Raw genomic sequence first — 81094 nt, 5'->3', positions numbered from 1 at the left:
TCTTGCAGACAGCCAAGATGAACAACGTCGATCCACTCGACTGGCTCTCCCAGACCCTGACCCGCATCGCTCAAGGCTGGCCTGTATCTGAGCTCGAGGCGCTCATGCCGTGGAACTTCAAGTCCCACGCCATCGGCTGACCGCTTACGGATCCGAAAGGCGCATGACTGCGGTAACGGTGGCCCTTTGGCGACCATCCGGAGCGTTTTGTCAGCTTCGTGTTCGTTGACGTTTCATCGATAAAAGTAAGGCGAGCCAGAGCCTTATCGAAGAATGGCTTGCGCCTTTCGAGCCATAGACTTCTCGCCCGAGCGATTTCCGGGCGATGCTGCTCGCTTGCCATGAGGCTTTTTTTTATGGCTCAAACCGAGCCGGTGCAACATGCGTCCAACGCTCGAGCGATGCACAATGACGCCGCGCTCTGCAAGCTCGAGGCACAATTCGTCAAGCGTCAAATCACCCTTCTCAGCCATACGTTCACGGAACCATGTTCCATGGTCGCTCAACTTGCCGCCACCGACATGGCCCTGTCGTCTTGGCAACAGAGAGCCCGTTTCACGCTTCAGGATAACAAGGTTATTCACAAACCGAGGCGACACACGGAAATGCCGAGACGCCTCGCGATGGGTGTTACCCTCTTCAACGAACGCAACAACACGGGAACGCAACTCGATCGGATGTGATTTGCCCATGACCGGTCTCCTTCCAGCTACGAAGGAATCACAAATCGGCCGATTCGAGAACCTGAATCAAAAAACGGGCGACGCGCTTTAGTCAATAATGCTGCTTCCATGTGCACAGGACTGATATCAGACCCAGAGATGACGATGGTGACCACTTGGGCCCAAGCGGTCACCTCGGCAAGACACGCTACCTTACCTACGGCAAACTAGCCAAGCAACAGGACCACGACCATCCCCCAGATCGTCAGCAGCGTGTTGCCGATGGCGTAGGTCACGGTGTAGCCCAGCGCGGGAACCTGGCTCTTTGCCGCGTCCGTGATCATGCCGAGCGCCGCCGTGGTGGTACGCGCTCCGGCGCAGGCACCGAACAGGATGGCTGGGTCGAACTTGAACAGGTATTTGCCGGTGTACATCGCCAGGAACAGCGGAACGGACGTCGCAACCACACCCCAGAGGAACAGGCTTACTCCAAGCTCCTTCAGCCCAGCGACGAAGCCGGGGCCGGCGCTGATGCCGACCACGGCGATGAAGACGTTGAGGCCGACCGAATTCATGAACCAGACGGTCGAGGACGGGATCCGTCCGAAGGTCGGATGCACCGAGCGAAGCCAACCGAAGACAAGGCCGGAAATCAGTGCGCCGCCGGCGGTTGACAGCGTCAGGGGCACACCGCCGACGTTGAGGACGAACGCCCCGACCAACGCGCCGAGGACGATCGCGGCGCCGATGAAGGCGACGTCGGCGACGTCGGTGGCGCGATCGGGGTAACCGATGTCTTTCGTCGCCGCGGTGATGTCCTGCGGGCGCCCGACGAGGGTGAGAATGTCGCCGCGATGGATCTTGGTATCCGGCAGGATCGGGATCACGGTCGCGGTCGCACCGCGAACGATCTTGCGCAGGAAGACGCCGCGCACCGTAGGCGACTTGGCGAGTTCGGACAGCGTTTTGCCGTCGACCGCCTTGGACGTGACGTAGATGTCGACGCCCTCGGCGCGGACATTCTGAAGCTCGGGATCGTTTACTTCCTCGGCGGCCTGGCCGAGCACCTCGACCAGCACGTCACGCGGACCGGCCACGGCGACGACGTCTCCGGCCCTGAGTACCGTATCGGCGGTCGCCTCCTCGATCCGGCCGTCACGGCGGATGCGCTCGACGAAAACGCGCGCGTCCGGCACCATCGCCTCGGCTTGCTTCGCGGTCATGCCCACGGCGCGGCCTTCCGGCTTGATAAGGTAGGCCCTGAGTTCGAAGCGGTGCCAGGCCGATCCCGCTCCGCCGAACTCCGCCGCGGCGCTGTGGCGCGCCTCGTAATCCTTGCAGGCGGCGACGAGGTCGATCCCGAGGAGCCGCGGGCCAACCAACGCCAGAATGACCGCCGATCCGGCGGTACCGAAGATGTAGGTCACCGCGTATGCGATAGGCATCGCGTTGAGCGTCGCCTGGGTCTGTTCTGCCGCCAGTCCGAGCCGGTTTATCGCGTCGGTGGCAAGGCCCATGGAGGCAGAGATTGTCTGCGAGCCGGCATAGAGGCCGGCGGCCGAGCCGACATCGTAGCCGGCGATCATTGCAACGATCACCGGAACTATCAGGCAGTAGATGCAGACGACCACGGAAAAGATCGCCTGCGGCAGACCGTCGGAAGCGATACCGCGCACGAACTGCGGTCCAACGCCGTAGCCGACCGCAAACAGGAACATCAGGAAGAAGACCGATTTGACGTTTGGCGATATGACGATGCCGAGCTGCCCGATGACCACGGCGGCGAGCAGGGTCGAGGTGACGGCACCGAGACCGAGACCCTTATAGGTGAACTTGCCAACGAAATAGCCGATCGCAAGCGACAGGAAGATGGCGATTTCGGGATATTTCTGAAGCGTTGCGGCAAACCATTGAAGCATGGTGGCGATCTCCGGCGTAGGATCTCTTCGGCTGCGTCTTCTACAAATCGAATAGCGACCCGCCCTACGGCTGAGCCGTCTCGCCCTTGGCGGCGCGGTAGGCCTGCAGATAACCTCGCGCCACCGCACGGATGGCCCTGCCGATCGAATCGTAGGCCTCGTCCGGCAGGTTGGCAAAGGACACGCGCACCGACCAGTTCGGCGCCTCGAAGCCCGATCCGTTCAGCACCACGATGCCATGGTCCTCGGCTAGCTTGAAGGCGATATCGAGCGGATGAACGTTCTCCTTCACCCAGTCCGTCACCTCGTCGCCTACATATTTGCGCGCCCAGTATTCATAGTCGATGATGCCGTAGTAGCGGTCGAAATAGGGGCGAGCCTTGAACTCGATCCCCATTCCGTTCATCAGCTTGTCGAACCGGCGTTGGCAGATGGCCATGCACGCCTTCTGATAGATCTTTTCCTCGTCCATCATTTCCACGAGGCTGAACAGCGACATCATCACCTGTTGCGGGAGCGACAGGCCGGCCGTGTGGTTCAGCGCCACATCGCGGCTATCGGCGACGATGCGATCGATGAACTTGAGATCGCGGGGATGCGGCGTCAGAGCCTTGTAGCGCGCGTCGAGAAGTTTTTGCGTGGCCTCGGGCATCTTTCGGAGCATCTTGTCGAAGATGTTGTCCTGGGCGACGGCGACGACGCCGAGGCGCCAGCCGGTGCATCCGAAATACTTCGAATAGGAATAGACGCCGATCGTGTTGTGAGGCAGATGGCCCATGACGGATTCGAAATTCGGCACGAAGGTGCCGTAGACGTCATCCGTCAGGATCATCAGGTCTGGGCGCTTTGATTTGACGAATTTGACCAGCCGGTCCATGCTTTCCGGATCGATCGCGACCGCGGAGGGATTGCCGGGATTGACGATGAACAGCGCCTTGACTGACTTGTCCTCGAGCGGTTTCAGGTCTTCCTCGGTCAACTGGAAACGGTCTTCCGCCTCCGCCGAAACATGGATCTGCTTCAGCGAATAGTCCTCGAGATGCGGCATCTCGAGATAGGGCGTGAAGATCGGCGTGACGAGCGCAATCGTATCACCGGAGTTCAGAAGGCGCGCATTCTTGAGCGCCTTGAAGATGTAGCACATGGCCGCGGTGCCGCCTTCGACCGGGTAGAGGTCGAATTTTGCGGTCGGGCGGTGGCCAGCGCACATGGCCCACATCAGATATTCATGAGTAATCGCTTCGTTGTGCACCAACGCGCGGTCGGGAACCGGATAGTGGTCGCCGATAATCGAATCCGTGAGTTCGTTGACGAACTTGTCAGGCTCGAAGGCGAATTTCTTGATGGCAAAATCCACCACAGCGTCGAGCGTCTCAGCGCCGGGCGTGTCCGGATCGCCCTTGCGCTTTTCCACCCATGCCTTCAACCGCTTGTAGCATCCGTCGACGGGCGGCATTCCCGCGAGACCCGCTTCTTCATCGAAGGAAACACGCTTGGCCTCGGTCAGCGCGAACTGACCGAGAAGGAAGAAAGCTTCGCGCGCCTTGGTTGCGATCCAGTTGGGGTTGCCTCGCCCGGCGTTGAGATATGCACGACCCGACTTGTCGGCCTGAGCCAGCCTGATGAGTTCGTCCTTGATCTCAAAGGGGCTGAGATCGACAAATTTTGCGTAGATTCCCGCTTCCGTCATTATCATTCCTCCCACTGTGGTATGCCTGCCGGGCACTGGACACATCGAAATGCGGACTTCGAGTTCTGCTAGTTGGAAAGGTATCCGATGAGATTGCAACGGCAAAGAATGTTACACCTTCAAGTGGGGTAGTATACGGTATCCTACACCCTTTAAGGCATGCATCACCGATGTGCTCTCACCCTTTTATCACTGCCGCATACCAATAAGAGCGCCGACAACCTCGACGCCACGGCGACAGTCGACGATATTGATCCGGACGATTTCGACGACGCAATGAAGGGTTTCTCCCGTCTGCAAGCTTCGTCCTAATACGAGACACGCGCCCCGGACCAAGCGGGAAGCCATTTCGCCGGCACTGGTTTTCGAGCGGGTAAGGAGCGCACATGCATTGACCAAGCATCGGAAGCAGAAGCCGGCTGGAGACGGTTAGCCTGGCCACTCGCTTCCGAGAGCCGATATCTCCAGGGCGTAGCCTATTCTTGGGGCCGCGACGTCGCACCCGCTCCGAATGGGGCTGCCACAGCCGCCGCGATTGATCGCGCGATGGCCATCTGGGCGTCGAGAATGCTTCGACCCTTTATATTGACGTCGTAGTCGCTCGACCACACGACTGCACTGTCTGCCCCCCGGACCAGGCGTGCGATTGCTCGCACATCATCAGCCTCCAGGCGTATGCTACCTTGCAGAGTGTATGTCGTGTCGGCGTTGGTTTTTGCGCCCTCAGTGACCACGACCAGTTCTTTGGACTTCACGAGATTGACGACGATTTCATTTTTCAGCCCACTCAGGACTTCATTCGAGACCCTGGTTTCTTCGTTGGTCGTAAAGGGCTTGACTAAAATCGTTGGACGGCCGCTCGTGAACGCCTGCTTCAAAACAGGGTTATCGCTTTCGGCAATTGACGCCATCACCACGGCAGCAAGTAAGATGAATACAGCACCGATCATGATCCAACGAGGCAATCTGCTTTCGCGCTTCGGCGGCTCGATTGACGCCTGCTCGATCGATGGCTTTGTAGCGGCAGAAACCGTTTGCGCTTCATCTTCAGTCCTGGTGCCACCCTCAATCGCCTGTTTCGCGAAAGCTGGAACGTAACTGCCAGTTGGAACGGTAATCAGTACCTCATCCATTGAGCCGCTCGTCAGATAGTACCGCTCAAGAGCACTCCGAAGCTGGCGTGCTGCCATTCGTACGCAAGGATCATTCTGCATATCGAATGAGGCGTCGCGTCCGAAAACGCTGGTTGCAATAGTGAATGCCTTCAGATAGGCGGCGCGTCCTTCGAGTGTCTCGTTCACGATGAACTGCAAAAACCTGTGCCCGCGATCGGGGAGAATGAAGTCTGGGCTCGACAGTATGCGATCCAAATGTTCTCGGACCTCGCCGGGAGAGGGGTGCGAGTGTACGCCGTCGGGTTGACTTCTCATCTGGGTCCTTCCGACAAGTGGACAACTAAAGGCATGTCGATGCTAGATTATCGACATGTAGTGACATGGCAATTGGCTTCCTTAAACACGCCAAAAAAAAGGCCGCGCAATTTCACGGCGGCCAGAACGGGCACGGAAACAGAACATACCGTAATTTACTTCCGCGTGGGCGCGCGGTTGTTACACTGTTATCGGTTAGAGGATCGCCAATGGGGAAGGATTGGATAGAGGAGGACGGCTGCCGTGGGACCGCGCAATCTGGATTGCGTCGGTTGATGCTCAAGCTGCCTGCGCAACGCCAACTGCTCCAGAAACTGCCCGCGTCCAGTTCATGGCCGTTCTTTTGCAATCTTCTTGAAGCCTACGATGAGGGTTGCGTCGCACTGGAAGCCTTCCGGCGTGACGGTGCTGACCGCTTTTATATCGAGGAGTACGAGACGACGGTCGCTGAATTGGAAGCTGATATCGTCAGGGACCTTGCGCGCGTCGTTTGGCCACCGGACGGGTAGAATAGGATGTCGGGAAAGACAGAGGCCGGGGGGAGGCTGCAGCGCGAAAACCATCGGTCGAGGAGGAAGTGAGTAGGTTACAGACGGTCTGCGGTATACTACCGTATTTTACTTCGCATGTTGCAGCCGTTGAGTGATCCTGAGTTCGGCCCGCTAGGGCTGTGATGCTGTCCCGTCGCGCACGACGCCGGCTAGCTACGGCTCCGCTTCAGGGCTGACGGGACGGAATGCCAGATACTGAGTCTAGGCTACACTGCCGACAATAGTCCATTCGCGACCTGGGACTAATGCTGACGTTGGCCTGAAATGGATGGGGGTCGGTATACGGCTCCGCTCGCCTTGCAGTGCCTTTAGAAGCTGGCGACCTGCAGCAGGCCACTCCAATCGTCTGTGCAGTGACAATTCGTCAACTGTAGAGAATCTTCAATAAAAGGGTGTTGGGAGCATCAGATGCCAAAAAAAACCGCAGACAATCAGTCTCTGCTGATGCATTCGGGGCGTGCCGACAACTGGCGCGAGGTCACGTCTCTGGCCGACGCGTGGGCCGCACAACGGGGAGGGCGGGAGGCGCTGGAGGCAGCGCTCGCCGCCATAGAAGCCGTAGAGGAATACCACGCTTATCCCGGTGCGCGATTGCGCCAAGCACTGGCCGAGCGCATTGCTTCAAACGACCCCAGCGGGGCGGCCAGACTGGCTCGGCGCATCTCCAACGGCCTTCTGACGGATGCCTATCGCAGCCGTCCCGAGGAGTGGGATGTCAACGACCACCTGTCGCCAAACGAGGTGGTCGATATTATGCCGCCAGCCACGGGTGAGACTCGTGCTCATCGCCCCTATTTCGAGGTCCTGTTCGTCAACAGCCAACCTGCCGCACGATGGCCCGCCTTGGCCGGTGAGCTCCGCAGGATGCGCCGTCACGAGGATTCCTTCATCTACGAGCCCATCTTTGTCGGCTCCTTCGAGGATGCGGTTTGCGCTGCGGCATTGAACCCATCTATCATCTCCGTCGTCCTTGCGGAGGGATTCCCTTACCGCTCGCGCCACGACGCGCCAGTGTTGCGCTCCGTCCTAAATCCGCTGCTTGGCGAGGCGGAAAGCCCCGAGGTCTCGGCGCTGCACTTGGCACGCATATTGAAGCGGATCCGACCGGAACTCGACATTTACTTGCTGTCCGACCGTCAGGTCGAGAAAATTGCCGGTGATCCGGCGGCGGATTCGATACGGCGCATCTTCTATTCCGTCGAGGAACCGCTGGAGCTGCATCTCGCGATCATCGAAGGCGTGCAGGCACGGTACGAGACGCCCTTCTTCGACAACCTGAAAAAATATGCACGGCGACCCATTGGTACGTTCCATGCCCTGCCCATTGCTCGCGGCAAGTCTGTCTTCAAGTCGGACTGGATCCGCGACATGGGCGAATTTTATGGCCTCAACCTGTTCTTAGCAGAGAGCAGCGCGACAACGGGCGGCCTCGACAGCCTCCTGGAGCCTACCGGCAACATCAAGCGATCGCAGGAAATGGCTGCCCGCGCCTTCGGTGCCGACCACGTCTTTTTCGTTACCAACGGCACGTCCACCTCCAACAAGATGGCCGTCCAGGCGCTGCTGGCCCCGGGCGACATCGCGGTGGTCGACCGCAACTGCCACAAATCGCATCACTACGGCATGGTTCTAACGGGTGCGCAGCCATACTACGTCGAGGCTTTCCCGATGACGGAATACTCGATGTACGGGGCAGTGCCACTCGCCACCATCAAACGTGCATTGCTGGCGTTGAAAGCGGAGGGGCGGCTCAATCGCCTAAAGCTGCTTGACCTGACCAACTGCACCTTCGATGGGCACATGTACAATGTCAGGCGGGTGATGGAGGAGTGCCTTGCCATAAAGCCGGATCTGATCTTCCTCTGGGACGAGGCGTGGTCGGGATTTGCCCGGTTCTCTCCCTTCCTGCGACCTCGAACTGCCATGGGAGCCGCGGCCGATATCGAGGAATGGTTGCGCGATCCCGCCTCCATCAGTGCCTATGAGAAGCAAAGCGCCAATCTCGGAGATAACCCTTCCGACGAGACACTTCTGGCCACCCGGCTGATCCCCGATCCGCGGCTTGTACGCCTTCGCGTCTATCAGACAAACTCGACGCATAAGTCGATGTCGGCGATCCGGCAGGGCTCCATGCTCCTCGTCAAGGATGTGGACTTTCATACGGTTGAAGCTCAGTTCCACGAGGCAGTCTTCACGCATGCATCAACGAGCCCCAACCAGCAACTGATCGCCAGCCTGGACGTCGCGCGTCGACAGATGGAACTTGAAGGCTATGGCCTGGTGATGAACGCAATCGAGATTGCGTTGAAGATCCGTCGGGCAATCAATGAGCATCAGCTGATCTCGAAATACTTCCGTGTCCTCGGTGCCGACGAGATGATACCAGCCGCGTACCGCCAGTCGGGCTTCCAGGACTACCTCGCGCCCGGCTCGAACTGGGCCACCGCGGTCAAAGCGATGCAGGAGGATGAGTTCTATCTTGATCCGACGCGCATGACGCTTGTCTGCGGAACCGCTGGTTTCGACGGAACGCAATTCAAGGGATTGCTGGCGAGCGAGTACGGGATCCAGCTCAACAAGACGTCGCGCAATAGCGTGCTACTCCAGTCGAACATCAACAACACGCGTAGCGACGTGGCCCACCTGATCCGCGTTCTCGTCGAGATTTGTCTCGGCATTGAGAAGCGCCTCGCCGACGGTGGACAGGCAGAAAGAGCCGCCTTCGATGCGCGCGTCAAATCCCTGATGACTGACGTGCCGGACCTTCCCAATTTCAGCCATTTCCACGAAACCTTTCGCGGTGATGCGGGTAAAACAACACCCGAAGGCGACATGCGGACCGCCTTCTTCAATGCCTACGACGCCGCGCGTTGCGAGTATGTCCCGCTGCTCGGTGCTGAGTGCGATCGCAGACTGCGGGAGGGACCGGAAATGATTTCGGCCAATTTCGTCATACCCTATCCGCCGGGGTTTCCGATCATGGTGCCGGGTCAAGTGCTGACGCAGGAGACCATCGATTTCATGCGCAAATTGGATGTGAAGGAGATTCACGGTTACGAGAGAGCCAGGGGGCTAAAATTGCTCAAACCTAAGGCTGCAGGCGCTAAGCGCTGAGCCATTGCTTCAGGAGCGCCGGCTTCGCGCTCCATAATGCCGCGTCGCTACGGCATGCCGTAGCGAGGCACTGCTGACTTCTGGCGTGCGGATAGTTGGCGATCATATCTGGCCTTTAGAAGGGGAGAGGGGGCAATCTGGTCATGTCTTGGGTCGCGCAATTCCTCGTGAAGTATCCGGAACTCGCAGTGTTTCTTGCGATCAGCATCGGATATTTGGTCGGGGGCATCAAATTCGGAGGTTTTACCCTTGGACCCGTCACGGGCTCTCTTTTTGCGGGCATCCTGATAGGTCAATTCGCCGACGTCCCAATTGCCGCCATGGCAAAATCCTTCCTGTTCCTTCTGTTTCTGTTCGGTATTGGCTACTCTGTCGGACCTCAGTTCATGCAAGCCTTGAAACGAGACGGTCTCAAGCCGGTATTGCTTGCCGTCGTTGTATGTGTGACCGGGTTGCTGACGGCGGTGGCGGTTGCCAAGGCTCTTGGTCTTGATCCGGGTTTCGCGGCGGGGCTCGTTTCGGGCGCGCTGACCGAAAGCCCGGCCATGGGCACGGCAACCGAGGCGATCAATGGGCTGGCACTGACGGAAGCCGAGCGCGCGAGGCTGGTGGCACACATCGCTGTCGCGGATGCGGTGTGCTATATCTTCGGCGCCGTTGGAGTGATCTTATTCTGCAGCGTCGTCGGCCCGAGGCTGATGCGCATCGATTTGCGTGCAGAGGCACTTAAGCTGGAGCAGGAACTCGGGATATCTCGCAAGACGCCCGGCGTGGCATCTGCCTGGCATCGCTTCGAAATGCGCGCGTATCGGATCGCGGACGCCGCGCCGATCGCTGGTCTGACATTGAGCGCCGCGGAGGCGAAATTTCCCGAGCACAGGCTCTTTATCCTGCGCCTGCGACGGGGGAGCACGATCATCGAGGCGGAGACGCAGATGGTGATTGCTCCCGGCGATGTCGTGGCCGTCTCAGGGCCGAGGGAGGCACTCGTGGCCGTGCTTGGCCCGCGCGCCGAAGAGGTCGAGGATCGTGAACTTCTTGATGTCCCGATACTAGCCGCAGACGTGCTGTTGACCAACCGTGAGCTTGCGGGCCGAAAGCTCGATGACATTGCCAAGGAGGGTTGGACACGTGGTCTATATCTCCGCGCCGTCAGCCGTGGCGGCGTGGAGATCCCCGTAGGGCCGGGGATCCACGTCGAGCGAGGCGACATTTTGCGCCTGGTCGGGCCGGAGGCGACTGTGTCGCGTGCGGAAAAACAGATCGGTGTCGTCATCGCACCGATAACGACGACGGATTTCTTCGTTCTCGGTCTTGCGATATTCTTCGGTGGACTTGTCGGCATCCTCGTCACCTTTCCGATCGGCGACATGCGGATTTCGTTGAGCACGAGTGTGGGCACGCTGCTGGCGGGCCTGCTGGTTGGGCATCTGCGCACGCGCTTCCCCCTCTTCGGGCGGATTCCAGATGCTGCTGTATCGCTTATGACTGCGCTTGGCCTTGCCGCATTCGTCGCAATGACGGGGCTGCACGCTGGGCCGCTGTTTGTTGCTGCAATCGCCGAAGCGGGTGTGGGGCTTCTGTTTGGCGGCATGATCGTCACCATTGCACCGATGATTGTAGGGCTCTATTTCGGCCGCTACGTGCTTCGCATGAACCCCATCCTGCTACTCGGGGGGCTGGCCGGCGCGCAGACGATGACTGCCGGCATGGCGGCCGTCCAGGATCGATCGGGAAGTACCGTTGCGGTTCTCGGATACACACCGGCTGTACCCATCGGCCATATTCTCCTCACGACCTGGGGGACCTTGATCGTCAACATCGTCGCGAATTAACGGGTATCCCAAAAAGCTACTATCTGTGTTGATCGCAATTGCCAGTGGCCATGCGTATTGAACCGACGGCGATTTGGTCACTCTACCGCCCCCCACGTCTCGCAGGCGCGATCAAGTGACAAAGCGCCCTGTCAGGCACGTAGCCTTCGAACCAACCTTCGAGGTTCGGACCTTATGTTCTGCTGCCTTTTTCGCTGCCAACTGGGGTGGCGAAACGATTGGAGCAAGTCGCGAGGGTGGCAATTCGGGAGCGTTGAAAGGGGAGGTACGCGACAACAGGTTCCCGGCATCCTATTCCAGTGCAGGTTCAGTTCAGGCAGAGTGTGAGCCACGGTCGGGGTCGCACGCAGATTGGCCAGTGCGACCAGTTCGCCCTTGCGCTTACGGTCGAATTCGTCCCGGTGCATCCAAAAGGATCGTCTCCCGATCATCTGTTTCTTGCCGAAGCGCGAGCGACGCACCGACCTGCCTAACCTCCAGCACTGTGCGTTACGCATCGCGAACGGGGGCAGTGCAACGTTTCCGGTTTCGGATTGGCACCGACCGCCGCCGGGGCCGGCGACAGCGACCGTGGTCGCCGGACGACTGGCTGCTTCCTGCGGCGGCGATCACGGAAGCGATGGTCGTAAGACCGCATTGAGTTCTTCAATGGTTTCCGCAAACACGGCGACAGTTTACAATGCCCAGAAAAATGGCTCCGGGCCCGCCATTTCGCGCAGCCGCGCTTGAAACAGCACTTTCATCTCGCGGAAATCCTTGAAGCCCACATGGCGGACAAATCTTGAGACTGATGTCGGCGATACGCCACACAAGGTTGCAAGCGTCTTGCTGCTCTCGAAGGCGACAATCTCAGGATTCGCCAGCGCGAAGCGTGCCACCTGTCGAAGCTGATCGGGAAAATCCAACTGGCCGCTCGCAATCAACTGGTTGAGATGATGATAATTGTGCGGCGCCGTCCGCCGTGCGGAAATGTCTATCATGTTGACCTCGTGGGGTTTGTGGGGCGGAAGCGCAAACGCTGCTGTGCGGTCGCTTCCGCCACCATCGCGCCCTGGTCAGGCGCTCGCATCCGGACGACGCCTTGGCTCGCCGAGGTTGATGGCGGCGTTGCGCAACAGCTCGACAGATTTGCGCATTCCCTCCATCGGCGACATCATCAAGTCCTCATGCTCGATCGACAGCACGTCGTCGTAGCCGACCTGCTTGAGCGCCGTACAGAACTGCCGCCACCAGGTTTCCCCATGGCCATAGCCAAGTGTGATGTAGTTCCAGGTACGTTCGGCGTAGCGGTCGCCGGGACGCGGGTCGAGCACGCCGTCGATGGCCGCGGGCACCGGTTCGACGCGGGTGTCCTTGGCGTGGACATAGTAAATGGCCGAACCGAGCTGGCGGACCGCGGCGATCGGGTCGGCGCCCATCCACATCGGATGGCTCGGATCGTAGTTGGCGCCTACGGTCTCGCCCACTGCATCGCGCAGCTTTATCAGCGTGTGGACGTTGTAGACGGCCTGGTGGCCATGCAGTTCGAGGCACAGCTTGTGGATGCCGAGGTTGTTGGAATAGGCGACTAGATTGCGCCAATAGGGGATCAGCTTTTCTTCCCATTGGTATTTCTGGATTTCGAGGCATTCCGGCGGCCAGTCGGTGATGATCCAGTTTGGATTGGCATCGCCGGGGCCGCCCGGCAACCCCGACATCAGGACGACGCGGTCGATGCCCAGGAGGCTTGCGAGCTTGATAGTCTTCTCCGTCACCTTGTGATGCTCGGCGCCCTTCGCCCCCGGATGCAGCGGATTGCCGGAGCAGTTCAGGGCGGCGATCGTCATGCCGTGATCCTTGACGGCAGCGACGAATTCCCGGCGCGTCGTGTCACTATCGAGCATGGCATCGAGGTTGATATGAGGTGCGCTCGACCAGTTGCCGCAGGCAAATTCGAGGGTCTCCAGCCCGAGTTCGGCCGACGCCCGCAGCATGTCCTTGAACGACAAGCCGCCGAGGCTGTCGGTGATCATTCCTATTTTCATCGTATCAATCCCAGTCTTAGAACTTGATCGGTTCGAAGCGGCCGGACTTTGCCGACGCAAGGGCGGCTTCGCAGAGGATCATTGCCTTGCGTCCGTCGCTCGCGCCGACATCCGGCTTCTTGTTGGCAAGCACGCACTCGATGAAGTGATCGAGCTCGGCGTAGTAGGAGTCCATGTAGCGCTCGACGAAGAAGTAGAGCGGCTTGTCGCGCGATACGGCCTCGGAGCCGAAGGCTTCAACCGAGGTCGGCATGCGGTTGCCGGCTCGCAGCATGCCGTTCGAACCGTGTACTTCGATGCGTTGGTCATACCCATAAACGGCGCGGACACTGTTGTTGATATGGCATTGGCGGCCGGAGGCGGTGCGCAGGACGAACATCGCGGTGTCGTAATCGCCGTGCTTGGCATAGTAGGGCAGTACCAGGCAGGATCCGGTCGCAAACAGCTCGACGGGCTCCTCGCCGAGTAGGTTGCGCGCCATGTCGAAGTCGTGGATCGTCATTTCGCGGAAAACACCGCCGCCGCCGGCAAGCGCTTCCTCGGTCTCCGCCTCAGGGTCGCGGCTGGTGATGATCACCTGTTCAACGGAACCGATCTCGCCGGCATCGAGACGCTCCTTGAGAGCGCGGAAGCTGGGGTCGAAGCGGCGGTTGAAGCCGATCTGGAACAGCGCGCCGGCCTTTTCGATTGCCGCGAGGCATTCATCTGTACGGCCGATGTCGAGATCGATCGGCTTCTCGCAGAAGATCGCCTTGCCCTTCGCCGCTGCCACCATGGCAAGCTCGGCATGGGTCTTGGTGGCCGAGGCTATCATCACCGCCTTGATGGTCGGATCCGAAAGCGCCGTCTCGGTGTCGACGATCTTCGCGCCTGTCTGCGCGGCGATGCGTTGCGCCGCTTCGGGGCGCGGGTCGACGATATAACGAAGCCGTGCCTTCGGATGGCGCGCAAGGTTTCCTGCATGGACGCTGCCGATCAGGCCGGCGCCAAACAAACAAATGTCGATCATTTCAGTTACTCTCTCCTCGGGCCGGTTCGACCGGCCATTGATGGACAATGCGGACCTCGATCCGCGGCTATTTGACCGCTCCCATGGTCAGGCCACGCACTAGGTGGCGTTGTACGAGCAGGGCGAAGACGACGATGGGCAACGCTCCGATCACGCCGGCCGCCGCCATGGATGCCCAATCGGTGTCGATGCGGCCGATCAAAGTCGCCGTGCCGCGCGGCATGGTCATGGCCTTTGGGGTGGCGGTCAGTGCCAGGGCGAACATGAACTCGTTAAAGGTCACGATCACGGCGAAGATGGCGGTTGCGGCAATGCCAGGAGCCGCCAGCGGCAAGGTCACTCGGCGAAAGGCACCGAACCGGGAGTCGCCGTCGACCATGGCGGCCTCCTCGAGGTCGACCGGAATTTCTCGGAAGAAGCTTTCCATCATCCAGACGCAGAAGGTCACGTTGAAGGCGGTATAGGTGATGATCAGGCCGAGCCACTGGTCAAGCAGGCCAAGACGCAGCATCAGCAGGTAGACCGGGATCAGGATTACCACCGGCGGCACGATGCGCAGCGTCAGCAACAGCAGGCCGATCTTGCGTTCCAGCAAGAAAGGCAGACGAAAGCGGGCCATCGCATAGGCGCCCAGCGTGCCGAGAACCAAAGCGATGGAGACCGACACGGTTGTCACTACCAGCGAGTTGGTCAAATAGGCGCCGAAGTTCTTCTCCGAAAAGAGCCGCAGATAATTGTCGAAGGTCGGTACATGGGGGTAGAGCGTGCCTTCCTGCGTGATTTCCTTGTTGGACTTAAGCGATGTCGAGACCAGCCAGTAGATTGGCACCAGGACGATGAACACGATGAACGACGTCACACTGGCCCTTGCGAGACGGGAATTCATTCCTGAGCCTCCTTCTGAAGAAGACGAACGGCCGTAAGCGCCATGGCGAGCACGATCAGTCCGACAGTGACGAACATTGCCGAGGCGTATCCGGTTTGTTGAAACTTGAAGGCGGTATCATAGCCGTAGATCGAGACGAGCTTGGTCGCTTCGCCGGGGCCGCCGCGGGTCAGCACGAAGACTTGGTCGAAGGTCCCGAAGGCGTCGATCGTCCTGAGCACGATGGCGATAGCTAGCACCGGTCGCATCATCGGCAGCGTCAGATCGACGAAGCTGCGCCAAGCGCCCGCACCGTCGACGCGGGCCGCTTCGAACGGTTCCTGCGGCAAGGATTGCAAACCTGCGAGCAGGATGAGGAACATCAGCGGCGTCCATTCCCAAACGTCGAGAACAACAAGACCGATGAAGGCGTTGACCGGATCGCCAAGGATCTGGACCTGACCGCCGCCAATCGCCACGGAGAGGGCCGTGATCATGCCGGCGTCGCTGGCATAGATCAGACGAAACAGGATCGCCACCACGACAGGTGTGATCACCATCGGTATGATGAGTACCGTTCTGAGAAGTCGGATGCCTTTGAATTCGCGGAGGCAGAACAATGCCAGCGCAAAGCCGAGCACGGTCTCGATTGCCACCGCCAGGAAGACGAACCTGATACTCACCCACAGAGCGTTGAGGAACTGGTCGTCGCTCCAGAGGCGCACATAGTTATCCAGCCCGGCCCAGCCAACCGCCGTGCCGTAGCGGTAGGCTTGCACGCTGGCGCGCAAGCCGTCCCAGAATGGATAGACCAGGACGCAGAGCACGACCAGGACCGCGGGTGCCAGCATCAGGTAGGGCAAGGCAAGATCTAGTCCGGCGCCCTGAAGCCGTTGTTTGGTCAGGATCTGGCCCTTCGGGTTCATTGATAGTATCCCGCCCTTCGGGTTCATTGATAATATCCCGCCTCAGCGAGGTATTCCTTGACCTCATTGGCCGCTGCGTCCATCGCGGCTCCGCCGCCAGAGCCGGCCTGAAGCGCTTTGTTGAGCTCGATGCCGAGCAGCTCCTCAACCTTTGCCCATTCCGGCATACGCGGCCGGGGCAGCGCGCCGGCGTCAAGCTGCTGGAGCGCGACCGGGATCAAACGATTGCCGGGCTTGGCGATGCCAAACGCGCTGCGCTTGACCGGGATCATTCCGGCTTCGGCGACCTTCGCCTGGGTATCTGCGCTCGTATACCACTTGAGGAATTCGATCGCGTTCGCCTTGTTCGGCGCCGACTTCGGTACGCCGGCTATGAAGATCCCGAGCTGTGAAATGGCCTTCACCTGCTTCGGAACAACCCCGAAGTCGAGTTTGCCGACCACCTTGGACTGGGCCGGATCGTCGGACTTCAGTGCATTGCCGGAATATTGGATGATCGCGCCGGCATCGCCGCCAAGGATGGCCGCCCCTTCTTGATCGGAGTCGAATTCGACCACGCCCGCCGGAGCGTTCTGCTTCATGGTGCCGACGAAGAAGTCAGAGGCGGCCTTACCGGCTTCCGAGTTGAACGTCGGGTTCCACTTGTCATCGAAGAACTCGCCGCCGAACGACAGGAAGATCGAATACCAGCTGGTGACGATCGAGTTGCCGGCGACGCCGCGGAAGACGACCGGATACTTGATCTTGCCCGACGCGACGCCTTCCTTACCTTTGGAGATCACCTCGTCCCAGGTCTTCGGCGCTCCGTTGGTATAGACATCGTTGCGATAGGTCAGCGTCTGCAGATCGCCGATGAAGGGCGCGCAGATCAGGGTCGGCGTTGCATCCTTGAATGCGGCGACACGCGGGCCGCTTCGTGGCGGCCAGAAACCCATATCGATTAGCGGGCCGATCCAGTCCTTGTCATCGACGCCAAGGCCGGCGGCGCCCAGATCCTCGAGCACATTGGCTGCGCCGAATTGCGGTACCCACGGATCGTCAAGCAGATAGAGGTCGTATTGCCCCGCGCCGTTCTGGGCGTCGGCGAACCACTTCTCGAGGGTCACGCCGTATTCGTCTTCCAGGAAGTCGATGTCGAAGCCTGCTTCCTTGGCAAGCGGGATGATTTTCTGCTTGAACGGGGTCAGGCCGCCATCGGCGAACGCGCCGATAATAACTTTCTTGCCGGCAGCCTTAGCAGGCGCCGGAATGATCAAGGTACCGATGCTGGTGGAGGCGAGTGCCAGCAAAACCGTTGCCTTGAGTAGGGAACGGCGGGATGTCGTCAGGTAGGATTTCTTATCGTCCGTCATGCTCTGTTCCTCTCTGTTTTTTCCACTCTATGAACAGCGGTTTTGCCAGCCGTATCGAAGAAGCAGGCATTGCCGACATCGAAGGAGACGCCAATGTGGTCTCCCACCGACGCCCGGAAGCCGCGATCGGCGCGCACTGTCAGCCGCCCGCCGTCGACACGCACATCGACCAGGGTTTCGTTGCCCATCGGTTCGACCACGTAGATTTCACCGGCCATCGAGCCCGTGACACCTGGCTCAGTTAAATGCAGATCTTCCGGCCGAATGCCGAGTTCGGTAACACTGGCTGCGCGGCAGGCCTCAAAGCGCTCACCCCTGATCGCGAGGCGGGCGCCGCCGACCCGGATGTCTGTTCCGTCCGCCTTGACCGGCAGGACGTTCATCGGCGGATTGCCGACGAACGTGGCGACGAAGCGGTTGGCCGGGCGGTCATAGACTTCGGCTGGCGCCGCCAGCTGCTGCAAATCACCACCGTGCATGACGGCGATCAGATCTGCCATCGTGAGGGCTTCGGCCTGGTCGTGGGTAACGTATATCGTCGTTGAGCCGAGGCGCTGGCAGAGCCGTTTAATCTCGCCGCGCATGGTCAGGCGCAGACGGGCGTCGAGATTGGACAATGGCTCGTCCATTAGGAATGCCGTCGGATTGCGGACAATTGCACGGGCAAGGGCAACACGTTGCCGCTGGCCGCCGGAAAGCTGGCGAGCGCGCCGGGTCAGTAGATGGTCGATCTCCAAGATCGCGGCAACCTCAGCGATCTTGGCCTTGCGCTCGTGATCGGGCATGCCGCGGAGCCACAGTGGGTAGCCGATGTTTTCCTCAATTGTCATCTGCGGGTAAAGCGCATAGCTCTGGAACACCATGGCGATGTCACGATCGCGCGGCTGCAACCGCGTGACATCGCGTTCGCCGATCAGCACCTGGCCGGCGGTCGGCATTTCGAGGCCAGCGAGAATGCGTAACGCCGTAGTCTTGCCGCAGCCCGACGGACCTAGCAGTGCAAGGAAGGCGTGGTCGGGCACGCTGAGGTTGAGGGATTTCAGGACGTTGAACGCCCCGAAGCTCTTGACGACACCGTTGTAGCGAACGGAACTCATGGCCACCTCGTCAGGTTGTTTGGCAATTGGAAGCCGGGATACCTCGATCCGCGACGGTAAGCCCAGCCTCGATCGCCATGGCGCGAAGGTTGCGGTAGCCCATCGTTGCATAGGTGAGGGGATGGGCCTTGGCGGGATCCTGTTCAGCCTCGACAACCAGCCAGCCGGAGTAACCGGCATCGGCCAGGATCTTGAGTAGCGTCGGATAATCTTGCGCGCCGTCTCCCGGCACCGTGAAGATGCCTTCCATCACGGCGTGCATGAAGCTCCAGTCTTCGGCGCGGGCGCGCTTCAGGATCTCTGGCCGGACATCCTTGCAGTGCACGTGGACGACGCGGGCGACGTGGCGCTGCAGCAACGCTTTCGGGTCGCCACCGGAAAAGGCGCAGTGACCGGTGTCGTAGAGCAGGCCGAAGGCCTCGCCGGTATTGGCCATCAACTTGCCGATCTCGTCGTCGGTTTCGACGATCGTGCCCATGTGATGGTGGAAGGCCATCCGGACGCCGAAATCGGCAAAGCGTTCCGACAGCGTGGTGATCTTGGCGCCGTAAGCTTTCCACTCGTCGTCGGCGAGATGCGGACGTTGCGAGATCGGGTCGTGGATGGCGCCGTGGCGGCCACGCGAGGTGTCGGCGTAGACCACATGCTTGGCGCCGAGGTCGCGCAGCAGCGTCAGATGCGGTAGGATCGCCTCGAATTCCTGATCGATGTCGTGGTCGAGGATGCGGCCATCGTACCAGCCGGAGACGAGGTCGAGCTGATGCTGCTCGAGGATCGGGCCAAGCTCAGCGCTCTTGCGCGGGAACTTGCCGCCGAGCTCCGTGCCCGCAAAACCCGCCTTGCGGGTTTCCGACAGGCACACCTCCAGGGGGGTGTCTCCACCGAGTTCCGGCACGTCGTCATTCGTCCACGTGATCGGATTGATGCCAAGCCTTACTGTCATACGAGTTGTCTTTCCAATAATAGATGCTTCACTTGACGCTCCCTCTTCCTCGCGGTTGAGGGTCGCCCTACTACGCTGGCCGGAGCGCCGCATATCGAAACCCGGTGCGATTCGACCAACTGCAGGCAAGGATGGTGGGGAGATACATCTGAAGGTGCACGCCGAACCCTCCCAGCCGCGCTACCTCAATGCGAGTGTAGATCCCCCTCCAGAAATCACCCTCGATCTGCGGTTAGACTACACCTATCTGTAACCTGCACGAGTTCCAGTTTGGCGGAAAAATTAGGAACCAGTTGTCAGTGGTCGTCGGAAGACGTAGCGTGGCACATCGTCTGGTCCACGTCAGGAAACGCCTGTGTCATCCGCACGCTGTCTCCGCCAATCTTTTCCCCTCGACATGATTGCTGTCGATCGAACCAGCGAGATGTCCCTGCATCGGCAGCTGCACCGCGCGCTGGTGAAGATGATCCAGGACAGGACGCTTGCCGCCGGTACGGCCTTGCCGTCGACGCGCGAACTCGCTGCCGATCTGGCTTTGGCCCGCAACACTATCATCGCGGCCTATGACCAGCTCGTCACCGAGGGCTATCTCGTCAATCGACAGGGCGCTCGCTATGTCGTAGTGGATCTCCCTCTGTTGCCGAAATTGCAGACCCCGTCGCTGATCATCCCAAGCGAGCGGACTCTGTCGGTGCGAGGCATGGCATTGATGCACCAGCCGTTCCACCATGGATCGCCGGGATGCTTCGCCTTTCATCCGGGCATGCCCGACGCTCATAACTTTCCCTTTGGCGTCTGGGGTCGCCTGCTGGCGCGGCGGGCCAGCTTCGCCGGAGACAGCTTGTTCGGGACCTACCACGTAACAGGCTTGCCTGAACTGAAGGAGGCGATCGTCGGCTACCTGGCCTCCTCGCGCGGTGTCATCTGTACCAAGGAGCAGATCGTCATAACCACAGGCGCACAAGCGGCCTTCGATCTTCTGGCGCGCCTGCTGCTCGATCCCGGCGATCGGGTGTGGATGGAAGAGCCAGGCTACTACGGTGCCAAGGCGGCCTTCACTGTCGCTGGCGCCGATGTCCGTCCCATGCCGGTCACCCTCGAGGGATGGCAGATGGGCCGGCCTCCGAAAAACATCCGGTTGATTTATGTGACACCGGCCTGCCAGCATCCCCTTGGAACGTCAATGCGCATGGACCAGCGGCTGCAGCTGCTGGAGCTCGCGGAAAGCAGCAATGCCTGGATCATTGAGGACGATTTCGACGGCGAATATCGGTTCCAGGGCCGACCGGTTCCCGCCGTGCATGGAATGGATCGCTCCGGCAACGTCATCTACGTCGGCACCTTCGCAAAACTACTCTTTCCGGCGCTTCGTCTCGGCTTCATGGTCCTACCACCGGGCCTCTGCGATCGCATCCACCCCGCCCTCAGCACAACAGGACAGTTTCCGCCGCTCTTCCTGCAGGCAGCGCTCGCTGACTTCATCGTCGAGGGACACATGAGCCGACACCTGAAACGCATGCGGCGGATCTATGCTGGCCGCCGGCAATTCTTCTATTGGATCTGCGAGGAGCGGCTTTCCGACTACATGCAGTTGCTGAACGCCGAAGCGGGCATTCAGGTCGTTGGGCACTTGCGCAAGGGCCTGAGCGACATCCAGATCAGCGAAGCCGCGACAAGGCTCGGCATCAATGTATCACCGCTGTCGAAATACTATCAGCATGAGACACCCATCCAAGGGCTCGTGCTGGGATACGCCGCCTGTAACAACTCGCAAACGGAACTGGGGATCGGCCAGCTGGAACGAGCGTTCGAGGAACATGTCGGCGTTCCGTCCCATTCCTAGTGATAGTGGTACCATCAAACTTGTTTGAAACGGCACTTCTGAAGATACCGAAATCTGAGTAGCTTTCCTTCAACAGCAGTCGCTTACATGGGAGAGTTGCGATGTACTACTATGGGCAGGAAGAAATCGATGCACTGGCAAATGTCATCCGATCCGGCGTCCTTTTTCGGTATCACGAAGGTAGCCAGTGCGAGAAGTTCGAGAGCCGTTATTCCAACTTTCTCGGGGTCAAGCATTTCTCGTTGGCGGTGAGTGGCTCTTATGCGCTGTCAGCTGGACTGATGGGCCTCAACATCGGTCCGGGTGATGAGGTGATCATTCCCGCCCACACCTATATGGCGACCGCAACGTCGGTTCTAGCCGTTGGCGCGATCCCGGTAATCGTCGACATCGACGAGAGCGTGACGATCAGCCCTAAGGCCATCCGCGCAGCCATCGGGCCGCGAACGAAGGCCATCATCCCCGTACATATGTGGGGTGCCGCCTGTAACATGGATGAGATCATGGCTATCGCGGAGGAGTTCAACCTCTTCGTGCTGGAAGATTCGTGCCAGGGCGTCGGCGGCTCTTACAAAGGACGAAAGTTCGGCTCGATCGGCCATGCTGGCGCGTTCAGCTTCAACTACTTCAAGAATATGAGTTGCGGCGAGGGTGGTGGTCTTGCCACCAACGATCCCCAGGTCGCCGAAAGGGTGCGATGCGCCATCGATCCGTGCCACTACTATTGGCAGGGCCGAACCGACAGCATAAAGCCGTTCGCAAGTAACGGCGCCCGTGCCTCGGAATTCATGGGGGCGCTTCTCAACGTTCAACTCGACCGCATCGACGGGTTGATCTCGAGCATGCGCAGGGAGAAGAAGCGCATCATCGCGGGTACTGCGAGCCTCGACAATCTCGGCCTCAGATTGAGCCCGATGAACAGTCCGGACCACGATTGCGCAACGCACGTCATGTATCTTCTGCCTAACGCCGAGGCAGCAAACCGGTTCGTCGAGGTCTTCCCGGCCGTAATCGCCGGTAAGACCGGCCGCCACACCTACACCGAATGGGACCAGGTACTGCAGCACGAGGGCGCTTTCCACCCGGTCCTCAACCCCTACAATCTGATTGAAAACCGCGAATGCCGTCGTGAATATTCGCGAGACATGTGTGCCTCGTCGCTGGATATCCTGGCTCGCACGGTCATGGTCCCGACCGATCCGCTCCGAGCACCGGAAAAGACCGCCGATATCATCCATGACATTGCGGAAGCTGCACGTATCGCACTCACCAACGCTGCCCCGGCGTCCGCCACCGTTCGCACGTCCGGCGCCGTCGACATTCAGAAATACACCTGAGGGGGCTGCATTCCAGCGGGGCTGCGTTGCTTAATCACATTCATGCAACGCAGCCCCTGTCTTTTGACCGCAGGCTTTCCTGGAACGCGGCCCTGAGCCGCTCCAATCCTTTTTGCCGTTCAGTTGAGCCAACACCGGTATAGCCCATGATGATGCCCTGTTCCGGCGGCGAATGGCGGTAATGCGGCGAAAGCGGGCTGACGTCGACCGCGTGCGCGGCCGCCAAGCCGCAGAATTCCACGTCCGACATCGGCATCTTGAACCGGCCCACAACTTGCATGCCGGTATCGATCTGTTCGACCGACAGCCATTCGCCGAGATAGGCGTTGCATTCCCGGACGAATTCGGCCTGACGCTCGGCATAAATGCGTCGCATCTTTGCGAGGTGCTTTGCAAAGAAGCCCTCCTCGATAAAATCGGCAAGTGTCGCCTGCAGCAGAAGAGGCGGGTGTTTGCCGGTAATGCTGACGGCCGCGTCGAACGCTTGGCTCAGGCGCGCCGGCACGACGACAAAACCGATGCGGAGAGCAGGGAACATCGTCTTGCCGAAAGTGCCGACGTAAAGAACCGTGCCGTTTTTGTCGAGGCCCTGCATGGCAGGGATCGGTTTGCCGCGATAGCGATACTCGCCGTCATAGTCGTCTTCAATAATCCACGCGTTCAGGTTTTCTGCCGCGTTCAACAACTCGAGGCGATTTTCAAGACGCATCGCGAGCCCCATCGGCCATTGACAGGATGGCGTGACAAAGAAGAGCCTCGGATTCAGCTCGAAGGCGGTGCGAACGGACCATCCATCGCGGTTGACGTAGAGCGGGATCGGAACACCGCCGGCCGCCAGCATCGCGCTGAAGGCGCCGGAATATCCGGGCTCCTCGTAGCAGAAGGCGTCACCTTCATCGAGGAGAAGGCGCGCGCAGAGGTCGAAGGCCGACTGCGCCCCGGTAACGATGATGACTTGCGACGGCGTGCACTCGACGCCGCGCGAAACCCCAAGATAGTTGGCAATTGCCGTTTGTAGTCTCGGGTGACCCGAGAGCGAATGATAGCCAAAGATCTCCTCGTGGGGGTAACGGGCATGCCTCTTCAACAGGCGGGCCCATGTGGAAAACGGAAACTCCCGAATATCGGGAAAGCCCGGATGAAAAGCGATTTGCCCGGGAACGGTCTGATCCTTCGGCTGGCGGACAATGACGTTGCCGCGCCGCGACAGTTGCGGAAGATGCAGTTCGTCCTGCTGGGAGTCCGGTTTCTTGGTCGGTTCCGGCAGATCGCTGATCCACGTTCCCGAGCCTGACCTGCATTCGACATAACCCTCCGCCAGCAAGGCGTCATAGGCGGCGATCACAGTATTGCGGCTGATGTGTAGCTCGTCGGCAAGCGTGCGGCTGGAGGGCAGCCGCGTGTTAGCCTTGAGCTTCCCGCTCAGGATCAGACGGGTTAGTTCGTTGTAAAGCTGGCGGTGGAGCGCCGTCTCGGCGTCGGCCTCAAGCGTCAGCAGATCTAGGGAAAACTGCATTCGCTTTCGCATGAAGTGGCACCATCAAAAATCGCGAATTTGTCCCTTTTGCTGGGGTCATTATCGACGTTAAATTTTCTACGTCAACTATTCAGGTCCCGCCCAGCGCCGAGCCGGGTCGGCAAAGCCGGGGGGTACAAAATGAAAGTAGCCATTGTCGGGACGGGCGGCATTGCCAAGGTCCACGCACGTGCGATCCTGCATCTTGGGGGAGAAATCGCCGGCGTCTGCGGCAGTTCACTGGACTCGGCCAAGTCGTTCGGCCATGGCCGGCCTTACGGCGACATCGAACAAATGCTAGCCGAGGTAAAGCCTGACGTCGTTCACATCTGCACGCCGAACCACCTCCACAAGATTCAGGCGATCGCTGCTTTCGAAGCGGGGGCGCACGTTCTATGCGAAAAGCCCATCGCTGCTTCTATCGACGACGCCTCGCTGATGATCGAAGCTGCCGCACGTGCGGGCCGCGTCGGTGCCATCATGTATCACAATCGTGGATATCCGCTCGTGCAATTGATGCGCGAGCGTATTGCCTCTGGGGAGGTCGGGCGGCTGCTTCGCGTCGGCGGATGCTACATGAACGACGAAGGCTTGTCCCCCGATCGGTTCACCTGGCATTTCGTTTCGAAGCAGGTCGGGCGCTCATTCGCGATGATGGATATCGGCGTCCATTGGCTGGATCTAGTCGAGCATGTGACCGGCCGCTTTATCTGTGAGGTGACCGCACAGTTCAGCACCCATCACCCGAAACGCGTCTGGTCCGGCCACCCGGGGCAGGGACCGCGCCCACCCGGACGGGAGCTCGAGAACGGTGTTGAAGTGGACGTGCAAGTGGAAGATCACGCCGAGATCATGGTGCGCTTCGATAACGGCGCCTCCGGCAGTGCCACAATCAGCACGGTGTCGGCCGGCTACCCCAACCGGCTGGCGATCTCGGTGGACGGCACCAATCTCGGTTTGGATTGGACGCAACAGGAACCGGAGTGGTATCTGGAGCGGCGAGGCGAGGGCCTTTTGAAACGCTTCCGTAGGCCTAACGACCTTTCGCCTGACAAATCCTACATGACGTTCCTGCCGGCGGGCCACGCCGAGGGACACGGCGAGGCGTTCAGAAACGTCATTTCGCAAGCATGGCGCGGCATGCGGGGAAAGCCTGCGGAATTTCCAAGCTTCGAGGATGGGTTGCGGGGCTTGCGTCTCATCGAAGCCGCGATTCGGAGCGCTGCGGAACGTCGCACCGTTGCGGTCGCGCCACGAGCGGCAATCTGAGGGTCGGCAAAGTGGCACCATCAGGATTGATGGAAGCGGTGCTTTGCTGCGAATGCGATGCCTCTAAAGTACCGGCATCGAGATGAACGGAAGTCCAACTGAAGTCACGCAGATACTTGGGAGGGTAGCATGATGAATAGACGACAATTTCTCGGTTCCACGGCGGGTTTTGCGCTGCTCGCGAGCCCGTTTGTAGCCAGAGCTGCCCAGCGGGAGCTTCGGATCGCGGTCTGGCAAGGCTATGCCGAGCCCGAATGGGTCAAGCCCTTTGAAGAAGCAAACGATGTCAAGGTCAACATCACCTACTTGACCTCCGACGAAGAGTTCTTTGCCAAGATGCGCGGATCGCAGGGAGCGGGTTTCGACGCTTTCTCCATCAACACGTCGCTGGTGCCGCGCTATCAGAAACTCGGTCTCGTCAAGCCGATCGACCCCACCAAGGTTGCGCGCATGGACCGCCTGAGCCCGGTCTACAAGAACGTCACTGACTTGAACATCGACAGTCAATTGTGGGGCATTCCCTTTGCCTGGGGCTCGCAGCCGCTAATCTACGACACAGCGCAGTTCGACCAGGCTCCCGACAGCTGGCACGTGATGTGGGATGAGGGCAATGCTGGGCAGCTCATTAACTTCGACGATCCGGGTACAATCACACTCGCTGCGTTGCTGCTCGGCTTTCCGAATCCTTACAAGCTCGAGCCCGATCAGTTGCAGGCCTGCAAGGCGAAACTCATCGAGCAGAAAAAGCTCCTAATGACCTACTACACCGGCTTCGACGACGGCGTGAAAATTTTTGCTGAGAATAAGATCAAGGCGATGCTGTCGATCGGAGAGCTGCAGCTCGTCAACCTCAAGAAGCTCGGTGTGGACGCCATGCTCACCATCCCGAAGGAAGGGGCAACCGGCTGGCTCGACTGCTGGGTCGTTTGCAATGGGGTCAAGGACGTCGATCTCGCGCACGCCTGGATCAACAACTGCATGGCCGACGAGGTTGGCACGGTACTTTCCACCAAGTTGAAATACGGCAACACGACCAACCAGAAAGCCAATGAGGACAATGGCCTGACCTACGCCGACAAACTGTTCTTCGCGCAGCAGGCGGAAAACCAGGAGGCGCGAACAGCCTTGTGGAACGAGATCAAGGCGGCTTAGAAAATCGACGGGGGGTGATGCTCATGCATCGCCCCCGATCCTCTTTCACAATACCGCTCGGCGGTGCACGTGGTCGTTAGACGCAAGAAGGGAAAGCGGCGCGATGTCGTCTCTTGAAGGAGAGCAGGATCTTGTCCTGCGCGGAGTGAGCAAAAGATATGGACATTTGCAGGTCCTGCAGCCGACCGAGCTTCATGTCCGATCGGGTGAATTCCTGACGATCGTCGGATCTTCGGGGTCCGGCAAGACGACCCTCTTACGGATGATCGCAGGCTTTACCAACAATACCTCCGGGGAGATTCTGTTTCAGGGACGCGACATCACCAATGTGCCGACCCACAAACGCCCCTTCAACACGGTCTTCCAGGACTACGCGCTTTTTCCGCACATGACGGTAGCCGAGAACATCGGTTACGGGCCGATGATCCGCCGCCAGCCGCGTGAGGCGATCACCCGCAAGGTCAACGAGGCGCTGTCGATCGTAGGCCTGCAGAAAATGATCGACCGTATGCCGTCGCAGCTCTCTGGCGGGCAGAAACAGCGTGTCGCGCTTGCCCGTGCACTCGTTTGTGAACCTAAGGTGCTGCTGCTCGACGAACCTCTTTCCGCCCTCGATGCCGAAATGCGCTATCAGATGCAAACCTTCCTCAAGGATCTGCAGCGTCGTGTTGACACCACCTTCATTCTCGTCACACACGATCAGGAAGAGGCGATCACGATGTCCGATCGCATTGCGGTGATGAGCGCAGGCCGGATAGAACAGGTCGGCGACCATCGCGAAGTCTACTACGCGCCGAAAACGCCGTTTGTCGCGAGCTTCTTCGGCGATACCAATCTAATCGCCGGGACCTTGACTCCCGATGGTGGCCTTCAGACGCCGCTTGGCCTGCTTGCCGACGTCGCCGCAAGGGGACCGCGCAAGGCAAAGGTAATCGCCTCCCTTCGCCCAGAGGCCATCCAGCTTAGCGCGGCAGGCAGAATGGATGCTGGTATTCAGCGCGAAGGCGAGAGAATCTGTATTTCCGCGCGGATTCGGAGAACCATCTTCGCAGGCCCGCTGACACGCGTCGTTGCAACCTGCGACGATCATCCCGAGATCGAATTTCTGGTCAAGGTCACGAGCGGCGATTTGCCGGTGTCGAGCGTGCCGGGGACTTCGGTTCGACTTCGCTTTTCTGCCAAGGATCTGGCAATTGTTCCGGTCGATGGTGACGAAGCCGCATCTGCTGCCGGACATCTTAAACTTGTCGCGGCTTCGGAAGGTGCGAGATGAGGTCGGGAGCACGTCTTTTCCTGTTTCTGATCGCCGCGGCGGGTCCGGTTCTGTTGGTGCTGTTGCCGCTCAGTGGCTTTGTCTTGAATTCGTTCTATTCGATGAACGGCAGCGAAATCGTGCGAGGTTTTTCGGCCGGCAACTACGTCCAGTTCGCCAACAACCAGGCCTATGTCGGGGTCCTTTGGCACACGATCTGGCTTTGCGGCCGTGTCGCCCTAATCTGCCTATTGCTGGCCTATCCGCTGGCCTGGTATGTCTGGCAGCAACCGGAGGCTAAACGCTTTCCACTGTTGCTGGTGATCATCTTGCCGCTGTTCATGAGCTATATTGTCAAGCTGTTCACGATGCGCTCGCTTCTAGCGGTAACCGGGTTAATGAATGAGCTGTTGCTCGACGCCGGTTTTCTCGCCAAGCCGACGACGGCGTTTATGTTTAATGAAAATGCTATCCTCCTGACGATGGTCGCGATGTACCTGCCGTTCGTGTTCCTGCCGATATATCTGGCCTTGGAACGCATTCCCGAATCTCTTGTACAGGCATCGGCCGATCTCGGCGGCACGCAGGCGACTACCTTCCGCCACGTGGTTTGGCCGCTCTCCGTTCCTGGCGTCATATCCGGAGCAATCTTCGCTTTCGTCCTGTCGCTCGGCGATTACGTGACACCGCAGATGGTCGGTGGTCCGAACGGCTTTACCTTCGGACGCGTGATCTTCTCTCAGTTCGGTGCCGCCTATAACTGGCCGCTGGGTGCTGCACTCGCGGTCGTCCTGGTGATCGTCAGCGGAGCGGCCATCCTGTCGGCAGGGCTAGTTTCCAAGAAGGGTGAGGCATAGCAATGAGGTCCAGCGGAGGAGAGAAATTTGTCTACGGGCTTTGCGCGGTCCTGTTTGCATTGACGGTGTTGGTTCTCTATGCGCCGATCCTCGTCAACGCGTTGCTTTCGGTGGTGCCGCGCAAAGCTGGCTCGCTGCATTGGGCGGAAGCCGGCGGCGGTGCCTATCTTGAGCTCTTCGGCAACGTTGACCTCATGCAATCGCTGTTTGCCAGTGTCATCGTCGCGGTTTCGGCTTCGGTCCTGTCGAGCGTGATCGCGGTCGTGATGGCGCTCTATCTCGACAGCAGGTTCGCTTTCGGTCGCCGGGCCATCGAGACCCTGATCTATCTGCCCTTCATCATGCCGTCGATGATCACCGGGCTGGCGCTTCTCATCTATTTTACCGCTTTGAAGGTGCCGCTCAGCCTGGCGACAGTCACTCTCGGGCACACGATATTCGTCCTGGCAATAGCCTATCGCCTGACAAGTGTGCGGCTCACCAATCTGTCACCTTCGTTGCGCGAGGCGTCAATGGATCTCGGCGCCAATGGCTGGCAGACCTTCCGCCATATTATCTTCCCACACCTTCAGCCTGCCATCCTGTCGGGCGTGCTATTCGCAGCGGCGATCTCCATCGACGAAACCCTGATTACACTGTTCCTGTCTGGGGATCGCATGACGCTTCCCATCCGTCTTTGGTCGATGCTACGCGTCGGCTTTACGCAAGAGATCAACGCCTTGGTAACACTCGTCATCGCGGGCACACTTGTGGTGGCACTGTTCGGCCTGCGCGTCTGGAAGAAGGACGGAAAGCTTGAATTTTGAGACTGAGTGGACCTGTTCCTCCTTTACGGTCCATTCACGTCCGGTATCCATCGTCGCGACCGTCAAGCGATGACCTGTATTTTGTGAGCGCGAAACACGGCACAATCGATACTCTATGACTGCTCGCCAGCGAGATCGGGCGGCGGGTCGTTCCGAGGCTTGGCGCCGACTACCGAAGCGGTCAAATATGAAAAACAGCACGCGGGGCTATGTGCCCGCTCAAGCACCGTTACTTGTTTTCTGATGGGACGACTATCCAATTTGATTGTGTCTACACGTGTAATTGGAGCAGGCTCTGCGCGCTGGTTTGTCACCGGAGGATGCTACGAAGCCTAACCGGTGGAAGTTGGCGCGTTGCCGATTGATATCGTTGGCGTCGTGTCGAACCACACTCGACTACCCGACGAGGGGCAGATCATCGAACAGGATGCCGCCGCGTCATCCCATGCCGGGTCGTCGTGCGACCAGGTAGTGATCGGCCGCCCTGCGAGAGCCAGGTCTTGGCGGCGATCTATGCACCTCCATCACAGTCTCTTCATGAACGGGAAGAAAAAGACAGTCTTTCCGCCAAGCCCGGATCCTTCAACGAAGAGCGTATGAGGTGGGGGGCCGCGCCTCCTCGGATTTTGCGATATAGTCTCACGGAGGAGGTGAAGCAGCCGTTGCTCTGGATGTCGAGTAAACTGAAAATCCGTCCGGTCCGAAGGCCTGTTCTCATGTCACCAACCGAATATCCGGCGACGCAGAGCGGGCTTGTCTAACGCAATCTCTCCCGGCTCGCTTTGCTTCGTAAAGCGCCATGTCGGCCCGGCGCATTGCGTCGTCAAGGCTTTCTCCGACGGGAATTTCGGCAACACCGAAGCTGGCACTGACGGTCAGTGTTGGAGGCAACCCCTCCACAGTGATCCCCGTCGCTCCGCGTCGTACAGAGCTGGCAAACAGCATGGCCGTTTCGACCGTTGTGTTCGGCATGAACACGGCAAACTCCTCGCCTCCAATGCGCCCGACGATGAAATTCGGCGCGGCGCCGGATTTCAGGAGGTCAGCAAAGGCGCGGATCACCTTGTCTCCGGCATGGTGACCGAACGTGTCGTTGATGCTTTTGAAGCGATCGATATCGCAGGTCATGACGGAATGCCGGACGGCAGGGGCGACAAGGCGGGCAGCGGCGACACCGTTCTCGAAACCGCGGCGGTTGGCAAGATCCGAAAGTACATCCCTTTCGGAATTGCTGCGTTCATCGGCCATGATATCGAGGACGAGGACCGAAAGCAGTGTCAGACCAACTGCCACGATCAATACGGCAGTCGATCCCTGTGAAATCAATGCGTAGTTTGTATGAATATAGTCAGTTGCCGCCGCGCCGGCACCGGCGGTCACTGCCAGACCAGCCTTTGCAAAGAAATGTAGACCGGTTGCGGTAAGCAGATAGCCGAGGACCCGATCGATCCTTGCGCGGCGCCGTGACGCGAAGACCGCAGCAGCGCTGGTGAGAATGACCAGCGCAAAAGGTGTTTGATAAGATAAGGCGTGCCGAAGCGTGCTACGCGGCAGGCCATAGATAAACAGATCAAGTAAGATGCAAAGGGTGAAAAAAGATATCGCCCAGAATGGCGCGATCCGCACGCCGTAAAGCTCGCCAATACCAAAGCGCAGCAGGATCATGCCACCAAGCACAGTTGCAAATGCCAAAACTGCGAAGAGCTTCGACAAATCTGTATACGCAACGAAGAGTTCACTGATGGCAGAAAGAGAGGCGACAGCAAAACCTGCCGAGAACCATAGCGCAGCCTGGCGCGACTGGCTGCGCACCGCCACGACGGCGAACACCAGCGCAAAGCAGATTGCGATGATGAAATTCACCACAAGGAAGAAAACTGCTCCATTCACCATTGCACAAGAATCCGCTGCCAATCCCGCCGAAGCTTCAGTACAAGTGTCTTAATAAACTGTGAAACACGACATTGTTAAGTGGGTGGCTTTCCGGACATTCTCGGCGTGACCTGCGATCCGCCTCACGATACCTGAGCTCTGGCGAAGATCGACCCGATGACCAGTCGGGGTGGGGGCGATCCCCCCGGCTAGCAAACCGGCAACTATGGGGAGCGTTTCAAGGTTTCGCAGGTCCGATGATGATGATGATGATCTTCCCAACGACAGTTCCCCGCTCCAGAGCGATATGAGCTTGCGCCGTTTGGTCCAGCGGTAGAGTGAGCCCGATCATCGGGCGGCAGGCATCATCTTCAAGACAGTCTGTAGTGTCGGCGATCGCGGCTTCCTTAAATGTGATCGGACTTTACCGCCCAACATCGATCTTCGTCACGGTAACACAGCCTTCGGTGAACGCCGGTCCTATTTTGGCGAAGACAAAATGCCCCTGATCAACGAAAAACGGCCCGGCGGAGCCGAGCCGTTTCACTGTGTTGGCCCGATAAAGCAGGATCTTACCAGGACGGGATCAGGGCGCCCTTGAACTGCTCGTTGATGAACTTGCGGATGCTTTCATCATGGTAAGACTCGACCAGTGTCTTAGCCCAGGGCGCGTCCTTGTCGGCGGCGCGGACGACGATGACGTTGGCATAGGGTGACTTTTCGCCTTCGATGGCGATGGCGTCGGTCTTGGGATGCAGGCCGGCTTCCATGGCGTAGTTGGTGTTGATGACGGCGGCATCGACGTCTTCAAGCGAACGCGGCAGCTGGGCGGCATCGATTTCGGCGAACTCGATGTTCTTCGGGTTCTCGACGATATCGGCAACCGTCACCTTGATGCCCGGGTTTTCCTTGAACTTGATCAGGCCCTTGCTAGCCAGAACCAGAAGCGCACGACCGCCGTTGGTCGGGTCGTTCGGGATGGCAACGGTAGCGCCGTCCTTCAGTTCGTCGAGGCTCTTCACCTTCTTGGAGTAGACGCCCATCGGCGTGGTGATGGTCGTGCCGATGCTGACGAGATCGAACTTACGGTCGGCAATCTGGTTGTCGAGATAGGGCTGGTGCTGGAACGAGTTGGCCTGGATGTCGCCGTCGGCCAGCGCCTGGTTCGGCACGACATAGTCGGAGAACTCGACGATCTCGATATTCAGACCCTTGGTCTTGGCGACTTCGGCGACCTTTTCCATGATCTGGGCGTGCTCGCCTGGCGTGACGCCGACCTTGATATCCTCGGCGAAGGCCGAGCCGGCTGCAAAGGCCGCAATCGCGGCGGCGATGATGAACTTTTTCACGGGAGTCTCCTTGGTATGTTTATTGGATATGCGAATTAGAGATCAGTTCTTCCGGTTACGCTTGTCGAAGCGGCGGGCGAGCCCGTCGCCGGCGCTTTGCACGACCTGCACGAGCACGATCAGCACCGCGACGACGAGTACCATCATCTCCGGATTGAAACGCTGGTAGCCAAAGCGGATGCCGAGGTCGCCCAGGCCTCCGCCGCCGACGGCCCCGACCATAGCCGAGTAGCCGATCAGACTGACGATGGTCATCGTCAGCGCCATCAGGATGCTGGGTCGCGCCTCTGGAAGCAGCACTTTGTAGACGATCTGGGATGGCGTTGCTCCCATGGCGCGGGCGGCCTCGATCAGGCCCTTGTCGACCTCGCGGATGGCAGATTCAACGAGGCGCGCGAAGAACGGAATGGTGGCGATGGTCAGCGGCACGATCGCTGCCCAAGTGCCGATAGAGGTACCCGTCAAAAGGCGCGTCAGCGGCACGATGGCAACGACCAGGATGATGAACGGCGTCGAACGAGCGGCGTTGACGACGAGGCCAAGCACGCGATTGGTTCTCGGTGCCGGAAACAGCTCACCCTTACCTGATGTGGCGAGAAAGACACCGATCGGCAGGCCGATGATCGAGCCGACGATGCCGGCAACGAGGACCATTTGCAGGGTCTGCATCAGCGCCTTGGAGAGGAGGCCGAAAATCATATCAGGCGACATAGCCGAGCACCTCCGTGGTAAGGCCCGTTTCGGCATAGAAGCGGTTAGCCCGGGCGACGACATCCGGCTCCGCCGAATAGGAAACGACAAGTGAGCCAAAGGGCTCGCCCGATATCTCCTCGATCGCGCCAGCGAGAATATTGACGTCGGAGCCGAGCTCGGCGACAAGCCGGCCGGTCAGAGGTTGAAAGGCCGTGTCTCCGAAGAACACCAGCCGGACGAGCACACGGTCGCCGGCCGATGGCTGCGACTTGACGGCGGAGCGCAGCCAGTTCGGCAGTTTCAGGGCCGAGGCGAGCAGCGTGCGCGTCGTCTCGTGCTGCGGGTTGGTATAGACGTCGAAGGTACGGCCGGATTCGACGATGCGGCCGGCATCGATGACAGCCACATGGCTTGCGATGGTTTTCACCACCTCCATTTCGTGGGTGATCAGGAGAACGGTGAGACCGAGATCGGCATTGATCCGCTTCAGGAGCTCGAGGATCGACTGCGTTGTCTCCGGGTCGAGCGCCGAGGTCGCCTCATCGGAGAGCAGCAGCTTGGGGTCCGTCGCCAGAGCACGGGCAATACCGACGCGCTGCTTCTGGCCGCCCGAGAGTTCGGAAGGATAGCTGCCGGCCTTGTCACCGAGGCCGACGAGGTCGAGCAGCGGCCCGACCTTGGCACGGATCGCCTTCTTTTCGACGCCTGCAATTTCCAGCGGCAGCGCCACATTGTCGAAGGCGGTGCGCGACGACAGTAGATTGAAATGCTGGAAAATCATGCCGATCTGGCGGCGCAGGCCACGCAGGCCGTCCTCACCAAGCGCGCCGACGTCGACACCATCGACGAGCACCTTGCCCGACGTCACGCTCTCGAGCCCGTTGACCATGCGGATGAGCGTCGATTTGCCGGCGCCAGAGCGACCGATTATCCCGGTGATGGCGCCGCGTTCAACTGTCAGATCGACGCTTTCGACGGCGGTGAAACCACCTTCGCCCTCGGGCCCGTAACGCTTCCCGGCGCCCTGGAAGGCTACCATCGGTACCGAATGTGCCACGGCGACCGGATCGCTTCCGGTTTGGCCGTCCGGCGCGGCGTATGTAGCGCCTGCGCGGCCCGCATGTTGGCTTGTCATGCTATGCTCTCAGATGTTGGTCTTCACAAACTGGGGGCTCTATAACCGCAAATGTACAAATTAGCCAATCCGCTGCACCTTCGAATCCAAACACGTTCTGACAGATGGTTTCAGCAATGAGGATGCTGTTTTCTTCTGAAGTCGAGGCCGAAAGCTTAGGTTTCGGCGTCTCGGGATGGCGCCCAGACTTTACCGGCACGGTGCCTAGCCGCGTTGGCCGCCACTAGCAAATGGACGAGATATCGCTCGCGCATGTGAAATATAGCGAAAATCCAGCCGAACTCTTGGGGCTCCCGCAGGCGTTCATTGCGCGAGCGGACGTTACTCGAACTCTACGCCTCAAGTAGTTCGATCTTATGACCTTCAGGGTCCCTAATAACGCAACTGGTGCCCCAATCAGATTTGGAAGGGGGAGATATTATATCCACGGCGCTGCCCAGATTACTCAAGACTTTTGAGATCGAAGGGACTCGAAACCCTAGGCGAACCGCGGTCGTGTCTAAGCTCTCGGTGCCTTTGGGATAGATTTCAAAGACCGAGCCACCTGTCTTCGACACGAGATGTTCGGGGCCTGAACCGTGCTTCTCCCTTTGGAACTGAAAACCAAGAGTTTGGTAAAACGAAGCGAGAGAATCAGGGTCGCTTGCCCTGAGGACGACCAGATTTAAAGTTGGAGCCTGCATTGGCATCATCCTACCTGGGAAGTTGGAATCTCTAGCCGGGCTTCCATTTCGTCGAAGACAACGCGCATCTCAAGGCGGCCACCCATCGCGGCCACATGCTTCGCCAGAGTTTCGAACTTGATGTTTTCCCGCTTCTCGATTCTGTTGACCGACGGTTGCTTGATCGAAAGAGCCTTAGCGAGCTCTACCTGCGACAGGTTGTTGAGCTTCCGCATGTCCACGAGAGTGAGGTATCCAATAGATCCCGACTTTTCGAATTGTCTGAATAACTGATCGACCCGATTAGCAGCCTTTTCCGCGTTTCGGTAGACCTCATCAGGTCTCTGTCCGTACGCATCGTCGGAAATGAATAGCCCTAGTCCAGCATGCGGGCGGAAGGAGATTTGCGTGGAGAAATCGTTCCTTGTGATGTCCAGAAATGTCTCGCCGTTCGGATCATCAGGAGCGTCAGTTTCAACGGCGAACCCAAGCTCTTGGAGGTGAGCGACTGTATCAGTCAAAAGGCTAGTTGCTGTCATATCGCCAATCCTTCTCTATTCGCGCCCAGCTTTTCGAGAATTACAGTTTTTTGAAACCCTATTGTTTCAATCCGTATAGCGCCATTTGCTCCGATGATCGTGTTGTGCTCTGGATCGATACCGGATGGCGCCTGGATGGCCCGGTACTTTCCGGGCGTTGTCAGCTTGTGGAGGGTACATTCGTCCATCCGTCTGAAAAGCTGAGGGGTTGGAGGCAATGCCGGAAAACTCGTCTTCAACGCCGTCGAGGGTCTCGCGGATAAGTTCAAACGCCTCATCATGTGTTCCTGCTGCCTCCGCGCCGGCCAGCCGCTCAACGAAGAGCGTGAATCGCTCTTGCTTAGTCCTCATATAATGCCCTCAAATATACTCTGCAAGGTATAATATGGTTCTTTTCTTAATGTGCCTACAGCGCGGGCGATAGGCCTAACGCGCTAAACCTGACCTGGCCGCGCCTCGCCGGACGAGGACAAAACCCTTGTGCCATTGGCTCCCCAGGGCGGGCGGAGGAGAAAACGTGCTTCGCGCCGTCACTACACTTCTGTGGGATAGCTATGTCGCGGGCCCAGCAGAATTTTCATCGCCATGTCGAAAGGCTCGGTCGTCGTTCGTCTTTTGCTATGAAGACGGTGGAGGCAAAGACCTAATGAAGATTTATTTCAGCAGAAACCCCAATCCGCGACTCGCTGTCGCCGTGGCGCGGTTCTTAAAAATGGACGTGGAATTCGAGTTTGCTGCACCAATGGCCCCAGGGCAGTCGGAGCGATTTTCTTCACTCAACCCAAACCTTCTGTTGCCTATCTTAGAGCATAGCGGTCGCACACTTTGGGAGACCGATGCGATCGCGTGCTGGTTTTCCCGTCGTGTCTGCTCGAATTTCTGGAGAACCGACGATCATGAGCCGGAAATGATACGCTGGATCAGCTGGGCGAAGGAGAATTTCGTCAAGGCCTGTGACGTCGTGCATTGGGAGCGAGGCACGAAGTTGCGTTATCGCATCGGAACCTGTGACGAGAGGATGGTTGAAGAGGGTCTTGGACGATTCCACAAGGCCGCCGGCATTCTCGAAAGCCAGCTTGCTGATCGATCGTGGTTGGTCGGCGAGACGATTTCCTTTGCAGATTTTCGGATGGCGACATTCTTGCCGTTCAACGACGCCGCGCGCCTCCCGATTGATCGGTATCCCGCGATAAAACGGTGGGCCGACCGTCTCGATGAGATCGATGCATGGCGCGATCCGTTTTCCGGATTGGAGGCGCCAGATTTGCCGCCGATTCCCAGTCCGTCCTGAGATCCGTCTCAGCGCCAACGAAAATCGCAGTGGATGCTGCAGCCGCTAGCGGAGCCTAGGGACCAATTGAACGAGACCCAAGCTTTTTCCTGGAAGCTTCACGTGCTGCCGCGCCATTCGATACGGGGTTCGATCAGGACGTGGCGAGCGTCCTTGCGTCCTTCTATTCGGCTAAGCAGCGCGTCGCTCGCGGTCCTGCCGAGTTCAGCGGCGTTCTGGTCTACACTTGTCAGGCCGACGAGCGGTATGGCCGCCATCGGCGAATTGTCGTAGCCGACAATTGCAAGATCTTCTGGGACCCGTATGCCACTCATGCGCGCGGCATTGATGAGTGGCACAGCATCGAGATCGGACCAGACGAAGACCGCGCGGGGACGGTCATTCAGGGCCAGAAAATCATTGATAGCGGCCCGGCGGTCGGATCCCACAAGCGGCAGACGGATGATGCGGGCCTCCAGGCCCGCAGCCTTCATGCCGTCAAGATAGCCCTTCTCGCGCTGGAGGGCGACGATGGTGGGCGGTGAATCGGCAAGGTCATAACCGAGCATCGCGATGTCGGTGTAGCCGGACCGCAACGCTGCCTCCACGGCGAGGCAGGCGCCCCGTCGATCGTCGGAATTGACCGTGTCATAGGTCTGCGCGTGCGGCTCATGGTGCGCGATGACGACGATCGGGATCTGGCGCGCATAGCGCTCCAGCACCTTGCTCGATATCCTGGGAGCGATGATGAGAACGCCATCCATGCGGTTGTCGATCATCGATTCGATCATGGAAGCTTCGATCGGGCTCGTGGAACGGCCGATGCCGATCAGTGCCTTGAAGCTGCTTTTCGCCAGCGTGGCATTGGCCTCCTCGATGACACCCGCCAGGAACGGGTTCGACAACTCGATCACCAGGACGCCAACCGTCTGCGTGCGGCCACGCATGGCTCGCGCTGCGACAGAAGGTCGGTAGTTCAATTTTTCGATCGAGATCTCGACCTTGGTTCGCAAGACCTCGCTCACTCCGTAAGCATTACGCAGAACTTTCGAGACCGCAGCGACGGAGACACCGGCATCGTGGGCCACGTCACGGATAGTGACCCTGTCTCTTGTCGCGTTAACGGTCTGATTTTTCATTCCAAATCGCCTCATTCCCCGGTGTTCGGAAAATTATAGACACAAAAGCTCTTGCGCGGCAATCGATAGTGTAGAATGATATACATAGAACGATACACACAAAGCAATCGCCGGAGGAATTGGCGATTGGGGGAGGTTCTAGATGAAGACTGTTTCGGCCCACGGCCTTGCCGGGGAAGACGGCCTTGCCGGTTCTGCGTTCCATTTTACAGCGTCGATGATCGGACCCGCCTGCGACGGTGGCCAGGCAACACAGGGCACATTCGTCGCGCGGGAATTCTCGCTCGATGTGGTTCCGGCCGAAGCAGTTCTTAGCATCTCGGCCCTCGGTCTCTACCGCGCCTTCCTCAATGGAAAACGCGTGGGTACCGATCTCTTGACCCCCGGCTGGACCTGCTACGACGACCGGATTGCCTATCAGGCCTACGATGTCGCTAAGCTCTTGCAACCCGGCAACAATCGCATCGAAATCTGGCTTGGCGACGGCTGGTATCGCGGCCAGTTGATGTGGGCATCCAACCCGATACTCAATTGCTGGGGCGACCGGACGGGGGCGATCGCAGAACTGCGCGCCGGCGGCGAGGTGCTCCTGAAAACCGACGAGAGCTGGAAGAGCGGCTTCACACCCGTAGTTCGCAACGGCATCTACTATGGCGAGGATTATGACGCCCGCATTCGTCCAAAGGACAGCTATGGCGTCGATGTGCTCTCCTTCGACAGGGCCTTGCTCGTCCCGCATGAGACTGGTGCGGTCAAGGAACTGGACGCTCTCTCACCGACCGACAGCTGGACGGAGGCCGATGGCCGCACTGTCTTTGATTTCGGACAGAATGCCGGCGCCTATGTCCGGCTGCGCCTTAAGGGTGTCGCCGGTGCAAAGGTGCGCGTCGAGCATTCCGAAGTGCTCGGCCCCGATCGCTTCTTCGACAATCGCAATTATCGCAGTGCGCGTGCTGAAGTCTCGTATACGCTTTCCGGGCAAGGCGAAGAGGATTATGCGCCGCTCTTCACCTTCTTCGGCTTCCGTTACGCGCGCATCACTGTGACAGGTGAGGCCGAACTCACCGCCATTACGATGGTGCCGATAACCTCGGTACCCCTGACTGCCGGCGGGTTTACCTCAGGTGTTGCGAGCGTCAACCGATTGGTCGAAAACACGATCTGGTCGCAGCGCTCGAATTTCATCGAAGTGCCGACCGATTGCCCGCAGCGCGACGAGCGCCTCGGCTGGACCGGTGATGCGCAGGTTTTCGCCGGAACGGCCTGCTGGCTTGCCGACAGCCACTCCTTCCTCAAGAAATACCTGCGCGATGTCATCCACGATCAACGGGCCAATGGGGCAGTGTCGCATTTTTCACCTGATCCGACGCGGCTCCATCCAATCGATGGCCGCGGTGACTGGGCGGGATCGACCGGCTGGGGCGATGCGATCGTCATCATTCCCTGGCAGCTTTACCTGCATTACGGTGACAGCGCTGCCTTGGAAGAGTGCTTCCCCGCAATGTTGCGCTGGCTCGATTATCTCTGGGGCATCTCTGATGGGCCGATCATCCGGCCGCCCGCGGTCTGGGGCGCGCACGGCTTCACCTTCGGCGACTGGCTTCAGCCGGTCGGGGATAACAGAAAGCCCCGCCCGACCATAGCAGATGATTGCGCAGCTACCCTTTATCACTTCATCTCAACGCAACTGACGGCAAAGATCGCCCGTATTCTCGGTGAGACCGTCGAAGCAACGCGGCTCGAGAAGCGTGCCGAGGAGATTAAGACAGCATTCAGACACGAGTTCTTCGCACCCTCCGGCCGCATTGCCCATAATGACCAGACCTCGTGGGCCCTGGCCTTCCTCTATGGCCTCGTTCCGCCGGAATACGAGGAAGCCGCGCAAGGCTACTTCCGTAGGGTGGCGGAGGAAACGGATGGCGTCATCGGTACGGGCTTTATCGGCACTCCCGCCCTGCTGCCGGCGCTGACCCGACTTGGTATGGTGGACGTTGCCGAGAAGATGTTCCTGAACCGGAAGGTTCCCGGATGGCTCTATCAGGTCGACCGCGGCGCGACTTCGATCTGGGAGCGATGGGATGCACTTTCCGAAGATGGCACGATCTATGATCCTGACATGAACAGCTACAACCACTATGCCTATGGCGCGGTCTGCCAATGGCTCTTCGAAGACGTTGCCGGGATCAAGCCGCTGGAAGACAAGCCCGGTTTCGAGGAGTTTCTTTTCGATCCCGCAATCTTGCCTGCTCTCTCGCCGGTTTCGGCATGGCATGATACGCGCTTTGGTCGGATCGAGGCTGGATGGACCCTGGAGGAAGGTTTCGTCACATGCCGCCTGGTGCTGCCGGAAGGCGTCACTGCGCGTCTCGAGGGGAAAAGCGAGCGCAAATCGCTACAGGCCAATGGCGCCAATGTAGAGCAAGGCGAGGAAATCAAGCTCGGCGCGGGGGAGCATAAGATTACGTTTTCCAACTGATGCAATTTGCCTGCAGGTCTTCGATTTGCGGGCAATCAGCTTACGCATTCCGGTCTTCAAGAGGAGGAAATGACTATGCGAATGACGAAGTGCAGCATCCTTGCAGCCAGCATAATGGCTCTTGCCGCTGGAGTGGCACATGCCGATGTGATCCTCAGTGTGCTGATCGATACCAATCCGGAATCCATTGCCTCGTTCGATGCGGTTTCAAAGGCCTATACGGAAAAGCATCCTGACGTCAGCTTCGACGTCGAGCAGCGCGCGGGCGGCTCCGAAGGCGACAACATCATCAAGACCCGGCTCGCGACCGGCGAGATGGCGGATATCTTCCAGTATAATAGCGGTTCGCTTTTCCAGGCTTTGAAGCCGCAGGAAACGATAGCCGACCTTGCCGACCTTCCCTCGGAAGCTGGTATTCTTGACACGTTCAAGAAGGTTGTTAGCGGCCCGGACGGCCATGTCCGCGGCATTCCCTTCGGTCCGGCCATGGGTGGCGGCATATTCTATAACAAGAAGATCTACGCCGATCTCGGCCTCACCCCGCCGAAGACCTGGGCGGAGTTCATGAGCAACAATGAGAAGATCAAGGCGGCCGGAAAGGTCGCGGTCGCCCAGACCTACGGCACGACCTGGACGTCGCAGCTCTTCGTGCTTGCCGATTTCTATAATGTTCAGGCCGAGGTCCCGAACTTCGCCGACGACTACACTGCCAACAAGGTCAAATATGCCAACACGCCTGCGGCATTGCATGGCTTCGAACACCTGGAGGAAGTGGCCAAGGGAGGGTACCTCAATGCCGACTTCGGTGCTGCGACATTTGACGACGGCATGCGCATGGTCGCGACGGGTGAGGCCGCGCACTATCCGAACCTCACTTTCGGTATCGGCAATGTCCAGCAGAATTTTCCGGACAATCTGAAAGATCTCGGCTTCTTCGCTCAACCGGGCATGGATGCCGGAAAGAATGGCCTGACGGTCTGGATGCCTTCAGCGCTCTATGTTTCTGCCAAATCTGAAAATGTCGAGGAAGCCAAGAAATTCCTTGACTTCGTCGGCTCCAAGGAAGCCTGCGACCTGATGGCAAAGGCCGTCCCGTCGGGTCCGTATCTCGTAAAGGGGTGCGAGCTCCCGAAAGATATTCCGCCGGCTGTTTCCGACATGCTCCCTTATTTTGACACTGAGGGCCGCAACGGCCCGGCACTCGAATTCCTCTCGCCCGTCAAGGGACCTGCACTAGAGCAGATTACGGTTGAAGTCGGAACCGGCATCCGCTCCGCCAAGGACGCGGCTGCGCTCTACGACCAGGATGTCGAGAAGCAGGCCAAGCAGCTTGGCCTGCCGAACTGGTAACCTCCCAGCCGATGCCCCATCCAGGTCAACCGATCTGGATGGGGGACGCTTCAAGGTATCCGTATGACAACACGAAAGTCCGCCTATCCTTATTGGTTTGTGCTGCCAGCGGCAGTGGTCTTCACTGTTCTGTTTCTGGCCCCGACGATCGCGTCCTTCTGGTTCAGCCTCACGCGCTGGGACCTGTTCACGACACAGTTCATCGGGCTGGAAAATTACCGGCAGTTCTTTCGCGAGCCCTTTCTGATACAGGGTCTCGTCAACACGATCATTTATGCCGTCCTGACCTCGGGCACGAAAACCGTTCTCGGTCTGCTGCTCGCCGTATTGCTGACCTCCGGGCTTTGGGGACAAGGCCTGCTGCGTACCGTGATTTTCTTTCCGGTTCTCGTCTCGACGATTGGCGTCGGCATCACCTTCTCGGTGCTCATGCATCCGACACGCGGGCTGATCAATGTGGCACTTGCTGCGATCGGCATCCATGGTCCGGGCTGGCTGACCGACCCCGCGCTTGCGCTTTACTCCATCATCTTCGTCGACCTCTGGAAAGGGATCGGGCTTGCGACAGTCATCTATATCGCAGGTCTCGCATCAATCAGCCCGGACTATTATGAGGCCGCCCGCATTGATGGGGCGACTGGCCGCCAGATGTTCTTTCGTGTCACCGTGCCGCTGGTCAGACCCGCCACCGTCACCGTCGTGACGCTCTCCCTCATCGGCGGGCTAAGAAGCTTCGATCTTGTCTGGGCGATGACGCGCGGCGGTCCGGGCTTTTCGTCGGATGTGCTGGCAAGTGTCATCTACAAGCAATATCAGGCGGGTTTCTACGGTCTCTCGACTGCCGGTAACGTGATCCTCTTCCTCCTCATCGGGCTGATCGTCCTGCCGCTGACGGCCTGGTTCAATCGCAAGGAGGTGGATCTATGAACCGCCGCCAGATCTATACCGGGATTGCGGCCTTGGCTGCTTGCGGCGTGATCTTCGTGCTGCCATTCATGTTTATCTTCATCACGGCCGCCAAGACGAAACAGGATGCGGCAACGCTGAAATTCAGCTGGCCGGCCGACTGGCAGCTCTGGCAGAACTTCATGGAGGTCGTCCAGACGCGCAACTACATGCTGCTGCTTGCCTATTTCAATTCGACCGTCATCACGGTGGCCGCCGTCACATTGCTGGTGCTCTTCGGCGCCATGGTCGGCTATGTGCTGCAGCGCCGCCCGTCACGCTGGAACGCGGTCATCTACGGCTGCGTGCTAGCCGGCCTGATGATCCCCCCGGCCGTTGTCCCGACCATCTGGGTGTTGCAGATGCTCGGTCTCTTCAAGACACTATCTGGCATGGTTCTGATCCAGCTTGCCTATGGCCTTGGCTTCACGGTTTTGCTGTTTCGCAGTTTCATCGCAACCATTCCTCGGGATCTCGACGAGGCTGCAATCATTGACGGTGCAAAACCGTTACAGATCTTCTTTCGCGTCATCCTGCCGCTGCTGAAGCCGGTCACCGTTACGGTCATCGTCGTCCAGTCAATCGCCATCTTCAACGATTTCACCAACCCGCTCTATTATCTGCCGGGCCGCGAAAACGTCACGGTGCAGCTGACGCTCTATAACTTTCAGGGACAGTTCCAGACGCAGTTCAATCTGCTGTTCATGAACATCCTTCTCGTGACCATTCCGCCCCTGATCGTCTTCATTTTCTTCAACCGGCAGATCGTTGCAGGCATGACCGCCGGTGCAGTCAAGGGATAAGTCATGACAAGCGTTGTTCTCGAAAAAGTCCGCAAGAGCTTTGGCAGCCTGGAGGTGATGAAGGGTGTCGATCTCACCGTTGATGCCGGCGAATTCTGCGTCTTTGTCGGTCCGTCCGGTTGCGGGAAGTCGACGTTGCTGCGCATCATTTCCGGACTGGAGACCCAGACATCGGGCAAGGTCTTCATCGACAGCAAGGATGTCACAGATGCCGAACCCTCCAAGCGCGGCATTGCTATGGTGTTTCAATCCTACGCGCTTTATCCGCATCTGAYGGTCGCAGAAAACATCGGCTTCGGCCTCTCGCTTGCCAGGCGGCCTAAGGCGGAAATCGCCGAACGGGTGAAGCAGACTGCCGATATCTTGCAGCTCTCGCATCTGCTCGACCGCAAGCCAAAGGCGCTCTCCGGCGGCCAGCGCCAACGCGTCGCGATCGGCCGTGCCATCGTCCGCAACCCGAAAGTCTTCCTGTTCGACGAACCCCTGTCAAACCTCGACGCGTCGCTCCGCTCGCAGATGCGCATCGAACTGACCGAACTTCATGCCAAGCTCGGCGCCACTATGATCTACGTCACGCACGATCAGGTGGAGGCGATGACAATGGCCGACAAGATCGTCGTTTTGAACGGCGGGGCCATCGAGCAGGTCGGGACACCGATGGCGCTCTACAACAATCCGGCCACTCCGTTTGTCGCGGGCTTTATCGGCTCGCCGAAGATGAACCTGTTTGAAGCGGAGATTGCCGCGCGGGAAGGCTGCCGGATCTATGGTATCCGGCCCGAACATATCGCGCTCTCATCCACGGAAGGAAAATGGCAAGGCAAAGTGCGTCATATCGAGCGGCTCGGCGCGGATACGGTCATCCACCTTGATGTACCGGAATTGCAGGTGCTCGTCGTACGCACGGACGGCGACCGGCAAATTTCGGTCGGCGAGAGCCTCTTCGCGTCCCCTGTCAACGGAAAGGAGCATCGGTTCTCCTGACACGTGGGATGCGTTGCTCTTCTTTCCTTTCCTTTCAAGTCGGGCATTGCTTCGCGGATAACAGCATCATTCAGTCGCTGCATCCGACGAGGGCCAACTCAACCAATCCACTATCGATTGGCTGACCGCTTTCATCGGCGGCGTCAAATGCCGCCGATGCCATTGGCAGTCTGCCCTTCAAGGCTGGACGGCGCTCGATGAGCACTTACGCAAAAGCGTAAGAGCCGTCCGGCCGTTTGGGAACGCGGCGTTGCCAGTGCACATAGCCTTCATGGACCATGGCTTCTTCGTCCATCTCAACGCCCCAGCCTGGCCTGTCCGGCCTCAGCTCGAGATAGCCGTCCTTGGGCAAATAGGGATCGATGACGTAACGCGTTTCGCCCTGTCGGCTCTCAATATCAAGGCCACCGTAGACATACGCCTGCCCCTTAGGCAGCCGATACTCCAGAATACGAAAATTCTGTGCGGCGGCGGAGAAGTGAACATTCACGGCCGTGGCGAGTGGTCCCATGGGATTGTGGGGCGCCACGCCGACGAAATATGCTTCGGCAAGTGTTGCGATGCGCCGCATCTCGCTGATGCCGCCGACCACGCATATGTCTGGCTGGATCAGGTCGGCGCCCTTGACCTGCAGAAGGCGCAGGAACTCGTTTCGATTGTACAGCGATTCACCTGTTGCGAGCACGCAGTTCAGCCCCTGCTTGAGATCGCCCCAGGCCTCGATGTTTTCGGGGCGAAGGGGCTCCTCGTAAAACAGCGGATCGTAGGGAGCAAGCGCATTGCCGAGCTGGCGTGCGGCGACAGGCTCGAAGATCTTTGCATGTGCGTCAAATGCGATCTCGTACTCGTCCCGCACTGTCTCCCGCAGAGAGCGGAAATAATCCGCCGACGCCTTGACCACGTTGCCCCAGCGATGTGCGTGCATGTCGATGCGCCACGGGCTGAGCTTGAATGCGGTAAAGCCCCATTCTTCATTCAGCCGATCGAACTCATCGCGCGCAGCTGGTGCATCGGGTGCTGTATAGACGCCGGCATAGACCTTGACACGATCGCGAACTTCACCGCCAAGCAGCTTGTAGACGGGAAGGTTGGCAGCCTTTGCGGCGAGGTCCCAAAGGCAGTGATCAAGCGCCGAGATCGCAGCCAACCCAAGGGCGCCCGGTGGGAACCGGCTTTGCTGGATCAACAGATTGACCAGATAGTCGACACGCGTTGGATCCTGACCGGACAGAAAACCATAGAGGTAGTCGAGGAGGGGAGGGAGCGCCTTGTCGGGACCGTGGTTGTAGCATTCGCCCCAGCCCGTCAGACCGTCGTCGGTGTCGAGTGCGACGATGACGCGGGGACGGTCCTTGTCGCGGGTCATGAACACCCGCATGCGGTCGATCTTCATTTCTCTTTCCTTCTAGCGATTGAAATAGCGGTGACGCGACAGGCGCGTCTGGACGTAAAGATGCTCGTTATAAGTTCCGGGATTGTAGGAGCCGGCACTCTCGGGCACCGGCACGGAGACGTTGCCGCCGCTAGGAAAGCGCGCCACGAACGCTTCATCGATATCACAACCAAGACCCGGCGCGTCCGGGACGGCAATCGATCCGCCGACCTGTTGTGGATGGGGCAAAATCGTCAGCTTTCGACCGTCCCAATCGTCATCGATGCGTTCGAGGATGAGCGCGTTCGGAATGGCCGCCAGCACGTGCAACGCGGCGTATTCGGCGACAGGACCGAGCGAGCCTGAATGCGGCGCCATCTGGATGTGATGGGCCTCGGCCATGGCCGCGATCTTCTTCATCTGCGTAATGCCACCGGCCCGGCCGGTATCGGGCTGGATGATGTCGACCAGTTCGTTTTCGATCAGTTCGCGCTCTCCAAAAATCGTCGCCGAACGTTCGCCGGCTGCCAAGGGAACGTGGGCGGCATCGCGAATGCGTCGGTAGCCATCGATGTTTTCCGGTGCGATCGGATCCTCGACCCAGAAGAGTTCGTAAGGCTCAAGCGCCCTGACCAGTCGGCAGGCATCGGCCGGTGTTAGCCAGGGCGGGCCATGAAGATCGATTGCAATGTCGATCTCGTTGCCGACTGCTTCGCGCAATGCGGCAACCTTGCGCACCGGGTCGGCAACCCCGCCGCATTTGATCGCCTTTATCCCGCGTTCCTTGACGGCAAGTGCCCGCTCGGGCGTGTTTGCATGGGAGTAGATCGGAATCCGGTCACGAACCTTGCCGCCAAGCAGCATCCAGACTGGCACACCGAGCGACTTTCCCTTGATGTCCCACAGTGCCATGTCTATGCCGGTCATGGCGCCGGCGCCAACCGTTCCCAACATGCCGTGACCCATCATGGCGACATGCATCTTCTGCCATAGCCGCTCGATATGGGCCGGGTCCTCGCCGATGAGGAGCGGCGCAAGATCGTGAATCGCGGTCTCGATGACACGCGGCCATCCGGAGCATTCGCCGATACCTGTTATGCCTTCGTCCGTGTCGATTTTCAAAAACAGCCAGTTTCTTGTGCCTGGCAGCCTGGAGGCGCCATCGCCTGACCGTTCATCGGAAGCCCATTTGGAGGGATCGGGCTGGCCGGCATGCATGAGAAAGGTTCTGATCCCGGTAATCTTCATTGTAAGAAACTCCAGTGCCTCAGATGTCTGTTAGATGCAGCGAAGATGCCGCAAGCGATCCCGCTTCCGCGGATCGAGGCGCGCTATGAGGGGGTTGATTGTCCGACGCCAAACAGCGGCGCTGCAGGCCTTGTCTCCTTCGTGACCTCGACAAGCATGCAGCGCTTTCCCGTCTGATCCCTCGGCATGTCCGTCAAGGTGGCAAACTCCGGCATGCTCTCCAGGGATCGCGCGCCCGACGGTGTCGCGCAGACTGATTCCGCATCACTTCCTCCCACATTGCCCAAAAGGCGGACGGCAGGACGAGCTCCGGCCCCGCCTCAAAGCGCTCTCCCTGGCGCCGGTGCTGACGATAGGCATGGTTTCAAATAATTACAAGAGTTGACAGATAATTACAGATTTTGTAGCGATGGTGGTGAGGAAACGCCCGCTGTCATCTCTAAACGACCGCCCAGGAAGGCATGAGGATATGAATCTGTCAGATGCTGTGCGAACCAAATTGGGAGCGGTCTCGACCGCAACGCTGACGACGGTGTTGATGAAGCGCGGCTTGAGGAATGTCTTCATCCGCGGCATTCACAAGATCAATCCGCAAGCGCCTCGCCTGGTCGGGCCTGCCTTCACGCTGCGCTACATTCCTGCGCGGGAAGACATCGATCATCTCGGCGTCTTTGGCGATTTGAATCACCCGCAGCGCCGCGCCATCGAAGAATGCCCGCAAGGCGCCGTGCTTGTTATCGATAGCCGCAAGGATCATTCGGCCGCTTCTGCCGGTGGAATCCTGATTACGCGTCTCTTCAAGCGCGGTGCGGCAGGCGTTGTTACCGATGGGGGTTTTCGCGACACGCCAGACATTGCCTCCCTGCCGTTTGCAGCCTATCACGCAGCACCCTCGGCGCCGACGAACCTGGTGCGCCACCATGCCCTCGATATCAATCAACCGATTGGCTGCGGTGATGTGCCCGTCTATCCGGGCGATCTCATGGTTGGCGACAATGAAGGCGTGGTCGTCATCCCGGCTGCGATGGCAGAAGAGGTCGCCAACGAGGCTTTCGAGCAAACCGTTTTCGAGGATTTTGTCGAGGAACGGGTGCGCGCCGGGCAGGGGATATTTGGTCTCTATCCGCCCAACGAGGGCACCGCTGCGGAATTTGCGGTCTGGAGGAAAGACAAGGGACGATGACGAAACTTTCCGCCGCCATGGAGCCTAGCAAGGGTGCAACCCGCTTCAGCGACATCATCTACGAGAAGATCGTCGGGATGATCGCAGACGGAAACTTTCCGGTGAACGAACGGTTGCCGCCGGAATCGAAGCTTGCCGCCATGTTCGGTGCTTCGAGGCCGGTCGTGCGCGAAGCACTTGAACGATTGAGGACCGATGGCCTAGTCGTCTCACGCAAGGGTTCCGGCTCCTATGTCCGACAGCGGCCGGACTCATCGATGCTGAAGATGGTGCCGGTCGGATCGCTCGCCGACGTTCAGCGCTTCTTCGAATTTCGCGCAGGTCTTGAAGCGGAGGCAGCCGAGCTTGCCGCCCGCAACTGGCAGCCGGAGGACAAGGAGCGGATCATGGCCGCACTGCAGGCAATCGAGGAATGCTTGCGCGATGGCGAGCTTGGAGCCGATGAGGATGAGGCGCTGCATGACGCGATCGCCATTGCCACCGGAAACCAGTTCCACATCACGGTCCGCGAGTGGTTCAGGCCACATTTTGCTGTCGGTCATTCCGTAACGCGAAGTCTTAGTCTCAAGCGCACGCCTGCGCAGATACGCAGCGTCCAGGATGAGCACGCGGTGATCGTGGCGGCGATCCTTGCGCGGAACGAAGCCGAGGCCCACGACGCGATGAAGCGCCACATCCTGAACGCACGCGCTCGAATGTTCCAGGGAGTCGATTGATGAGCCGACTGACCGGAGTGGCTGTTTCGAGGCCGGTACCGCCATTGCTCTTGATGTTGATGGCGAGCGCCTGGCGCCTATCCGCTTCGCGAATTGATCGACAGGTAGGGGAGAGAAGATGAGCATCGCAACCATGCGCCAGGCCCTGACGGGCGTGTCCGGCGTTCCCGTAACGGCCTATGACAAAAACGGTGAGGTCGAACCCCGTTCGACTGCAATCATTTATCGCCGGGTGGCGATGGCTGGCATCCACAACATCGTCGCGGCTGGAAACACCGGCGAGTTCTATGCCTTGACCGTGGAGGAGATCCGCAGCGTACACGAGGCTGCGGTCACAGGTGTCGATGGCAAGGCGCCGGTGACGGCCGCGATCGGCAGATCACTGCGCGAGGCAGTCCGAATGGCAAGGGACGCAGCTGCGATCGGCGCATCTGCCGTCATGGCGCATCAGCCCGTCGATCCCTTTGCGGCACCATCGGCGCAGATCGACTATTTCTGCAAGTTGGCGGATGCTTCGCCCCTGCCAATGATCGCCTATGTGCGAGCCGACGGTTTTAATGTCGAAGACATGGTTCGCCTTGCCCGCCATGAAAACATCGCCGGCATCAAGTTCGCGACACCGGATCTAATGCTGCTTTCGCGGGCGATTTCAGCCTCCGATCCCGCAGGCGCCCTCTTTGTCTGCGGCCTCGCTGAAAGCTGGGCTCTGTCGTTTACCGCCGCCGGCGCACGGGGCTTTACCTCCGGACTCGTCAACGTTGCGCCAAAGCTCTCGCTTGCAGTGCACGAAGCGCTTGCCAGCGGTGATTACGACGGTGCTCGCGCCATCCTCAACAAGCTCGAGCCGTTCGAACGCATGCGCACGAAATACCGCAACGGTGCGAATGTGACGGTCGTCAAGGAGGCGGTAACCCATTCCGGCCTGAACGTCGGTCCGGTTCGCGTGCCGGGATTGCCGATGCTCGACGAGAGCGATCGTGAAGAACTGTTTCGCCTGCTTCGCGCGTGGGAGGCTGCCGGCGACATCCAGCGGCATGAAGCGCCGGTCGACGCGAGGGCGGCGGGCTGAGTTCGACATTCATCTATTAAGCCAGGGCGATTTGACGCCCCAAGATTGGGAGGTCTTGAAATGCTGAGGAACCTGTTGGCAACGGCCGCAATGGCCAGCGCATTGATTGTCGCGCAACCTTCACTTGCGGCATCCCCGCCGAACATGCTGGTGATCGGTACCAATTTGACCGGCATCAGAACGCTTGATCCGGCGCAGAACAATGCGCGGACAGTCTCCGAACTGATCTCCAACCTCTACGATAATCTCGTGCAGTTGTCGCCGGACGATCTGAAAACGTTGAAGCCGATGCTCGCGACGAAATGGAGCGTGTCGGACGACGCCAAGGTCATCAGCCTGACGTTGCGCGACGACGCTGTCTTCCAAAGTGGCAATCCTGTCACGGCAGAAGATGCTGCCTGGTCGATCCAACGCGTCATCAAGATGGGTCAGGTCGGTTCGACCGATATCGCGCTATGGGGCTTTACGCCTGACAACGTCGAGAAGCTTGTACGAGCCAAGGACGAACGCACGCTCGAGATTGAACTTCCACGACCCGTCAATACGGATCTGGTACTCTATTCCCTTGCCGGATCGTCGATCGGCATCGTCGACAAGAAGACGGCACTGTCGCACGAGGCGAACGGCGACCTTGGGGGCGCTTGGCTGTCGGCCAACTCGGCGGGAAGCGGGCCGTTTGCGCTTGCTCAATGGCGTCCAAACGATGTTGCGATCTTCAACGCGCAGAAGGCCTATTGGGGTGGTGCCCCGGCCATGGCGCGAGTTGTTGCACGTCATATTCCCGAATCCGGCAATCTCAGACTGCAGCTTGAAGCAGGTGACGTCGATGTCGGGCAATATCTGGCAAGCGGCGATCTCGATGCCTTGTCCAACAACAAGGAGATGGTGATCGACAACGTTCCGGGCCTCGGCTTCTACTACATTGCCCTCAATCAGAAAGATCCGGATCTTCAAAAGCCCAAGGTTCGCGAGGCCTTCCAACATGCGTTCGACTGGAAGGCGATTTCCGGCAATATCATGCGCTACACGGGCTTCCCGTGGCAGTCGATGATCCCGCGCGGGATGATTGGCGCTCCCGATGAAGCGGCGTCCCGCTATGACTACGATCCCGCCAAAGCCAAGCAACTGCTTGCAGAGGCAGGGTATCCCAATGGATTGAAGAAGGTCCTCAATCCGTCCGGAGCGGCAACCTTGCCGTTTGCCGAGGCGCTGCAGGCGAGTGCGCGCGTCGCCGGACTTGACCTTGATCTCGTGCCTGGCGAATTCACGCCAGCGTTCAGGGAGCGGAAATACGAAGTCCTGCTCGGAAACTCGGGAGCCCGTCTTCCCGACCCCTTCGCTGTTGCCACCCAGTACGCCTACAATCCCGACAACAGCGATGAGGCACGTCTAGGGAGTTACTATCTATGGCGGGCCGGAATGAAGGTGGACGAACTTAACACGCTCGTCGATCAGTCGATGAAGGAACGCGACACCGGCAAACGCACGGAAATCTTCAAGAAGATGGATAGCGTTTATTCCGGAATGGATGCCCCGCTCGTCATCTTCTTCCAGCGGACGGACCCTTATGTCATGCGTGCCGCAGTCAAGGGTTACCACGGCCACACGACCTGGTCGACGCGCTGGCACGACGTAACCAAGGAGTAAGGGGTCGTGGCGAATGCCGATCTAGTATCCAAGCGAAAGTCCGACAGCACTTTTAGCGAAGAAGAAGTGGCCTATGTCGCGCCGCATCCACTCGCAATCATTCTAAGACGATTGGCAGGGCGCGTGGTGGCGATCGTGACCACGCTGCTCGGCCTGCTCTTTCTTACCTTTTCGATGGGGCGGTTGCTTCCCGCCGACCCGGTGCTTGCCATCACCGGGCCGGAGGTCAGCAAGGAGGTCTATGATCGTGTCTACAACGAGCTGGGACTAGGGCAGCCGATCCTCGTGCAATTCCTGAGCTATGTCGGAAGGGTCGCGACAGGCGACCTTGGAACATCGGCAACGACCGGACAGCCGATCCTCACCGACCTATTGGCGATCTTTCCTGCGACAATCGAGCTTGCAGTCATCGCCATGATCGTCGGAGCGCTCGTCGGTGTACCACTCGGCATCACCGCTGCCGTCAGGCGCGGCACCGTCATTGATCACGTTGCACGGATCGTTGCGCTGGCCGGTCATTCCATTCCGATCTTCTGGACCGGCCTGATGGCGCTTTTCGTCTTTTATGCAAAGCTTCAGCTTGTCGGCGCATCGGGACGCGTCGACGTATTCTATGAGGGGCTCGTCACACCTATAACCGGCTTTCTTTTGATCGACTCTGCGGTCGAGGGGCAGTGGGACGTGTTCCAGAGTGCGCTTGGTCACATCATCCTTCCGGGCGCCATCCTTGGCTACTATTCCGTGGCCTATATCAGCCGCATGTCGCGCAGCTTCATGCTCGAGCAGCTCAGTCAGGAATACATCGTCACGGCCAGGGCAAAGGGGCTCGGGCGCCGCAAGGTCGTCTGGCGCCACGCCTTCAGGAACATTCGCGTGCAGCTGTTGACGATCATGGCGTTGACTTTCGGGGGCCTTCTGGAAGGCGCAGTGCTCATAGAGACCGTTTTCGGATGGCCGGGACTTGGCCAGTATCTGACGCGTGGGCTTCAGATGAATGACATGAACGTCGTGATGGGAGCAGTGCTGACAATCGGCGCCGTCTTCCTGACGATCAACATCCTTTCGGATGTGCTTTACCGCATCCTTGATCCGCGAACACGGTGACGCCGATGACGATGTCCACAGAACAAGCCGACCGCATCGACGGCAGCCGCTTTCGCAAATGGCTGCGCGCGCCCGAACCCCAGGGCTGGTTTCAATCGAGCGCGCAGCAATTCCATCAGGGCTGGCTGAAGTTTCGCCTTCACCCGCTCGGCCTGGCAGGGTTGGCAATCATTGTCCTTTTGATCCTTGTTGCGCTCGCCGCGCCACTCCTGACGGCTTACGATCCGATCGTCCAGGACATGGCCGGACGCCTTTCGCCACCATCCGCGGAGCACTGGCTCGGGACCGACAATTTCGGCCGGGATGTCTTCGCCCGTATTGTCTACGGCGCCCGCACGACGCTCTATATCATTATTCTCGTCTCCGTCATCGTCGCTCCAATGGGACTTTTAATCGGTACCTGCTCGGGCTATTTCGGCGGAATTGTCGATGAAGTGCTGATGCGCATCACCGACATCTTCCTGTCATTTCCGGGGTTGGTGCTGGCGCTCGGGTTTGCGGCAGCACTTGGTCCGGGCATTACCAATGCCATCATCGCGATCTCGCTCACGGCCTGGCCACCGATTGCACGCCTTGCGCGCGCAGAAACGCTCAGCCTGCGAAAGGCCGACTTCATCGCCGCCGTGCGGCTCCAGGGAGCAACGCCTGCAACGATCATCACCCGTCACATCCTGCCGATGTGCATACCCTCCGTCATTGTGCGCGTGACACTGAATATGGCGGGCATCATCATTACGGCAGCCGGCCTCGGCTTTCTTGGCCTTGGCGCGCAGCCCCCCTGGCCCGAGTGGGGGGCGATGGCAGCGACCGGCCGCGAATTCATGCTCGACAGCCCATGGGTCATTGCAGCACCCGGCATTGCAATCGCCCTCGTCAGCCTTGCGTTCAACCTCGTCGGCGACGCGCTTCGCGACGTTCTTGATCCGAGGGGTTCGCAATGAGTGCGCCACTTATCGATATTCGCAATCTCGAGATCGCCTTCGGGCACGGAACAGTGAGGGCCGTGCGCGGCGTCACCTTTTCACTCGCACAGGAAAAACTCGGCATCGTTGGTGAGTCCGGATCGGGAAAGTCCACGGTTGGTCGCGCGATAATGAAACTGTTGCCACCGACCGCAATCGTCAGCGCTCAGCAGATGACCTTTCAAGGCGTGGATCTGCTCAAGGCCGACGAGCGCGCGATGATGACGATCAGAGGACGGCGGATCGGGTTGATCTTGCAGGACCCGAAATATTCGTTGAACCCGGTCATGCGGGTGGGCGAGCAGATCGCCGAAACCTATCGCTTTCACTATCCCAAAGCCACGGCGAAACAGGCCTTCGAGCAGATGCTCGCGATGCTGGATGCGGTCAAGATCCGAGATGTTGAAAAGGTGGCTCGCCTCTATCCGCACGAAATATCGGGCGGCATGGGCCAGCGCGTGATGATCGCCATGATGCTGATTGCCGAGCCCGAGGTTTTAATCGCAGACGAGCCAACCTCGGCGCTTGATGTCACGGTGCGGCTTGAAATCCTGGCATTGCTGGATGAGCTCGTTGCGCGCCGTAACCTCGGTCTGATTTTCATCAGCCACGATTTGAACCTCGTTCGAAATTTCTGCGACCGTGTCCTTATCATGTATGCCGGCAGGGTCGTCGAGGTCCTCAAGGCCCGCGAACTGGAATCCGCAAAACATCCTTATACGCAGGGTCTGCTTGCATCTCTGCCCTCGATCGACAATCCGCCCACCCGCTTGCCGATCCTGAAGCGTGACCCGGCCTGGTTAAATGACAACGTGCTGGAGTTGCCGCAGTGATTGAAATCAGCAACCTCACAGTCCGCTTCGGCGCCAGCCTAAGGCCGGTCGTCAAAAATCTCAGCCTTGCTGTTGGAAAGGGCGCCGCGTTTGGGCTCGTTGGCGAATCTGGCTGTGGAAAATCAACCGTTCTACGCGCCATGTCCGGCCTCAATCCGCAATACGAGGGACGGATCAGACTGGACGGCGAAACGCTGGACCGCCGGCGCGACCGGCCATTTTTCCGGCGCGTCCAGATGGTGTTTCAGGATCCTTACGGATCACTCCATCCCCGCATGACGATCCGCTCGCAGATCAAGGAGCCGCTCCGTAATCAGGGGCTTGCTACCAATTCGATTGATGTCGATGCAGTTCTCCGCTCGGTTGGGCTCGACCCGTCACTCAGCTACAGATTCCCACATCAGCTCTCTGGTGGGCAACGCCAGCGTGTTGCGATTGCCCGCGCCTTGGTTCTTGACCCGGCCGTTCTGCTTCTCGACGAGCCGACCTCGGCGCTTGATGTCTCGGTCCAGGCGGAAATTCTCAATCTTCTGGACGATCTGCGGAGAGATCGCGGCCTGACCTATCTGCTCGTCAGCCATGACCTGGCCGTCGTCTCCCACATGTGCAGCAGGGTCGCAATCATGGAAGCTGGCGAAATTGTTGAACAAGTCGAGATCGAGCGCTTGCGGCAAGGTGCGGTCGAGCATCCGTATTCGCAGCGTCTGCTGCGGGCAAGCAGGCTCTATGGCAAACAGGTCACGCCATGACGTAGGGGCGGTGCTGACAAGCTCCTGGGCTTGCGGGCTGCGAACACATGATGCCGGCGGATGCGTCATATTATGACCCGGTCCCATAGCCGCCATGCTTGAGATCGTCGTGATCACTCAGCAGCTTTGAGTGGCCCCAGTGCCACGTCGGTCGTGTGGTTCTCGCGCATGAAGTTGATGAAATTCTGCTGGAACTGACGGGTGTGCGCATGCGCAAGCTCATCGGCAAGTTCGACGTTGCGCTCACGGATCGCCTCTAGCATCTGCCCGTGCTCATCCTCATGAGGTCGCGGCGCGGGTTGCCTTCCTGGCTTCGGAAGAAGCAGCTTTCATGTGCGGGTCGCTCGTTGAAATTACTAGTGCGCAGGCGGTCGCGTAATCGCACTTTGCCGTTTGTTTGCGGACGAAAATGGATGCTGTCGGGCGCTTCGCGGTCGATTGGGGGTGCTTCGGAGCCGCCGCCACTCGGTCTGCGCGTTCCTCCCAGAACGCCCCACCGTGGACGCTGCGATGACGACACGAGCGGCGGCGACATCCCGGCGGCGACCATACCCCCCACCTGGTCCGCCGGGAAAACTGATGGACTGCCAGATGCATCTATCAATCCAACCCACGAGCAGCGCACGAAACCGGTACCCCTCGACTGTGAGGCGGCGTTTCAATCGTGCGATCGACATTTACCCGTTGTCGGCGGTTATATTGCGTTGAGAAGCGTTCGGCTTGTGATCTGGTGACATTAATTTGCGGGCAGCTGCCACATTTCTCAGGTGCGAGAAAACGGAAATGCCACCGGTTGAAGTTTGCGAACAAGAACAAACAATGGTAGCATTACAGCTTCGGGGGGGACACCGCTCATGGCCGGGCAACGCGAACCTGACATTCAAAACCTGATCAATGGACCAACTTCATGGGGACTGGCCACGCGCCTGGCAGTTCAGCATCTGGAACGTGCTGGGATTGAGGTTGCGCCTTTGCTGTCGCGGTCTGGCCTTTCAAGCGCAGCGATCGCAGAGCGCCGGCGAATTCATGTCACCGCGCAAATGCATTTCCTGCAGTTGGTCGCGCATGTTTCGAAGAATGCTTGGATGGGTCTTGCCTTGGCCAAGGAATGCGACTTGCGTGAAATGGGGATGCTTTACTACGTGATGGCCTCGTCACACGATCTGAATGACGCTTTCACGCGCCTTGGAAGATATGTCCGCCTTGGAAACGAGGCACTCGTCGTGCGGCTTAAGGAGAAGCCCGCATGTTCTGTCGAAGTCTCCTACACGGGGGTGCAGAGGCATCGCGACCAGCACAACATGGAGTTGCTGTTATTTGCCCTTGTGCGCCTCTGCCGCAAACTCGTCGGACGGGATCTTTCGCCGCACAAGGTGAGATTTGTTCATCATAGAACTGGCGACCTGACCTATATCCGGCGAGTATTTGGATGTGAGGTTGAATTCGGAGCAGAAACGGATGAAATCATTTTCAACGCCGGAACGTTGGAGCTCCCGGTCGTTGGAGACGACCCATTTCTCAACGAACTGATACTGAAGATGTGCGACGAGGCGATGACAACCCGCATGGCCAATACCAGCCGGTTCCGAACGATCGTGGAAAACAATATTGCGCCTCTGTTGCCGCATGCCGAGGCGTCCATAGGAACCGTTGCAAAACGACTTGGTTTGAGCGAGAGGACATTTGCTCGTAAATTGGCGGCCGAGGGCCTAAGCTTCAGTGAGGTCCTGGATCAAATGCGCCGTGAGCTTGCGATGCGTTACCTCGAAGACGATCTTCAGGCGTCCCAGATTGCCTGGTTGTTGGGGTTTCACCATCCGAGCTCCTTCAGTCACGCTTGCCGCCGTTGGACAGGCAAGAGCCCGCTTGAATTTCGGCGCGCTCCTGTCCAAATCCCGACAGTCGAAGCAACAGCATGATGCTCTTCTTTTTATACGCAAACTCGGACCGCACGTCTCGTTCCCGTCAGGCTCATTCATCCCGGTGACATACGTGCGACATGCCAGTCGGCCCTTGTGACGTGCCGTTCGTCGCATGGCGCCGACGTCGCCATCTGATCTGCTTGCGCAATGGCCCAGCTATTCCGTTGCTTTCGCGCAGATGGCGGACAGCGTGGAGGGCGGTTGCGTCGAGCTTTGGGTCAGCCTGCCGGGCTCCTGTCGCATTGCTTCGGCGCGGCGCATGAAGTCTTCGGCCGTGCCGACCGAGGGGAAGTCGGCGGCGAAGCTGCGGGCCACGAGCAGAGCCTGCTCGCGACCGCTGTTGTTCCACGACACCCACACGAAGCGCGACAGGTGCTCGAATTCTTCCCGCAGCGTTCTCACTGACATCAGTTCCTCCTCCAGAGGCGTTTTTGCGGGCGGGCGCGATGGCGAGACTTCCCGGTCTCCTCGGGGCATCACATTGGCCGCATCCTCGACCGTCAGCCGTTCTGCACGGGGGCACTTTTGCAATTTGCACTTTGATTGAACGGAAGCACCCATCCGGCCGCAGTACGACCGGCAATGCAACCAGATCCCAGCCCTCCGGTCGCATTGCCGTGTGCATTGACACTCAATTACTTCGTCTCCGCGCAAAACCAGTACCGTTTTCGACCGGTCGAAATCTTGCTGCCCGAAGACAATTGTTTGCGTTAGGCTGCCACGGGTTCACAGTGTGCGGATTACGCACTCCTGTTCAGGCAGAAACGCTGATGGATCAGGCTTAGATAGTCATCCGCACCGCCGACCCAGGGAGGGCTGTTGTGGCTTCGGGCCATCGGTATAACGATACGCGGCGATGGTGATCGCGAGTGTAATCAAAACCTCTGGCATCGGATCAGGTTGGTCATGCAAAAGGGCCCCGCCTGAGCACAAGCGGGGCGAGGAGAGCGTTTGGACATCAAAGAAACGGCAACGAAAAAAGCCGCCATTCCAGCCTTCAGCTGGCGCTGCGTCCAGATAAAGTTCGCCGAGCACGCAGCGTATTATTCAAGGGCCAGTTCCATTCATCGTCTTTGTCGGGATCGCAGACAAGGATATGATGCAGGCAGACACGCAACGGAGGGTTTTCGATGGCTAGCCTTCGGATAGATGTGATGAGAATGGTGAGGCGCAACAAGCTGGTTGGCATGTGGGCGGCGGAAAAACTGGCGCTTGCCGAAGAAAATGCCAAAGCATACTCGGATGAGCTTGCCCGAGGGGCGGTTGACGTCAACCGCAACGATATCCTTGCCATCATCCGAAGAGACTTTGACGCGGCTGGTGTGGATCAATCGGATGAGGATATTCTGGCAGTTATGAACGTCTGCTGGCTTGAGGCTGGTAATCAAACAGAGACGTCGGATGCCAGTGACGGTGCGCTTGTGCAGATTGCGCGCAACCTGGTGAAGTAAAGTCTGGTTACACTCTGCGTGCCAGAGAGGCGGTGGAGAGGCGAAGCTCTGGTGGTCTAAGGCGCCGCGTGGGATGGTATCCTGTGACCGTCCTTTGTTTCGCGCACGTCCTGATTTGGTTCACCGGGGGAAATTGGCGAACCGATCCATAAAATGGCAGTCGGCGCGCTTATGTCCATTGCCGCCCATTGGAGCTGGCTTCGAGCTTTTCCCAAAAGGGCCTCCGGGTGCTATTCGGATATCGGTCGCAACAAGCTGGAGCCTATCTATGTCCGAGAAGCGAAGGGTCGTCGCCGTTATACCTTGCAACAATCTCGCTGCGAGCGAAGAGTTTTACGGCCTGCTGGGCTTCCGTCGCGATCCGGATTCTGAGGACTACGGCGATTACGTGATATTGACGGACGACGGAGGCGCCGAAATCCACCTGACGAAGGCGGCCGAGGACTGGCTCGTTCCCGGCAAGAGCCCGTTCGGCATCTACTTCTACGCCGACGATGTCGAAGAACTGGCGGCCCGGCTAAAAGGCAGGCTTCTTTATCCACCAGTCAAGCAGCCATGGGGCATGTTCGAATTCGCAGTGTCCGATCCGGACGAACACCTGGTGCGCGTGGGCCGGAGGATCGATTGATCGGGTCTGGACCTGCGGCCCTGATAACGGGGAGAGGAGCACCCGTACACCGCCTTTCTATTCCCCGTAGCGACGGCTGCCGTTTACATTCCGTCCGACGATTTCCCTGATGATGGTCAGTGTTTCTCTGGCGGCTTCGTTGGGCGGCAGGGCCGTGTCCGCGACGTTGCTGACAAGCCTGGTGATGTCGTGATCGATATCCTTTTCGGACCATCGTTTGCCCTTGGCGACAGTAATGTACACCGAATAGGCGTGGTGCATCGTCCCTGGCCGTTCGCCGATGATGTGAAGAATCCCTCGGAAGCTGTTGGGATTTGCCCTTGCGAAAAGTACCTCGCCGATCCTGTATCCGGCTCTCACCCTTCCGCTGGTAACAACAATGTTCTTGTTGCTCATTGCGACGCCAGCTGTGGCCAGCAGCCGGCGCATCTCCTCGAGATAGGGCGCAAGATGTCCATCATCCATGATGGCCTTTGCATTTAGTCCGTCGGAAATGACGATCTGACCTTGAGGGATATCCTCTCCCCAGGCATCTCTCAGTCTTTCGACGTCCCGCAATCCTTCCGCGTTCAACATCTCGCCGCTCATGGGATGGGCTATGTAGTCATTGCGATCCCTGGACTGTGTGTGCACTGAAACGGCATCGGGAATGCCGGCGATAAACTCGGGCGTGAATTCGGTCCAGAGGGACTGCTTCGCATCCTCGTACAAGCCATTGACCTTGGTCGAAAGCGTCTGATTGAGATCCCATCTGTTCCTTCCATGCCCTGTGGCAATGTCGACCCCTCGCTTCTCAATCTCCCGCATCTTCTGCCGGCCTTCCGCATAGACCTGCTCACGCGATCTTTTGTCGCCCTTGGCCAGGCGATATTGGAAGTACACCCAAAGGGGATTTCCATAATTCGCCGTGTAGCGGTTGTCCTTGCCCACCACGCCGAGCCGCTTGTAGAAGTCCCAAATCGCATCGTTGACCCTAAAGCCGAACTTTTCGCGCAAGCGCACGTGATCCTGAAACGATGTGGTGAGGTAGCTCAACATCGGGTCGTTCTTCGTTGGCAGCGCGATCAGATAAGCGGGATTGGCCGGCATGATCTGATCCTGGCACCAATCCAGGTCATCCAGGCTCACTGTCATGTGCAATGTCGTACAAATGTCCAGACCGATGGTAAGGCCATGGAGCTTGCCCATGACCAAGTCTTCGAGACAGCATCTCACGAGTTGGTCGCGGCTCTTGAAAACCTCTGGCCCGATAAAACCGGCGACATCATTGACGTGAAGCCAGGCGCCCTTGGGCTGCACCTTGGCAAGCTCCAATCCTACAGCCCTGCTGAAGCCGTATTTTCGTGACTCAAGAACCATCATGTCGACGCCGTTCGCCGCCCCATTGGTGAATTCCGAGCCCTGTCCGGTTTCAAAGTAGAGGCCATATCGCTGCCCCTTCTTCGCCCGCGCATATTTCAGGATCTTGTCAATCGTGATGTCGAAGATCTTGTTACAATCGTCAGTTCCAGCAAGGCTCTGGAACATCGTGGAGACGGTTTTGGGGAAGCTGTCGCCTACTTCGGCCTGGACATCGATGTGCGAGAGGACGCACCACGGGATCACATCCTGCAGCTTGAAGGTGTCGACAACGTCCTTGAGCGCACGTTCGACAGTGGCGACGCTGTTGACCGTACTGTCAACTGGATTGGTGCCGATGACGATGTCGCCCGTGGCATACGAAAATGCGTCGAAGACCTGCCAGATTATGTCGTCGGGATGGTCCGTCGGTGAATTGGGCTGGATGCGTGCGCCCATGTATCCCTTCGCGCCAAGCTTGGTGCCAGGCATTGCGTTAAAGATCTTTCGGCTGACGGAGATGAGCTCTTCATTGCTCATCAATTTCGGCACGCAGCCGATGGTGTCGCTGGTCAGGCCATTCATGACACCCCTAATCTCGTCCTCTGGCTTTGCGAGGAGAAATTCCCTCAATTCGCCCATGGTCCAGTCCTTGACCTTTTCGTACTGGGCCTGGTCGGTGGTCTGCCAGATGAGTTGTTGCAGATCATCCTGAAACAATGGTCTCGCGTAGAGGTCCGCGAGCTTGGTATTCGTCAACAGAATGCGTGCATTTCGTCGCGTCGCATCGTTGTCGGCGCCAACGCCGATTGCTTGATCTCCTTCCTTGAACTCATTGGCAGCACCGATAACCTGCTGGTATAAGGTCAGTTCAAAACCGCCCTTCATTCTTGAGATATAGGTAAAAATATCCTCGCCTTGTTTCACGTCCTTGATGGAGAATGCATCCGGCTGGGACGCGGACTTGGCGCCATTGCTGTAACTGGCGATCGTCGCGGCGGCGGTTCCCGCCACCAGCAGAAGATCTCTTCTGGATAGTCCGTCACGCGCATCAGACAACAAGCCCTTGTTCATGGCGATACCTTTCCGTGGGTCAAAGGTCATTGGCTCTGCTATGCCTCGAACCGGCTGTCGGAGTGAAAACCTCCCGCAGCGGCACGGTTCTGAGCTACCTAAGGTCGTTTCGCAACTGACGGATCCCGCCTGCAAGATTGCCGATCGCAATGCCGCCTTGCGAACCCTGTTGTCCAAAATCGGAACCGCCGGTTGGCTGGTACAAGCGTTACAATCTCATGACGATGCGGCCGTCGATCTTTCCCGCTTCCATACGGTGGAAAATGTCATTGATGCTCTCGAGACCCTCCCAGGAGAAATGAGGTGTGACTTTTCCTTCGGCCGCGAATTGGAGCGATTCCTCCAGATCCTGGCGCGTACCGACGATCGATCCCCGAACTGTTATGCGTTTCAGGACTGTTTCGAACACAGGCAGCGATATCATCCCCGGTGGCAGGCCGACGAGTGCCATCGTCCCACGCGATCGCAGGAAGCCAAAGGCCTGCTCCATGGCGGCGGGGGAGACCGCCGTAACGAGAGCCCCATGTACACCGCCATCGGTCGCCTTCCGAACCTGCTCGACGGCGTCGCCAGCCGTGCAGTTGATCGTGACATCCGCCCCGAGCTGTTTTGCCAAAGCCAGTTTCTCTTCGAAGATGTCGGCGGCGACGACATGCATGCCCATCGCCTTGGCATACTGGACGGCCATGTGACCCAAGCCTCCCACGCCCGAAATGGCAACCCATTCGCCTGGGCGCACCTCTGTCTCTTTCAATCCCTTGTAGACAGTGACGCCCGCGCAAAGAACCGGGGCAGCGGGGCCGAACTCCAAATGGTCAGGCAGTGTGCCGACGAACTCAGGATCAGCGAGCCCATATTCGGCGAAGGTGCCATTAACGGAGTATCCGGTGTTCGACTGCGAGGCGCAGAGTGTTTCCCAACCGGTTCGGCACTGCGGGCAGTAGCCGCACGCGCTGTGAAGCCAGGGCACGCCAACACGGTCACCCTCCTTCACTCTCGTGACACCGGCGCCGATTGCCGCGACATAGCCAACGCCCTCGTGCCCTGGTATGAACGGTGGGCTCGGCTTCACCGGCCAATCCCCATTGGCTGCATGGAGGTCGGTATGGCACACGCCAGTCGCCTCGTATTTGACGAGTATCTGCCCCGGATGCGGAGATGGCACCGGCACATCTTCGATCACCAGGGGGGTGCGGAACTGTCGAACGACAGCGGCCTTCATCATCTGACCCATGAGTTGCCTCCCAACTGGAAACGAGACGCCGGTCAATCTGAAGCTGCGTCGTGGGCCAACGATGCGCGGGGATTGCCGAGAGACCGCGCCTGGTCCACAACGCAAAACACAGTAAGTCACGTCCCGATATCGTCGCAAACGTAAACCTCTTCCGATCGGTCGACAACAATGAAGCGGCGAGAGGGCCTTCGGCAGTCATAGGTCGGGCGACATATCCTGGCAGAGAGCAGCCTCTGGACCAGCAGATGAGGCCCAAATTTCCGCTTGCGTAGGCTGCACGTCGGTTCCATGTTGATCGTATTCTTAGTCGGGAGGTTGTAATGGCAACGGGCACGGTGAAATTCTTCAACGAAGACAAGGGGTTCGGTTTTATCAGTCCCGAGGGGGGCGGCAACGATGTGTTTCTGCACATCTCGGCTCTTCAGGCGTCTGGGATCCAGACCATCCGCGAGGGGCAGAAAGTCTCATTCGACACGGAACCGGATAAAAGAGGAAAAGGCCCCCAGGCTGTCAATATTGAACTGCGGTGACGGATCGTCTGTCATTGGCCCGCCTACCGTATGGTGACAAGGATATATCGTTGTCGATGCCGATGCCGGCATTCTGCAAATCGACGGGTTTGTTACTCTGGGCTGTCCCGGCTGGAAGGTGAAGACGTAGCTGACCTGATGACGGTCACGACGTGGTATCTTTGAGAGGTGCGGCTCAAACAGGGCGCAACCGGACACCCAGCATCCTGCACAGGACGAAATCTCCCATGCCAGAGGGGGAGAAGCTAAGCTCTTTTTAGGCAACGCCTGCGCTTCTCTCGCGATCGCGGGCCGCTTTGGATTACAGGGCTCTGGCCATGCTGGCATTGAGCGATCATAGTCGCAGTGAGGTAAAAGGCAGCCCTTCTGGACCGTTCACCGCCCACTGGAAATCAAGTGCGACATCGTCCTTTCCGCGGTATAATGGTTGACTGCAAAGTTGACGGAAGGGAAGCCGATGAAAAGGCTAGCATTCGTTGCCGTGTCGCTTGCGACGGCGTTGACGAGCGTCCCGCCGGCAATGGCATTCCCCACCATCGTCGCCCCGAAGATCGATTCCCCGCAGGCGCAGCCGGTGGACTATCATGGCGGCCACGGCGGTTACTACCACGGCGGATACTATCATCATCATGGCGACGGCGGGTGGGGCTGGGCGCTCGGCGGTCTCGCGGCAGGCGCAATAATCGGCGGATTGCTAGCGCAGCCGAACTATTATGCACCTGACTACTACGACCCGGGTTACTACGGCCCGTCTTACTACGGCCCGTCTTATTATGCGCCTCGATACTATCGCAGAGCGTATTACGGTGGCAATGCGCATACGCGCTGGTGTTATGCGCGTTATCGATCCTACAGGAGTTATGACAACACGTTCCAGCCCTATTATGGCCCACGACAGGCGTGTGTCTCGCCCTACTACTGATGGCGCGCACGGCCCTTGGCGGAAGCGAAAGGATTTGCGCATGATGTCTGCCAGCTGATGGCGCGCGATACCCCCCGACCTCCATCTTATCAAGATGACCAAAAGCCTTCGGAGCGGCAAAATTTCTTTCTTGACTATCTACGAAACGATCGCATGGCGACGGCCGTGGCGCGCCTCTGTCGCCGCGGGCGCGACCAGGCGGTACCATCTCTATGCCGCTGACCTCGGCACAAGCAGACGTCCGATCTCGACCCGGCGCGGTTCACTGTTCGAACGGTGCCTGTGCAGCTTGCGAAAAGCTCAGCCTGGCAGGATTATTGTGATGGTGAGCGACCGCTTGAAGAGGCAATCAAGCGTCTCGGAAAAGCAAAACGGCCAGCATGAGTTGCCAGTTGTGTCTTAAGGCCACGGCACATGGACAAAGAAGCAAAAACCACGGCCACCCGGCCTTGGCGTGTCGGTGCAACGACTGATCTGCCGCACGACCGGATAACGGTGGAGCGGTTTCGAGAAGCGTTTCCTCGTGCGCGGTGGAGCGACAGCCTGAACGCCTGGTTCGTGCCCGGTCGTACTGCGGAAAGGCGTATCAGCCGATGGTTCGCCGAAGTGGAGGCTGAGGCAGATGCATTCGCTGACGAAAAGGGCAGGGACGCGTTTGCATTCGATCCGATCGAAAGCCGATATCTCGAAGCCGCGACGGCGACGTTCCAGATCCGGACGCCCTATTCACGAAGTGTCATCAAGGAGATCCGGGAGATCCCTTATGCACGCTGGGACGTTGATCGCCGCTTATGGACTGTTCCTTACCGGTCGTTCGAGGACCTCCGCAGTCGATGGCCGGCGATCGAAGCGGCTTCCGAGCGCAGTGAGCCCGAAGCGAGGCGCGCGCGGCGGGAGGCCATCAAGGGAACGGAAGAAGAGGGCTTGTCCAAGGCGAGGACACGGGAGCGCCGGCGGAACCGATACCCTGTTCCCGCACATGATGGCCCGCCTTTCGCGTGCGCGATCGGGACGCATGTCGGAGTCGTCTGTTTCATCGGCACTGACGGCGAGTTGGCGGACCGGCCCACGGTCAGCGCGTTCTACTTTCCCGCAACTGAAAGCGTAGAATATGTCTGGGCGTCGTGGCGCGCAGGCACACTTGAAGAACTGGTCACGACATGGCCTGCACGAACACCACCCAACAAGAGTGAGCTCGATCGGGGCTGGTGGATGCCGACGCTGGAGGAGTTGCGACCTGCGCGACGCGACGCGAGATCCAGACGGCTGGCGAAAGAGCGTAAAAGCAAGGACAGGTCATCGAATGAAAGAACGGCAAACCGCCGCCTTTGAGCAATTCCGAAGCCTGCCGCCGGTCGAGCCGATCGAAATCGTCGGATTGTGGCAGGGGCGCGGCATCCCCGCCGGGCACCCGCTCGACGGCGTGCTGGAAAATCTTGGCTGGTTCGGAAAGCGGTTTAGGGCGGACATGCGTGCAGACGCATTACTGTTTTGGACGCGAGAGCGGCGCCTGATTGCCATCGATCCAGCACAGATACCGGTTTGCCTGGCACTTCGTTTCCACAAGCTCGGACGCACGGGAGCGGCGCGGATCCTGTTCTCCTATCTGCGCCGCGGTTTTCAGGCGAGTGGTCCGGTGGCTTGCCTGAGGATCATGCGGTTTGCCGGCGCCGAGAGTGCGGCGATGGTCTATGACGAGCAGCCGATTGTCGACTATTTCCGCCGCGTCGATGAAAGAAAGATCATGGGAGTGATGACGATCAAAGGCGAAGACCAAATCTACTTCTTTGAACTCGAACGGACGGAAGAGCTTGAAATAGAACAGGCGCACACCAAATAACGTCCCACTACCCGTTTCGATGGTCCTTGCCGAGCAGATTTCTGCCGCCTGCGGTCGTCCGGGTGGCAGGGCGCTCCCCGCAAGGGTCGAGCGCCCTGCCTGTTTTAGTCTGCATTTTCTCGGCCATGGACAACAACATTGTCCTGGATCTCACGGCTCTAATGCATGGCGGAGCGTGGCATTGACAATCGGCGAAACTTGATCTGCGCGATCAAAGTCGGCTGAGCGAAGGCTAGTCTTCCTGCTTGAGGGTCGGCCGGCCATTTAGCCTTCAGTCTATCGACGCCACTAAGCCATGGAAGCCTGCTTGCGTAGCTTTCCTAACAGTGGAAGTATTCGAGATAAGATATTGAAATAAAAAACAATATTCTCTAGGATTTCTTTAACTCAGGTCATCCTTTCATTGCCGCTAAAATGAATCTCTCGACTTGCGTAGGCGAATGCGAACCACTCCAAGTGTGGCCCGCCACAAACGCTAGAGCATTGCCTCACTGACAACGCTCGCGTTTTCTGACCCTAAGCCTCATGGAGGTAAGCGATGGATCGTCGCCTCTCAATCAGACCTAAGTCCAACGCCCGAACTTAATGATCCTTCGACTGTTTCTTAAGGGAGCCGGAAGGAGAAAAGACGATGAAGTTCGGATCAGACAGCTTTAGCCATGAACAGCATTGCACAAGCGGTCATAGTTCGGCTGCGACTATTGCATCCGTTGAAGCGGCAATGTCCGCCGACCCCGATCTGGATAGTTCTGCCATCACGATCAAGATGCTGGGTCCTGTCATTCTGCTAGAGGGATACATCAATAACTACGCCGAGCGGGAACGCGCAACTTCGATCGCCGCGTTAATAGTCGGACCAGAAAATGTCCAAGATCGAATGCTAGGTCGCATTATTGAACACTAGGATCATCAGTCGTGGTTCTCGGTTATTTGTGATGCGCATATTTCGCAGGCCCGGAAAGTGGATGGGCGTGCGGGAAGCTTCCTCTTATCGTTTCTTACGATGACGCTTTGAAAACGTGGGCGGAGCGGGTTACTGCATGGGCCCGCGGCGAAGAGCCCGTTGACGCGGAACGGATTACCGCGCCGCTTTCCCCGTCCAAAAAGGGGCGGGATGTTTACCTCTATTTCGACAACGACGTTAAAGTTCGAGCGCCTGCCGATGCGCATATGTTGGCGAAGCGTCTTGGGCTCTTGGTTGGGGCAGAAAAGAAATGATGTTTCGACGGGAGCACCTAAAAGCTTAGCACGCTGGAGAAGCCTCGACGGCATTGGCCGCCGATAGGTAGCGCACCGTAGTCCATCCGAGGCAGGCGCAATGATCTTTCATTCTCGACCCGCTCTGGCGTGGAACCGGATTTTGGGTCAGGGGCACACTTTATCACGCTCTAGCGCTTGACGTGGCAGGTGGAGTTGCCGATCACCGTCGAACAGTACAGCAAGAGGGATCGAATGCCGCATTATCTCGTGATGCACACGTCACTTGTCGAAGCCGAAAACGAGGAGGCCGCCGCTCGGAAAGCCTTGCTGACGATCAAAGAGAGCAAGGAGATTTCCTTTTCTGTGAAGTTTGATGAGGCCAGCGTGAGACGGGTCGTCGTTTCAACTGCCGATATTCCGTGCGACCTGCGGCCATTAGAGGGCGATCCTGAAAAACAAGAAGAGGAGACACCCGTCGACAGTATCGACGGAGCGCCTCCCGAGGCGTCGTTCCATGCCTTCATTGATCGAACGAAGTTCGCAATCGCATTGATACTTTTCATCTCTGGCTTGTGCCTTGGGTTGGCATACCGCGTCGCGTAATACGGTCCAGATCAGCGGGTCAGCGGAAATGAAACCCAAGCCTCAGCCTGGCGTCTGGCGACGGCCTCAGTGAGGCAGCCGCCGTAAGGGCGCGCGCATGACCCGGCCCGGTTGGGGAGCCGCCCATTGAAAATGGTTTGCAACTTGAAATGGATCTACATCCAGGCTGAGGTGTGGCCGAAAAGCCTGAAGCTGTGAGGACCCCGCGAACGTCGTGGTTTTTAAGGTTGATGGGTCGATCTCAGCCGCAGAGCATAAACACTTTGTCCCGCTTGCATTTTAGTAGTTGCTTAATCTTTATATGTCAGATTTTCATTTGTCACGGGTAGGTTATCGTGGCGCAACATCACATGCTAAGGGCTCGCCGCAGGTATCTCGTGGCGAGCCTCTTTTGTTAGCGCGCTGCGGGGTTGCCGACACGGCGTTCTGCGTCAGTGACAGTACTTGCTGCATCACCCCCGAAACCATTGATCCCGTTGGCACAGGAGGTGATTGGCAGCCTCAACAAGCATGTGGCTATCAGAGCCGAAATGATCTCCATTTCCAACTTCTTCGGTTCCTTCGATTGTTGCTGCCTGGACGAGGCTAACGACGCTTCCGCTGGGCGTTGACGCTGGACTGTTGCTCGGTTGCCCCGACGCCGACCCGTCGGTAAGTTTGATGACGACAATTGCGTCGATAGGAGTGCGACGCATCGCAATCCAAGGACCGGAGATCGCTGGATCCTCGAGATCGAGGCGATGGGCGTTACGTGGTTCTGGTTCTGGGTCGAGCAGGAGTTTAGAGGATTGGGCGTTGCCACGAAGCTGATGTCCAAGGCTGTTGCGTATTTGAAAAGCCGCGGTTGAACGGGTATTGTGTTGCATTCGTCAAAAGCCGGTGAAGCGCTTTATCGCTGTCTTGGCCCGAGCCGGCACATGAAATGCGAATGACATTTGGCACCGATGACCTGAATGCCGCAAACATCTCATCAGAACGTGGAACATAGCTGCCTCATCGAGGTTGAGGAATTCGACAGCGGCCATTTTCATCGAGATGGAACGCCCTATCTCGCAGTCAAAGCGCTCGTACGGTGCTGCACTGAACGGTTTGTGAAGCAGAACGTTTCTCTTTTCTCGCGCAGACAAGAGCAGGTGAAAATCCATTCACCGGCGCGCGAGCATCCTGCGCTGCAACTGATGTATGCACGATTAGATACCATCGGACGCGGCTCAGGAGTGCGAATGACACGACGCCCCTCGCGAGGAGAATGGAAATGACAGGGCACGGCAACAGAAAATCCTCGAGGTCGAGCAGGCAGCAACGGCTCGATGCTTTCGAAGAAACGACGCGCCTCGCTCGCCAGAGTGTGGAGGAAGAGCGCCGAGAGAGGGAAGAAAAAAGCGAGCGACTTCGAAGGGCACGGCTGGAAGCGCAGGAACAAGATCGGCAGGTTTGACGTGCGCCTGCAGCCGAAACCTTCGCAACCAACCGAGTAAGACGGCCCCTCTGCCTCTAGCCTACCTTATCCTGTGTTTGCGTTTCGAAGTCGGAGGCATCGTGTCGTTCATGGAGTTGTTCTGAAGGATCGCCATTGATCCGGTTGACCATGCGGCCGCGCTTGACCGCCGGCCGGTTTGCGATCTCAGCAGTCCAGCGCTGCAGATTCTTATAGTTCTCAACATCAAGGAAGGTTCCGGAGTCGCCGTAAGCCTTTCCTTGCGCGAGGTTCCCGTACCAGGGCCAGATTGCGATATCCGCAATCGAGTATTCGTCGCCCGCCATGAACCGGTTGCCTTCAAGATGACGGTCCAACACGTCAAGCTGACGCTTCACCTCCATCGAAAAACGATCAATGGCATATTTGATATGCATTGGAGCGTAGGCGTAAAAATGGCCGAAGCCGCCGCCAAGGTAGGGCGCCGAGGCCATTTGCCAGAACAGCCAATTCATCGTCTCCGTCTGCGCCTTGTGCTCTTGTGGTATCAGGGCGTCAAATTTCCTTGCCAGATAAAGAAGTATGGATCCGCTTTCGAACACCCGTGTCGGCTCAGGTGTAGAACGGTCCATCAGTGCTGGAATCTTCGAGTTTGGATTAACCTCCACAAAGCCGGAACCGAACTGGTCGCCATCGCCGATCCTAATGAGCCACGCATCGTATTCCGCTCCGCTGCGGCCGAGCGCAAGCAGTTCCTCCAGCATGATAGTGACCTTCACGCCATTCGGAGTTGCTAGAGAGTAGAGTTGCAGGGGATGCGTTCCGACAGGCAGAAGCTTATCGTGGGTGGGGCCGGCAATGGGCCTGTTAATGTTGGCAAACTGTCCGCCGTTGCCTTTTTCCCAATGCCATACCTTTGGCAGCTCGTACCCGGGAGGGAAATTATTGGCGGAGCTATTTTCAGTCATACTAGATCCTCTGTTGGGCAGTCATGGGCAGGCACATAGGCTTCAGTTGTTATAAAGGAACCGCGACACGAGAGTGCCGCGCCCCGGCACTGCCATTCGCGACTGCGCTCCGGGCCGGTTTCACCGGCCCTATAGGAACGATGTTTGACGGCGTTAATCGAGAAAGCTTGTGCCCGTAAGCTCGGAGCTACTGAAATAGTTTTCTCGTCGCAAAGGATGGCGCGTGGACGTCGGTGCGAATTGCGGAGCTTGTTATTTGGCGACAGTTATTCTACTCTTCCTTGTAGGTTTTTAGCCTAAATCCCGGATTGGAGCGTCTCGCATGCTGAAACGTGTTTCCGTCCTTTTCTCGGTCTTTTTGACGGCATGCGTGCCGTCCTGGACGTACCCACCCTTTGCGCCAACTAATGCCCGTAACTGTCAAAGTGCGCCGCCGAGTCGAGCTGAATCTGCCGATTGGCGCCGGGCACAAAAGCTGAACACGCGTCAATCCTATCAGGCTTTCCTCGCAAAGCACCCTCGCAGTTGCTACGGCAACTTGGCGGTCGAAAGGATGAAGAAGGGGGTTCAACGGCAACCTGTTGCAGTACGGAAGTTGGACACCCAATCCGAACGGGGCTGGGGCCGCGGATCAGCCTATTAGCGCCCGTTCTGTTCTCTGCCTCGGGAGGCTGCGAGCAGTGCGGTGGAAATGTCTCGCTGCATCAGGGTATTTGAAACAGGGTTCAAGCTCATTTGAGGGTAGGGTATTCCGGGTGCAGCAAATAATCTCGGGGTTGGCTGATGCATTTTGACGTTGTTCATGCTGCCGACCCACGATTTCTTGGCGGTACGTCGAGCGCACTGAGAGCCGAGCTCAAGGCGGCGAGACAGTGGGAAGTGAGCTGTGGGCTATTGCCCTTCCTCGGACAGCGCACCCGCGAGTTAGGCGTCTTCGACACTCGCATGGCCGCCACAATTGAACAATCGAATGCCGTCTGGCTAACAGGGTCGGAAGAGGCAACGTGCGACATTCTTCTGGCTCACCATCCTGCAGTGTTCGAGCGTATGCCGAGTTCGCCAGTGCGCATAAGACCTCGCCGCGTCGTTTGCGTGGTTCATCATCCTCTGTTCGACGGCAATCGAGTTCCGCAATACGATCTGACGGTCGTGGGACGTGTCTTGGACAGGCTCTTTGGTGTGCCAGTCGCGTTCGCTCCTGTCGGGCCAAAGGTCCGGTCACAGTTCAACAGTATTGGGACCGAAAGCCCCCCGCTTCTCCGACACGATTTGTATAATATGGTCGACGCCGCTGAATGGGCGTTACCCGAGCGATCAGCTCCGGCAGGTATCGCGAGTTTGGGACGCCATACGAGGGGAGACCCGGCGAAATGGCCCAGTTCTGCAGATGACCTGCGCGCTGCTTACCCCGACGCACCCAATTTCGCCATCAAGGTGTTGGGCGGTGTCCCAGAGCCAATCCAGCCGTGGATCGGCTCGAACTGGCAGATCAGTCCATTCGCGCGAAACAGCGTCCCAGACTTTCTCAGACGCCTTGATTTCTATGTCTATTTTCACAGCCGGCAATGGGTGGAAGCCTTCGGGGTATGTATCGCAGAAGCAATGGCCAGCGGCTTGGTGACAGTGCTTGACCCTTCATTTGAAAGCCTGTTCGAAGATGGCGCGGTCTACTGCAACATTGCAGAAACGCGAAGCGTCATCGAGCGCCTCATTGCCTCTCCTTCGACCTATCTCCAACAATCAAATGCCGCCAAGGAGCTTGTCCGAAGGAAATTTGCGATCGATCAATATCCGCAACGCATGGCACGCCTCTATGATGATCTTGAGCTTCGCAGACCTTCTTGGCTGGAAAATAGCCGGACCGTGGGCAGCAGTTGTTCACCTGGCAAGACTGCCGAAAGTGTGACGCCTGAATCCGCCCCGCGACGTGTAGGCAAGAAGCGCCGAGTGCTTCTTGTCGCGACAAACGGCATCGGGCTCGGTCATATCACACGACTGATGGCGATCGCAGAGCGGCTGCCCGATGATATGGATCCGATATTCTTTACTCGATCGGCCGGATCCGCGTTGGCCCATGCGCGAGGTCATGCTGTTGACTATACGCCTTCCGGTTTGGCAATCGGCGTAACGGATGAAAGCTGGAACAGGGCTTATGCGCAGGAGCTGGTGACGGCAGTCGAGGCGTTTGATGCCTCGGCGGTGGTGTTTGATGGAAACAGGCCGTTTCCAGGGTTAATTGCCGTTGCCGAATGCCGACGCGACCTCGCCTGGATCTGGATCCGGCGTGCGTTGTGGCGTCTTTCCCACAATTTCGAGCCGGGCCTCCAGGACATATTCGACATGGTGATCGAACCAGGCGAATTTGCGCATGACGAAGACCATGGTCCGACCCGCGATATGCCCGGGGCAGTTGCTGTTCCCCCTGTGCTTCTGTTGGATCCCGGTTCGGGCCTGCCCAGGAGAGAAGCTGCCGCCAAGCTTGGCGTCAACCCGGACCGGTTCACGGTTGCTGTACAACTGGGGTCGCAACGAAATTTCGACCTGGAGGATCTCCCCAGTCTGATCTTCGCCGATCTGGCCAGACGGAATGTGCAGACGGTACAGGTCCTCAATCCGTTGGCGCCACCTCCCAAGCAGGAATGGCCGAGCGTTTTGCGCACAAGCGTTTACCCCTTGGCTGAGTGCGCCAGCGCGATCGATCTTCTTGTCACCACCGCGGGGTACAACAGCTTCCATGAGAGCATCCTGGGAGGGATCCCCTCGATCTTCGTGCCCAACCAGGCGCCGGAAATGGACGATCAGCAACTTCGCGCCGTTTATGCCCAAACTGCGGGCCTGGGTCTTTGCTTGCGATACTCGGAGTCGGATCGTGTGACGACAACGCTCGACCTGGCGCTATCAGATGCCTTCCGCACCGAGGTTCGCCGGCGTCTGGGGCGCCTGAATTTCGTTAATGGAGCCGCCATGGCCGCGAAAGCGGTCGAGCAGCTTGTCTTCAGCATCCGCGCTGACCGACCCCTGCATGCCGCGATTGCTCGAATGTGAGCTCATGGAAACATCCGCGCCGAGCTGATCGGCAAGAAACTCCTCGATGGTCGATGAGATTGTGATTTCACTAGCGATATCCCATTTCGCAATGATCAATGACCAGCGCCTGCGCGAGTATCTGCCATAAATTTCGGGGGAAAGTGATGGCAGGTGGCTGCGGGTTGGGACAAATTCCAAAGGGGCAGAACTTGCAGCAGTCAGGTCGGGACGCAGTTCTGACAGAACGATAACTGGAAATTCGCCATTAGCCCTACAAGCTTCGACGGCAGTATCAAGAATCTCGGCGAGATTAGCGGGCATGGCACCGAGGACGGAAATAAGGCTTCTGGGTTTGGCTTCGTCAACTGGGTCTCGCAGGACGTAGTGAAGACTGTCCCCGGCGGCGGCGGGATCGACGATCCTGACGGCGCCCTTCGACCTCCCGAAACGCAAGAGCCGGCCAATTCTTTCGACAATCCAGCGCAATGCCATCCCCGCGTTCCGTGCAATTATGTCACTATGACCCTACCACCGGGCTCTCAAAGCCCATTCTGCTGAACGAATAGTTCGACATCTTTCTCGATTTCCTCTCGTGAAGCAGCGTCTAGCTTCTCGCCCACCGAGGTCTTTGTTCCTTCCGCCTCTTCGACTTTGAAACGTGTGGCGAGTGTCGCGTTGAAATATGCTTTCCTCAAATCTGGCTTTCCGCGGGCAAAGCTGCCCGCAGCGTAACCCTTGGCGAGCTCAAGATAGGCGTCCTCGAAGCCTCGGCGTGCCGACAGTTCCAGCAGGGAAAGTGCGCGATTGGCATCGGGACGAACCTTGCCCTCGCCTTTGACGAGAATGCGAGCTGCATAGAGAGGCGCGTATTGGTTACCCATTTCCGTGGCGCGGATCATCAGATCAAAGCCCCGTTTGACATCCTTCTCGACGCCCAGGCCGCCGACATAGGCACGGCCCAGATTGGTCATGGCGTCGATCTGGCCGGCATCTGCCGCCGCGGCATAAAGCCTTGTCGCTTCAACATCATCCTTCTTCACTCCGATGCCGCGCCGGAAGCTGTCGCCGAGCGCAGTGATTGCATTCGACCAGCCGCTGGATGCCGCTAGTCGGTACCACAGGATTCCCTCTTCGGGATTCTGTGGGACGCCTTGGCCGCGTATGTAGGCGGTTCCTACATTCGTCCTCGCTCTAAGATTTCCGAGCGGTGCCGCCTGCATGTAGAAATCGAGAGCCCGCTTGTAGTCGACCTCGCGGCCTATGCCGGCACGGGCCATGTATCCGAGATTGACGAGTGCAGCGCTGTATTGCTGCGTGGCGGCAAGTTGGTAGAAATGTTCCGCCCAGTCATAGCGCTTGGCTATTTCGAGGACGCGGGCCAACTGGAACTGCAGGCGTGGATTGTTGGGGTCCGCCGCCAGCGCGTAGCCGCAGGAGCGTAGCCCGTCGCGGATGTTCACCAGCCCGTTCGTGACGCCCGGTACCACGCGTTGAGGATCGTTCGGATCGGCTGCGTACAGGTCGCAATCCGTAACGAGAGACTTCATGCCGCTTTGTGTGTCAGGCATCTTGCGCGGCCAGATTCGAAAAGTCTCACTCACGGCGCGCTCGCCTGCCTGCTGAAAGACAAACTCCGCCCCAGCAGCTGCATTGGCCTCATTGGAGGGTGGCGGCTCGGTGGAAATCGGGGTGGCGGCAAGTGCGCCGCTGACGAACAGACCACGCTGCTGCAGCTCGGCAACCTCAAGGCTGCTACGCTTGACCGCCTCCGCGGCTAGCGTGCTGTTCGGAAACGCCTTGGCAAAACGTTCGAAATCCGTTGGATCCGCGCTGTCTTGAATGAAATACCAGAGAACCTGATCGATCGTCAGTGCCCCGTCACCGCCCGCAACCACGGGTGCGGGTTTCTCGCTGCCTGCCGGCTTCAGGACGAATTTGGTTTCGATCGATCCCGTGATCCACGGGATCTGCGATCCGTTGGTGGCCAGGCGCACGTCTCCCCGCACTGTTCTGAACGTGTCGTAGATGTCGAGACCCGGCTGCTGAAGTGCATTGGCGAGCGCCAAAGAATAAGGGCTGTTTGCGCCAGTGCCGTCATAGGCGACTTCGCCGGCGCCGGTAGCGAAGGCAATGAGAACCTGACCGGCGCCGGCCTCCATGTTGGCGAGGCCCTGTTGCAGTCCTTTTTCGGTGGTGAGCGGGTTGTTGCGGCAAGCGTCCAGAATGATCAGTTTGACGCCGACTGGATCGTTCTTGACGAGGTCTATGAGATCATTGAGGGCGATGGCGTCATCGATAACCTCCTTGGCAGACCCCGTCCGTACATCGACGGGTAGCAGCAAGCTTCGTCCCTCGTGCTGTAGCGCGTGTCCCGCATAATAGAGAATGGAAAGATCGGCACCGACCAGGTGGCTGCGGATTGCATTCTCGAGATCGCCGACGGCGGCTTTCTTGACGTCGTAGAAGAGCAGGACATCGAAGCCAAGCTCGGTAAGCGTTGCGGCAATCAGCTTGGAATCGTTTTTTGGATTCGATAAAGGCGCAAATTCGTATTCGCCGTTCCCGACCACGATAGCGGCTTTACGCTCCGCATGGGCCATCTGCGAGAACGCCGTTAAAAACAGCACCAACAGCGGGATCAAAAAAATCCATTGCGGCCGAAGGCACGAACTTCTTTGCGTCATGGCAGGTAAGCCCAGATTGTTGACTTCGTTGTCCTGATGAACGGCAAGAATACAGCGTCCATAGTAATGCAATTTTTGCGGCTTCGCCTAGGGAAAAGGATTAGGGCTGAAAGAGTGGCTTTATGGCGCCATGCGAGCTCGGGCCTACGTATGTCAAGACCGGATCCATGGAGGCACAAAGCACTCCGCCCAATTCCGATCCGTGCAAAAGCCTGGGTGATGATGGCMGATCGGTATCATCGCGTGACCGCGTAAAAAACCCAATCCCCGTCGGTACTTCGTCCGGAGAGTATGGCCTCGGCAACGCCGATGCGGCTTTCGAGGTGGCGGGTCTTTGTGCTAGGCTCATGATACAGGAATGCCAGCGTCACGAGACAGGGGCACTCTCCGAATGGCTGAAGAACGCAAGACAACCGTCCAGACGCCGCTTGGGCCCGCGACGCTGACATTTACGCACCTCATTGGCCATGACGAGATAAGCCGGTGTTTTGCCTTCACCGTCGGTTTCGTCAGTTCCGACGAAAACGTCGACGCGCTCAAACTGCTTGGAAAGCCAATTTCGGTTGAGGGCGAGGCCGGAGATCCCAAGCGGTGGTTCAGCGGGCTCGTTTCAGACTTCCGCCTGACGCGGATCGAGGAAGGCTTTGCTTATTACGAGGCGGAGCTGCGACCGTGGCTCTGGCTGCTCGCCAACACCACTGACTGCCGTATCTTTCAGAACATGAGTGTCGTGGAAATCGTCGAGCAGATATTCTCGAAATATAAGCCGGCGAAGTTTGAAAAGCGGCTGCAAGGATCCTATGAGGCGAGGGAATACTGCGTGCAGTATGACGAAACCGACCTGGACTTCGTGCAGCGCCTGCTCGAGCACGAAGGCATCATGTATTTTTTCGAGTATGGCGACGGAGAGCACACGCTCATCCTCGCCGACGCCATGAACAAGCTGAAGCCGGCGCCGGGCTATACGACAGTCAAGTTCCGCGCGGAAGGTGACCCTGTGCGGCGGGACCAGGAATATATCACGCAATGGGTGGCAACCAGTTCCGTTCACCCGGGCGCCTACGCCCACACGGACTATGATTTCACCAAGCCGGGCGCCGACCTCATGGCGCAGTCGACACAGCCCTTTTCTCACGCAGAATCACAGGGAGAGCACTACCGCCATCCAGGTGCCCATTTGAATGTGGGCCGCGGCGACGCTGTGGCCTTGGTGAGACGCGAGGAAATACAGGCGGCGCATCAGCGTATCACCGCCGGCGGTACTGTGCGGGGGCTGGCTTCAGGCTGCACCTTCAAACTGGAAAACTTCCGGCGGAAGGACCAGAACACGGAGCATGTTGTCCTGCGCGCCGAATATCGCCTGTTCGACCCCGGTTACCGCCCGGCTGGTTATGCAGGGGAGGAAACCTTCCACGCGGCACTTCAGGTCGCTCCAACCTCCATCATCTACCGGCCGCAGCGTATCACGCCTCGTCCAATCATGCGGGGGCCGCAAACCGCGACGGTGGTCGGTCCTTCAGGGGAGGAAATCTTCACCGACAAGTATGCGCGGGTGAAGGTGCAGTTTCACTGGGATCGCCTCGGCAAAAAGGACCAGAACAGTTCCTGCTTCGTACGGGTTTCGCAAACCTGGGGCGGAGCCGGGTGGGGCTTCATCCAGATCCCGCGTATCGGCCAGGAAGTGATCGTGGACTTCCTCGAGGGGGATCCGGACCGGCCGATTATCACCGGCAGGGTTTATAACGGCAAGGAGATGCCGCCCTACGAGCTGCCGGGAAATGCCACCCAATCGGGGTTGAAGACGAATTCGTCGCCGGGCGGCGGCGGTTGGAACGAAATGCGCTTCGAGGACAAGGCCGGATCGGAAGAGGTTTATTTCCAGGCGCAGAAGGACCACAACCTGCTGATCAAGAACGACCGCGGCAAGTTAGTCCAGCACGACCAGTCCGACCGCATCGACAATAATGCAAAGCATTCCGTCGGCGTGAACCTCGATGAGGACGTCGGCAACAACAAGACGACAAAGGTAGGCGTCGACCGCACGGTCAATATCGGTTCCAACGACACCGAGACGGTGGGCATCAATCGCTCACTTACCGTTGGCGCAGACGAGACGATTGGCATCGGCGCGAACTCCACCGAGACGATCGGCTCCAACCACACGCAGACAGTCGGCATCGTCCAGACGGTCGTCGTGGGTGCGGCGCGGATCGATACGGTCGGGGCCGCAGAGACCAGAACGGTGGGAGCCGCTCAGATGAACACCATCGGCGCGACCAGGTCGGTAAGCGTCGCTATCAGCCAAAGCCATGACATCGGAACTTCCGACAGCTGGGATGTCGGCACTGACCAGAGCATCGGCATTGGCGGTGGGCAGACAAGCCAGATCGCCAAGACACGCACCGCGAAGATCGGGGAGGACGATGCTACGGAGATCAGCGGTGCCCGCGTTGTGAAAGTTGCGAAAGGCAGCGCGCTCGAGGTCGGTGAGGACGGGCTGATCAAGATCGGAAAAGATCTGCTGATTGACGCCGGTGACTCAGTCGTCATCAAGTGCGGCTCTGCGGCCATTTCAATGAAAAAGGATGGCACGATTACGATCGAAGGCAAGGATATTTCTGTCAACGCCAAAGGCAAGTTCAATGGCAAGGCTTCAAGCGAAGTCACGTGGAAAGGCAGTAAGATCACTCACAATTGAGGGGCAGTCAGATGGCCGAGACTCGGGAACGTATAGAAGGGGTGGTGATCGGAGTGTTGTTGGGGTTCGATGCCGGCGTGCCGCTGGTCGTCTTTCCCGGCAACCCCCGTGACACCGCGTTGCCTGCGCGCAGCTTGGCCGACCTCACATCGGCAATGATCGGTGCTGAGGTGGCGCTGCTCTTTGAAGGCGGAGAGGCGATGCGGCCACTGATTGTCGGCCAGATCGTGGAGCCGGCGCGCAAGTCTTCGTCGCCACATGTCGTTCGCGACGGCGAGCGCGTGCGGATCACCGGCGAGGAGCGTATTGAGCTTCGTTGCGGCAAGGCCACGATCATCATGGAAAAGGACGGCCATATCACCATACGCGGCACCTATGTGACCAGCCACGCCAGCGCCGCCAACCGAATTCGTGGCGGATCGGTGAACCTCAACTGATGCCTGCCGCACCTGTTCTTCGCGAAATCGTCCGCCAGCATGCTGAAATGGCGGCATTCCTGTGGACGGTCTACGACTATCATCTGCTCCATCCGGACGAAAACCCCGAAATGGACGAGGAGCGGCTTGCGCGGCTGATCGAGAGGCTGGAAGCGCATATCGACGGCTTGCGAGTGGCAGGAGAGACCGGGCTGGAAATTGCCAAGGAGCGGTACGCCTCGTTTCACGAGGCCGGGGAGTTGTTTGTGGTGCGGATGCTATCTGGCTCACCGGACTTGCGGATTCGGGCACTCGATCTCGACAAGGTCAGACGCTACTTGAAAGTGACTCTGGAGACGTCCGCTTGAGCAGACGCCGAACGCCGCCAGCGCTCGTCAAATGAATTCGCGAGTCATGTCGATACTGCGAACAAAAAGGTTACCGTCATAACCAAACTCGATCCCTGACCACGCCTTTCCGTTAAACGTGAAGACTTCTTTCCAGCCCACCGCAACAAGATAGTCGTCGGTCGCATGCATCGCATAGACGAAGCCCAGTGATCTGAACGGCACGAGTTTCATTCCTTTTTGGACGTAAAGGCCGTACTCGTCATCTCCCCAGTACCGATTTCCAGCGAACTCGCATATCGAGCATATCTGTGTACCCGGTCCAGCTATCTCCGTTAATTCCTCATCCGCGTACCGGGCACAGAAGCCATTTTCGCAGCCGAGATATACGCTGCCGTCACGCGCAACCTGCAACGCAGAGATGCTGTGGTTGAATCCGAGAGGAACTGGGCGCCAACGAGTGCCATCGAGGCGCAGCAATGTCCCCTGATCGCCGGCCACGTGAATGAGCTTAAGTGTCGGACCATGCATGGCACGCAGGAAAGCCGAAGTCCGTGTCTCGATCGGCACCCATTGGGTGCCCTGCGCCAGGCAAACAGTTCCTTCGTCTCCATAAAGATAGGCAGTCCTTTGGTCGAGATGCCAGAGCTTGTTCGTGAACGCCTCCGGTCCTTCGCCAGTCGCAATGGTGCCGTTGCGAATGTGATGGGTGGTTCCACCGACCTGCAACGCGATATGTTCCTTCTCGGAGAGGCTGACATGCGAGAGAATGAGATCGTCGATGTCCAGCAGTACTTCTTGGCGAATCTGGTCGTCGAGCGACATCAGCAGCAGGAACGAGCGTCCCGCTTCGTCGTTCTTGTCGCTAAGTTGCACGGATACGGAGAAGAGATTTCTCCCCAGGTGGAAGGCGTTGATCGCCTCGATGTCGATCTCGTCAAGGGGGTAGTCGTCGAGACGCGGCTCTGGATCGTCCGTCATCACCTTCCTACCGTCATTGCATTCAGTTCGGTCTGTGTCTTCTTCGGTCGGACTACGTCCTGAAGATAGTTTATCATTACGAGCCGCAAGCATTCAATCATGTCGTCGGCATCCTTCTGCGGCGCGTTCTTAATCGCGGGTTCGTTCTTCCGTACAGCATCGAGTGACTTTTCCATCGCATTCTTCAGCGATGGCTTCCTGCGTCGCTTCTTTTCCTTTCGGAAGAATGCGGCTTCTTGGTTCGTTTTCAAGTTGTGGGGCGTTC

At 58.6% G+C, this 81094-nt stretch carries 71 protein-coding genes and 2 pseudogenes (1 of these 73 only partly in view); 42 read left to right on the top strand and 31 right to left on the bottom strand.

The window, feature by feature from the left end:
* Positions 1-140, top strand: a 140-nt coding sequence (locus tag AC1DE4_RS09035; protein WP_477881099.1) for a transposase domain-containing protein, incomplete at its 5' end; no start/stop codon positions are given.
* Positions 141-263: 123 nt separating this feature from the next.
* Here the strand turns inward: AC1DE4_RS09035 and AC1DE4_RS09030 are convergent.
* The 4 genes from AC1DE4_RS09030 to AC1DE4_RS09015 all read right to left on the bottom strand — a co-directional run bounded on the left by AC1DE4_RS09030 (position 264) and on the right by AC1DE4_RS09015 (position 5572).
* Positions 264-692 (bottom strand): helix-turn-helix domain-containing protein, encoded by a 429-nt coding sequence (locus AC1DE4_RS09030; RefSeq protein WP_246779213.1) that lies wholly within the window; start codon positions 690-692, stop codon positions 264-266.
* 197 nt (positions 693-889) lie between these two features.
* Complete coding sequence (aspT, locus tag AC1DE4_RS09025) at positions 890-2581, bottom strand: aspartate-alanine antiporter (protein WP_169680669.1); 1692 nt, start codon at positions 2579-2581, stop codon at positions 890-892.
* Between the two features lie 64 nt (positions 2582-2645).
* Entirely contained in the window at positions 2646-4271 is a 1626-nt protein-coding gene (locus tag AC1DE4_RS09020) for a bifunctional aspartate transaminase/aspartate 4-decarboxylase (RefSeq protein WP_169680671.1), read from the bottom strand.
* 476 nt (positions 4272-4747) lie between these two features.
* On the bottom strand, positions 4748-5572 hold the full coding sequence (locus AC1DE4_RS09015; RefSeq protein ID WP_477881078.1) for a hypothetical protein: 825 nt from the start codon (positions 5570-5572) through the stop codon (positions 4748-4750).
* Positions 5573-5976: 404 nt separating this feature from the next.
* Here AC1DE4_RS09015 and AC1DE4_RS09010 point away from each other — a divergent pair, with 404 nt between their 5' ends.
* The 3 genes from AC1DE4_RS09010 to aspT (AC1DE4_RS09000) all read left to right on the top strand — a co-directional run bounded on the left by AC1DE4_RS09010 (position 5977) and on the right by aspT (AC1DE4_RS09000) (position 11201).
* Positions 5977-6210 (top strand): nodulation protein, encoded by a 234-nt coding sequence (locus AC1DE4_RS09010; RefSeq protein ID WP_477881076.1) that lies wholly within the window; start codon positions 5977-5979, stop codon positions 6208-6210.
* 450 nt (positions 6211-6660) lie between these two features.
* Positions 6661-9366 (top strand): decarboxylase, encoded by a 2706-nt coding sequence (locus tag AC1DE4_RS09005; RefSeq protein WP_477881074.1) that lies wholly within the window; start codon positions 6661-6663, stop codon positions 9364-9366.
* Positions 9367-9509: 143 nt separating this feature from the next.
* Positions 9510-11201, top strand: a complete 1692-nt coding sequence (gene aspT, locus AC1DE4_RS09000; protein ID WP_477881072.1) for an aspartate-alanine antiporter — start codon at positions 9510-9512, stop codon at positions 11199-11201.
* 674 nt (positions 11202-11875) lie between these two features.
* Here aspT (AC1DE4_RS09000) and AC1DE4_RS08995 read toward each other — a convergent pair.
* From AC1DE4_RS08995 to iolE, 8 genes are all read right to left on the bottom strand, one after another.
* Positions 11876-12181 carry a MurR/RpiR family transcriptional regulator gene (locus AC1DE4_RS08995; RefSeq protein ID WP_025659238.1) on the bottom strand — a complete coding sequence of 102 codons (306 nt, stop codon included), beginning with the start codon at positions 12179-12181 and terminating at the stop codon, positions 11876-11878.
* 75 nt (positions 12182-12256) lie between these two features.
* On the bottom strand, positions 12257-13225 hold the full coding sequence (locus AC1DE4_RS08990; protein ID WP_169680676.1) for a sugar phosphate isomerase/epimerase family protein: 969 nt from the start codon (positions 13223-13225) through the stop codon (positions 12257-12259).
* A 16-nt stretch (positions 13226-13241) separates the two neighbouring features.
* Positions 13242-14234, bottom strand: coding sequence for an inositol 2-dehydrogenase (gene iolG / locus AC1DE4_RS08985; RefSeq protein ID WP_169680678.1), 993 nt, complete (start codon positions 14232-14234; stop codon positions 13242-13244).
* Positions 14235-14301: 67 nt separating this feature from the next.
* Complete coding sequence (locus AC1DE4_RS08980; RefSeq protein ID WP_025659235.1) at positions 14302-15120, bottom strand: carbohydrate ABC transporter permease; 819 nt, start codon at positions 15118-15120, stop codon at positions 14302-14304.
* Positions 15117-16052, bottom strand: coding sequence for a carbohydrate ABC transporter permease (locus AC1DE4_RS08975; RefSeq protein ID WP_192240479.1), 936 nt, complete (start codon positions 16050-16052; stop codon positions 15117-15119). The genes AC1DE4_RS08980 and AC1DE4_RS08975 overlap by 4 nt, the downstream gene beginning before the upstream one ends.
* On the bottom strand, positions 16049-17377 hold the full coding sequence (locus AC1DE4_RS08970; protein ID WP_477881067.1) for an extracellular solute-binding protein: 1329 nt from the start codon (positions 17375-17377) through the stop codon (positions 16049-16051). Before AC1DE4_RS08970 ends, AC1DE4_RS08975 begins: the two co-directional genes overlap by 4 nt.
* Positions 17374-18474 carry an ABC transporter ATP-binding protein gene (locus AC1DE4_RS08965; RefSeq protein WP_025659232.1) on the bottom strand — a complete coding sequence of 367 codons (1101 nt, stop codon included), beginning with the start codon at positions 18472-18474 and terminating at the stop codon, positions 17374-17376. The genes AC1DE4_RS08970 and AC1DE4_RS08965 overlap by 4 nt, the downstream gene beginning before the upstream one ends.
* Positions 18475-18484: 10 nt before the next feature.
* Positions 18485-19417 carry a myo-inosose-2 dehydratase gene (gene iolE / locus AC1DE4_RS08960; protein ID WP_025659231.1) on the bottom strand — a complete coding sequence of 311 codons (933 nt, stop codon included), beginning with the start codon at positions 19415-19417 and terminating at the stop codon, positions 18485-18487.
* 355 nt (positions 19418-19772) lie between these two features.
* Between iolE and mocR (AC1DE4_RS08955) the strand changes: the two genes are divergently transcribed.
* Complete coding sequence (gene mocR / locus AC1DE4_RS08955) at positions 19773-21260, top strand: rhizopine catabolism transcriptional regulator MocR (RefSeq protein WP_477881064.1); 1488 nt, start codon at positions 19773-19775, stop codon at positions 21258-21260.
* Between the two features lie 101 nt (positions 21261-21361).
* Positions 21362-22597, top strand: coding sequence for a DegT/DnrJ/EryC1/StrS family aminotransferase (locus AC1DE4_RS08950; RefSeq protein WP_477881062.1), 1236 nt, complete (start codon positions 21362-21364; stop codon positions 22595-22597).
* Between the two features lie 40 nt (positions 22598-22637).
* Here the strand turns inward: AC1DE4_RS08950 and mocR (AC1DE4_RS08945) are convergent, their stop codons facing one another.
* Positions 22638-24113 carry a rhizopine catabolism transcriptional regulator MocR gene (gene mocR, locus AC1DE4_RS08945; RefSeq protein WP_477881060.1) on the bottom strand — a complete coding sequence of 492 codons (1476 nt, stop codon included), beginning with the start codon at positions 24111-24113 and terminating at the stop codon, positions 22638-22640.
* Between the two features lie 141 nt (positions 24114-24254).
* On the opposite strand from mocR (AC1DE4_RS08945), the gene AC1DE4_RS08940 reads away from it, so the two are divergent.
* The 5 genes from AC1DE4_RS08940 (at position 24255) to AC1DE4_RS08920 (ending at position 29449) form a co-directional block, all read left to right on the top strand.
* A complete protein-coding gene (locus tag AC1DE4_RS08940) occupies positions 24255-25382 on the top strand; it encodes a Gfo/Idh/MocA family protein (protein WP_477881058.1) in 1128 nt (375 codons plus the stop codon).
* 129 nt (positions 25383-25511) lie between these two features.
* Positions 25512-26534 (top strand): extracellular solute-binding protein, encoded by a 1023-nt coding sequence (locus AC1DE4_RS08935; RefSeq protein ID WP_025659226.1) that lies wholly within the window; start codon positions 25512-25514, stop codon positions 26532-26534.
* A gap of 103 nt (positions 26535-26637) precedes the next feature.
* On the top strand, positions 26638-27807 hold the full coding sequence (locus AC1DE4_RS08930; protein WP_192240478.1) for an ABC transporter ATP-binding protein: 1170 nt from the start codon (positions 26638-26640) through the stop codon (positions 27805-27807).
* A gap of 56 nt (positions 27808-27863) precedes the next feature.
* A complete protein-coding gene (locus AC1DE4_RS08925) occupies positions 27864-28643 on the top strand; it encodes an ABC transporter permease (RefSeq protein ID WP_348648528.1) in 780 nt (259 codons plus the stop codon).
* 2 nt (positions 28644-28645) lie between these two features.
* Complete coding sequence (locus tag AC1DE4_RS08920) at positions 28646-29449, top strand: ABC transporter permease (RefSeq protein ID WP_169680694.1); 804 nt, start codon at positions 28646-28648, stop codon at positions 29447-29449.
* Between the two features lie 714 nt (positions 29450-30163).
* On the opposite strand, the gene AC1DE4_RS08915 is transcribed toward AC1DE4_RS08920, so the two are convergent.
* The 7 genes from AC1DE4_RS08915 to AC1DE4_RS08885 all read right to left on the bottom strand — a co-directional run bounded on the left by AC1DE4_RS08915 (position 30164) and on the right by AC1DE4_RS08885 (position 35699).
* Positions 30164-31342, bottom strand: a complete 1179-nt coding sequence (locus AC1DE4_RS08915; protein ID WP_169680696.1) for a GGDEF domain-containing protein — start codon at positions 31340-31342, stop codon at positions 30164-30166.
* Between the two features lie 217 nt (positions 31343-31559).
* Complete coding sequence (locus AC1DE4_RS08910) at positions 31560-31718, bottom strand: zinc-binding dehydrogenase (RefSeq protein WP_477881096.1); 159 nt, start codon at positions 31716-31718, stop codon at positions 31560-31562.
* A gap of 175 nt (positions 31719-31893) precedes the next feature.
* A complete protein-coding gene (locus AC1DE4_RS08905) occupies positions 31894-32670 on the bottom strand; it encodes a MetQ/NlpA family ABC transporter substrate-binding protein (RefSeq protein ID WP_062375259.1) in 777 nt (258 codons plus the stop codon).
* Positions 32671-32712: 42 nt separating this feature from the next.
* The gene (locus AC1DE4_RS08900) at positions 32713-33381 is read right to left on the bottom strand and encodes a methionine ABC transporter permease (protein WP_477881054.1); all 669 of its coding nucleotides are present in this window, start codon (positions 33379-33381) and stop codon (positions 32713-32715) included.
* Positions 33371-34402: a methionine ABC transporter ATP-binding protein gene (locus AC1DE4_RS08895; protein WP_477881094.1), complete on the bottom strand. Its 1032-nt coding sequence runs from the start codon at positions 34400-34402 to the stop codon at positions 33371-33373. The genes AC1DE4_RS08900 and AC1DE4_RS08895 overlap by 11 nt, the downstream gene beginning before the upstream one ends.
* A gap of 428 nt (positions 34403-34830) precedes the next feature.
* The gene (locus AC1DE4_RS08890) at positions 34831-35181 is read right to left on the bottom strand and encodes a VOC family protein (RefSeq protein WP_477881052.1); all 351 of its coding nucleotides are present in this window, start codon (positions 35179-35181) and stop codon (positions 34831-34833) included.
* A 5-nt stretch (positions 35182-35186) separates the two neighbouring features.
* A complete protein-coding gene (locus tag AC1DE4_RS08885) occupies positions 35187-35699 on the bottom strand; it encodes a helix-turn-helix domain-containing protein (RefSeq protein WP_192240475.1) in 513 nt (170 codons plus the stop codon).
* 646 nt (positions 35700-36345) lie between these two features.
* On the opposite strand from AC1DE4_RS08885, the gene AC1DE4_RS08880 reads away from it, so the two are divergent.
* Entirely contained in the window at positions 36346-36990 is a 645-nt protein-coding gene (locus tag AC1DE4_RS08880) for a glutathione S-transferase family protein (RefSeq protein WP_477881049.1), read from the top strand.
* A gap of 98 nt (positions 36991-37088) precedes the next feature.
* Here the strand turns inward: AC1DE4_RS08880 and AC1DE4_RS08875 are convergent, their stop codons facing one another.
* The gene (locus tag AC1DE4_RS08875) at positions 37089-38108 is read right to left on the bottom strand and encodes a LacI family DNA-binding transcriptional regulator (protein ID WP_192240474.1); all 1020 of its coding nucleotides are present in this window, start codon (positions 38106-38108) and stop codon (positions 37089-37091) included.
* 142 nt (positions 38109-38250) lie between these two features.
* On the opposite strand from AC1DE4_RS08875, the gene AC1DE4_RS08870 reads away from it, so the two are divergent.
* The 5 genes from AC1DE4_RS08870 (at position 38251) to AC1DE4_RS08850 (ending at position 44666) form a co-directional block, all read left to right on the top strand.
* Positions 38251-40584 (top strand): family 78 glycoside hydrolase catalytic domain, encoded by a 2334-nt coding sequence (locus tag AC1DE4_RS08870; RefSeq protein WP_477881047.1) that lies wholly within the window; start codon positions 38251-38253, stop codon positions 40582-40584.
* A 69-nt stretch (positions 40585-40653) separates the two neighbouring features.
* A complete protein-coding gene (locus AC1DE4_RS08865; RefSeq protein ID WP_477881045.1) occupies positions 40654-41934 on the top strand; it encodes an ABC transporter substrate-binding protein in 1281 nt (426 codons plus the stop codon).
* Between the two features lie 63 nt (positions 41935-41997).
* Complete coding sequence (locus AC1DE4_RS08860) at positions 41998-42861, top strand: carbohydrate ABC transporter permease (RefSeq protein WP_018856326.1); 864 nt, start codon at positions 41998-42000, stop codon at positions 42859-42861.
* Positions 42858-43682, top strand: a complete 825-nt coding sequence (locus AC1DE4_RS08855; RefSeq protein ID WP_477881042.1) for a carbohydrate ABC transporter permease — start codon at positions 42858-42860, stop codon at positions 43680-43682. The genes AC1DE4_RS08860 and AC1DE4_RS08855 overlap by 4 nt, the downstream gene beginning before the upstream one ends.
* Before the next feature lie 3 nt (positions 43683-43685).
* Positions 43686-44666, top strand: a complete 981-nt coding sequence (locus AC1DE4_RS08850) for an ABC transporter ATP-binding protein (RefSeq protein WP_477881040.1) — start codon at positions 43686-43688, stop codon at positions 44664-44666.
* 205 nt (positions 44667-44871) lie between these two features.
* On the opposite strand, the gene AC1DE4_RS08845 is transcribed toward AC1DE4_RS08850, so the two are convergent.
* Both AC1DE4_RS08845 and AC1DE4_RS08840 read right to left on the bottom strand, forming a co-directional pair.
* Complete coding sequence (locus AC1DE4_RS08845) at positions 44872-46059, bottom strand: galactarate dehydratase (protein WP_477881038.1); 1188 nt, start codon at positions 46057-46059, stop codon at positions 44872-44874.
* A gap of 12 nt (positions 46060-46071) precedes the next feature.
* On the bottom strand, positions 46072-47286 hold the full coding sequence (locus AC1DE4_RS08840) for a mandelate racemase/muconate lactonizing enzyme family protein (RefSeq protein ID WP_018856330.1): 1215 nt from the start codon (positions 47284-47286) through the stop codon (positions 46072-46074).
* 469 nt (positions 47287-47755) lie between these two features.
* Between AC1DE4_RS08840 and AC1DE4_RS08835 the strand changes: the two genes are divergently transcribed.
* The 8 genes from AC1DE4_RS08835 to AC1DE4_RS08800 all read left to right on the top strand — a co-directional run bounded on the left by AC1DE4_RS08835 (position 47756) and on the right by AC1DE4_RS08800 (position 55549).
* Positions 47756-48469 carry a ribonuclease activity regulator RraA gene (locus tag AC1DE4_RS08835; RefSeq protein ID WP_477881036.1) on the top strand — a complete coding sequence of 238 codons (714 nt, stop codon included), beginning with the start codon at positions 47756-47758 and terminating at the stop codon, positions 48467-48469.
* A complete protein-coding gene (locus tag AC1DE4_RS08830) occupies positions 48466-49185 on the top strand; it encodes a FadR/GntR family transcriptional regulator (RefSeq protein WP_192304645.1) in 720 nt (239 codons plus the stop codon). Before AC1DE4_RS08835 ends, AC1DE4_RS08830 begins: the two co-directional genes overlap by 4 nt.
* Positions 49186-49303: 118 nt before the next feature.
* A complete protein-coding gene (locus AC1DE4_RS08825) occupies positions 49304-50254 on the top strand; it encodes a dihydrodipicolinate synthase family protein (protein WP_169680714.1) in 951 nt (316 codons plus the stop codon).
* Positions 50255-50314: 60 nt separating this feature from the next.
* Complete coding sequence (locus AC1DE4_RS08820) at positions 50315-51901, top strand: ABC transporter substrate-binding protein (RefSeq protein WP_477881033.1); 1587 nt, start codon at positions 50315-50317, stop codon at positions 51899-51901.
* Positions 51902-51907: 6 nt separating this feature from the next.
* Entirely contained in the window at positions 51908-53005 is a 1098-nt protein-coding gene (locus AC1DE4_RS08815; RefSeq protein ID WP_477881031.1) for an ABC transporter permease, read from the top strand.
* Between the two features lie 5 nt (positions 53006-53010).
* Positions 53011-53946, top strand: a complete 936-nt coding sequence (locus AC1DE4_RS08810) for an ABC transporter permease (RefSeq protein ID WP_169680717.1) — start codon at positions 53011-53013, stop codon at positions 53944-53946.
* On the top strand, positions 53943-54800 hold the full coding sequence (locus tag AC1DE4_RS08805) for an ABC transporter ATP-binding protein (RefSeq protein WP_477881028.1): 858 nt from the start codon (positions 53943-53945) through the stop codon (positions 54798-54800). Before AC1DE4_RS08810 ends, AC1DE4_RS08805 begins: the two co-directional genes overlap by 4 nt.
* Positions 54797-55549 carry an ABC transporter ATP-binding protein gene (locus tag AC1DE4_RS08800; protein WP_477881026.1) on the top strand — a complete coding sequence of 251 codons (753 nt, stop codon included), beginning with the start codon at positions 54797-54799 and terminating at the stop codon, positions 55547-55549. Before AC1DE4_RS08805 ends, AC1DE4_RS08800 begins: the two co-directional genes overlap by 4 nt.
* Positions 55550-55662: 113 nt before the next feature.
* On the opposite strand, the pseudogene AC1DE4_RS08795 reads toward AC1DE4_RS08800, so the two are convergent.
* Positions 55663-55827, bottom strand: a pseudogene (locus AC1DE4_RS08795) (GntR family transcriptional regulator); the annotation flags it as partial.
* On the opposite strand from AC1DE4_RS08795, the pseudogene AC1DE4_RS08790 reads away from it, so the two are divergent.
* Together AC1DE4_RS08790 and AC1DE4_RS08785 are read left to right on the top strand one after the other, a co-directional pair.
* A pseudogene (locus AC1DE4_RS08790) lies at positions 55827-55928 on the top strand (short-chain dehydrogenase); the annotation flags it as partial. The pseudogenes AC1DE4_RS08795 and AC1DE4_RS08790 overlap by 1 nt on opposite strands.
* Before the next feature lie 475 nt (positions 55929-56403).
* Positions 56404-57468 carry an AraC family transcriptional regulator gene (locus tag AC1DE4_RS08785; RefSeq protein WP_113470372.1) on the top strand — a complete coding sequence of 355 codons (1065 nt, stop codon included), beginning with the start codon at positions 56404-56406 and terminating at the stop codon, positions 57466-57468.
* Between the two features lie 159 nt (positions 57469-57627).
* On the opposite strand, the gene AC1DE4_RS08780 is transcribed toward AC1DE4_RS08785, so the two are convergent.
* Entirely contained in the window at positions 57628-57879 is a 252-nt protein-coding gene (locus AC1DE4_RS08780; protein WP_477881024.1) for a hypothetical protein, read from the bottom strand.
* A gap of 722 nt (positions 57880-58601) precedes the next feature.
* Here AC1DE4_RS08780 and AC1DE4_RS08775 point away from each other — a divergent pair.
* Both AC1DE4_RS08775 and AC1DE4_RS08770 read left to right on the top strand, forming a co-directional pair.
* Complete coding sequence (locus AC1DE4_RS08775; RefSeq protein WP_246779212.1) at positions 58602-58922, top strand: ATPase inhibitor subunit zeta; 321 nt, start codon at positions 58602-58604, stop codon at positions 58920-58922.
* Positions 58923-59190: 268 nt separating this feature from the next.
* Positions 59191-59550 carry a VOC family protein gene (locus tag AC1DE4_RS08770; protein WP_477881021.1) on the top strand — a complete coding sequence of 120 codons (360 nt, stop codon included), beginning with the start codon at positions 59191-59193 and terminating at the stop codon, positions 59548-59550.
* Between the two features lie 57 nt (positions 59551-59607).
* Here the strand turns inward: AC1DE4_RS08770 and eutB are convergent, their stop codons facing one another.
* Entirely contained in the window at positions 59608-61962 is a 2355-nt protein-coding gene (gene eutB, locus AC1DE4_RS08765) for an ethanolamine ammonia-lyase subunit EutB (protein ID WP_477881092.1), read from the bottom strand.
* 208 nt (positions 61963-62170) lie between these two features.
* Entirely contained in the window at positions 62171-63196 is a 1026-nt protein-coding gene (gene adhP, locus AC1DE4_RS08760) for an alcohol dehydrogenase AdhP (RefSeq protein WP_477881019.1), read from the bottom strand.
* Positions 63197-63516: 320 nt separating this feature from the next.
* Here adhP and AC1DE4_RS08755 point away from each other — a divergent pair, with 320 nt between their 5' ends.
* From AC1DE4_RS08755 to AC1DE4_RS08715, 9 genes are all read left to right on the top strand, one after another.
* Positions 63517-63726, top strand: coding sequence for a cold-shock protein (locus AC1DE4_RS08755; protein WP_477881017.1), 210 nt, complete (start codon positions 63517-63519; stop codon positions 63724-63726).
* 457 nt (positions 63727-64183) lie between these two features.
* A complete protein-coding gene (locus AC1DE4_RS08750) occupies positions 64184-64648 on the top strand; it encodes a BA14K family protein (protein ID WP_192240463.1) in 465 nt (154 codons plus the stop codon).
* A 15-nt stretch (positions 64649-64663) separates the two neighbouring features.
* Complete coding sequence (gene ligD, locus AC1DE4_RS08745) at positions 64664-64870, top strand: non-homologous end-joining DNA ligase LigD (RefSeq protein ID WP_409564063.1); 207 nt, start codon at positions 64664-64666, stop codon at positions 64868-64870.
* A gap of 192 nt (positions 64871-65062) precedes the next feature.
* On the top strand, positions 65063-65980 hold the full coding sequence (locus AC1DE4_RS08740) for a hypothetical protein (RefSeq protein WP_477881014.1): 918 nt from the start codon (positions 65063-65065) through the stop codon (positions 65978-65980).
* Positions 65952-66488, top strand: a complete 537-nt coding sequence (locus AC1DE4_RS08735) for a DUF4334 domain-containing protein (protein WP_477881012.1) — start codon at positions 65952-65954, stop codon at positions 66486-66488. The genes AC1DE4_RS08740 and AC1DE4_RS08735 overlap by 29 nt, the downstream gene beginning before the upstream one ends.
* Before the next feature lie 631 nt (positions 66489-67119).
* Positions 67120-67392: a BON domain-containing protein gene (locus AC1DE4_RS08730; RefSeq protein WP_062375180.1), complete on the top strand. Its 273-nt coding sequence runs from the start codon at positions 67120-67122 to the stop codon at positions 67390-67392.
* Between the two features lie 107 nt (positions 67393-67499).
* Entirely contained in the window at positions 67500-67706 is a 207-nt protein-coding gene (locus tag AC1DE4_RS08725) for a DUF72 domain-containing protein (protein WP_477881010.1), read from the top strand.
* Positions 67707-67940: 234 nt separating this feature from the next.
* Positions 67941-68291 (top strand): hypothetical protein, encoded by a 351-nt coding sequence (locus AC1DE4_RS08720; protein ID WP_477881008.1) that lies wholly within the window; start codon positions 67941-67943, stop codon positions 68289-68291.
* A 740-nt stretch (positions 68292-69031) separates the two neighbouring features.
* A complete protein-coding gene (locus AC1DE4_RS08715) occupies positions 69032-69139 on the top strand; it encodes a GNAT family N-acetyltransferase (RefSeq protein WP_409564065.1) in 108 nt (35 codons plus the stop codon).
* A gap of 646 nt (positions 69140-69785) precedes the next feature.
* On the opposite strand, the gene yghU is transcribed toward AC1DE4_RS08715, so the two are convergent.
* Positions 69786-70676, bottom strand: coding sequence for a glutathione-dependent disulfide-bond oxidoreductase (yghU, locus tag AC1DE4_RS08710; protein ID WP_477881006.1), 891 nt, complete (start codon positions 70674-70676; stop codon positions 69786-69788).
* A gap of 783 nt (positions 70677-71459) precedes the next feature.
* Here yghU and AC1DE4_RS08705 point away from each other — a divergent pair.
* Positions 71460-73721: a glycosyltransferase gene (locus tag AC1DE4_RS08705; RefSeq protein WP_477881004.1), complete on the top strand. Its 2262-nt coding sequence runs from the start codon at positions 71460-71462 to the stop codon at positions 73719-73721.
* Positions 73722-74242: 521 nt separating this feature from the next.
* Here AC1DE4_RS08705 and AC1DE4_RS08700 read toward each other — a convergent pair.
* On the bottom strand, positions 74243-76387 hold the full coding sequence (locus AC1DE4_RS08700) for a caspase family protein (protein WP_477881002.1): 2145 nt from the start codon (positions 76385-76387) through the stop codon (positions 74243-74245).
* A gap of 391 nt (positions 76388-76778) precedes the next feature.
* Here AC1DE4_RS08700 and AC1DE4_RS08695 point away from each other — a divergent pair, with 391 nt between their 5' ends.
* The 3 genes from AC1DE4_RS08695 to AC1DE4_RS08685 are packed head-to-tail and all read left to right on the top strand — an operon-like array spanning position 76779 to position 79869.
* Entirely contained in the window at positions 76779-79085 is a 2307-nt protein-coding gene (locus AC1DE4_RS08695) for a type VI secretion system Vgr family protein (protein WP_477881000.1), read from the top strand.
* An 11-nt stretch (positions 79086-79096) separates the two neighbouring features.
* Positions 79097-79522, top strand: coding sequence for a DUF6484 domain-containing protein (locus AC1DE4_RS08690; RefSeq protein WP_025659198.1), 426 nt, complete (start codon positions 79097-79099; stop codon positions 79520-79522).
* Positions 79522-79869, top strand: coding sequence for a hypothetical protein (locus AC1DE4_RS08685; protein WP_025659197.1), 348 nt, complete (start codon positions 79522-79524; stop codon positions 79867-79869). The genes AC1DE4_RS08690 and AC1DE4_RS08685 overlap by 1 nt, the downstream gene beginning before the upstream one ends.
* A 27-nt stretch (positions 79870-79896) precedes the next feature.
* Here AC1DE4_RS08685 and AC1DE4_RS08680 read toward each other — a convergent pair whose 3' ends face one another.
* On the bottom strand, positions 79897-80829 hold the full coding sequence (locus AC1DE4_RS08680) for a hypothetical protein (protein ID WP_477880997.1): 933 nt from the start codon (positions 80827-80829) through the stop codon (positions 79897-79899).
* On the bottom strand, positions 80829-81094 hold the 3' portion of the coding sequence (locus tag AC1DE4_RS08675; protein WP_025659195.1) for a DUF4150 domain-containing protein. The gene runs 691 nt beyond the window's last position; only the last 266 of its 957 coding nucleotides appear in the window; its start codon lies beyond the right edge, outside the window — the gene reads right to left on this strand; the stop codon is at positions 80829-80831. Before AC1DE4_RS08675 ends, AC1DE4_RS08680 begins: the two co-directional genes overlap by 1 nt.

It is taken from the genome of Rhizobium sp. 10N414, assembly GCF_056394785.1.
The sequence above is the reverse complement of the archived record's forward strand: the minus strand, read 5'-3'. Positions and strand labels throughout refer to the sequence as shown.

Excerpts from the sequence above, each read along its gene's own strand:
- AC1DE4_RS09030 (WP_246779213.1), bottom strand. The coding sequence starts at position 692 with ATGGGCAAATCACATCCGATCGAGTTGCGTTCCCGTGTTGTTGCGTTC.
- aspT (WP_169680669.1), bottom strand. The coding sequence starts at position 2,581 with ATGCTTCAATGGTTTGCCGCAACGCTTCAGAAATATCCCGAAATCGCC.
- AC1DE4_RS09020 (WP_169680671.1), bottom strand. The coding sequence starts at position 4,271 with ATGACGGAAGCGGGAATCTACGCAAAATTTGTCGATCTCAGCCCCTTT.
- AC1DE4_RS09010 (WP_477881076.1), top strand. The coding sequence starts at position 5,977 with ATGCTCAAGCTGCCTGCGCAACGCCAACTGCTCCAGAAACTGCCCGCG.
- AC1DE4_RS09005 (WP_477881074.1), top strand. The coding sequence starts at position 6,661 with ATGCCAAAAAAAACCGCAGACAATCAGTCTCTGCTGATGCATTCGGGG.
- aspT (WP_477881072.1), top strand. The coding sequence starts at position 9,510 with ATGTCTTGGGTCGCGCAATTCCTCGTGAAGTATCCGGAACTCGCAGTG.
- AC1DE4_RS08995 (WP_025659238.1), bottom strand. The coding sequence starts at position 12,181 with ATGATAGACATTTCCGCACGGCGGACGGCGCCGCACAATTATCATCAT.
- AC1DE4_RS08990 (WP_169680676.1), bottom strand. The coding sequence starts at position 13,225 with ATGAAAATAGGAATGATCACCGACAGCCTCGGCGGCTTGTCGTTCAAG.
- iolG (WP_169680678.1), bottom strand. The coding sequence starts at position 14,234 with ATGATCGACATTTGTTTGTTTGGCGCCGGCCTGATCGGCAGCGTCCAT.
- AC1DE4_RS08980 (WP_025659235.1), bottom strand. The coding sequence starts at position 15,120 with ATGAATTCCCGTCTCGCAAGGGCCAGTGTGACGTCGTTCATCGTGTTC.
- AC1DE4_RS08975 (WP_192240479.1), bottom strand. The coding sequence starts at position 16,052 with ATGAACCCGAAGGGCGGGATACTATCAATGAACCCGAAGGGCCAGATC.
- AC1DE4_RS08970 (WP_477881067.1), bottom strand. The coding sequence starts at position 17,377 with ATGACGGACGATAAGAAATCCTACCTGACGACATCCCGCCGTTCCCTA.
- AC1DE4_RS08965 (WP_025659232.1), bottom strand. The coding sequence starts at position 18,474 with ATGAGTTCCGTTCGCTACAACGGTGTCGTCAAGAGCTTCGGGGCGTTC.
- iolE (WP_025659231.1), bottom strand. The coding sequence starts at position 19,417 with ATGACAGTAAGGCTTGGCATCAATCCGATCACGTGGACGAATGACGAC.
- AC1DE4_RS08950 (WP_477881062.1), top strand. The coding sequence starts at position 21,362 with ATGTACTACTATGGGCAGGAAGAAATCGATGCACTGGCAAATGTCATC.
- mocR (WP_477881060.1), bottom strand. The coding sequence starts at position 24,113 with ATGCAGTTTTCCCTAGATCTGCTGACGCTTGAGGCCGACGCCGAGACG.
- AC1DE4_RS08940 (WP_477881058.1), top strand. The coding sequence starts at position 24,255 with ATGAAAGTAGCCATTGTCGGGACGGGCGGCATTGCCAAGGTCCACGCA.
- AC1DE4_RS08935 (WP_025659226.1), top strand. The coding sequence starts at position 25,512 with ATGATGAATAGACGACAATTTCTCGGTTCCACGGCGGGTTTTGCGCTG.
- AC1DE4_RS08930 (WP_192240478.1), top strand. The coding sequence starts at position 26,638 with ATGTCGTCTCTTGAAGGAGAGCAGGATCTTGTCCTGCGCGGAGTGAGC.
- AC1DE4_RS08920 (WP_169680694.1), top strand. The coding sequence starts at position 28,646 with ATGAGGTCCAGCGGAGGAGAGAAATTTGTCTACGGGCTTTGCGCGGTC.
- AC1DE4_RS08915 (WP_169680696.1), bottom strand. The coding sequence starts at position 31,342 with ATGGTGAATGGAGCAGTTTTCTTCCTTGTGGTGAATTTCATCATCGCA.
- AC1DE4_RS08900 (WP_477881054.1), bottom strand. The coding sequence starts at position 33,381 with ATGTCGCCTGATATGATTTTCGGCCTCCTCTCCAAGGCGCTGATGCAG.
- AC1DE4_RS08895 (WP_477881094.1), bottom strand. The coding sequence starts at position 34,402 with ATGGTAGCCTTCCAGGGCGCCGGGAAGCGTTACGGGCCCGAGGGCGAA.
- AC1DE4_RS08890 (WP_477881052.1), bottom strand. The coding sequence starts at position 35,181 with ATGCAGGCTCCAACTTTAAATCTGGTCGTCCTCAGGGCAAGCGACCCT.
- AC1DE4_RS08885 (WP_192240475.1), bottom strand. The coding sequence starts at position 35,699 with ATGACAGCAACTAGCCTTTTGACTGATACAGTCGCTCACCTCCAAGAG.
- AC1DE4_RS08880 (WP_477881049.1), top strand. The coding sequence starts at position 36,346 with ATGAAGATTTATTTCAGCAGAAACCCCAATCCGCGACTCGCTGTCGCC.
- AC1DE4_RS08875 (WP_192240474.1), bottom strand. The coding sequence starts at position 38,108 with ATGAAAAATCAGACCGTTAACGCGACAAGAGACAGGGTCACTATCCGT.
- AC1DE4_RS08870 (WP_477881047.1), top strand. The coding sequence starts at position 38,251 with ATGAAGACTGTTTCGGCCCACGGCCTTGCCGGGGAAGACGGCCTTGCC.
- AC1DE4_RS08865 (WP_477881045.1), top strand. The coding sequence starts at position 40,654 with ATGACTATGCGAATGACGAAGTGCAGCATCCTTGCAGCCAGCATAATG.
- AC1DE4_RS08860 (WP_018856326.1), top strand. The coding sequence starts at position 41,998 with ATGACAACACGAAAGTCCGCCTATCCTTATTGGTTTGTGCTGCCAGCG.
- AC1DE4_RS08855 (WP_477881042.1), top strand. The coding sequence starts at position 42,858 with ATGAACCGCCGCCAGATCTATACCGGGATTGCGGCCTTGGCTGCTTGC.
- AC1DE4_RS08845 (WP_477881038.1), bottom strand. The coding sequence starts at position 46,059 with ATGAAGATCGACCGCATGCGGGTGTTCATGACCCGCGACAAGGACCGT.
- AC1DE4_RS08840 (WP_018856330.1), bottom strand. The coding sequence starts at position 47,286 with ATGAAGATTACCGGGATCAGAACCTTTCTCATGCATGCCGGCCAGCCC.
- AC1DE4_RS08835 (WP_477881036.1), top strand. The coding sequence starts at position 47,756 with ATGAATCTGTCAGATGCTGTGCGAACCAAATTGGGAGCGGTCTCGACC.
- AC1DE4_RS08830 (WP_192304645.1), top strand. The coding sequence starts at position 48,466 with ATGACGAAACTTTCCGCCGCCATGGAGCCTAGCAAGGGTGCAACCCGC.
- AC1DE4_RS08825 (WP_169680714.1), top strand. The coding sequence starts at position 49,304 with ATGAGCATCGCAACCATGCGCCAGGCCCTGACGGGCGTGTCCGGCGTT.
- AC1DE4_RS08820 (WP_477881033.1), top strand. The coding sequence starts at position 50,315 with ATGCTGAGGAACCTGTTGGCAACGGCCGCAATGGCCAGCGCATTGATT.
- AC1DE4_RS08810 (WP_169680717.1), top strand. The coding sequence starts at position 53,011 with ATGACGATGTCCACAGAACAAGCCGACCGCATCGACGGCAGCCGCTTT.
- AC1DE4_RS08805 (WP_477881028.1), top strand. The coding sequence starts at position 53,943 with ATGAGTGCGCCACTTATCGATATTCGCAATCTCGAGATCGCCTTCGGG.
- AC1DE4_RS08785 (WP_113470372.1), top strand. The coding sequence starts at position 56,404 with ATGGCCGGGCAACGCGAACCTGACATTCAAAACCTGATCAATGGACCA.
- AC1DE4_RS08780 (WP_477881024.1), bottom strand. The coding sequence starts at position 57,879 with ATGTCAGTGAGAACGCTGCGGGAAGAATTCGAGCACCTGTCGCGCTTC.
- AC1DE4_RS08775 (WP_246779212.1), top strand. The coding sequence starts at position 58,602 with ATGGCTAGCCTTCGGATAGATGTGATGAGAATGGTGAGGCGCAACAAG.
- AC1DE4_RS08770 (WP_477881021.1), top strand. The coding sequence starts at position 59,191 with ATGTCCGAGAAGCGAAGGGTCGTCGCCGTTATACCTTGCAACAATCTC.
- eutB (WP_477881092.1), bottom strand. The coding sequence starts at position 61,962 with ATGAACAAGGGCTTGTTGTCTGATGCGCGTGACGGACTATCCAGAAGA.
- adhP (WP_477881019.1), bottom strand. The coding sequence starts at position 63,196 with ATGGGTCAGATGATGAAGGCCGCTGTCGTTCGACAGTTCCGCACCCCC.
- AC1DE4_RS08755 (WP_477881017.1), top strand. The coding sequence starts at position 63,517 with ATGGCAACGGGCACGGTGAAATTCTTCAACGAAGACAAGGGGTTCGGT.
- AC1DE4_RS08750 (WP_192240463.1), top strand. The coding sequence starts at position 64,184 with ATGAAAAGGCTAGCATTCGTTGCCGTGTCGCTTGCGACGGCGTTGACG.
- AC1DE4_RS08740 (WP_477881014.1), top strand. The coding sequence starts at position 65,063 with ATGGACAAAGAAGCAAAAACCACGGCCACCCGGCCTTGGCGTGTCGGT.
- AC1DE4_RS08735 (WP_477881012.1), top strand. The coding sequence starts at position 65,952 with ATGAAAGAACGGCAAACCGCCGCCTTTGAGCAATTCCGAAGCCTGCCG.
- AC1DE4_RS08730 (WP_062375180.1), top strand. The coding sequence starts at position 67,120 with ATGAAGTTCGGATCAGACAGCTTTAGCCATGAACAGCATTGCACAAGC.
- AC1DE4_RS08720 (WP_477881008.1), top strand. The coding sequence starts at position 67,941 with ATGCCGCATTATCTCGTGATGCACACGTCACTTGTCGAAGCCGAAAAC.
- AC1DE4_RS08715 (WP_409564065.1), top strand. The coding sequence starts at position 69,032 with ATGGGCGTTACGTGGTTCTGGTTCTGGGTCGAGCAGGAGTTTAGAGGA.
- yghU (WP_477881006.1), bottom strand. The coding sequence starts at position 70,676 with ATGACTGAAAATAGCTCCGCCAATAATTTCCCTCCCGGGTACGAGCTG.
- AC1DE4_RS08705 (WP_477881004.1), top strand. The coding sequence starts at position 71,460 with ATGCATTTTGACGTTGTTCATGCTGCCGACCCACGATTTCTTGGCGGT.
- AC1DE4_RS08700 (WP_477881002.1), bottom strand. The coding sequence starts at position 76,387 with ATGACGCAAAGAAGTTCGTGCCTTCGGCCGCAATGGATTTTTTTGATC.
- AC1DE4_RS08695 (WP_477881000.1), top strand. The coding sequence starts at position 76,779 with ATGGCTGAAGAACGCAAGACAACCGTCCAGACGCCGCTTGGGCCCGCG.
- AC1DE4_RS08690 (WP_025659198.1), top strand. The coding sequence starts at position 79,097 with ATGGCCGAGACTCGGGAACGTATAGAAGGGGTGGTGATCGGAGTGTTG.
- AC1DE4_RS08685 (WP_025659197.1), top strand. The coding sequence starts at position 79,522 with ATGCCTGCCGCACCTGTTCTTCGCGAAATCGTCCGCCAGCATGCTGAA.
- AC1DE4_RS08680 (WP_477880997.1), bottom strand. The coding sequence starts at position 80,829 with ATGACGGACGATCCAGAGCCGCGTCTCGACGACTACCCCCTTGACGAG.